Annotated in this window: 99 protein-coding genes and 6 pseudogenes; 60 read left to right on the forward strand and 45 right to left on the reverse strand. The window is 57.0% G+C overall.

Annotation, left to right across the window (positions count from 1 at the left end; all coding sequences use genetic code 11):
- From GDA65_15805 to GDA65_15860, 12 genes are all read left to right on the forward strand, one after another.
- The coding region (locus GDA65_15805; protein MBA5864160.1) for a copper resistance protein B at window positions 1-375 on the forward strand (375 nt) is incomplete at its 5' end.
- 72 nt (window positions 376-447) lie between these two features.
- A complete protein-coding gene (locus GDA65_15810) occupies window positions 448-624 on the forward strand; it encodes a YHS domain-containing protein (protein ID MBA5864161.1) in 177 nt (58 codons plus the stop codon).
- A gap of 39 nt (window positions 625-663) precedes the next feature.
- Window positions 664-1,374 carry a hypothetical protein gene (locus GDA65_15815; protein ID MBA5864162.1) on the forward strand — a complete coding sequence of 237 codons (711 nt, stop codon included), beginning with the start codon at window positions 664-666 and terminating at the stop codon, window positions 1,372-1,374.
- A gap of 33 nt (window positions 1,375-1,407) precedes the next feature.
- On the forward strand, window positions 1,408-1,875 hold the full coding sequence (locus GDA65_15820) for a c-type cytochrome (GenBank protein MBA5864163.1): 468 nt from the start codon (window positions 1,408-1,410) through the stop codon (window positions 1,873-1,875).
- A gap of 24 nt (window positions 1,876-1,899) precedes the next feature.
- Window positions 1,900-3,111 carry a hypothetical protein gene (locus GDA65_15825; protein ID MBA5864164.1) on the forward strand — a complete coding sequence of 404 codons (1,212 nt, stop codon included), beginning with the start codon at window positions 1,900-1,902 and terminating at the stop codon, window positions 3,109-3,111.
- 226 nt (window positions 3,112-3,337) lie between these two features.
- Window positions 3,338-5,389, forward strand: coding sequence for a heavy metal translocating P-type ATPase (locus tag GDA65_15830; GenBank protein ID MBA5864165.1), 2,052 nt, complete (start codon window positions 3,338-3,340; stop codon window positions 5,387-5,389).
- Window positions 5,390-5,809: 420 nt separating this feature from the next.
- Window positions 5,810-6,295 carry a four-helix bundle copper-binding protein gene (locus GDA65_15835; GenBank protein MBA5864166.1) on the forward strand — a complete coding sequence of 162 codons (486 nt, stop codon included), beginning with the start codon at window positions 5,810-5,812 and terminating at the stop codon, window positions 6,293-6,295.
- A complete protein-coding gene (locus tag GDA65_15840; GenBank protein MBA5864167.1) occupies window positions 6,296-7,783 on the forward strand; it encodes a hypothetical protein in 1,488 nt (495 codons plus the stop codon).
- Complete coding sequence (locus tag GDA65_15845; protein MBA5864168.1) at window positions 7,767-8,432, forward strand: response regulator; 666 nt, start codon at window positions 7,767-7,769, stop codon at window positions 8,430-8,432. The genes GDA65_15840 and GDA65_15845 overlap by 17 nt, the downstream gene beginning before the upstream one ends.
- A gap of 41 nt (window positions 8,433-8,473) precedes the next feature.
- Window positions 8,474-9,040 (forward strand): hypothetical protein, encoded by a 567-nt coding sequence (locus tag GDA65_15850; GenBank protein MBA5864169.1) that lies wholly within the window; start codon window positions 8,474-8,476, stop codon window positions 9,038-9,040.
- A gap of 319 nt (window positions 9,041-9,359) precedes the next feature.
- Window positions 9,360-10,307 carry an IS110 family transposase gene (locus tag GDA65_15855; GenBank protein ID MBA5864170.1) on the forward strand — a complete coding sequence of 316 codons (948 nt, stop codon included), beginning with the start codon at window positions 9,360-9,362 and terminating at the stop codon, window positions 10,305-10,307.
- Entirely contained in the window at window positions 10,274-10,771 is a 498-nt protein-coding gene (locus GDA65_15860; GenBank protein MBA5864171.1) for a transposase, read from the forward strand. The genes GDA65_15855 and GDA65_15860 overlap by 34 nt, the downstream gene beginning before the upstream one ends.
- Window positions 10,772-10,863: 92 nt before the next feature.
- On the opposite strand, the gene GDA65_15865 is transcribed toward GDA65_15860, so the two are convergent.
- The gene (locus tag GDA65_15865; protein ID MBA5864172.1) at window positions 10,864-12,150 is read right to left on the reverse strand and encodes an IS110 family transposase; all 1,287 of its coding nucleotides are present in this window, start codon (window positions 12,148-12,150) and stop codon (window positions 10,864-10,866) included.
- Between the two features lie 577 nt (window positions 12,151-12,727).
- Here GDA65_15865 and flgB point away from each other — a divergent pair.
- On the forward strand, window positions 12,728-13,261 hold the full coding sequence (flgB, locus tag GDA65_15870) for a flagellar basal body rod protein FlgB (GenBank protein ID MBA5864173.1): 534 nt from the start codon (window positions 12,728-12,730) through the stop codon (window positions 13,259-13,261).
- A gap of 111 nt (window positions 13,262-13,372) precedes the next feature.
- On the opposite strand, the gene GDA65_15875 is transcribed toward flgB, so the two are convergent.
- A complete protein-coding gene (locus GDA65_15875) occupies window positions 13,373-14,653 on the reverse strand; it encodes a hypothetical protein (GenBank protein MBA5864174.1) in 1,281 nt (426 codons plus the stop codon).
- A gap of 294 nt (window positions 14,654-14,947) precedes the next feature.
- Window positions 14,948-15,607 (reverse strand): hypothetical protein, encoded by a 660-nt coding sequence (locus tag GDA65_15880; GenBank protein ID MBA5864175.1) that lies wholly within the window; start codon window positions 15,605-15,607, stop codon window positions 14,948-14,950.
- A gap of 759 nt (window positions 15,608-16,366) precedes the next feature.
- Between GDA65_15880 and GDA65_15885 the strand changes: the two genes are divergently transcribed.
- From GDA65_15885 to GDA65_15905, 5 genes and pseudogenes are all read left to right on the forward strand, one after another.
- Entirely contained in the window at window positions 16,367-16,657 is a 291-nt protein-coding gene (locus GDA65_15885) for a hypothetical protein (GenBank protein MBA5864176.1), read from the forward strand.
- Between the two features lie 69 nt (window positions 16,658-16,726).
- Window positions 16,727-16,942 (forward strand): RNA-binding protein, encoded by a 216-nt coding sequence (locus tag GDA65_15890; protein ID MBA5864177.1) that lies wholly within the window; start codon window positions 16,727-16,729, stop codon window positions 16,940-16,942.
- A gap of 123 nt (window positions 16,943-17,065) precedes the next feature.
- The gene (locus GDA65_15895) at window positions 17,066-17,482 is read left to right on the forward strand and encodes a tetratricopeptide repeat protein (protein MBA5864178.1); all 417 of its coding nucleotides are present in this window, start codon (window positions 17,066-17,068) and stop codon (window positions 17,480-17,482) included.
- Window positions 17,483-17,595: 113 nt separating this feature from the next.
- Complete coding sequence (locus tag GDA65_15900) at window positions 17,596-18,399, forward strand: alpha/beta fold hydrolase (protein MBA5864179.1); 804 nt, start codon at window positions 17,596-17,598, stop codon at window positions 18,397-18,399.
- A gap of 191 nt (window positions 18,400-18,590) precedes the next feature.
- A pseudogene (locus GDA65_15905) lies at window positions 18,591-19,872 on the forward strand (IS256 family transposase).
- A 1,196-nt stretch (window positions 19,873-21,068) separates the two neighbouring features.
- Here GDA65_15905 and GDA65_15910 read toward each other — a convergent pair.
- On the reverse strand, window positions 21,069-21,248 hold the full coding sequence (locus tag GDA65_15910) for a hypothetical protein (protein MBA5864180.1): 180 nt from the start codon (window positions 21,246-21,248) through the stop codon (window positions 21,069-21,071).
- Between the two features lie 222 nt (window positions 21,249-21,470).
- Between GDA65_15910 and GDA65_15915 the strand changes: the two genes are divergently transcribed.
- The 18 genes and pseudogenes from GDA65_15915 (at window position 21,471) to GDA65_16000 (ending at window position 43,640) form a co-directional block, all read left to right on the forward strand.
- The gene (locus GDA65_15915; protein ID MBA5864181.1) at window positions 21,471-22,808 is read left to right on the forward strand and encodes a TolC family protein; all 1,338 of its coding nucleotides are present in this window, start codon (window positions 21,471-21,473) and stop codon (window positions 22,806-22,808) included.
- A gap of 230 nt (window positions 22,809-23,038) precedes the next feature.
- Entirely contained in the window at window positions 23,039-24,133 is a 1,095-nt protein-coding gene (locus tag GDA65_15920; GenBank protein MBA5864182.1) for an efflux RND transporter periplasmic adaptor subunit, read from the forward strand.
- A 28-nt stretch (window positions 24,134-24,161) separates the two neighbouring features.
- Window positions 24,162-27,344 carry a CusA/CzcA family heavy metal efflux RND transporter gene (locus GDA65_15925; protein ID MBA5864183.1) on the forward strand — a complete coding sequence of 1,061 codons (3,183 nt, stop codon included), beginning with the start codon at window positions 24,162-24,164 and terminating at the stop codon, window positions 27,342-27,344.
- Window positions 27,345-27,777: 433 nt separating this feature from the next.
- Window positions 27,778-28,179 carry a DUF4864 domain-containing protein gene (locus GDA65_15930; GenBank protein MBA5864184.1) on the forward strand — a complete coding sequence of 134 codons (402 nt, stop codon included), beginning with the start codon at window positions 27,778-27,780 and terminating at the stop codon, window positions 28,177-28,179.
- 175 nt (window positions 28,180-28,354) lie between these two features.
- Window positions 28,355-29,383 (forward strand): flippase-like domain-containing protein, encoded by a 1,029-nt coding sequence (locus GDA65_15935; GenBank protein MBA5864185.1) that lies wholly within the window; start codon window positions 28,355-28,357, stop codon window positions 29,381-29,383.
- Between the two features lie 222 nt (window positions 29,384-29,605).
- Window positions 29,606-29,902 (forward strand): hypothetical protein, encoded by a 297-nt coding sequence (locus tag GDA65_15940; GenBank protein MBA5864186.1) that lies wholly within the window; start codon window positions 29,606-29,608, stop codon window positions 29,900-29,902.
- Between the two features lie 70 nt (window positions 29,903-29,972).
- Complete coding sequence (locus GDA65_15945; protein MBA5864187.1) at window positions 29,973-30,212, forward strand: RNA-binding protein; 240 nt, start codon at window positions 29,973-29,975, stop codon at window positions 30,210-30,212.
- Window positions 30,213-30,416: 204 nt separating this feature from the next.
- Window positions 30,417-30,836 (forward strand): tetratricopeptide repeat protein, encoded by a 420-nt coding sequence (locus GDA65_15950; protein MBA5864188.1) that lies wholly within the window; start codon window positions 30,417-30,419, stop codon window positions 30,834-30,836.
- Between the two features lie 145 nt (window positions 30,837-30,981).
- On the forward strand, window positions 30,982-31,797 hold the full coding sequence (locus GDA65_15955; GenBank protein MBA5864189.1) for an alpha/beta fold hydrolase: 816 nt from the start codon (window positions 30,982-30,984) through the stop codon (window positions 31,795-31,797).
- Window positions 31,798-31,946: 149 nt separating this feature from the next.
- Window positions 31,947-33,878, forward strand: a pseudogene (locus GDA65_15960) (copper resistance system multicopper oxidase).
- 116 nt (window positions 33,879-33,994) lie between these two features.
- Entirely contained in the window at window positions 33,995-34,801 is an 807-nt protein-coding gene (locus GDA65_15965) for a copper resistance protein B (protein ID MBA5864190.1), read from the forward strand.
- A 170-nt stretch (window positions 34,802-34,971) separates the two neighbouring features.
- On the forward strand, window positions 34,972-35,400 hold the full coding sequence (locus tag GDA65_15970; GenBank protein ID MBA5864191.1) for a tetratricopeptide repeat protein: 429 nt from the start codon (window positions 34,972-34,974) through the stop codon (window positions 35,398-35,400).
- A 528-nt stretch (window positions 35,401-35,928) separates the two neighbouring features.
- On the forward strand, window positions 35,929-36,243 hold the full coding sequence (locus GDA65_15975; GenBank protein ID MBA5864192.1) for a hypothetical protein: 315 nt from the start codon (window positions 35,929-35,931) through the stop codon (window positions 36,241-36,243).
- Between the two features lie 52 nt (window positions 36,244-36,295).
- Window positions 36,296-37,576 (forward strand): hypothetical protein, encoded by a 1,281-nt coding sequence (locus GDA65_15980; protein MBA5864193.1) that lies wholly within the window; start codon window positions 36,296-36,298, stop codon window positions 37,574-37,576.
- Window positions 37,573-38,913, forward strand: coding sequence for an efflux RND transporter periplasmic adaptor subunit (locus tag GDA65_15985; protein MBA5864194.1), 1,341 nt, complete (start codon window positions 37,573-37,575; stop codon window positions 38,911-38,913). Before GDA65_15980 ends, GDA65_15985 begins: the two co-directional genes overlap by 4 nt.
- A 26-nt stretch (window positions 38,914-38,939) precedes the next feature.
- The gene (locus GDA65_15990) at window positions 38,940-42,086 is read left to right on the forward strand and encodes a CusA/CzcA family heavy metal efflux RND transporter (protein ID MBA5864195.1); all 3,147 of its coding nucleotides are present in this window, start codon (window positions 38,940-38,942) and stop codon (window positions 42,084-42,086) included.
- 166 nt (window positions 42,087-42,252) lie between these two features.
- A complete protein-coding gene (locus tag GDA65_15995; protein ID MBA5864196.1) occupies window positions 42,253-42,687 on the forward strand; it encodes a hypothetical protein in 435 nt (144 codons plus the stop codon).
- A 269-nt stretch (window positions 42,688-42,956) separates the two neighbouring features.
- Window positions 42,957-43,640, forward strand: coding sequence for a hypothetical protein (locus GDA65_16000; GenBank protein MBA5864197.1), 684 nt, complete (start codon window positions 42,957-42,959; stop codon window positions 43,638-43,640).
- A gap of 440 nt (window positions 43,641-44,080) precedes the next feature.
- Here GDA65_16000 and GDA65_16005 read toward each other — a convergent pair.
- The 4 genes and pseudogenes from GDA65_16005 to GDA65_16020 all read right to left on the reverse strand — a co-directional run bounded on the left by GDA65_16005 (window position 44,081) and on the right by GDA65_16020 (window position 48,617).
- Window positions 44,081-44,269: pseudogene (locus GDA65_16005) on the reverse strand (arsenate reductase ArsC).
- Window positions 44,270-45,187: 918 nt separating this feature from the next.
- Window positions 45,188-46,234, reverse strand: coding sequence for an IS630 family transposase (locus tag GDA65_16010; GenBank protein ID MBA5864198.1), 1,047 nt, complete (start codon window positions 46,232-46,234; stop codon window positions 45,188-45,190).
- Window positions 46,235-47,368: 1,134 nt separating this feature from the next.
- The gene (locus tag GDA65_16015; GenBank protein MBA5864199.1) at window positions 47,369-48,214 is read right to left on the reverse strand and encodes an ImmA/IrrE family metallo-endopeptidase; all 846 of its coding nucleotides are present in this window, start codon (window positions 48,212-48,214) and stop codon (window positions 47,369-47,371) included.
- A 13-nt stretch (window positions 48,215-48,227) separates the two neighbouring features.
- Window positions 48,228-48,617 carry a helix-turn-helix domain-containing protein gene (locus GDA65_16020; GenBank protein ID MBA5864200.1) on the reverse strand — a complete coding sequence of 130 codons (390 nt, stop codon included), beginning with the start codon at window positions 48,615-48,617 and terminating at the stop codon, window positions 48,228-48,230.
- A gap of 259 nt (window positions 48,618-48,876) precedes the next feature.
- On the opposite strand from GDA65_16020, the gene GDA65_16025 reads away from it, so the two are divergent.
- From GDA65_16025 to GDA65_16040, 4 genes are all read left to right on the forward strand, one after another.
- Window positions 48,877-49,119, forward strand: a complete 243-nt coding sequence (locus tag GDA65_16025) for a DUF2188 domain-containing protein (protein MBA5864201.1) — start codon at window positions 48,877-48,879, stop codon at window positions 49,117-49,119.
- Window positions 49,120-49,182: 63 nt separating this feature from the next.
- A complete protein-coding gene (locus tag GDA65_16030; protein ID MBA5864202.1) occupies window positions 49,183-50,340 on the forward strand; it encodes a hypothetical protein in 1,158 nt (385 codons plus the stop codon).
- Window positions 50,337-52,607: a hypothetical protein gene (locus GDA65_16035; protein MBA5864203.1), complete on the forward strand. Its 2,271-nt coding sequence runs from the start codon at window positions 50,337-50,339 to the stop codon at window positions 52,605-52,607. The genes GDA65_16030 and GDA65_16035 overlap by 4 nt, the downstream gene beginning before the upstream one ends.
- Before the next feature lie 50 nt (window positions 52,608-52,657).
- Window positions 52,658-53,701, forward strand: a complete 1,044-nt coding sequence (locus GDA65_16040) for a patatin-like phospholipase family protein (GenBank protein MBA5864204.1) — start codon at window positions 52,658-52,660, stop codon at window positions 53,699-53,701.
- A gap of 32 nt (window positions 53,702-53,733) precedes the next feature.
- On the opposite strand, the gene GDA65_16045 is transcribed toward GDA65_16040, so the two are convergent.
- The 3 genes from GDA65_16045 to GDA65_16055 form a co-directional block, all read right to left on the reverse strand.
- Complete coding sequence (locus GDA65_16045; GenBank protein ID MBA5864205.1) at window positions 53,734-54,492, reverse strand: ImmA/IrrE family metallo-endopeptidase; 759 nt, start codon at window positions 54,490-54,492, stop codon at window positions 53,734-53,736.
- A 492-nt stretch (window positions 54,493-54,984) separates the two neighbouring features.
- Window positions 54,985-55,428, reverse strand: coding sequence for a hypothetical protein (locus tag GDA65_16050; GenBank protein ID MBA5864206.1), 444 nt, complete (start codon window positions 55,426-55,428; stop codon window positions 54,985-54,987).
- Window positions 55,425-56,048 carry a hypothetical protein gene (locus GDA65_16055; GenBank protein ID MBA5864207.1) on the reverse strand — a complete coding sequence of 208 codons (624 nt, stop codon included), beginning with the start codon at window positions 56,046-56,048 and terminating at the stop codon, window positions 55,425-55,427. Before GDA65_16055 ends, GDA65_16050 begins: the two co-directional genes overlap by 4 nt.
- Window positions 56,049-56,195: 147 nt before the next feature.
- Between GDA65_16055 and GDA65_16060 the strand changes: the two genes are divergently transcribed.
- The 4 genes from GDA65_16060 (at window position 56,196) to GDA65_16075 (ending at window position 61,227) form a co-directional block, all read left to right on the forward strand.
- Window positions 56,196-56,909, forward strand: coding sequence for a hypothetical protein (locus GDA65_16060; protein ID MBA5864208.1), 714 nt, complete (start codon window positions 56,196-56,198; stop codon window positions 56,907-56,909).
- A complete protein-coding gene (locus GDA65_16065) occupies window positions 56,906-58,846 on the forward strand; it encodes a hypothetical protein (GenBank protein MBA5864209.1) in 1,941 nt (646 codons plus the stop codon). The genes GDA65_16060 and GDA65_16065 overlap by 4 nt, the downstream gene beginning before the upstream one ends.
- A 21-nt stretch (window positions 58,847-58,867) precedes the next feature.
- Entirely contained in the window at window positions 58,868-59,836 is a 969-nt protein-coding gene (locus tag GDA65_16070) for an AAA family ATPase (protein MBA5864210.1), read from the forward strand.
- A gap of 560 nt (window positions 59,837-60,396) precedes the next feature.
- Complete coding sequence (locus tag GDA65_16075; protein ID MBA5864211.1) at window positions 60,397-61,227, forward strand: hypothetical protein; 831 nt, start codon at window positions 60,397-60,399, stop codon at window positions 61,225-61,227.
- Between the two features lie 1,229 nt (window positions 61,228-62,456).
- Here the strand turns inward: GDA65_16075 and GDA65_16080 are convergent.
- The 11 genes from GDA65_16080 to GDA65_16130 all read right to left on the reverse strand — a co-directional run bounded on the left by GDA65_16080 (window position 62,457) and on the right by GDA65_16130 (window position 78,452).
- Entirely contained in the window at window positions 62,457-63,626 is a 1,170-nt protein-coding gene (locus GDA65_16080) for an IS200/IS605 family element transposase accessory protein TnpB (GenBank protein MBA5864212.1), read from the reverse strand.
- A 699-nt stretch (window positions 63,627-64,325) separates the two neighbouring features.
- Complete coding sequence (locus tag GDA65_16085) at window positions 64,326-64,631, reverse strand: HigA family addiction module antidote protein (GenBank protein ID MBA5864213.1); 306 nt, start codon at window positions 64,629-64,631, stop codon at window positions 64,326-64,328.
- Entirely contained in the window at window positions 64,631-64,921 is a 291-nt protein-coding gene (locus tag GDA65_16090) for a plasmid maintenance system killer (GenBank protein ID MBA5864214.1), read from the reverse strand. Before GDA65_16090 ends, GDA65_16085 begins: the two co-directional genes overlap by 1 nt.
- Before the next feature lie 676 nt (window positions 64,922-65,597).
- Window positions 65,598-66,167, reverse strand: coding sequence for a hypothetical protein (locus GDA65_16095; protein ID MBA5864215.1), 570 nt, complete (start codon window positions 66,165-66,167; stop codon window positions 65,598-65,600).
- A 757-nt stretch (window positions 66,168-66,924) separates the two neighbouring features.
- Window positions 66,925-67,623: a hypothetical protein gene (locus GDA65_16100; protein MBA5864216.1), complete on the reverse strand. Its 699-nt coding sequence runs from the start codon at window positions 67,621-67,623 to the stop codon at window positions 66,925-66,927.
- An 84-nt stretch (window positions 67,624-67,707) separates the two neighbouring features.
- On the reverse strand, window positions 67,708-70,899 hold the full coding sequence (gene dnaE / locus GDA65_16105) for a DNA polymerase III subunit alpha (GenBank protein ID MBA5864217.1): 3,192 nt from the start codon (window positions 70,897-70,899) through the stop codon (window positions 67,708-67,710).
- 1,709 nt (window positions 70,900-72,608) lie between these two features.
- Window positions 72,609-73,535 (reverse strand): thiamine biosynthesis protein ThiF, encoded by a 927-nt coding sequence (locus GDA65_16110; GenBank protein MBA5864218.1) that lies wholly within the window; start codon window positions 73,533-73,535, stop codon window positions 72,609-72,611.
- A 623-nt stretch (window positions 73,536-74,158) separates the two neighbouring features.
- On the reverse strand, window positions 74,159-74,836 hold the full coding sequence (locus GDA65_16115; GenBank protein MBA5864219.1) for a hypothetical protein: 678 nt from the start codon (window positions 74,834-74,836) through the stop codon (window positions 74,159-74,161).
- A gap of 795 nt (window positions 74,837-75,631) precedes the next feature.
- The gene (locus GDA65_16120) at window positions 75,632-76,069 is read right to left on the reverse strand and encodes a hypothetical protein (protein ID MBA5864220.1); all 438 of its coding nucleotides are present in this window, start codon (window positions 76,067-76,069) and stop codon (window positions 75,632-75,634) included.
- 13 nt (window positions 76,070-76,082) lie between these two features.
- Window positions 76,083-76,616, reverse strand: a complete 534-nt coding sequence (locus GDA65_16125) for a hypothetical protein (protein ID MBA5864221.1) — start codon at window positions 76,614-76,616, stop codon at window positions 76,083-76,085.
- A gap of 285 nt (window positions 76,617-76,901) precedes the next feature.
- A complete protein-coding gene (locus GDA65_16130) occupies window positions 76,902-78,452 on the reverse strand; it encodes a hypothetical protein (protein MBA5864222.1) in 1,551 nt (516 codons plus the stop codon).
- A 619-nt stretch (window positions 78,453-79,071) separates the two neighbouring features.
- Here GDA65_16130 and GDA65_16135 point away from each other — a divergent pair.
- On the forward strand, window positions 79,072-79,314 hold the full coding sequence (locus GDA65_16135) for a hypothetical protein (GenBank protein MBA5864223.1): 243 nt from the start codon (window positions 79,072-79,074) through the stop codon (window positions 79,312-79,314).
- Window positions 79,315-80,177: 863 nt separating this feature from the next.
- On the opposite strand, the gene GDA65_16140 is transcribed toward GDA65_16135, so the two are convergent.
- Entirely contained in the window at window positions 80,178-81,086 is a 909-nt protein-coding gene (locus GDA65_16140; protein MBA5864224.1) for a DUF72 domain-containing protein, read from the reverse strand.
- Window positions 81,070-81,393 carry a hypothetical protein gene (locus GDA65_16145; GenBank protein ID MBA5864225.1) on the reverse strand — a complete coding sequence of 108 codons (324 nt, stop codon included), beginning with the start codon at window positions 81,391-81,393 and terminating at the stop codon, window positions 81,070-81,072. Before GDA65_16145 ends, GDA65_16140 begins: the two co-directional genes overlap by 17 nt.
- A gap of 265 nt (window positions 81,394-81,658) precedes the next feature.
- Between GDA65_16145 and GDA65_16150 the strand changes: the two genes are divergently transcribed.
- The 3 genes from GDA65_16150 to GDA65_16160 all read left to right on the forward strand — a co-directional run bounded on the left by GDA65_16150 (window position 81,659) and on the right by GDA65_16160 (window position 83,271).
- Window positions 81,659-82,402, forward strand: a complete 744-nt coding sequence (locus tag GDA65_16150) for a hypothetical protein (protein MBA5864226.1) — start codon at window positions 81,659-81,661, stop codon at window positions 82,400-82,402.
- A gap of 118 nt (window positions 82,403-82,520) precedes the next feature.
- Window positions 82,521-82,844 (forward strand): hypothetical protein, encoded by a 324-nt coding sequence (locus tag GDA65_16155; protein MBA5864227.1) that lies wholly within the window; start codon window positions 82,521-82,523, stop codon window positions 82,842-82,844.
- Window positions 82,845-82,848: 4 nt separating this feature from the next.
- Window positions 82,849-83,271 (forward strand): AP2 domain-containing protein, encoded by a 423-nt coding sequence (locus tag GDA65_16160; GenBank protein MBA5864228.1) that lies wholly within the window; start codon window positions 82,849-82,851, stop codon window positions 83,269-83,271.
- 212 nt (window positions 83,272-83,483) lie between these two features.
- On the opposite strand, the gene GDA65_16165 is transcribed toward GDA65_16160, so the two are convergent.
- The 4 genes from GDA65_16165 to GDA65_16180 all read right to left on the reverse strand — a co-directional run bounded on the left by GDA65_16165 (window position 83,484) and on the right by GDA65_16180 (window position 86,537).
- Window positions 83,484-84,107, reverse strand: coding sequence for a hypothetical protein (locus GDA65_16165; protein MBA5864229.1), 624 nt, complete (start codon window positions 84,105-84,107; stop codon window positions 83,484-83,486).
- Window positions 83,840-84,598 carry a hypothetical protein gene (locus tag GDA65_16170; protein MBA5864230.1) on the reverse strand — a complete coding sequence of 253 codons (759 nt, stop codon included), beginning with the start codon at window positions 84,596-84,598 and terminating at the stop codon, window positions 83,840-83,842. Before GDA65_16170 ends, GDA65_16165 begins: the two co-directional genes overlap by 268 nt.
- 286 nt (window positions 84,599-84,884) lie before the next feature.
- Complete coding sequence (locus tag GDA65_16175) at window positions 84,885-85,172, reverse strand: HU family DNA-binding protein (protein ID MBA5864231.1); 288 nt, start codon at window positions 85,170-85,172, stop codon at window positions 84,885-84,887.
- A gap of 198 nt (window positions 85,173-85,370) precedes the next feature.
- Entirely contained in the window at window positions 85,371-86,537 is a 1,167-nt protein-coding gene (locus tag GDA65_16180) for a hypothetical protein (protein ID MBA5864232.1), read from the reverse strand.
- 502 nt (window positions 86,538-87,039) lie between these two features.
- Here GDA65_16180 and GDA65_16185 point away from each other — a divergent pair.
- Window positions 87,040-87,987 carry a hypothetical protein gene (locus GDA65_16185; protein MBA5864233.1) on the forward strand — a complete coding sequence of 316 codons (948 nt, stop codon included), beginning with the start codon at window positions 87,040-87,042 and terminating at the stop codon, window positions 87,985-87,987.
- A gap of 134 nt (window positions 87,988-88,121) precedes the next feature.
- Window positions 88,122-89,024, forward strand: coding sequence for a tyrosine-type recombinase/integrase (locus GDA65_16190; GenBank protein ID MBA5864234.1), 903 nt, complete (start codon window positions 88,122-88,124; stop codon window positions 89,022-89,024).
- Window positions 89,025-89,171: 147 nt separating this feature from the next.
- Here GDA65_16190 and GDA65_16195 read toward each other — a convergent pair.
- Both GDA65_16195 and GDA65_16200 read right to left on the reverse strand, forming a co-directional pair.
- Window positions 89,172-89,519, reverse strand: a pseudogene (locus GDA65_16195) (XRE family transcriptional regulator).
- Window positions 89,512-89,840: pseudogene (locus GDA65_16200) on the reverse strand (type II toxin-antitoxin system RelE/ParE family toxin). Before GDA65_16200 ends, GDA65_16195 begins: the two co-directional pseudogenes overlap by 8 nt.
- Before the next feature lie 241 nt (window positions 89,841-90,081).
- On the opposite strand from GDA65_16200, the gene GDA65_16205 reads away from it, so the two are divergent.
- Together GDA65_16205 and GDA65_16210 are read left to right on the forward strand one after the other, a co-directional pair.
- The gene (locus GDA65_16205) at window positions 90,082-91,311 is read left to right on the forward strand and encodes a DUF4143 domain-containing protein (GenBank protein ID MBA5864235.1); all 1,230 of its coding nucleotides are present in this window, start codon (window positions 90,082-90,084) and stop codon (window positions 91,309-91,311) included.
- A 339-nt stretch (window positions 91,312-91,650) separates the two neighbouring features.
- The gene (locus tag GDA65_16210; protein ID MBA5864236.1) at window positions 91,651-93,114 is read left to right on the forward strand and encodes an IS1380 family transposase; all 1,464 of its coding nucleotides are present in this window, start codon (window positions 91,651-91,653) and stop codon (window positions 93,112-93,114) included.
- Between the two features lie 22 nt (window positions 93,115-93,136).
- Here the strand turns inward: GDA65_16210 and GDA65_16215 are convergent.
- Window positions 93,137-93,247, reverse strand: a pseudogene (locus GDA65_16215) (peptidase).
- Between the two features lie 325 nt (window positions 93,248-93,572).
- On the opposite strand from GDA65_16215, the gene GDA65_16220 reads away from it, so the two are divergent.
- Window positions 93,573-94,589, forward strand: coding sequence for a tyrosine-type recombinase/integrase (locus tag GDA65_16220; protein ID MBA5864237.1), 1,017 nt, complete (start codon window positions 93,573-93,575; stop codon window positions 94,587-94,589).
- Between the two features lie 205 nt (window positions 94,590-94,794).
- Here GDA65_16220 and GDA65_16225 read toward each other — a convergent pair whose 3' ends face one another.
- Both GDA65_16225 and GDA65_16230 read right to left on the reverse strand, forming a co-directional pair.
- The gene (locus GDA65_16225) at window positions 94,795-95,100 is read right to left on the reverse strand and encodes a HigA family addiction module antidote protein (GenBank protein ID MBA5864238.1); all 306 of its coding nucleotides are present in this window, start codon (window positions 95,098-95,100) and stop codon (window positions 94,795-94,797) included.
- 14 nt (window positions 95,101-95,114) lie between these two features.
- The gene (locus GDA65_16230) at window positions 95,115-95,393 is read right to left on the reverse strand and encodes a hypothetical protein (protein MBA5864239.1); all 279 of its coding nucleotides are present in this window, start codon (window positions 95,391-95,393) and stop codon (window positions 95,115-95,117) included.
- A gap of 447 nt (window positions 95,394-95,840) precedes the next feature.
- Between GDA65_16230 and GDA65_16235 the strand changes: the two genes are divergently transcribed.
- Window positions 95,841-96,119: a hypothetical protein gene (locus tag GDA65_16235; GenBank protein MBA5864240.1), complete on the forward strand. Its 279-nt coding sequence runs from the start codon at window positions 95,841-95,843 to the stop codon at window positions 96,117-96,119.
- Window positions 96,120-96,154: 35 nt separating this feature from the next.
- The gene (locus GDA65_16240) at window positions 96,155-96,418 is read left to right on the forward strand and encodes a hypothetical protein (GenBank protein MBA5864241.1); all 264 of its coding nucleotides are present in this window, start codon (window positions 96,155-96,157) and stop codon (window positions 96,416-96,418) included.
- A gap of 53 nt (window positions 96,419-96,471) precedes the next feature.
- Here the strand turns inward: GDA65_16240 and GDA65_16245 are convergent, their stop codons facing one another.
- The 11 genes from GDA65_16245 to GDA65_16295 form a co-directional block, all read right to left on the reverse strand.
- Complete coding sequence (locus GDA65_16245) at window positions 96,472-99,576, reverse strand: Tn3 family transposase (protein ID MBA5864242.1); 3,105 nt, start codon at window positions 99,574-99,576, stop codon at window positions 96,472-96,474.
- Between the two features lie 289 nt (window positions 99,577-99,865).
- Window positions 99,866-101,530, reverse strand: coding sequence for a mercury(II) reductase (gene merA, locus GDA65_16250; protein ID MBA5864243.1), 1,665 nt, complete (start codon window positions 101,528-101,530; stop codon window positions 99,866-99,868).
- Window positions 101,531-101,578: 48 nt separating this feature from the next.
- The gene (locus tag GDA65_16255; protein ID MBA5864244.1) at window positions 101,579-101,914 is read right to left on the reverse strand and encodes a hypothetical protein; all 336 of its coding nucleotides are present in this window, start codon (window positions 101,912-101,914) and stop codon (window positions 101,579-101,581) included.
- Window positions 101,884-102,294 carry a hypothetical protein gene (locus GDA65_16260; GenBank protein ID MBA5864245.1) on the reverse strand — a complete coding sequence of 137 codons (411 nt, stop codon included), beginning with the start codon at window positions 102,292-102,294 and terminating at the stop codon, window positions 101,884-101,886. The genes GDA65_16255 and GDA65_16260 overlap by 31 nt, the downstream gene beginning before the upstream one ends.
- A 38-nt stretch (window positions 102,295-102,332) precedes the next feature.
- Complete coding sequence (locus tag GDA65_16265; protein ID MBA5864246.1) at window positions 102,333-103,463, reverse strand: hypothetical protein; 1,131 nt, start codon at window positions 103,461-103,463, stop codon at window positions 102,333-102,335.
- A 16-nt stretch (window positions 103,464-103,479) separates the two neighbouring features.
- Window positions 103,480-103,977 carry a hypothetical protein gene (locus GDA65_16270; GenBank protein ID MBA5864247.1) on the reverse strand — a complete coding sequence of 166 codons (498 nt, stop codon included), beginning with the start codon at window positions 103,975-103,977 and terminating at the stop codon, window positions 103,480-103,482.
- Window positions 103,974-104,261 carry a mercury resistance system transport protein MerF gene (merF, locus tag GDA65_16275; protein MBA5864248.1) on the reverse strand — a complete coding sequence of 96 codons (288 nt, stop codon included), beginning with the start codon at window positions 104,259-104,261 and terminating at the stop codon, window positions 103,974-103,976. The genes GDA65_16270 and merF overlap by 4 nt, the downstream gene beginning before the upstream one ends.
- A gap of 11 nt (window positions 104,262-104,272) precedes the next feature.
- Window positions 104,273-104,551, reverse strand: a complete 279-nt coding sequence (locus GDA65_16280; protein MBA5864249.1) for a glutaredoxin — start codon at window positions 104,549-104,551, stop codon at window positions 104,273-104,275.
- Between the two features lie 163 nt (window positions 104,552-104,714).
- Window positions 104,715-105,155: a MerR family transcriptional regulator gene (locus tag GDA65_16285; GenBank protein ID MBA5864250.1), complete on the reverse strand. Its 441-nt coding sequence runs from the start codon at window positions 105,153-105,155 to the stop codon at window positions 104,715-104,717.
- Window positions 105,156-105,569: 414 nt separating this feature from the next.
- Window positions 105,570-106,526 (reverse strand): IS5 family transposase, encoded by a 957-nt coding sequence (locus tag GDA65_16290; GenBank protein ID MBA5864251.1) that lies wholly within the window; start codon window positions 106,524-106,526, stop codon window positions 105,570-105,572.
- A gap of 82 nt (window positions 106,527-106,608) precedes the next feature.
- Window positions 106,609-107,381, reverse strand: a protein-coding gene (locus GDA65_16295) for an IS5 family transposase (GenBank protein ID MBA5864252.1) whose coding sequence is annotated in 2 segments (ribosomal slippage) — window positions 106,609-107,015 and window positions 107,015-107,381 — 774 coding nt in all. Because the reading frame shifts where the segments join, the coding sequence is not laid out codon by codon here.
- A gap of 34 nt (window positions 107,382-107,415) precedes the next feature.
- Here GDA65_16295 and GDA65_16300 point away from each other — a divergent pair.
- Window positions 107,416-108,051 (forward strand): hypothetical protein, encoded by a 636-nt coding sequence (locus GDA65_16300; GenBank protein ID MBA5864253.1) that lies wholly within the window; start codon window positions 107,416-107,418, stop codon window positions 108,049-108,051.
- Between the two features lie 503 nt (window positions 108,052-108,554).
- On the opposite strand, the gene GDA65_16305 is transcribed toward GDA65_16300, so the two are convergent.
- Window positions 108,555-108,734, reverse strand: a complete 180-nt coding sequence (locus GDA65_16305) for a hypothetical protein (GenBank protein ID MBA5864254.1) — start codon at window positions 108,732-108,734, stop codon at window positions 108,555-108,557.
- Between the two features lie 348 nt (window positions 108,735-109,082).
- Here GDA65_16305 and GDA65_16310 point away from each other — a divergent pair, with 348 nt between their 5' ends.
- The 4 genes from GDA65_16310 to GDA65_16325 are packed head-to-tail and all read left to right on the forward strand — an operon-like array spanning window position 109,083 to window position 115,100.
- Window positions 109,083-110,342 carry a hypothetical protein gene (locus GDA65_16310; protein MBA5864255.1) on the forward strand — a complete coding sequence of 420 codons (1,260 nt, stop codon included), beginning with the start codon at window positions 109,083-109,085 and terminating at the stop codon, window positions 110,340-110,342.
- Window positions 110,339-111,559, forward strand: coding sequence for an efflux RND transporter periplasmic adaptor subunit (locus GDA65_16315; GenBank protein MBA5864256.1), 1,221 nt, complete (start codon window positions 110,339-110,341; stop codon window positions 111,557-111,559). The genes GDA65_16310 and GDA65_16315 overlap by 4 nt, the downstream gene beginning before the upstream one ends.
- Window positions 111,556-114,693, forward strand: coding sequence for a CusA/CzcA family heavy metal efflux RND transporter (locus GDA65_16320; GenBank protein MBA5864257.1), 3,138 nt, complete (start codon window positions 111,556-111,558; stop codon window positions 114,691-114,693). The genes GDA65_16315 and GDA65_16320 overlap by 4 nt, the downstream gene beginning before the upstream one ends.
- Window positions 114,690-115,100, forward strand: coding sequence for a hypothetical protein (locus GDA65_16325; GenBank protein MBA5864258.1), 411 nt, complete (start codon window positions 114,690-114,692; stop codon window positions 115,098-115,100). Before GDA65_16320 ends, GDA65_16325 begins: the two co-directional genes overlap by 4 nt.
- Window positions 115,101-115,343: the final 243 nt, after the last annotated feature.

Consider the following 115,343-nt stretch of genomic DNA (forward strand, 5'->3'; position numbering starts at 1 on the left):
CACGCGGCGATCGGGATCGAAGGGGTTGTGCCCTATAGTTACGCGATGGAGGCGACCATGTTCATCGATCAGAATGGCGCCGTGTCCGGGCGTTTGACGTTGACGAAGGATCTGTTGCTGACCCAACGGCTCATCCTCCAGGGCCGGCTTGAGACCAACGCTGCTGTACAGCGGGTCGAGAAATTCACCACAGGCTCGGGCTTGAATAACCTCGAATTCGGGGTGCGGCTGCGCTATGAAATCCGGCGGGAATTTGCGCCTTATGTCGGCGTCTCACTCGAACGCAGCTTTGGCGAGACGGCCACGTTGGTGCGCCAAGAGGGTGGTGATCCCAGCCAGGTGCGATTCGTTGTGGGTGTGCGGGCATGGTTCTAAGACGTGGCTCGGAGCGCGACGCTGTGCCGGTTTGGGGCACGCTGTCAATAACCGATGATAAGCTGGGAGTCCATGAAACACGACAAAGAAATGGATCGCGTGTGCGGGATGTGGATTGAGAAGAGCACGGCGCCGCTCACCAGCGAGTATCACGGGGAGACCTATTACTTCTGCACGAAGGAGTGCAAGGAGCAATTCGACCAGAATCCTGAGCGGTACATGAAAGGGTTCGAGGGCCGCAAACCCTGAAGCAATCGGCCTGTCGGACGTTGCCTGTGGGAAAATAGCATGACACTCCGAAGACTGACGCTGCCCCTCAAAGTCCTCGCGAGCGTCTTTCTGCTCACGATGGGCATCGCCTATCTCTTCGCTTTGACTTACCTCTATTTGATCGATGTGGAACCGCATACGAAGCATGGGATGGGACTCGTTGCGGCTGTGATCATGAAATATTACGGACAGCGGGATACGACGAAGCTCGAAGCCGCCCTGCGAGGCCCGATGGCCGAGTATCTCAGCGATGTGCAGAGAAAACAGCTCATCCAGTGGATACGACAGGGCGCGGGCGAAGCCGATTTCGTGAAGATTCAGCCGATCCTCACGCAGGCGTGCGCGGAATGTCACAGTGCATCCGCTGGGACCGGGTTGCCGCCACTGACCTCCTATGCGGAAGCCTCCACCTACACTGAAGTGGACCTTGGCCAATCTATCAAGTCGCTGGTGCGGGCCTCCCATATTCATCTGTTCGGCATGAGCTTCATCTTTGTGCTGACAAGCCTCATCTTTGTCTTCAGTGAGATCCCCGCCTCCGTTCGGGCCCTTCTCGTGGCGATTCCCTTCCTCGCCATCTGGCTGGATATTGGGTCCTGGTGGTTTACCAAACATAACCCGATCTTTGCCTACATCGTGATCGGTGGAGGCGTGCTGATGGGACTATCCTTAGCATTGCAAATTGGGGTCTCGCTTTATGAGATGTGGTTCGCTCGGGAAAAAGCTTGATCCGCTGTTGTTCACACATGGGAGAACAGACAAATGGTAACCAAAGATCGTCGATCGACAACAAGGAACCGCGGTGTATTGCTCAGGACGTTGGTGGTCATCGGATTTCTGCTCTGTCTGGGCTGGGCTTTCGCGATGGCGGATGAGGGAGCTGAGGAGGCCATCCCACCGGAGTATGCCGGAAAAGTCATGCCAGCAGGAATGGGTGACGATTCCAAAGCACCTGGAGCAGGAAAGGAGATTTACGAGGGCAAGGTGAATCAGGAGGTCAACTGCGCCCGGTGTCATGGGAACGACGGCAAGCCGACCAAGTTGGGAAAGGGGGCTCCGGATCTTTCGGATCCAGCGATGAGCAAGAAGCATTCAGATACGAGGTGGTTCTGGCGCATCTCCGAAAAGAAGTCCGGCTCGAAGATGCCTGGATACAAGGACAAGTTAAGTGAAGAGCAGCGGTGGCAGGTGATCGCATATCTGCGCATCTTGGCCCAGTCGGGCAGGTAGGACCGCTTTGGAAAGGGAGCGAGCATGAAGAAACCACTGCTACCGGTGACCATTGTACTAATGCTCGTGGTGTTGGCCGCCGTGGTGCTGTCGTCCGCTCGGCGGGCGTCGGCTATTCCCGTCTTCTCACGGGAACATGGGCTGAAATGTAGTGATTGCCATGCGCCGTTTCCATTGCTGAATGAGTTCGGGATGGAATTCAAGCAACGAGGATTTCGATTGCCGGGCGAGAATGGCAAGTATCCGTGGGAGCTGAAGAGTCTGCCCCTCTCCGTGATCGGCTCCATGCAGTATCTCAACGCGCATGAGGACGATCCCGTGACCAAAGCGCGGCGGTCTACGATCAGCAAGGCGGAGATCGAGGAAATCGAGCTCATGGCGGCCGGGACCGTTGCGCCGAAGATCGGGTTTCTCGCCGAATTTGCGCAGGAGGTGGCGGAAGGGGGAGCATTTGGGAACGAGCAGGTCTGGATGCAATTCAGCGACGTTTTGCCCGCCAGTGTGCTGAACGTACGTGCGGGCAAGATGCTGAACGAACAGTACTATCTGTCGCAGAAACGGCGGTTGCTCTTCCAACGGTACTTGGCGCCGGTGACGTTCAACGTGACCGGTGCTGAGCTGAACGGTTTTTGGTCCGGCCTGCGGTACGCCGCCGGCGTCGTCAATGACGAGCGAGAGGAAGGGGTGAACACCCCGGCGGTCAACCTGGACAAGAAATTCCAAGGGTTCTACGCTTGGGGAAACTACACCTTGTGGGACCACATCGTCGGCATCAGGTATATCAACACGAAAGCCAATTCCGACCAGCCCTCCCCGATCATTGATGGCCGGACTCGGCAGCAGTTGGACGCAACACTGAATCTCCGTTTTGGTAGAGGCCAGGTCTTACTCGGCTACTACTACAACTGGGCTATTGGGGGAATCTATAAACAGGACCGGCGCAACTACCTCGTCGAGGGCATCCTGGAAGTGCTCCCTGAGAAACTCTTCCTGGACGCTCGCTACGAGATGCAGGATACTGGGCTGGTGTTCGGCAGTCCCAACAATCCCGTGAAGGCCAACGGAACCATGGTGACTGCGCACGCCTCCTATTATGTGACGGAAAACGTGCGGGCAGTACTTGAGTTTACTAAGGTGAGCGGCGAAGGACTGGACGTCCAGCGGATCGGGGAACCCAACACCGTCGCGGCAAGTAGCCAAGAGCGTTACCTGGTCGGCATTCATTTCGCCTTCTAGCGCCCGACGACCATGCGGGTACCACATCGAAGGCAGTGGTATGCCCGACGTGGGGCAAAAGTGTTTGGCCAATGGTGCCGCTTCTGCATCGATCCGTGGTGAGGGCCGCAGGCCTCTAATGCTGTAGACGCATCCACCAGTGAGCATGCAATCACGGCGGGATATCGACGGTGCTGAACAGCTGGCGAGCCCTCTCTTATAAGCGCTGGAGGTTTCAATGGACCCTATGACACATCATGATCACGGACAGATGTCCGACCCTCACGCGGGCCACCAGATGTCGCGCGACCATTCGAACCACGACCGCCACGCGGGCCATTCCGTGGCGATGTTTCGCGATAAATTTTGGTTGAGTTTCACCCTCACCATTCCTACCGTCTTCTGGTCGGCTGAAGTCCAGCAGTGGCTGGGTTACACGGCGCCCTCCTTCGCTGGCTCTAGATTTATTCCCGCCATCTTCGGCACCGCCGTGTTCCTGTATGGCGGCCTCGTGTTCGTGCGGGGGGCCCAGGGCGAGCTGGCCGACCGCAAGCCGGGCATGATGACGCTCATCAGCTTGGCCATCATCGTCGCGTTCGGGACATCGCTGGCTGCGACACTCGGCCTTTTCGCGATCGAAGTGTGGTGGGAACTCACCTCATTGATCACGATTATGGTGTTGGGCCACTGGCTCGAAATGCGAGCCATTGCGCAAGCTCGCGGCGCGGTCACAGCCCTCGCCGCGTTGTTGCCGGATACGGCTGAGCGGGTCACCGGCGCAGAAATCCACACGGTTCCATTATCGGAATTGCACCTGGATGACGTGGTCCTGGTCCGGCCGGGAAGCCGCGTTCCGGCGGATGGCGTCGTCGTCGAGGGCGCCGCCGATGTGGATGAGTCGATGATTACGGGCGAGTCGAAATTGATTTCGAAGGGGCCAGGTGCGAACGTGATCGCGGGGACGGTAGCCGGTGGTGGGAGCCTTCGGGTCCGCCTCACCGCCGTCGGCGAGCAGACCGCCCTCTCCGGCATCATGCGGCTGGTGGCCGCCGCCCAAGCGTCGAGCTCTCACACGCAAGCCCTGGCCGACCGTGCCGCCGCCATCCTGTTCTACGTGGCTATTGCTTCCGGCGTGATCACATTCGTGGTCTGGTGGTTGATGGGTGACACGCAACATGCCTTACTCAGAACAGCCACCGTCCTCATCATTGCCTGCCCCCACGCATTGGGGCTGGCGATTCCGTTGGTGATCGCCATCTCCACCTCACTCGGGGCGCGGAATGGCCTCCTCGTGAAGGATAGACTGGCCCTCGAACGGGCCCGCCTGTTGGACATGGTGATCTTCGATAAGACCGGCACGCTCACGCGCGGTGCGCCCGCAGTCACCAGCATCGCGGCTGCGCCTGGGACGTCGGAGTTCGACTTGCTTGCGGTAGCCGCTGCGGTCGAGGCCAATTCCGAGCATCCGTTGGCCAAGGCCATTGTCGAAGAAGCCAAACGTCGGGGTGCGCGCCAAATGCAAGCGGCCGCCTTCGAAGCGCTGGCAGGACGAGGGGCACGGGCAATGGTGGACGGCAAGAGCATGGCCGTCGGCGGACCGCGCCTGTTGGCCGAGGCCAAGGTTGTGGTGCCTCCAGAAGTTGAGAAGGTGACGAGTGCCTGGGCGTCGGAAGGAAGGACCGTCCTGTATGTGATCGCGGAAGGACGACTGCTCGGAGCGCTTGCTGTAGAAGACGAGATCCGGCCCGAGTCGCTTGAAGCTGTCACCGACCTGCATCGGCTCGGTATCCGAGTTGCCATGATCACGGGAGATGCGAAACCCGTGGCAGAGTCCGTCGCCCGGCGCCTCGGGATCGATGAGGTCGCAGCTGAGGTGCTTCCCGGCGACAAGGCCGCGGCTGTCAAGCGGTTTCAGGCAGGCGGCAAGCGGGTCGCCATGGTGGGAGACGGCGTGAACGATGCCCCGGCATTGGCCACCGCCGATGTCGGTATTGCGATTGGCGCGGGAACCGATGTTGCCATCGAATCCGCTGGCATCGTGCTCGTGCGTAGCGATCCGCGTGACGTGGTGGGAGCCATTGAGCTCTCCCGTGCGACCTACCGGAAGATGATTCAAAACCTTGTGTGGGCGACCGCGTACAACCTGGTTGCCATCCCGGTCGCCGGGGGCCTGTTCGTCCGCTGGGGATTCGATCTTCCCATGAGCGTGGGGGCCGTCGCGATGAGCGCGTCCACCATCATTGTGGCACTCAATGCGCAGTTGCTGCGCTACCCGAGTCTCAGGCGTCAAACCACTTGAATCAACGGCGTCGGGAGGGGGAGGTACGGAGCGGCCTAGAACGGATTGTCAGTAAAAGCCTGTCGCGCGAGTTATGACAGCACGCAGTATCCTTCTTGTAATGGTGTAGAGCCTGCGTAAACACAGACCTCCTATGTGGGCCTTGGCTAATCTGTCCTCCTAACGGACGGATTGCGCCGCGGAGGCCAACAGCGGGAAGGGGAGATGCTTGTTTTGTGGGCTCAGCTATTAAGTCTTTACCAATAGTGGCTTCAAGTTCCGCAGCACTGTCGTGGTCTTCATTTTGCACTTCGACTTCTGATAATTTTAACAAGGAGGCTCTCTCATGCATCAGGATCAGCGGCGTTAAATCAGGACGCCAAGAAGTGAATCGCCGCGTGTGTCGCATGCGCACAGATCTGCAACGAGTGCAGTGATGACATGATTGGGTTGCCGGCGGATAAAATCGCGATGATGCAGCGCTGTATCCGATTGTGCAGGGACTGCGCGGCAATGTGTTTGCAATCCGCCGCATTAATGACCAGTGCGTCGGAGCTCTCTCAGCGGATGTGCCAGTTCTGCGCCGAAGCTTGCGATATATGTGCTGAGGAACGCGAACGGCATGCTAAACATCATGACTTATGCGGACCCTGCTCAAGAGTCCCGGCGGTGCGCGGGAGCGTGCAGAACAATGAGTTCGGTCCACGCCGCCTGACTGGTCGCCCTTGTTTGCTCAAAGTGTCCCGTTGGGGCTGCGCCTTACGGACTGCCCCAGCGGTCCCACCCGGACACAAACGACAACCATCTAGCCTTCCTTTCAGAATGAGTACTGGATACCGAAAGGGTGACGCGCGTTTGTGGAAAGTCGTCAGACGCCGGTCACCCAGGCGGGCTTCTACTGGTCGCTGCAGGAATCGCAGCCGATAGATGAAGAGATGGCCCTGCGGAGCGAGCTGCAGCAGAACGATGTTGAATCACCCGTTCGTGCAATATCTTGTCGCAATATTGTGCAGTGCCGGGGCGCTGCTCGCCGGCACCGCCCTGCATGCCACGTGGCCGGACTGGCGTTGGCAGCATGAGCCGCTGCATTCTACGATAGAGGCCGTGGGAGGTCTCGTCGCCATTGCGATGGCGATGGTGTTGCTCCACACACACGACAAATGCACCGCTGGCAAATATTGCGCGCTTGCCGCAGGATTACTCGGCATGGGAATTTTTGATGAGTTTCATGCGATGGCACGACCAGGCAACGGATTCGTTCTATTTCGGAACATGGCCAGCTTGGCCGGTGGGATGGGCTTTCTGCTGGTCTGGAGAGCGCATACCCCAGCTGGTACATTTGAGCTGCGCTGGCTTCCGTGGGTGATCGCGACCGGTTCATTGTCGGTCGGAATGTGGTTCCTGGTGTTCCCTCAATACATACCTGAGATGGTGCGGAATGGCGAGCTGACTCCGACAGCGGTCGCCCCGCAAAGCATCGCGTGTGTGTTGTTTCTGCTCGCGGCTGCGCGCTTTCTGTGGGACTTCCGCCGTTCAGAGAGGTCAGAAGATGCATTGTTCGCGAGCCTCGCTCTCCTCTTCGGTCTGGCCGAGTTTTTTTTCATGTATTCGATTCCCTGGGACAATCGCTGGTGGTTCTGGCATTCTATACGCCTGATGGCCTGTCTACTTGCCTTGGCATACATTGGCCGAAGCTATTTTCAGGTGACCCTCGACTTACAGTCATCCCTCGCACAAAACATCCGCGGCAAAGAAACGCTAAGTCAGAGCGAGGGCCAGATCCGCCACATACTCAATGAACGCGAGCGCATGGCTCAAGACCTGCATGACAGCACCATTCAGTCCCTCTTCGCGATCAGCCTCAACCTCGAACGGTGCCAACGTCTGGTATCTACCATCCACCAAGATGTTGGCATGCAGTTGGGCACAGCCGTGGCGGGCCTAAAGGCGGTTATCCGGGACCTGCGGGGGTACATTGGCGGTTTGGAGTCTACGATCCCTAACGGACCCACATTCGAAGCGGCGCTGACTTCATTAGTCAACGACATGAACCATTCATCCCAGCTTCATTTCCGATTGCACGTGAGCCCCGAGGCTGCAGACCGATTGACTCCGGAGCAGGCGGCGCAGCTCCTCCCTATTGCCCGCGAAGCCATGAGTAACAGTCTCCGTCACGCCGCCGCTCACACGACCATCCTCACGCTTCAACTGTACGACGGAGTGGTCCCCCTGATGGTGGATGATGATGGAGTCGGATTCAATGCCGGCACGGTTCACAGGCATGGTCACGGACTGAAGAATATGGAGAAACGCGCCAGGACGCTGGGTGGCCGCTTTGAAGTCACGTCAGATCCAGGCCATGGAACACGGATAGTCTGTGATCTCCCTCAGGAGCGTAATGAAGCCGCCAGCTGAAACGAAACGAATTCGGCTCTTGCTCGTGGACGATCACGAAGTCCTTCGTATTGGCCTGCGGACCTTGTTCACCGAAGCCGGAGCATTTCAGGTCGTCGGCGAAGCCGGCACGATGGCCACTGCTGTGGCTGAAGCCGCGAGACTGAAGCCGGAGGTCGTCCTGATGGACGTCAGGCTTCCGGATGGGAGCGGGATCGACGCATGCCGTACGATTCGTGCCGATCACGAGGGCACGAGGGTACTGTTCCTGACCTCCTTCGCGGATGATGACGCCGTGCTCGCCACGATATTGGCCGGGGCCAATGGTTTTCTCCTAAAAGAGGTGAGTAGCGAGCAGTTGATCCAAGCCGTCAAGACGGTGGCGTCTGGACGGTCTATCCTGGATTCGGCTGTTACCCAGCGGGTGCTCGCCAAGGTGCGCTCCGTGTCCAGCGCAGCACAGCACGAGACACGCGACCCCTTATCACCGCAGGAAGAACGGGTATTGGCCTTAGTCGCGGAAGGCAAGACCAATAAAGAGATCGCTCTGTCATTGAATTTGAGCGACAAAACCGTCGGGCACTACCTCGAAAATATCTTCCAGAAACTGCAGGTCACTCGTCGCGCGCAGGCAGCCGTGTATTTCACCCAGCAACAGTCGAAGCAGTAGGGGCATCTTCCCCTGCCGAGTAGGGGGAAGATTGTTCCATTATGGAAGCGTCTTCCCCTATCCGCCCATCTGCATGCGCCGTACGATACGCGCACGAGCTCGATTTACATCGCGCTAATCATACTAAGGAGGTTGTCATGTTGAGGCTAATGAGTCGCACACAGGTGTTGGTGATTGTCTCCGCTCTCGCAGTCGTGTTGGCGTTGCCTTTCAGTCAGGTTCAAGCGATAGCAGGCGAAGGGCAGGGGAAGACGAAGGTGCTCTACCACGTCGACGGAAAAGATCCCGAGGTGGCGAAGTACGCGCTGGCTCTCATCAGCAAGCACATTGATGCGGAAGGGGGGCCCGACAAGATCGATGTCGAACTGGTCGTGCATGGACCGGCCTTGGAATTGTTCGAGAAGGACAAGATGGATGCGGAGATGACGAAACGGTTCGACCAGATTATCGAGAAGGGGGCGAAAGCAGAGATGTGCCAGGTCTCGATGAAGGCGTTCGGCAAGACCCTTGACAATTTGGCGAAGGGATTTGTCGCCACGCTTCATCCGGTGGCGGTGAAGCGCATCGCAGATCTGCAGAAGGAAGGCTATCTTTATATTAAGCCATGACCGGGAGATGGATGGTTATGCAACGGTTGGATGCTCAAGGAAGCGTCGTACAGGTTTCATCGAGGGGGGTAGGGTGCTTCACCCTCCCAATTCCTCGAGTTTTTGTACGCGATCGGCTCCAGTGACCTTGTATCTTGCTCCCGCTTCCTCAAAGATGTCTTTTATCGTTCTCTGGGGCGCGATAGACCGACGTGACCAAGGTTTACGAAGACCGCGGGGAAGCGGGGTCATCGCGCCCTGCCCATCCATGAGCCCGAACAGTTGCGTGGGCCACAGAGCCCGCATTATGCAAGGACGGGCCACAAGGGAGGACAGTCCCATGAAGCCACTGGTGTTTGTTGGTATTGATGTCTCCAAGGCTCAGTTGGACGTGGCCGTACGCCCCAAGGGATCCCTCGGGCTGCCACATGATGAGACGGGGATTGTGCAGGTCGTTAAGTACCTGCAACCCCTGGCGCCCACGCTGATTGTGCTGGAGGCGACTGGTGGACTGGAACTGCCGCTCACCGGGGCCCTGGCTGCCGCGGGCTTGCCGGTCGTGGTCGTGAACCCCCGTCAGGTGCGAGATTTTGCGAAAGCCGCCGGGAAGCTGGCCAAGACGGATAGGCTGGATGCCCACCTCTTGGCACGCTTTGCGGAGGTGATGCGGCCGGCACCACGGCCGTTGCCTGACGAGCAGAGCGTGGCCTTGGCGGCAATCCTGGCGCGGCGGCGGCAACTCATCGAGATGTTGACGGCGGAAAAGAATCGCCTCGGTGGAGCCCAGACGGCGATCCGTCAGAGCCTCAAAACCCACATCGCCTGGCTGAAACGAGAACTCGCACAGACGGATGTCCAGTTGACACAGGCCATTCAGAACAGTCCTGTCTGGCGTGAGAAAGACGACCTATTGCGGAGTGTGCCGGGCGTGGGGCCCGTGTTGACCACGACCTTGTTGGCTGAACTGCCAGAGCTCGGGGCCTTGACCAGCAAGCAAATTGCCGCGCTGGCCGGTGTGGCGCCACTCAACCGGGATAGTGGGACCCTGCGCGGGAAACGTACGGTCTGGGGTGGCCGTGCGCACGTCCGGGCGGTGCTGTACATGGGGGCCTTGGTCGCCACCCGCTATAACTCGGTGATCAAAGCCTTCTATCACCGCCTGTGTACTGCAGGCAAAGCCAAGAAGGTCGCGTTGACCGCCTGCATGCGCAAGTTGGTGACGATACTCAATGCGATGGTGAAACATCGGACTCCATGGCGGGCGGAACCACCAGTGCAACATGCTTGACATCAAAGACAGTTGCTTCCCCCCGAACACTAGACCATTCGCTTGGAAGTGCCACTGTGCTGAGTGGGCCTCAGGGGAGGGGGGCCATGACCCGGAAACGGCACACGGAGGAACAGATCATTGCCGCTCAAGGATGCCTAAGCGGGCATGGGGGCCCAGAGCTCTGTCGCAAGCACGGGATCTCGGACGCCACGTGCTATAAGTGGCGGGCGAAACATGCGGGCCTGGAAGTCATCGATGTGAAGAAACTCTGCCAGCTCGAAGACGAAAACCGGCGGTTGAAGCAGAGGGTGGCGGAGCAGGCGCTGGACATCCAAGCGCTGCTTGTGGGAGACCGTGATCCTCGACAACGTACTATAGGCGGAAAGCAAGCACGCCGTGCGGACAGATCTCTCCTGTGCCGTCGGAACGGCCACTCTGCACGAATCGGCCCACACCCCCCAATGGTCTTCCACGGTTTGTGAGGCACTGCTCACCATAGTGATACAAGGTCCTCGTTCAGGCCTTGACCGTACTTCACACAGCAGGCAGCCCCAGTGGAAGCTCCGAGCATTATCTACGAGGTCAGTGCCTGCCTCGACGGCCCACGCGAACGGAGTGCTCCACTGGGAGGGAGTGCCTCAAAGTACGGCCGATAGTCGGTCCCCGTCTTGATCAGGCCATGGGCTACGCGTGCCACTTTGGCGGCGACGGCACAGAGGGCCTTACGTTTCCGATCCGGATTCTGAGGATCGGCCTTGATATACCGCGCATACTTTTCGCGAAACGTATTCTGACGCATCCGGACCGCCCCATTGGCAGCCATCCAGAAGGCATAGCGGAGTCGCGCATTCCCATGCTTCGACAGCCGGCTTATCCCACGGAACTGGCCGGACTGCTGCGTGCTGAGATCGAACCCGCAGAACTTGAGGAATTGTCGGTGATGCGGAAACCGGCGCAGGTCCCCGGCTTCGGCCAAAATCGTAAGGGCGAGAATCGGCCCCACGCCCGGTAAGGTGCGGAGCCGGTGATAGTCGGGATGGGACTGAAGCGCCTGGTCGGCCTGGTGCTCAATCGCGGCCCGGGTGGCACACAGGTGCTGGTGTTCCGCCAGCATGACACGGAACATCTGAATGGCTTCGGAGTCTTCCGCCACGGCGAGCCCAATGCTCTGATTCGCAGTGGCGTAGAGATCAGCAAGGAACCCGCGTTTATTGACTTTGCGGCCTACCACCGTCCACGCCTCGTGCTCAAATACATCCTGGGAATAGCGGGTGATAGCGGCGGGACAGGGAAACCGATGCAGCAGTTGCGTAAACCACTGCGCGCGCGAGTTCGTGTAGTACCGTTCGGCCTCCGGGAAATACAACGGGAGGTAATGGGTCATGATGCTATGCTGGACCTGCACCTTCCGCAGCGAGATCTGATAGTGGGTCTGGGCGAGTTCCTGCAGATCATTCATGGCGTGCACGAGCGGATCGTGATACCGCTGGGTCACACCGGTTTTGAGCAAATGGAGCAAGACTTGTGTGTCCTTCGGATCATTCTTATCCCAGGAGTTGTAGAGCGCATCCCGCGTGCGCGCCACCGCGAGGGAGGAAAGCAGGCGTAGCTCGAAGCCGCATTGGCTCAGATAATAGGCCAGGGGGCGATGGTAGTTGCCCGTGGCTTCAAACCCAATGAGGACCGGCGGCTGAAAAGCGTGGAGCCGGTCGCGTAATGCCACAAAGTCTGGCAGGCAGTTTCTGACTCGCCATCGTTGTCGGCGTCCGGTCGATGGCTTCACCAACACTTCATGCACCAATTTCGCCACATCAATCGCCACGAAGGTACCATTCTGTGTGGTTGTAGAACTCGCGATCATCGGATGCCCTCCTCCTAGAGTGAGTTGCTGCGCGGCATTCTAGTGGAGCTCTGCACGAATGATGATGCTGGTTCCGCTTATACTACGGCCCTGAATTCGCCGGCATGGCGTTGGATGCCTGGGCGGCCCAGCACGGCTCAACGGCAAGTTTCGAGATGAGTGTCTCAACGAGCAACTGGTTTCTGACGCGACGGGAAGCGCAGCTCGTGATCGAAGCCGGGCGGCGGGAATACAATGAGGAGTGGACGCACAGGCTCCATTTGGGATGTGACCTCCCAGGAGTTCATCAACACCTAGCAAAACGGGCCCACATGGCACAGGAGTCAACTTCGTTGGCGGTGGTGTAACAAATGGGGGAAGGTCGTGCCACGCTTATGACAGGGCAAGACATCTGTACTTTGCCCTTCCCGTCCGAATGTCATGAGTTTGACCAATGGGTAGGTTGCGCGTGACGGTCCGTTGACGCTCGTGCAAGGCTGCTCTCGATCAAATACCATACGTACGCCTTGCCAGCCTCATTAAACGATGGCCTACAATTTGCTTGTCATCCATTGGATGCGTTCGAAGCATTAGCACAGTGGGACAGCGTAAGCTCTGTGAAACCGATGCTGCGCAGTGCTCTCACTCTGAAGCGGGATGGCTAGTCGCTACCCAGTGCGACAGGATGTCGCTCCAGTTACCTATTCGGATGTTGGAGGAGGAATCCATGGACATCTTTGGCGACACGATGAAGATCCTCGAGCGGACTCTTGACCTGAGAGCGGCTCGCCAACAAGTTATTGCCTCGAACATCGCCAATGAAGAGACTCCCGGCTATCGTGCCAAAGAGCTGCGGTTTCAGGATGCCTTGGCTGCTGCTAGCCAGCAAGCAGGGCACCTATCGGTACGCGTCACTCACGAGGGTCATCAAAATTCATTGGGCTTCGGAACACCGGTGCGCGGGCAGATCGTCGACGCGCCGAGCGGGGATTTGCCACTGGACGCAAACTCAGTCAATTTGGAAATGGAGATGGCAAAATTATCCGATAATGCGCTGCAATACAATACCGCCGCCCAGATTATCGCGAGGGAATTTCGAGGCTTGCTCAGCGCTATCCGCGAAGGTCGCTAACTGTCGAAACAAAACATTCAAAAGTCGAAATTGTCTCCAGCCTCGCAGCTTCGCGCCGAAATTCCTCTTTCCTCAGCTCCTGAAGGCTCAGTGTGACGCCAGTACAGGTTGTTAGTGAACCGTGCCTCCGAACGTTGCGGTACGCGCGATTTTGTCGAGGATTGAGCGATCTTCACCAAATTTACACAACGCCTCGCAGTGTTGGCAGAGCTCGTCGAAGGGAATGAAGGCGAAAGCAATATCGGCCAAATCCCTACGGAAGGCCGGGCGCGCAAACTGCGCCATGACCTCTTTCTCCCGGTGGCGCGGAGCCACGAGGTAGACCGTGCAGGTACCCTGGGGAATCGAGCGCACCAAATCCTCTAAACGGAGGATGCCGGAATAAATGGACGTGCTTTTTTCCACCTCGAATGCACTGACGATTTCTCCAGTCTCCGGTCTCAACCAGATCACGTCGATCAGGCTCACGGTGTCCATGACATCCGATGAGCAGCCTGAGAGAGGCAGGTCAGGCACGGTTAACAGGGTAAACGACTGACCGTCATGCGAGCGATGGCGGTCATTGCGAGCCACATACACTGCGTACTTCAGGGCGCGGCCGATTTTGATGAGCAAGTATTGGATCCGCGTGTGTTCGCTCTCTTCCTTCTGCTCCGACAGAACATCTGCATGCCGCATGCGAGCCGCCTTCTCGGCCTTCGTCTTCTCGGCTGCCAGGACAACCTGCACATTGCCTTCAACCAATAAGCGACCGGTGCCCAGCTCAAAAAGTAATCCAGCGAAAGCGCCCAGATCTTTGGAGAGACGATCGCGCATAGCGGCGTTCGTGCGCATAATGACCTCGCGCATGGCCAGATAACTCTCCCATGAGCCGAGTTTCTTTTTGTCACCGAACAAGGCGTTGAAACCGTTGACCATTGCCGTATTGAAAGGCGGGACAATAGTCGGATGTAAGAAATAGACGATGTTGCCCACAGCCGGCCCCAGACCTTTAATCTGCGCGGCCGCGAGCCGGCTCATTTCGGCTAAGACTTGCTCCTCGCGTGTCGCCGCGAGGCATGCCTGGAGAAAGGCGGCAAATGTGCGCTTGTTGTTCTCATTTTCATAGATGTCCGGGATGCGGAGTTTGGGCTTCCAGAAAAACGGATGAGCGGCCCCCTCAAACACCTGCTTTTGTTCGGTAATGGCCGCGAGCACGACCTCCAACGGTGATCCTTTGAAATCCGTGCCGAATGTTCCGGCCGTAATACTATCGACGGTGTCTTGCACACCTTGTCGAATGGCACGGAAGGCTTTTAACCGGTCCTCGCTGCTGATGAACCAGGTGTTGTAGACCGATTCCTTGTCTGCCTTATAACGGTCAATGAGTTCGGTGAGTATCGTCAATTCCATCCCGTCCCCTTCGAATGCTGTGGTACAAGCGGCACTAAGCTATTGTCAAACGCCGGGGGCGAAAGATTGGCCATTGAACGAGGAGTTGTCAATATCATCCACGTTTCATTGGGCCGAATATACCTGACGATCGCTGCTCGTAGCTAGTCCGGGCCGGCCGATCGAAAGGACGGACATAGCGTCTGACTCAACAAAGCTGAGCGAGGAGCGGTACTCATCGTCAGTGGACGGATTGCAGGGCACTTCCCAACCAGAGCGGAACCTTGTACCGCCAGATCCATTCGCGATGGTTCGCTACTCCTTGTACATGAGCAGCTGGAAGCCGATGAGCAGAATGAGGCTTGCCCAGACGAACTCCCAGCCGTTCCTCTTCTGTGTGGCGGTCGGACGCCGGGAGAACAGTCCACGAGCGTTGTCTCCAATGAGTTTACAGCCGCCGGCAGCGACGGCCATGGTGCCCATCACCGCATGATGAAAGGCGATCGTGTGGGCCGACGGATGCGGACCATGGCTGTGCAGAAACAACATCATCCCTCCGACGATGGCAAAGGCGGGCAGCGGAACAGCCCAGCCTTGGGGTGCGATCCGCCCCAACCTTCGCACGAGTTCAATAGTGCCGACTGCGACAAGCAAGATCGCATAAACCTTGTGCTGGATTGTTTCCCAGTCTCGTGAAAAGAATGTGTCAGCAAACGATCGAGGACCGATCGGCCAGGCATCGTGGTCGCTCCAACCCAGCAGATACCCCCCGAACCCTAACATGCTGAGGGGGAGTAAGAAACGGCCCTTTCCTAGGAAGGGCGACTTTCTGGTGCTTAGTATCTCGCTCAGTCCTATCAGGATGACGCTCCATCCGGCTAGCTGGTGGTTGAACTCTGAATAGGCTTTGCCTTCCGATGATCCCTCCCAAATGCCGGCCCCCGTGGTAGGGGTGTCATGCTGACCAGAGAGCATGTCGGTTGCACTTAAGGCCGGCGCAAGTACACATGTGAACAGCTGAAGAATGAGTGGCAGGCTCAATGCAATGGCTTGTCTGCCTAGAACATGATTCAGCAAAAAGCTCCTTGACATTTTCTGGTCACAGCGTATCATGCGCCATGCTCAACGTGGTATTCGTGTGCTTGCTGTCTCTCTTGCTACTGTGCATGATCCCAGTAATGGGAAGCGGTCCGCACCACTCGGGTCACATGCACCATGACGACACCGCTTCGTGTGCTACCTGCATGATTTCAATCGACTTGTCAATGCTTCTCTTGCTGTTGAGTCTTCTAGGGCTTGCCACATCGGTTGTTTTTGTGGGTCCGAAACTGGTCCCTCCGCACTCACCGTTTCATCCTCCACGCTTCCAGTCTTGACGATTCTCTAGCAGCTCTCTTAGCGGCGGCTGCCTTTAGTGAAGGTAGCCCGCGGTCGATTCGCGTTCACTTTGCGTGACGCGTCTCGACACCTTCACAGGCGCAGTCCATCGACGCACTGACCACGTTCATCAAGGGAGGAACGTTTGTCGTTCCTGGAAGTAATGGTGCCCAAGAGGCCGGGACGCTGCTGAGGGCCTACGGCTATCGGCGTCAGAGGGATGACGTTTGGATATTGCGTCGGGCGAGGAACTGTCATGGACTGGCGTTGGGGTGCTGTGCCCGGCGTTCGCGATGCCGGCGGAACGGTTGCGTGAACGAACGAATCGCTCTTACTCAGGCAGCAAGGAGAAGTCACATGGCAAGACGAATTCTCCAAATCAGTCCCGCCGACGGCTGGCATGCCGTCTATGCCATTCGTCCTGACCGCAACAGGAATAATCCGGTCTGGATTGCTCCGTTGACTTGTTGGGCGCTGGTCCATGAGGAAAGGGTGCGATTGGTCGTGGGTCTCGATTGCACCCTCTCATTCTGCGACCAGGGCGACAACTTTCTCGGCTACCTCCCACCGGGCGGGAAAGCCGACACGTGGAAGGAGAAGGCGCTTCATTATCTTCAACATCCGGAAAGACATCAGCCCCATGCCTAAGATGAAGAATACCGGCACGGACGCGGTTGTCTGGGGTGACTTCGCTGACAGGACAACCGTTGAGGACGGATGGCAACGCTACTGTTCGTTGAGGGCTTCCCGGAGGCCTTTACAGATCAAGATCTCTACAACCTTTTTGCTGTCCATGGGCGCGTGATATCCGCGAGAGTAGTCAGGGACCTTAGACAAGAATCGCTTCGGTATGGATTTGTGGAGGTAGCCTCAAACGCTCTCCATCGAACATGGCTCGAAGGGAACTCTCTCATCGTCAGCTTCTCACAATAAGAGAAGTGTACACCAAGAAATTGGTCATGAGTGACCAGGAGAGGGCCACGGACCTCATTCGTTCGTCGTTATGGTCCGCGTCCAAGATCGCGATAATTGGTTTCCGAGGAAGGGAGTTTAGCAATGACCATTCGAGCCGGCACAGTCTTCGTGCTCTTTTTAGTCGCCGCGGTAGGCAGTGGATGTCAGTTATGGCAAGGCCCGCTGTTGTCTGCGCCGTCAACCGCAGATGGCTTGGCCGCGCGGCACAACGAAGCAGGGATGCAAGCGTACAAGCAAGAGCAGTGGAACCGAGCGAAGGAACAATTTGAGGCAGCAGTCAAGGCAGCGCCGTCGCTCGCGGAAGCCCATTACAACCTGGGCATGGTGTTATATCGGCAAGGAAAGGATGCCGAGGCCAAGACGCACTTCCTGAAGGCGGCTGCGTTAGCGCCTGAGAACGATGTGATACAGAACGCACCTCCGTTAACGAAAGTGAAGGTGCCATCCAGGCAGGACGGATTTTCGGGTATGTCCGACGGACACAGCCATAGTCATTAATGAACGGACATCCTCCGATTTCGTGGGAGGAAGGTGAATGCCAGGAGAGGGCCGTTTAGAGAATGCGCTAATGAGAGAGTGGAGCCGAGGGGGGAGAACATCTATGGGCAAGGATGAGTAGCGCGAGCGTCGTCTTATTGCCGGGGTTATTTGCCGGGGCGTGGATGTGGGACCGCACGCGAACGTGCCTCTTAGCACAGGGGTATCGGGTGCTGGCGGTCCCTGACCCCTTGGCCTTGCTCAATCTCGGTTCCCCGTTCAGCGACACATTGATCTCCAATTTGCGAGGCCATGTCAGTCGGTACTTGGATCAAGGCCGTATCGAGAAGGCAGTACTCTGCGGAAATTCTCTCGGCGCGTTGGCGGCGCTGGACTTTGCCTTCCATTTTCCGAAACGCGTGAAGGCGCTGGTCATCAGCGGCGCGCCCGGTCTACCGTCTCCTCAGAATGCTACGGCAAATTCGCCACTAGCCATCACCGTCGAATCCGCCTATGCCGTCGCTGACCTACTCTGCTACGACCGAGCTTGCCTGACCGACGAAAGAATCGAAACCACATTTAAGCTTCTGGCTCATCGGAAAGTCCTCGTGAACATCGCCCGGGCGCTCAGAGCGGCGCGAAACTATGACGTGCGCGGCATCCTTCCTCACCTCGACTGTCCTGTGTTGATGATTTGGGGAGTTCATGATCGCGTGACGCCGGTGGAGGAATGGGAGCATGAAATTCGCCTGGTAAAACAGGGGACGCTGAGGAAAGTACACAATTGCGGCCATTGTCCCATGTTGGAGCAGCCGAACCAGTTCAATGCCTTACTCCTTGAGTTTCTGAACCAGTGCGCTGAAGCAAAGCGACTAAAGGGGCCTGCCTTCCCAGGGGACGATGACGCGCACACCTGCAAGGAGGGTCCGGTTGGATAGACTGTATGCGAGAGATCAACATCAAGGCACGTCATGACCCGACATCTGGATCGCCGTGATCTCAGGACACTCGGTTCGTAAGGTGACTGAGATATAGTCAGAAGTTGTGGAACGAGGTGAATAGGTGGCGTACCTTTCTGGGTGAACAACACCCGAACACACCGGCTGGCAGACCGGGGAAAGGCACGCCGATGATGACGATAGTCCGAACGTCGGAGGGAGCGCAAGAGCGTGAACAGGCGGTGGCGACGGCGCTGGACGAGTTGGCTCGAGAAGAGGCCCGCCGCATGATTCTGGCAGCCTTGGAGATCGAAGTGGAAGAGTACTGGCAGCAGCACCGTGACGCCCGCGCCCCCCGCGGCCATGCCTTGGTCGTCCGCAACGGGCAGGCTCGGCCGCGTCGCCTGAGGTGGGAGCGGGAACGATGACGATTCGAGTGCCTCGTGTGCATGATCGAGGAACGTCGACGGAGTCCGGCACACGTTCACCAACCAGATCCTGCCGCCCTATGTGCGCCGCTCCCCCAAGGTCAGTGCGGTCCTGCCGCTGCTCTACCTGTATGGTTTGTCCAGTGGAGACTTCCAGGAGGCCCTGCCGGTGCTGCTGGGGGAGGACGCGGCCGGGCTCTCACCCGCAGCGATCACGCGGCTGACGGCCACCTGGCGGACCGAGTATGACCAGTGGCGTCGCCGCTCTCTTGCCGATCGCGACTTCATCTCTATCTGGGTGGACGGGGTCCATTTCAACATTCGGCTGGAAGATGATCGCTTGGCGGCCTTAGTCGTGGTCGGCGCGCGCCCCGATGGGACCAAGGAGGTGATCGCATCGAGGATGGCTATCACGAGAGCACGGTGAGTTGGCTCGCCGTGCTGCGCGACCTTAAGGCCCGTGGCATGCCGCCCCCAGCCGTCGCCATCGGCGACGGGTGCTCGGCTTCTGGGCCGCCTTGCGAAACGTCTGGCCCGAGACGCGGGAGCAACGCTGCTGGGTGCACCGCATTGCCAACGTGCTGGATAAACTCCTACCCGGCTCCAGCCCCAGGCCAAACGAGCCTTACACGCGATGATGTATGCGGAGAGCCGGGCCACTCGAAACCGCGATCCATCGATTCGCCCAGGACTATGAGGCGAAGTATTCCAAAGCCGTGAAGTCCCTAGTCACCGACGTCTCCCGGCTCCTGACTCACTTCGACTTCCCGGCCGCGCACTGGAAGCATCTCGGGAGCACCAACCCAATTGAGTCCACCTTCGCCACGGTGAAGCTCCGCACGCGAGTGACCAAGGGGCCGGCTCGCGCACCGCGGGACTGACGATGGCGTTCAAGCTGCTGGAGGCCGCGCAACGTACCTGACGTCGGCTCGATGCGCACGACCTCCTCCCGCTCGTCCGCGCGGGCGTCGCCTTCAAGGATGGGCAGTTAGTGGAACGACCGGAGCACCGAGCAGAGAATAACACTGGAAGGGTGGCCGCTTGATCACCCTCATCCACAACTCTTGACGATATCTCGTCTTCTGGGCCAGATTTGTGCGTTGGGGAGAAATGCTGGGGGTAGTGGTCAAATATCTTGGTCATGATTTTGGGAAATACCTTTGCAATGAGTCCTGTTCTGATAATCAATGCAGTAAATGCGACAATCTGATCCATTGGATCCTCTTATCGAACCGTTTCCCCCTCTCGCTCCGCAGCTCTTGCGCAATGGCGAGCTGAATCTCAGCGGGGAGTTGCGGGAGGTCGTGGTTGAAAAAATGGTTGAGAGCCCTCGCGTGAGGCTACGTCGACCCCGTAGCGAGCGGCAATATCTTTATAGACGTGCATGGGAGTTGACATCACGGTCTCCGCTCATGTCTTTCGCACAACCTTGCTCTGAACGAGACGCCATGGCCACTAATTCCGTGAAGGCAGAAGATCAATGTTGGCAGGCCGCATCTGAACGTTTCCTGCGCTTGCGCAATGTCCAACTGATCCAATAGCACCGTCTCTGGCCGCCCTGTGACCTTTCGTGGCGCCACAGCCTCAGATGACGCTTCATTCTGGAGACTATAATGATGCAAAGGTAGAAACGAGTGCAACAAAGAGGGAGCCCATTGTGTCCGTAGCGATGCTGCAAGAGTCGAGAGGAGGAAGAGCATGACGCGCAGTGATGACCATATGTCTGACAGCACTCTCTTTTACGTGCCGTGAGGTGGGATGGGAAGTGGACTAGGAAAACACTCCGTAACCAGTATAACCAAGGACAATAAGCACAGGCCGAACCCTTTCCGGCGTAATGAGGAACGACCAGGACGTAGCATCGGCAAACAGAAGATTTAAATCAGTGAGCCAGTTCCTGTCTCGAAGCCGACTAGGTCCCTGAGAGTAAAGGACGTTTTTCTTCAATGTAAAAGTTTGGTCTTGAAAGTAAACAAATTTGTCTACCTGCTCCGGAGCAATACAAAGGGGCAAAATACTGGGTTTTTAGCAATGTATAGTAAACGAGTTTATTTTTTATCTATACCCGCGCATGCTTGATCAGCATGTGGGTGGATTGGGCCAGACTTGACGTGACTGCTACGAACTGATAAACGTCACGTTGAGAGTCGCGAGAAGCGCGCTTGTGAGAGGGATATTCGGTCTCATGATTTCACGATGCTCCACACGGTACGTGGCGCTGGTGCTCTTCTTCACCTTGTGTCAGGTGATCGGGACGATGTGCGTCTTGCCCGACATTTCCGTCGCGGAAGAGACGGCGGCGCTCGTAGAAGAGGTAATGACCTGCCCGATGGACGGAACCACGATGTGTCCGCCGTCGGCGACCTCGTCGCCGGAACGCCAGGGAAAACATAGCGCGGTCGCAGATGTTGATTGTGCCACGCTCCTCCTCAGCCCTTCCACAGATCTCACAACCCTCGCAGTCCAGACTCTGTGCTCATGGAGTAACGCGGTTTCCATTGTTCCACTCTCCATAGATTCTTCTTCGGTCCTCCGAATCTGATACCACATCTCCATTTCCTTCTCGCCGCTCCGCTTCCTTGAGTTGAGCGGGCGATCCATCATTATCGGTTCTCTCTATTCATGCCTTCCGGAGGTGGTGTCATGACGCGAGTATTCCGTCGTCATAATCTGCGTCTCCTTTTTTGGGGTGTGGTTCTTTTCCTTCTCACGGGAGTGACGGTGGCGCACGCGCGTGAAGAGCAAAACGGTTCCCTACCCGCAGGGGATAGCCATAACCTGAGCGGTCCAAGGATCAGTCTCCCGACTCTCATTGAAGAGCTCGAAGCAGCGAATCCAGAGATCAAAGCCACCCATCAACGTTGGGAAGCAGCCAAAGCCGTCGTGCCGCAAGTCCAGACGCTCCCTGATCCAAAAGTTCAGCTTGGGTATCAGCGGATGCCGATGATGGAGCCACTTCAAGGGACGATGTATGGTCTTGCGCAGGAAATTCCCTTTCCCGGAAAACTGCGACTCCGAGGGGAGGTGGCGACCCGGGAAGCTGAGCGGCTGGAGCAGGAGTATGTTGCGACGCGGCTGCGATTGATCGCCCGGCTGAAGCAGACCTATTTCGATCTGCATTTCATTCACAAAGGCATTGAGATCGTGGAGCGAAACAGGCAGCTGCTGGTGCAGTTCGAGAAGACGGCGAAGGCCCGCTACAGTGTGGGGCAAGCAGCCCAGCAGGACATCTTCCGCGCCCAGGTGGAGAGCTCGCGAGTCCTCGACCGGCTCGCCGTGCTTGACCAACAAAAAGAGAGTCTGCACGCCGAGATCAATCGTCTCCTGAATCGTCCTCCGGCTGGGCCGCTCGGCACTCCGGAAGAGATCCAGGTCACGCTCCTGACCGTGCCGTTGCCGGACCTGAGTCAGCGGGCCGAGGCCTTCTCTCCCATCCTGATGGCCTCCATGAAGGGTGTGGAACGTGGGCAGCAAGCGGTCTCGCTCGCCCGTCGACAGTACTTTCCGGACTTTGACATTAGTGCATTAGGCCTGCGGAACGATCTCATCCATGACAACGGCTACCAGGTGATGCTCGGGATTAAAATCCCGCTCTTTTACCAAACGAAGCAACGTGAAGGCGTGAGGGAGGCCGCTGCCGGCTTGAGCAGTGCGCGCGAGGAGTTTACGGCTACGCGCCAGGACGTCCTGTTCCAAGTGAAGGATTCGTTCGTCCAGGCGCAGCGCGCAGAACGCTTGGTGACGATCCTACGCGATGCGATCATTCCACAGGCCACCCTGGCTCTGCGAGCCTCGCAATCGAGTTACGCCGTGGGCAAGGTGGATTTCCTTACGCTCTTGAACAGCCTGTTGACGTTGCAAGACAGTGAGTTAGAGCTCCATGGGGAGATGGTCTCACATGAGAAGGCGCTCGCGCGGTTGGAAGCCATAACCGGTGGGCCATTGACCGAGGGAGTCCAGGAAGGAATCCACATCCAATGACTCCTCGGGCTTTGTCTATCGGCCTGGCACTGCTGCTGACTGTGGGGCTCACCCTGGGGTGGTGGTGGACAACCGTGGATTCTACGTCGACACCTCCAGGCGAGCGGCGTGAGACGACCTCGACCCATGAGGCTATGCCTGGCGTGGGGAATCCGGGTGAGCAGCCGGGATCCCCCGAGCAGGTTCAGACCGAAGGCACGGCATCCTCTCCGGAGAGTACCGCGCCCACCGTGAGGATCCCGCCCGAGCGGTTACAGACGATTGGTGTGAAATTCGAGGAGGTCACGCAACGCCCGCTCGAAAAAGTCATTCGCACGGTCGGCCGAGTAGAGATCGATGAGCGCCGCCTCGAACGGGTGAATCTCAAGCTCGCCGGCTGGATTGATCAACTCGCCGTCAGCGCCATCGGAGATCACGTCACGAAGGGGCAGAGTCTCTTCACTATTTACAGTCCCGACTTGGTCGCTACCCAAGAGGAGTATCTCCTGGCACTTCAGAGCGTCCAGGAACTCGGACAGAGTGAATTTCCAGAAGTCGCTCGAGGCGCTCAAGATCTGCTCGAAGCGACACGGCGCCGGTTCCAGCTGTGGGATATCACGGAGGACCACATACACGAGCTTGAGAAGACCGGCCAAGTGCTAAAAACGCTTCCCATCCATTCGCCGATGACCGGGACGGTCATCCGGATGGAGGCGCGGAAGGGCTCGTATGTCAGTCCCGGCACTGAGCTCTATATGATCGCCGACCTTTCCAGCATCTGGGTCCTCGCCGACATCTACGAGTATGAGTTGCCCTCGATCAAGATCGACCAAAGCGCGACGGTCACGCTCTCCTATGATCCCCGCACGAAGCTGCATGGTCATGTCGCGTTCATCTATCCAACCCTCGATCCCAAGACTCGGACCGCCAAGGTCCGGTTCGAGTTGGAGAACTCCGGCGAAAAGCTGAAGCCGGACATGTATGCCAACGTGGAGATCAAGATCCCCCTCGGGACACAGGTCGCGATTCCGGACGGAGCCGTCGTCAATACGGGGCTCCGTAAAGTGGTCTTTGTGGACAGAGGACAGGGCAAGCTGGAACCGCGAGAGGTTCAAGTGGGAGACAAAGTCGAGAACGCTTATGTGGTCGAAAGCGGACTCCGCTCTGGAGAGCGTGTCGTGACGTCGGCGGCGTTCTTGATCGATTCCGAAAGCCAGTTGCGCTCCGCGCTCGGGATGATGGGCATGCATGGCATGGACATGGGCTCACCACCTTCCACGGCACCGTCCGGCATAGCCCAGCATGGACAGGGGCCGATGGAGGGAATGGCCGGTATGAAGCATTAGGCAGGGACACCGGCACAGAAGGCACGCGATGATCGGGAAAATCATTGAATACAGCGCCCAGAATCGGTTCGTCATAGGGTTAGGCATCGCCTTCTTCACCGCATGGGGAGGGTGGGCGTTGTTACATACGCCGCTGGATGCCATCCCAGATCTCTCGGATGTACAAGTGATCGTCTATACCGAGTGGGAGGGCAGAAACCCGACGCTCATTGAAGAACAGATTACCTATCCGATCGTATCGCAAATGCTCTCGGCTCCTCGCGTCAAAGTCGTACGGGGCGTTTCCTTCTTCGGCTATTCGTTCGTCTACATTATTTTCGAAGATGGGACGGATATGTATTGGGCGCGATCTCGTGTCCTCGAATACATGGCTGGAGCGCTCAGGCGGTTGCCGCAAGGCGTGGTCCCCGTCTTGGGACCCGACGCGACCGGTGTCGGATGGGTGTATCAGTATGCGCTTGTCGATCGCAGCGGCCAGCGGAGCCTCGCGGAGCTGCGGACGTTACAAGATTGGTATGTTCGCTATTGGCTCAAAGCGGTCCCCGGCGTAGCGGATGTGGCCAGCCTCGGAGGATTTGAAAAACAGTATCAGGTCCAGCTCGATCCGACGAAGCTCCTCGCCTACAACCTCTCGATTCGCGACATCATGGAGCGGATTCGGGACAGCAACAATGACGTGGGAGGCCGAGTCGTCGAGTTCGCCGGCGCCGAATTTATGGTGCGCGGACGAGGGTATGTCCGATCCATTCAGGATATCGAACAGGTGGCCGTCGGCACCAATGCGAAGGGGACGCCCATCCTCGTCCGCGACATCGCGACGGTGGCACTGGGGCCGGAAATGCGCCGAGGTCTCGCTGATCTCGATGGGAGTGGGGACGTGGTCAGTGGGATCGTCATTATGCGGTTCGGCGAGAACGCGATGAAGGTCATTGAACGGATCAAGGCGAAGATCGCCGAAATCCAACCGTCGTTACCCCACGGCGTCGAGTTCGTGCCCACGTATGACCGCTCGGATCTGATCCTTCGATCGATCGCCGCGTTGAAGGAGAAACTACTCGAGGTCATCCTGGTCGTCAGCCTGGTCTGCCTGGTCTTTCTCTTCCATCTCCGCTCAGCGTTGGTCGCTATTCTGACTCTGCCGATTGCCATTCTGCTCTCATTTTTGGCGATGTACTATCTCGGCCTCCCCTCGAACATTATGTCGCTGGGCGGCATTGCGATTGCAATCGGTGCGATGGTTGACGCCGGCATTGTCATGATTGAAAACGCGCATAAGCGCCTCGAAGACGTGCCGGATCTGTCGTCTACAACTCGGGCGCGGGTGATTCTCGAGGCGGCGAAGGAGGTGGGAAAGCCACTGTTCTTCTCGTTGCTGATTATCACCGTCTCTTTCCTCCCCGTCTTTACCTTGGAGGCGCAGGAAGGGCGCCTCTTTAAACCGCTGGCCTTTACGAAGACCTTTTCGATGTTCTTCGCGGCGTTGCTCTCGATTACGCTGATGCCCGTACTGATGGTACTGCTGATCAAGGGACGGATTACGCCGCTTGTGAACAATCCTCTCAATCGCCTGCTGGTAGCCGCCTACGAGCCCGTCGTCAAGCTGGTACTCCGATTCCCATGGGTAACGGTGCTGTTGGCCTTCTTCGCGCTGGCCGGGTCTCTTCCGGTGTATGAGAAGCTCGGCTCGGAATTCATGCCCCCCTTGAATGAAGGGACGATCTTATACATGCCCGTGGGTCTTCCCGGCCAATCCGTGACCGAATCGAGCCGCCTGTTGCAGATCCAGGACGCGTTGTTGAAGCAGTTTCCGGAAGTCGAGCGCGTCTTCGGAAAAGCGGGCAAAGCGGATACCGCGACCGATCCCGCCGGCCTGGAGATGTTCGAGACAGTGGTCACACTGAAACCCGAAACACGGTGGCGCCCCGGCATGACGTGGGAAAAATTGATCGATGAGATGGATCGCCAAGTCCAGCTTCCGGGCGTCATCAATGCTTGGACAATGCCAATCAGGGCGCGGACCGATATGTTGACGACCGGCATTCGAACTCCGGTCGGCATTAAAATTTCCGGACCGGACCTTGACGTCATTGAACGGACGGGGACAGCCGTGGAAATGGCGATCAAGAGGGTTCCAGGGGCTCGCAACGTGTACGCGGAGCGGGTGACCGGCGGCTTTTTCTTAGACTTCCGTCTGAAGCGGGAAGAAATTGCCCGATACGGTCTGACCATCAGCAACGTGCAGGATGTGATCGAATCGGCCATCGGCGGACGTGTCATTACGACGACCGTGGAAGGCCGGGAACGCTACACCATTAACCTGCGTTATGCCTCGGAATTGCGCGACGATGAAACGCGGTTGAGTCGGGTGCTCGTGAAGACCCCGGAAGGGAGCCTGATCCCGATGTCACAATTGGCAGAGATTGTCCGAACCCGCGGCCCGGCAACGATTCGCAGCGAGGCCGGTCTGTTAACAGGCTATGTGTATGTCGATGTGGCCCATCGTGATGTGGGCCGGTTTGTGAACGACGCGAAGGCGGCCGTCGCGAAAGAGGTCACATTGCCGCCGGGCTATATCATCTCCTGGTCAGGACAGTACGAATATATGCAGCGAGCGGCCGAGCGGCTTCGATTGGTGATTCCTTTAACGGTCTTTCTGATTTTTGTCCTCCTCTACTTCAATTTCGACTCCGTGACGAAATCGTTGATCGTGATGTTGTCGGTGCCCTTCGCGTTAATCGGTAGCGTCTGGTACCTGTACCTCCTCGAGTACCACGTCAGCGTGGCGGTCTGGGTCGGCATCATCGCGTTGGCGGGAGTGGCGGCCGAAACAGGCGTGCTCATGATCGTCTATCTCGATGAAGCCTATGAGAAACGGGTTCAAGAAGGCCGCATGCGCACGCGAGCGGACCTGTATGAGGCGGTATTGGAGGGCAGCGTGCAACGCGTGCGGCCCAAGACGATGACCGTGGTGGCGATTATGGCCGGACTCTTGCCCATCATGTGGAGCCATGGCGCGGGGACGGACGTGATGCAACGGATTGCCGCCCCGATGATCGGTGGGATGCTCACGTCCGCAATCCTGACGCTGCTGGTCATCCCCGCGATTTACATGCTCTGGCGCTGGCACGGGGACGTGAAGTACCGCCTCCGACCCGTTGAAGCTGCACCGTCTCGGTCCGTGGTGACTGATCGAGAGGGAATCCCGATATGACCTCAACGAGAAGACGTCCCTGCCTGGGCACCGGTGTCCTGTCATCTTCCCTTCGTGTCGAAAACGATCCTGACATCGAGTTGCGTGGACTCGATATCGACCGACGGAGGCTGACCCGGGTGCGAACAAGCTGGAACAGGCACACACGCCTGTGAGGGGGATGGGGAGCTGCCTTCACCTTGCGGTGGAGAGTGTTCGTGGGATTGCGCCTGGTCGAGTCTGCTCCTGCATCGCTTGGCGCGCGAGACAGGTGGCGATCATTGCAGGAAGGCTGTGTCTCTTGGGTATCTTGCGACCTAACGGAAAACCAATGCTGACGCACGTCTTCAAGGAATTCAGACGCAAGGATTTGGCCGTCCAAGGCGCACCGGGGCATACCTAGTGCTAGGCCTCGATACGCACAGGTCCAGGGTGGGGGAATGAGTTGCGCACCATGAGGCGGCACATACAACTGGCGGCAGGTGTCGTAGTGCTGTTCGGAGCGCTCGGTTTTGGCTATTGGTGGGGGCAAAGCATGAAACCTGTCGAGATGATTCGCGCCCAACTCCGCGCGATCGACGAGGGAGAGTACCCCCGGGCGTATGACTATTTATCCTCCACCGCGAAGGCCAAGCTGTCCTTCAACGAATTTGTGGCGCTCATCCAGAACAACAATGTCGTCGCGGAAACACGCAATAGTAGCTTTCTGTCACGGAGCATGAACGGCGCCACCGCGACCATTGGTGGCATTCTGGAAGGGTACGGACTCGAGGTGAGCGAGGCCCGGTACATCGTGGTGAAGCAAGGTGACCAGTGGAAGATCGAGAGCTTTGAGTGGGGACCTCCACGTCGGTAACGCACAAGGCGCGAAGGCCAACGTTGTTGAGAGCCCGCTCACGTTCTACCAAGCAAGGTGGCCTGGCGCTATTTTCACGCGTCCAAGAATGTCCGTTACGCGTCTCGACCTCGTAAGCCGATGCGCTCGCGCACGGCTGCCTAGGTGACGTCTTCATCTTCGAAAGGGTGCACGCATGTCACCGGTGCTCTCATCGTATGCCGTTAGAGGGGCCCTGCTTGTTCTAGGCTTGGTGACCTTGATGGGCCTCGTCGTCCATATCGGTCCAGACAGGATCTACAGAGCCGGAGCCAGCCTCGGTGCCGTAGGAGTCGCGGTGATGCTCTTGCCCTCCACCGTCATGTATCTCCTTGATTGCCTCGGCTGGCGATTCACCTTAGGACAGTACGCTGTCGCTGTCCCATTCTCACGGCTCTTTGTGATCCGGACGGCCGGTGAGCTCGTGAACGCAACCACACCGACGGCCTATCTCGGAGGAGAGCCTCTGAAGGCCCACTTGCTCAAACAGTACTCCATCCCCATAGTCGAGAGCTTAGCGTCCGTCATCGTCGCAAAAACGACCATGACGATTGCGCAGATCGTCTATATTCTTCTTGGCATTGGTCTAGGGGTGTGGATGCTCTTTCCATCGAGATCGACACCGGCTGACACCGCTTCAATCCTGGCCGCTACCCTGAGTGTCACTCTCCTCCTGTTTGGGACCGCCCTGTTTATCCTGATTCAACGCCGGGGTCTCTTCACCGTGCTCTTTGGCACTCTGGAGCGATGCCGGATTCGAGTTGCCGCGCTGGAAACCAGACGTGAAAGACTGCTCGCGCTCGATGAATCCATCGTGGGGTTCTACACCCGAGCGCCAAGGTCGTTCTTTTTCTCGACCACCTTATTTCTTGCGGGCTGGTTGGTGGAAGCCATGGAGGTCTATGTGATTCTTCTGTACCTCGGAGAGCCGATTGACGCGATGACCGCCTTATCGATTGATGCCTTGTCGACCCTGATCAAGGGCGGGACGTGGTTCATTCCCGGAAGCGTGGGGGCACAAGAAGCGGGAAACCTGATGCTGTTGAGGACCTTCGGCTATACCGACGTGACGGGGATGACCTTCGCCTTGGTTCGACGGGCGAGAGAACTGGTGTGGATTGCCATTGGCGTGCTCTGTTTGGCGTTCATGACGTTAGGGAATAGGGCCAGCATCCAGGCAGAATGAATCACACAAAAAAGGAGCTCCAGCGTCTTGAAGGATCCAGCCGTACATGAATGTGAAGCATGACGGGGAGGGCTGACAGAGAAGCTCAATGAAACGTGGATCTGTTGGTGGCCGATCACACGCCAGACGATGTACTCCGCTCACCGTTCGCGATGAGCGGTGCTCTGTGCGACGCCTCCGAAAAGGAGACGAAGGAGAAGGGACATGAGCGAGAGGAGACCCATGCAGTCAGCACGCAAGATTCTCCAAATCATCCCAGCCAACGGCTGGAATGCGCTCTATGCGATCCGTCCGGAAGAAAACAAGAATGATCCGGTCTGGGTGTCACCGTTGGCCTGTTGGGCCCTCGTGCAGCAGGAGAACGTGCGATATGTGGTGGGCCTCGATTGCACCCTGTCGTTCTGTGATCAGGGCGACAACTTCCTTGGGTATTTAGCGCCGGGCATGCCATCTGACACCTGGAAAGAGCAGGCGCTTCGGAATCTTCAGAATCCCAAGAGAAATGGGAGCAATGTCTAAGCCGAACCGTGCGGACCTGGACCTGGGCGGCCTTGGCGGTCTTCGCAGCAGAGACGAAATGTGAGCTGACATGGGGAAGAAACTCTTTGTCGAGGGTTTTCCGGAGTCCGATACCGATCAACAGCTCTACGATTTATTTGCTCCGTTTGGCCAGGTGGTATCCGCCAGAGTGGTCAGAGGGCATCGAGGGGAATCCCTGCGGTTCGGGTTTGTGGAAATGGCCTCGGACGAAGAAGCGGTCCGAGCCCAAGCGGCACTGCACAGAACCTTACTAGAAGGGCACTCTCTCATCGTCACCTTTGCACAGTAGGAGAACCCGTCATGCACAAGAAGGCCGAGCAAGGGGCGAGGTAGAAGACGATGGACTCCGTTTTAGTGGTCGGTATCCCGCTCCATCTTCTTCGGCATCAGTGGAGTGTCAATGTGTATTCTGGTCTGTGAGACTGGGCGATTGGGTAGAAATGACAGAGTGTCATGATCGCACACTTTACCCCCGGCTGAGAGGAATCCAGCGATGACGACCCGAGCGCGCACGATGATCACCTTGTTCATAGCCAGCGCAACAATCAGCGGATGCCTTTTGTGGCAAGGCCCACTCTTGTCTGCGCCGTCACATGCGGATGCCCTCGCCGCGCGTCACAATGTCGTGGGGATACAAGCGTACAAACAGGAGCAGTGGGATCGGGCCAAAGAACATTTCGAGACAGCGGTCAAGATTGCGCCGTCGCTCGCGGAAGTGCATTACAACCTGGGCATGGTGTTGTACCGGCAAGGGAAGGATGCCGAGGCCAAGCCGCATTTTCTGAAAGCGGCGGCATTGGCGCCAGAGAACGACGTCATCCAGAGCGCGCCGCCGTTCAGCAAAGTGGAGGCGCCATCCAGGCCCAGTGGACCTTCAGGCATGTCCGACGGCCACGGGGGGCACAGCCACTAGGCTGGATGGCGCGGCGAACTTCAGCGCGCCCCTTGATCCGGCACCTGGCTCTTCGCGCTGGGCATCGGGGTGCCACCAGATGGCCCTGTGCTCGCGGACAGACTCGCAGGGCGAGGATCATGGCCCGTCGCCACCGTGAAAGAGAATGCTTCATATGAAGGAACCATCGAGCCTACAGCGATCAACAAGGGTGAACGGTGCGGTGCTTCGCTACACGGTTGAGGGGAGGGGGGTTCCCGTTCTCGTCATTGGATCTGCCGTCTACTATCCGCGAACCTTCTCTCGGCAGCTCAAGGACGTTTGCCGATTGGGGTTCATGGACGTTCGGCATTTTGCCGAGACCGATGATTCGTTCAGCCCGGAGAGGATGACCTCGAACACCTATATAGACGACATCGAACATGTTCGTGCCGAGGTCGGATTCGAGCGAGCTGTAGTCGTTGGCCATTCGCACCATGGCAATCTCGCGCTCGAGTACGCGAAGCGATATCCATCGAAGGTGTCCCATGTCGTCCTCCTTGGGTCTCCGCCCTGTGATGTGAAAGGCACGCTCGCAGGGGCACACGAATACTGGGCCAGTCATGCGTCGGACGCGCGAAAGGCGGTGCTCCGGGAGAACTGGGCCAGACTTCGCTCGGGGAAGCTTGAGGCGATGGCACCGAAGGATGCCTTTATTGCACGGTACATCGCCGACGGTCCGAAGTATTGGTATGACCCAACCTACAACGCCTCGCTGTTGTGGCTGGGCATGCCGGTCACTATGGAACTCGTAACAGTGTTCCGAAGTTTCTTCGCGCAGTATGAGTTATTGTGGAATCCAACGCTGTTGAGGGCGCCGGTTCTCGTGGTGATGGGGCGTCATGATTACGTGGTGCCGCACGTACTTTGGGACACGGTGCTGCCAAGACTGCAGCATGTCTCGTTTCACTTGTTCGACCAGAGTGGCACACGCCACAGTTAGAGCAACAGACGCTCTTCGATCAGGTATTTCTTGAATGGCTCCGACAGGACTCCTGTACGAGCCGTGTAAGCACGTGCGTGAGCGCGGGGGCTCTGCGATCGGATTGACGAAGTCGGGACCCATTGCAATCTGAACGGAGGAGAGGCGGAATGATCCCGGACTGTATTTCGAGACGTCTGTTATTGAAGCGCGCCGGCGTGTTGGGTCTGCTGGCCGCCGTGGAGCACCTGATTCCCGCCTGCACCTGGACAGAGGCCACCGCCAAGACTCGTTCGCACATCGGTTCACAGACGCCGCTGAGCGGAGACATGATCGATCTGACGATCAGCGAACAGCTGTTTCGCGTTGACGGTCGAAGAAGAACTGCGATCACGATCAACGGGACCATCCCGGGTCCCGTGATTCGTCTGAAAGAAGGGCAGACCGCCACACTGCGTGTCACTAACCATTTGGCGGAACCTACCTCGATTCACTGGCACGGGTTGCTCGTGCCGCCCGAGATGGATGGCGTACCGGGGGTCAGCTTCGGTGGCATCCCGCCCGGCATCACATTTACCTATCGCTTTCCGATCCAGCAGAGCGGCACGTATTGGTTTCACAGTCACTCCGGCGGTCAGGAGCTCCTGGGCGTGTACGCGCCGATGATTCTTGACCCTGTCGAGCCGGACCCGTTTCAGTATGACCGCGAGTATGTAGTGATGCTTTCGGATTGGACGTTCGAATCACCAGAACCCCTACTCTCCAATCTCAAAAAACAAGGGGGCTACTATAACTTTCAGAAGCGCGCCGCGAGGGAGTTCTTTGCCGACATCGCGAGGTCCGGTCTCCTGCCGGCACTGGCCAACTATTTGAGTTGGGACCGGATGCGGATGGACCCGACGGACTTCGCGGACGTCACCGGATACACCTTCACCTATCTGATGAACGGCCTGTCGCCTGTCGGCAATTGGACAGGGCTCTTTCAGCCGGGGGAGCGGGTACGTCTGCGCTTCATCGATGCGGCGAGCATGACCTTCTATGACGTGCGCATCCCGGGACTCAAGATGACGATCGTGCAGGCGGATGGGCAGAACGTCCAGCCCGTCGTGGTGGAGGAGTTTCGCATGGGACCGGCCGAAACCTACGATGTCATCGTCGAACCGGTCGTGGATCGCGCGTACACCATCTTTGCCGAGACGATGGATCGCAGCGGCTTCGCACGGGGCACATTGGCAACGCGCCCAGGCATGAGTGGGGAGATCCCAGAACGCCGACCCCGCCCGCTCCGTACGATGGAAGATATGGGAATGAGTATGGAAGGCATGGACATGGACGGGATGAACATGTCGGGCATGAAGAAACACTCGGACGGGAGCGCCATGCAGATGCCCGGCATGGGGCCGCACCGTGAGATGCCGAGCATGCAGTCATCAGCCGACACGCCAAAGATGGAGCACATGCAGCACGGTTCAGACATGCAGAAGATGCCTGACAGTCACGAGATGCCGGGCATGGAGAAGGGCCATCCACGCCGCTCGAAGATTCCCGGGGCGGAACCGGTCAAACATAGCCCCGACGATCACGGCCCCGGCAATCAAACAGTGGCCGAGTATTCGCAGAACCGCATGGCGGAACCAGGAAGAGGACTGGAGGACAGTGCCCGCCGCGTATTGCTCTATACCGACTTGAAAAGCCTGGCGCCCTATCCAGACCAACGTGAGCCGGAGCGGGAAATCGAGCTCCATCTCACGGGTCACATGAACCGGTACATGTGGTCGTTCGACGGCAAGAAATATTCAGAAGCTCGCGAGCCGATTCGTTTCCACTACGGCGAGCGCCTGCGCCTCACGTTCGTGAACGATACCATGATGGAGCATCCGCTCCATTTGCACGGGATGTGGATGCATTTGGAAAATGGCGCGGGCGAATACTTGCCGCGGAAGCATACCGTCGTCGTCAAGCCGGCCGAGCGGTTGTCCGTCGCCGTCACGGCGGACGCTCCGGGACGCTGAGCGTTCCATTGCCACCTGCTGTTGCACATGGAGGCCGGGATGTTCCGGGTCGTTGAGGTAGCGGACGACCCGCGAGCGAGATCCTCGTGAGTGTTTCCTTACGAGCCGTGCTTGTGGTGCTTCTGGCGTGCCTCTGCAGCACCTGCATCGACTCGACGGTCCTTGCGCAATCTATACTCCAGTTCCCCATAACTCCGCTTCGATCGATGATGACGGATACAGTCTCAAGCTCAAAGGCTCAAGCCGGTTCTACTTCGTCCCAGGGGTCTATACCCGTCGGCCCTTCCGCCCGGCAAGAACGGACATCGCCCAATTTATCCTCGCCAGGTGGCTGGCCGCCTCCCGTGAATGATCAGGAGAACCGCCTCTACGCCCTCGTTGACGTCCTCGAATACCGCCCAAGCTCTGGTGGAGGCCAACGTCCGAGCGACTACCGGTGGGACGTCGAGGGGTGGTACGGCGGAGACTACAACCGAGTCTGGTTCAAAAGCGAAGGGCAACGGGATACGGCATTCAAAGCGGACTACGACGTGGACTTTCAGCTGCTCTATGGACGGTTCATCCAGAAGTATTACGATTTTCAAATCGGCTCTCGCGTCGAAACGCAGACGTTTCGCGGGCGCAATGTAACCCGTGGGCTCGCGTCAATCGGGATCGAGGGACTCGTGCCCTACAGCTATGACCTGGAAGCCAATATGTTCATCGATCAAAACGGCGCGGTTTCTGCGCGCCTCTCGCTCACCAAAGATTTGCTCCTGACGCAACGACTGATTCTCCAGACCCGTGTTGAAACCAACGCGGCCATTCAGCGAGTCGAAGAATTCACCACCGGCTCCGGGCTTAACAACCTCGAATTCGGAGTGCGTCTACGCTATGAAATGCGGCGCGAGTTCGCGCCTTACATGGGCATATCCCTGGACAAAAGTTTCGGCGAAACCGCCACGCTGGTGCGCCGAGAAGGGGGAGACCCGAGTCAGGTTCGATTTGTTGTGGGTGTGCGGGCGTGGTTTTAATCGAGAAATGGAAATTGACATGGCCAGCCGAAGAAATATTTTGCCGCAACACGGGATCGTTCGAGTCGGGTTCGCGAGGGGCAGGGCATGGAGCTCTCCCGTCCCTCCGATCGCTTGCTCGTGTGGACCATCATCGGCTGGCCGGTGAGATTGTAAGAAGGGAGGAAGTGATGTCATTCACTAGTCACAGGTTTCACGTATTGCTGTTCGTGATGGTGGCGTCGGTAATCGGCGGGTGCGCGTCAACGCCGAAGTCCGCACAGACAGTGCTACCGGCACCAGCCGGCACGAGTGCCGCTGCGGTCCGCCACCATGACGAAGGCATTCTCGCCTATCAGCAGGGGCAGTGGGAGAGCGCGAAGCAACATTTTGAGGCGGCCATTGCAGCATCCCCAGAGTTGGCCGAAGCGCACTACAACCTGGGGATGGTCTTGTACCGCCTTGGAGCACTGCGTGAGGGAGATGCGCATTTCATCACGGCGGCAAACTTGGCGCCGGGGGACAAAATCATCTGGAATTCACCCCCTCTCGCTGGCGTGTCAGTTCCGGAGAAAGAGAGCAAAATGCCAGGTCACGGAGGAGGCGGGCATAGTCACTGACGAGGTTGTGCTGAGAGGGGGCAGAAAGGCTACATGTGCACGTGTCACGGTGCAGAGGCAGATGTTCCCGCGTGAGACTAGGTCTGAGCCTCTTGCTTCACAATGGAAAGAATGGATGTTGCGATGACACCACGAAGGTCAGGCACTCACGGGCGCGTACGTTGGCTTTTACCATTATGGCCATAGTTCAGCATGCCCATACGTTCCGCTGTCGGCATGAGCGGCGCTCGGTGTTCACCATCGGGGTGTGGATCAACAAGCCGTTGTTATGGGTGAGGAAGGATCGGCACTTCTTCAGGATCCAGAACGCTGGCTGCTGGTGTTTGTGATCGGCGCCTTACCCCGTTGGCCATGAAGACTGGAAACGACTGCGGCGACTATCCCATCCGACCAGAGTTGACCCGTACTTGACCGTTCGAACTGAGCCTGGCAGAGTCAGAGGCTTCTGACGATAGTGGGAGGGGCGAAGAATGTGTAACTTTGGGGAGGGGCTATGTTATATATGGGTTACACTCAGAGGCATAGCTGGTGTTGAAAGGGCGAACAGAACATGTGCTCCTGGTCGTACTGGTTCTCCTCCTCGGAGTCCAATTGACTGGTTATACCTGTCTTGGTGAGTGGCAAGTCGGGTCAGCCGTGGGTCTCGTCGAAGCCGTGGATCTTTCCCCATCTCCCGATGGGGCCGTGACAGATGACGGGTGCCCCTGCCATTTTGTGTTCCAGTCCGTGGCCCTTCCCGCTCCTGAAATTATCTCTCCCTTCGCAGATGATGTCGTCTTGACTTCTACATTGTTCGCGCCGACCTTTGTCGTGGTCCTCTTCCATCCTCCGCTGAGTCTCTGACTCTTCGCAACTAGCCGTTCTCACAATTGATCAGCAGGCGAAGCATTGCCCTGTGATGCAGGCAATGGGGAGGACCCTCATGCAACACAAAACCGTGTGTCTTGTTGGCATTATCTCGCTACTCGGCAGCATCTGGTGCGGGGAGTCAGCGCCCGCCAACGCTAATACAGGTGTATTCAAGCTCGAGGAAATCATTGAGCTTGCGTTGAATCGGAACCCGGCAATGGCCGGCGCGGCAGCCGCTGTCAAGCAGAGTCGGGGAGAGCGAACCGCGGCTGGTGCATATATGAATCCGTCGATTAGTGGGACAGCGGGACGTGGGGCGATCACGGATCCAAGAACGGGCGTCGTCATTCTTGAGCATCAAGTGACCATTGAACAACCCGTGGAGTTGCCGGGGAAGCGTCGGGCCCGCCAAGGGGCCGCTGACGCGGGTCTGGCGGCGGCCCAGGCGGGAGTCGAGCATACACGACTGACGGTGCTATCCGATGTCAAAGTGGCCTTCTATCAGCTATTGCTGGCGCAACGAGACGTCGAACTGACGATCCAAAACCTGGCGACGATGCAAGAGATCTTTCACATGATCAAAGCTCGGGTCGATGCGGGCCAAGCGAGACCGTTTGAAGCCGTGAAAGCGAGCGTCGAACTGCAGAAAGCCGAAAAAGATCTAAGCCGGAGCCAAAATGGGTTGGTCGTCGCACGGGCCCGAGTCGACGTGCTGACAGCCGGGGCGCTGGGGAAAAACTTTGTGGTGGGCGGGGACTTTTTGTCGTTCCCCCAGGAACTCGCGTTAGATGAACTGACGGCGCGTTCGCTGGAATCGCATCCGATGCTCCGGAGACTCACCAAGCGGATCGAACAGGCTGAGCACAGCATTGTGCAGGAACGGGAGTCCCGCCTTCCCTACATCGCCGTCTCGGGTACGTACATCCGGGAAGCCGGCAATCAAGATTTCCTCATGGGGTTGAGGATTCCTCTTCCTCTGTGGTACCGGCGGCAGGGGGAAATCGAAGCCGCCTTGGGGGCAAGGGAACGTACCGAAGCGGAGCGAATGTCGGCGCAGAATGAGCTGGTGAGGAACGTGACTGAGCAGGTCCAGGGAGCGCAAACGGCGCGGCAGCAGCTCGACGTGTTTGAAAAGGGATTGTTGAAGCAAGCGGAAGAGGCGCTCAGGATCGCCCGGATCAGTTTCAAGCAGGGCGCGGCCAGCCTATTAGATGTGATTGACGCACAACGCGTCTCCCGCCAGATCCTGCTGGAGTATGCCCAGGCACGGGCCGATCTGTCTGTCGCTCTGGCGAGGCTGGAACGCTGGACGGGAGACCTTCAATGAGCTGGTTGACGGATTTCTTTAGGGCAGGCGCGGAAACCAGGCTCATTCTGGCTGACCCCTCATGCCACGCCGGTGGTCTTCCAACCAGGAAGTCTCCCATGAGCCAGAATATGTTCGTTCTAGTGGTGTCTTCCCTCATCGCTGTTGTCGTAGGTTGTAACGAGCGCAAGATCGAGCCACCGCCGCCGAAGACAACGGCCGAGCAGGAGCCAGGCAAGGCTGCTCATCAGACTGGCAATACTCTTCCACAAACTGAGACCAGGGCGCCACACCAATTGACAGTCTCACCTCAGGCACTCGAAGGACAAACGTTCCAGACCGCCGTCGTTGAACGCCGAGTCTTCCGGGATGAAATTCAAGCCACTGCGACCATCAAGCCGAACGAATATCGGCTGTTCCATCTCAGTCCCCGAATCGAAGGCCGAGTGATTAATGTCATGGCAGAGCTCGGTGATCAAGTTAAAGAGGGGCAGCCGTTGGCGTTGTTCGACAGCATTGAGCTAGGACAGAAGAAAGCAACCTTTCTCCAAGGTGTGACCAATCGCGATGTGGACACTCGCAACTACTCCCGAGAGAAAGGCTTGTTCGAGCAACGCATTTCCTCGGAGAAGGAATATGTGGAAGCCAAGGGCACCTATGAGAAAAGCATGGCGGCCTATCGGGCCGCCTACGAAGCCCTGCGGCTCGTGGGCCTTTCGGACGATGAAATCAAAAAGATCGGCTGGAGCGGGAAGGGGAAGGCTCTCTCCTCCTTCGCGCTGGTGGCTCCACAAGCAGGGACGGTGATCGAGCGGAACATCACGCGTGGTGAACTGCTGACACCGAAGGACAATGCCTTCACCATCGCGGATCTTTCCACCGTCTGGATCCTCCTCGATATCTATGAACAGCATCTGGCCGCTGTCAAAGTCGGGAGCGAGGTGGAGATCACCGTGGACGCATATCCGAAGGAGAGATTTCGCGGGAAGATCGCCTACCTCGGTTACGTGCTGAATCCGGATACACGAACCGTCGATGCACGGGTCGTGATTGCAAACCTCGACCGCCGTCTGCGACCCGGCATGTTTGCCCGAGCGGCCATCATTCTTCCTAGCACGCAAGAGGATCAACAGGTCTTGATCATTCCCCAGGACGCCATTCAACAGGTCGACGAGAAGCCGGTGGCATTTGTGGAGGAGCGCCCGGGCGCCTTTACGGTCAGGCCGGTTGTCGTCGGTCGCAAATCGGGAAAGGATGCGGAGGTACATTCCGGCTTGGCCGAAGGCGACCGGGTCGTCACTCACGGATCCTTCTATCTCAAATCCATTCTCTTGAAGGAACGGATCGCGGGAGACTAGCCAGAGAATCGTCAGAGGAGCCACTCATGTTGAACTCACTCTTTGAATTTTCGCTGCGCAACCGATTTCTCGTGCTGGTGTTTGTGGGCCTCATTATTGCCGCCGGCGTCTATGCCATGCGGAAGTTGCCGATCGATGCCGTGCCCGACGTGACGCCGAATCAGGTGCAAATCCTCACCGACTCGCCCGGCTTGGGTCCCGTTGAGGTCGAGAAATTCATTACCTTTCCCGTTGAAACGGCGCTGTCGGGGTTGCCCGGTATCACCCTGATCCGCTCGGTGTCCCGTTTTGGGCTGTCCGCCGTCACCGTGTACTTCGAGGAGGGCATGGACATTTATTTCTGCCGGCGACTTGTCATGGAACGCCTGCCGCGGGCGCGGCAGGCCATTCCACCGGGATTCGGTAATCCCGAGATGGGCCCGATTTCGACGGGATTGGGGGAGGTCTTCCAGTTCGAGGTCAAGGGCCAAGGCTTTTCCCTCATGCAGCTACGCACGATTCTTGATTGGGACATCGCCTTGAAGTTGCGGTCCGTTCCGGGTGTCGTTGAGGTGAACAGTTACGGAGGGGAGCTCCAAGCGTACGAAGTGGTGCTCGATGCGAGCAAATTGGTGGCGTATAAGATTCCGATCGGCCGGGTCTTCGAAGCAATCGAACGCAATAACGCCAATGCCGGTGGCGGATACATCGTGCACGCGCAAGAGCAGTATCTGATCCGCGGCGAGGGGTTGGTGCAAACGTTGGAGGACCTCAACAATATCGTCGTGGCGACGGGGCACGACGGGACGCCGATTACCATTCGCAATATCGCGCAGACCCGTTTTCAACCTCTAATCCGGCAGGGAGCGGTGACCCGGGACAAAGGCGGTGAAGTCGTGACGGGCGTAGCCCTCATGCTTATCGGCGAAAACTCCCGGGTCGTCGTCAACCGCATCAAGGCGAAGCTTACGGAGATCCAAAAATCGCTCCCGCCGGGCGTGACAGTCGATCCCTACTATGACCGAACCGATCTGGTGCGTACGACCATTCAAACGGTCGCCACCAATCTGACCGAAGGCGCCCTTCTCGTGATCGCCGTCCTGTTTCTCCTGCTAGGCAACCTTCGGGCCGGCCTCATCGTGGCCTCGGTGATCCCACTGTCGATGTTGGTCGCACTCACCGGCATGCTCGCCGCTGGCATATCCGGCAACCTCATGAGTCTGGGGGCCATCGATTTCGGTCTCATTGTCGACGGGTCGGTCGTCATGATTGAAAACATCATGCGGCATTTGGCTGAGCGGCGAAAGGAGGTACGGGGCCGACTTGGCCACGACGAGATCCGGCAAGTGATTCTGCGATCCGGCCGGGAGGTCCTCCGCCCGATCTTTTTTGCCGTCGGCATTATTATCATCGTTTACCTGCCAATTTTGACGCTGCAAGGCGTCGAGGGAAAGATGTTCCGACCGATGGCGCTGACCGTCATCTTCGCGCTCGTGGCTGCGCTCGTCCTCGCGTTCACGGCGGCTCCAGTCTTCGTGAGCCTGTTCTTGCGCCAAGAAGTTCGTGAACAAGAAACGTGGGTGGTGCGCTGGGCCAAACGGATCTACCAACCGCTCTTGTCCCAGACCTTCCAGCATCCGGCGATCACCGCTACCGCTGCCGCTGTCATTTTTTCCGGCAGCCTGGCGCTCGCGTCGGTGCTGGGGGCGGAATTTATTCCCAAGTTGGATGAGGGCGCGATCGCGCTGCAAGCCTGGCGGTTTCCCAGTGTGGCCTTAGAGGAATCCGTCAAGAGCACGACCCGGATCGGGCAGATTCTGGGGCAGTTTCCAGAGGTCGCCACCGTAGTCCCGCGAACCGGTCGTCCAGAGATTGCCACCGATCCAATGGGAGTCGAGGTCAGTGACGTGTATATCATCTTGAAGCCCAAGTCGGAATGGAGGACGGCTCACACGAAAGCGGAGCTGATTGAGGCCTTCGATCGGGCGTTGAAGGCGGCGGTGCCCGGCACCATCTTCAGTTACTCTCAGCCCATTGAGTTGCGGGTGCAGGAGCTGATTGCCGGAGTGCGTTCCGATATCGCCATCACGATTTTCGGCGAAGATATGGACACGCTTAAACGCCTGGGCGATCAGGTGGTGCACGTGGTCTCGGGGGTCCAGGGGGCCGCGGACACCAAGGCCGAACAAGTTGCGGGCATGCCGTACCTGCGAGTCATCATCAACCGCGAGGCGATCGCTCGCTATGGCATCAACGCCTCGGAGATTCTCGGGACCGTCGAAGCCCTCGGTGGACGTGTGGCGGGGCAGGTCGTCAAAGGCAATCAGCGCTTCTCCATTCAGGTCCGCTTTCGGCCAGAAGATCGGAGCAATTTCGATCGGATCAAGGACATCCGGGTCGCCGATCCTTCAGGGCGACAGATACCGCTCAGTCAGCTTGCCGACATTCGGACGGAGACCGGTTTGGCGCAGATCAGCCGGGAAAATATTCACCGGCGTCTGGCGGTGGAAACCAACGTCCGAAGCCGGGATTTAGCGAGTTTCGTGGCCGAGGCGCAGCGAGCCGTGGAAGCCCAGATCCCCCTACCAAAAGGCTATTGGATCGAGTGGGGAGGACAGTTTCACCAATTACAGGAGGCGTCCACACGGCTGGCGATCGTCGTCCCGATCACGTTGTTTCTCATCTTCGTGCTGCTCTATTCGACCTTCAACACGGTCGGGCCGGCGATGCTGATTTTTCTGAATGTGCCACTGGCCGCCACCGGCGGCATCATCGCCCTGGCGCTCCGCGGCATGCCCTTTTCGATTTCGGCCGCGGTCGGGTTTATTGCGCTGTTCGGAGTCGCGGTCCTCAACGGCGTCGTCCTGATGGCCTACATCCTCGATTTGCAGAAACAGGGCCTGTCGCGTGCGGAAGCCGCTTCGCAAGGCGCCATGATTCGTCTGCGTCCGGTGCTGATGACGGCCTTGGTGGCCAGCCTCGGGTTTGTGCCGATGGCCCTCTCGACCTCCGCGGGGGCGGAAGTGCAGCAGCCGCTCGCGACCGTGGTTATCGGTGGACTCGTGACCTCCACGGCCCTGACTCTTCTAGTGCTGCCGACCTTGTATGTGTGGGAAGAGCGCCTGCGAGAAGCGTGGGCCCAACGGAGAGGGGAAGCCAAAGAAGTGCCAGTGCCTTACGGACAAGAAGTGTAGGACGAGAACATTCTCGAGGCCGAAACAATGAGGGATGATCCTCATGGGCATCGTGCGAACGTGAATGACTTCTGGCTCAAGACTTTCGGCCCAAGCTCTTCACGAATGTCGAGCTCGAGCATTAGGCAGTGGGCGGGCGCTCCCTAGACAGGACTCAAGAAAAGACATGAACTTCAGGATAAAGTCACGCGGCGCAATCAGGCTTTTGGAAATGGTTATTGGATTCGCAGTTGGGTTATTCCTCGGCTGCACAACCATCCATCAAGCGCCCCATGTTTCTCTTGCCGAAACACTGATTGGTAAATCGAAACAGGACCTTCTTGCCTGTGCCGGGAGTCCCCTTCGAGAAATCCCAACAGCCGAGGGAATCGTGCTGAACTACTATGCAGAGGCGCCGATGTTTGAAGAGTCGTTCATGGGCTCTAAAGGGAGCAGATCAGGGAATCATCATGGGTGTTGGGTGAGGATCAGCCTCCGTGAGGATCTGTTCATAGGGGTCGAATACAAGTCCGTCCCGACTCCTGGTATCGCCGACGACCATTGCGACGAGATCTTCAAGACTGTGCGCAATAGCTTTTCAAGGAACCTTGAGCACGCGTAAGTAGCATAGAGCAGGGACCTATTCCTGAATGCCCTTTGGGTGGTGGTGAGCCGATCCGGTCGCCGCTCTTGTGATCGACCGGTCAATGCGAAAGAAGGAGTCGAAGCGGTCCCGGCGAAACGTGTCGTGACTGGTTACTCTGGGGTGCCCGCGTACTGTCCATTCATGATCGCAGTAAGGACCTGCAGCTGGGAAAACTCAACAGGAAGAGGAAGCGTCCCAAAGACGCAAGGAGAGGAATGCGCGACAAGAGGAGGGAAAGAGCAGAAATGTCTTCACAATCAACACCTGGTAGAGAACGAGCAACCTTCCTGCAACCAACGTTGATCAGTAACTTGGAGGAGCGTCGCGCGAGTATCCTCAGACGCGGCCGACGGCTGGAATACTTTACTATCGCCTATAACAGCCTCGAAGGGTTGATATCGGTCGTGCTGGGGCTGATGGCCGGCAGCATCGCCCTAGTCGGGTTCGGCATTGATAGCGTGATCGAGGTCACATCAGGCGCTGCCTTGCTCTGGCGGCTACACGGAGACAAAGACGACGCACAAAGTGAACGCAAGGAAAGAATCACTCTTCAAATCGTGGGTGTCTGCTTTCTGATCCTGGCAGTCTACGTCAGTTATGACGCAGTGACCTCGCTTCTCAATCGAGAAGCGCCCGAAAGAAGCGTTTTGGGCATCATCCTGGCCATCGCTTCCTTGATTGTCATGCCCTTGCTCACCCGCGCGAAACGACAAGTTGCTCGGGAAATCGGCAGCGTGGCGATGACGGCCGATGCGAAGCAGACTGAATTTTGTGTCTACCTCTCAGCGATCCTACTCGGCGGACTCCTGCTGAATGCTTGGGTTGGCTGGTGGTGGGCCGACCCTGTTGCCGCCCTCATCATGGTGCCGATCATCGTAAAGGAAGGAATCGAGACTTTACGGGGCGAAACATGCTGTGAAGACCTATAGGCTGTTGAGACCGCACAGGAGGAAGGGCGAATATTAGCCCAGTGAATTTAACGAGATGACATCATCAAGGCTGACTTGGACAATTTCCCCCAGGATCGCTTTCCAGAATGTTCCTTCGCGTTAATGCAACGCAACCCAATCTGACCCGGATACTTCGCAAGCGAAAGGGGGTGTTCCTCATGGTTTGTGGCGATCCATCATAGACAACCACTTTGTTAAAAGACCTAGAAAAGCCTAAAAGCGGCCTGGCGCGCATCGCCCGCCCTGGCGCGAGAGTTCTAAAGATCTTGAAGGAGTTGTGATACCGAGGGACAGAATCGAACTGTCGACACCAGCCTTGCTTGAGGGGCCACCACCTGATGGCACGTCACGTGTTTTCTTCATAGAACGGACTTTCTTATGTGTTCTTCTGCCTCCTCGGAAGACCTCTTTGTAGGTTGTCATGTTGTTAACTCTTCGACGCGCTTCCTGAGCAGACAAAAAGCCTCGTCAAAGGCCGCCTCGATTTCGGCGTCAGATCCAATCGCTTTGGCCGGATCGGGCGTGCTCCAATGCAGCTTTGTTGGCTTCCTCGGAAATAGCGGACAACTTTCACCAGCGGCCTGATCGCACACCGTAATCACGAGATCAAGGATTGATTCGCAAACAGTCGAGGTAGGTGATTTTATTGTCTACGCTCGATATGAGCGCCTGAAGGTCGGCGAGAAACCCTACCCACCATTCAAGCTAGCTGAAATTGTGGGGGCAAACGAGCGAACCGATGCGAGGATGGGGTTTCACTACGAGGCGTGGGAGAAGCCGTTTCGCATCCAGACTGACCGGTGTGAGGGCCGTTGACCAACTCCCGCCCTCATGTGACAATACCCACCAGGTCTCTAGGAGATCGCGAATGAACGCTGATACGAGAGCTGGGCCGAAACGCTGGATGTCCTGGCCGACCCGGAGGAGATGGAGGCGATTCTGGAGGGTGAGGCCGATGTCCGCGGTGGCAATGTCGTGTCATTCGTAGACGCGTTTAGAGAGCCGCTGAAGAAGAGCTCGAACCCCAAAAAAACCAAAGGCCCGGATAAAGATCCGAGCCTTTGATCCGGCTTGCGCTCTGCGCAACCCCCCGGGCAACACCCCTAAGTCACCACATGCTTTCGCTTGGGTGGCGCGCTCGCGATCACCACTCTGAGAGCCGTTAGTGCGAAATGCGTCTTGTTTTTTATGCCGGTCAGCCCATCACCCATGTGAGCAGCTTACTGTCGACGCTGACGGTGGTCGTCCGGTTTCGCTGGCTCACATGGTGGAGTGTATTATAGGCTGGCAAGAGGCGGGGAGAAAGTAGAGAAGGAAGGAGCTCAATGTACACACTCGAAGGTTTGGAGAACGCGAGAGAAGAGCTTCGTAAATGGGACGACAGATTTGATCGGTACACGGGAAATAACCCAGATAAGTATCAATCAGATATTCGAGCAGCCAGATCAAAGGTCCGACTCATCGAATCCGAACTCAAGCGGACAGGCGCTCTCCCCATGACTGACGAGGAGAAGCTTCATGCTGCACTAGTGGCCTGTAACAGGTAATTGTGTACCGATGCGCCGAGATGGATCACAGTATTTCCACTTCACGATCTTGGGGGCCTTATTGTAGTGGCGGATGTAGCGCATCAGTTTCTTGTCGAGGTCCTTCACGGACGTGAAGACGCCCCGTGCGATCACATCACGCTCGATCTTGGCGAACCAGAGTTCGACCTGGTTCAGCCACGACGAGTAGGTCGGCGTGAAATGCAGATGCACCGTCGAATGGGTCTGCAGAAACTCGGTGACCCGCGTGGTCTTGTGCGCCGAGAGGTTGTCTGCAATCACATGGATCTCCAGGCCCTTGGGTTGATTGGCCACGAGGTCCGTCAGGAACGCGATGAATTGCTCGGAGGTGTGGCGGTCGGCCGTCTTGCCGAGCACCTCGCCCGTTTTGGTATTGAACGCGGCATAGAGGGAAAGCGTGCCGTGCCGGTAATATTCGAAGCCATGCCGTTCCGCCCGTCCCGGCGACAAGGGCAGCACCGGATCCTTGCGGTCCAAGACCTGGATCGCTGTTTTCTCGTCCACACAAAACACCGCTGCATGCTGCGGTGGGTTCAGATAGAGGCCGATGATGTCAGCGGCCTTTTTCTCGAAGTCCGGGTCAGTGGACGCCAGATATCGCTCCAGCCGCTGGGGCTGGAGCCCATGCTTCGCCCAGACTCGTGCGACCCGCATATGGCTGACCCCGAGCTGGGCCGCAAGCTTGCGAGTGCTCCAGTGCGTCGAGCCGTCGGCTGGCGCCCGTCGTGTGGCCTCCAGGATGCGGGCTTCCATCTGAGGAGTGTGCCGCAGGGGAGCTTGCCCGCGATGACGACTATACAGCCCGGCCAACCGCTCAGCGGCAAACCGCTGGCTCCAGGTCGCCACAAAGCCTCGGCTACACCCCACGGCGTGACACACGGCATCCCAGGTCGCCCCCTCAGCCAGGAGCAGAATCACGCGGGCTCGCCGAGCGGTTTCGGCCCGCCCGGTGCGGCTCCTCGCTCGTCTGGTGAGTTCCATTCGTTCCCGTTTCGTCAGGACCATCGTGTTCTCCATGAACACGAGTATAGTCTATAAATGGGTGTTACAGTCCACTAGATATGGCATTCCCAGAAGCGAGGAGCAAAGAGATCGTCGAGTATCAGGGAAAGTACTATCAGCGTCGATACGTTCCACTCGAGAAGAGCCGATCCAGACAGACCGTAACTGACTGGGGGAAGGACTGGGTCGAAGTCACGAATAAATAAAAATGGTGAAGCGAGGAGGTACGTTCGAACAGCGAAGGCGCATGAGACATCTTCCCTTGAGCTCTAAGTGGATCGACGTGCTTGAATCGCGTTCTGACAATCGTGTTTGGTGAGTCGTGAATCCGCCATGCCGTGCAATATACAAAGCGAACGTGTATAGGGCCAGGGGAAGGCGGGAACTGCATAAGATTGCGAGTGGGGGAGTTCAGCGCGGCTTCTTTCGCAGGGCCATTTCCTCTGCGATCAGTTCTGCGGCGCGAGCCGTAATTTTCTGGCGTCTCGCGGGACTGAGCTTCTTGAGGATTTCATCGTGGGTTACTTCGCAGCCATGTTCAACGCGCATCCGCTCAACCTTGAGTGCATGCTCAAGACGTTTACTTCGAACAGATGGGTTGCCCAGGAGATCGAAGATAACCGCGCGAGACCGCGCTGAGAGCGGGAGAACCTTACGACGCTTATTACGCATACGGAAATTTTACCAGCCTAGCAGTCTCGAATCCATCCGTACCGCATGCATCGTGTCCTACAGGCCGCGATCGTGGCGGGGCCGCACCGATCATACGTGTCCATTGGGATGTCGTCTTCTGTGGGATCAAATTGACAAACTGAGCGGGCTTTTTTTCGAGAGGAGCGTCCATAGTTTGTCCTTACCGAGGCGCTTCCCCGTCACGCTTGCGGAGTTCTTGCGCAATTGCGCCCTGCGTTTCAGCGGGGAGCGGGGGGAGGGGATGGTTGAGCGATTCGCGTGATGTCACATCGACGCCGTAGCGAGTGGCAATGTCGTGGTAGACACTTGTCGGGTTGGCATGAAGGAGGCTTTCGGGATCCATCACTGCATGACTCTGGATGAGCCGTGGGCGTCAATCCGGAGTTCATTAGCCTCACTCCTCTGAACCAGGTATCGACTGCGCTCGGCTCTTCTTGCCTTGTCTTATCTTTCCTTCGTTCTGTCTGGCCAGGGAAGCGTACCATCTAATTCTCGACAGTACGGGTCACTATCTTCAGCTTCCTCGCTCGCTGTACTTCCTCTCGCAGACAGAGAATCTTCCTCCAACCAGAGCAACGACAACATTCGATCCCATTCAGGCAGATACCGTGACTCCTCATAGAGGGTTCCCCCTCGAGTCCAGTCTTCAAACCATTCTGTCGGATCAACCTCGCAAGGACCGTCCTGAACAAGCTGGGCTCCTTGCGCTGCCAGCGATGAAGGCGGAACAGGATATCCAGTTTGAACCCAGGCACCCATTTCTCTCAGGGAAGGGGAACGGGTGGCATACCGAACGATTCCGTGTTCAGACAATACAAAGGTGCATGGATTGGCATTCAGAGCCGAAAATCGTGATCCAGTTGCTGTTAGGGAAGCCTTAAACTGTTTCCCCAACGCGATCACTGCATCAAACCCGATTTCAGCATCATTGACGAGTGGCCTGAAATGATCAGCGGGCAATAGGATTTCAGCGGCAAAAATGTCGCAGAGCACTTCGCTTTGGGAACGCTTCGTATAACGTTGTGAGTCACTCTTGCCGGCGTGTTCGTTGGGAAGATCGAGATAAATATGTCCAAGTTCATGACAAATCGTAAAGCGTTGCCGCTCTTCGAGATGCCCCTTGTTCACAATGATGTGCCACTTGCCTTTGATAGGTAGGGAGTGGCCGGACTCGTTATGAGGAATATCCATCTCATCGTGAAGGACGGCGCCAATTGCCTCCACATACAGCTCCATTGAAACAGGAAACATAAGATGGGGAAAGCTCCGTACAAAGCTACGGGCTTTCATAATGACCGAGGACTCATCCACCTTCCATAGTCTCCCTAATCTTACGGATCTGTTCGAGCACTCTTCCCCAGGCTTCCCTTCCTATTGGCCGGCCACGCGATCTCATCCGAGCAGCGGATTCAAAGTCCTCGATAGAAACATTCACGTTTTCCAAAGCATAGTTGAGGAGATCTTCGTCGACAGGCTGCTGTACCAGGAACTTCAAGATTCTTGCTTTGCGTTCTCCCGGTCGCAGAGCCCGTATCAAGCTATCCACGGTGTCATCCGAGGGATCAGCCTTTTCCCCTGTCTCCAGCCGGTGCACATAGGCATGGTCGAGATCGGCTAGTTGACCCAATTGTCGAAACGACAGGCCCTTTTCGGTCCTGAGGCGCCCAAGCAATCCACCAAACCCTATCGGCATAGGTCCCCTTGACAAGAAAATGAGTTGTCGATACAGTGTTGTCCAGCACTATATGTACAGACAACGCACAATCGGACTTTCGTTGTGATGTTCACCTTGCTGAATGAACGATTAAGAACGTTTGTCGCCCTACTGAACAACAAAATGTACTCCACGCCACAAACCAATGCAAGCCGTAGGGGAGTGGAATGGGACCATGCGACCTGCATCAGTGAAAGCGAAGACCGTCAACCGATTCATTAACAAGAAAGGAGAGTTCATGGGGAAAAATGATCGATACGTTGTTAAGCATGAACATGGATGGGCGGTAAAAAAACCGGGCGCTGAACGGGCGAGCAGCATTCACAGCACGCAGCACGAGGCTGAACGATCGGCAAAAAACACCGTTGCAAACCTCGGCGGGGGAGAAGTGAGGATTCAAGGACGCGACGGGCAATGGAGAGATTCAGATACTGTGCCACCCGGCAATGATCCCATGCCGCCGCGCGATCGCAAACACTGAGGCTGCCGTTATGCCCGCGCCATAGCTCCAACATGATCCAGGCGCTATCAAGAAAGGAACACTATGAGCGATCCACATAAGATTCTCTGTTATCCGGTGGGGAATGGCGACACCACGCAAATTATTTTGTCCAACGGTCGACGCATACTGCTCGATTACTCTCACCGGCAAAACGGAGAAGATAGAGAAACGCCAGAGATTGATCTCAAGGGGCGACTACAAGAAGAGCTGAAAAACGCCAGGCGAGATTATTTCGACGTGGTTGCCTTCACCCATGCTGACCGTGACCACATCCAGGGCAGCACAGATTTCTTCGAACTGCAACACGCAGAAAAATACCAGGGTGAAGGCCGCATAAAAATCCGCTGCTTGTGGGTTCCGGCTGCGATGTTGCTGGAAGAGGCCGAAAGAGACCAACAGAGTGAAGAATTTTGTATCCTTCGTCAGGAAGCTCGACACCGGCTCCTTGAGGGCAAGGACATACTCGTGTTCTCCAAGCCGGATGCGCTCAAGGAATGGCTGGAATCAAAACTCAAAGAACGAGGCGAAGCCGCCAATTCACGCGATCATCTCTTTATTGACGCCGGAACCATTGTCCCTGGCTTTGCTCTGGGATACGACGGCGTAGAGTTCTTTTGTCATTCTCCATTCATTAAACACTGTGATGGATTTGACATCGTCAGAAACTCTGCCGCGCTCGTGTTCAATATCCGCTTTCTCATTGATGGGGCAAGTTATGACTATCTCCATGTTGGGGATGCTAAATGGACCGACATGGAAGAGATCGTGAATACCACGTGCTATCACAAGAATGACGATCGGCTCACCTGGGATCTTTACAACATCCCTCATCACTGCAGTTACCTGGCCTTAAGTGACGAGAAAGGTGACAACGAAACCGATCCTAAGCCACTCGTAAAACATCTGCTCTTGCAAGGAAAGAGTGATGCCTACATGGTCAGCTCCAGTAAACCCATTCCCGATCTGAAGGAATCTTATACAGAGATTCAACCTCCACACATTCAAGCCCGTAAGGCATACGAGAGACATCTTAAGGCAGTTGAGGGCCGGAAGTTTCTTGTGACAATGGAAGAACCAAACGCGAGGAAACCCGAACCACTTCTGTTTGAGATCACAAGCGGTGGAGTTACTTGGCGCCCATCAACCTCCATCGGAGCTTCATCCATCTTGACGTCTCGTCCACCGAGAGCCGGATCATGAACGAAGACTACTACACCCTTCCTCATTTCCGTGAGTTGGACGACGAGAACCAGCTTACCATTCCTCGCGCTCAAGCTCTGCTGACTGCGGTAAGGCGGCAACGTGATTATTCTGTCCGACAACTCCTTCAGACGGAGGATGGCGCCTGTGAATGTATCGTTGTTGATGTCGAAACCGATGGGGTACCGAAGAACAATCGGCACGGAATTAGATATAGAGAACGATTAGCTCTGTGCGTGCCCATCAACGCCAAAGAATTGGTCATTGTCCTTGCGCTTCGCAAGGACTTTCCCGCACTCATTCATCAGAATCAGATGCCCCAGAACACACCGAGAAGTCTGTGCCTCTATTTCGAGCCACCCATTTCAGTGGCTCGAACATGGACTCCGCAGACCTTTCTCAGGCGAATTCCATGGTGGCTTGAAAATAGTGCAACGGATCAGCTTCATCCCGCAGACCAGCCCGTAGAACGTCTATTTTTTGTTAGCAGGTATGAGCTAGTGCTGCCTTGGAACCTGGAGCAGCTCCGTACGGACAAAGATCTTCGTTTGATCATTGCACATGGTCCTAAACGTCAAAACGGTGGGGGCACATACTTTCTCGAAGCCATCTCGGCAAATAGCCAAGTCTCAAATGGCTCGATCCGGCCCATCGAATTCACGCTTCCTGCCATTGTACAAGGTCATATCGAAAGTGACCCTACAACGCTAGGAGAACTAGCCGATCTTCTCGAGAGCCGAGAGATTAACTTTCTTCAACTGCTCAAGGATACATCGTCTAAACTGGTTGGGGAAATGGGTATGCCTGAGTTCGCAGATGACGTGCTTTCAGTCATCATCCTTAGCATTCCAGTGAGGCGAGCAGAAGAACGGATAGCAAGAACAATCACGCATAGAGCATTTGTTGTTGGCGTTGGCGCGTTGAAACTTGGCGCTCTTACCGGAGCGCTGTTCTCCCTCGACGTCCACGATGGCAAAAAAAACACGAAAACGTATTTCAATGCAGCCGGAGTCTTGGGTGACACATCGACAGCTGAGTGGCGTGACCAGGAAATTTTACCGATGGAGGTACTGTATCGGAATGACGCCGCTGCGTGCAGGAGACAATCCGGCGTAAGTGATGAAGGTCCTTCCGGAGTATTGATCGGTGCAGGGTCGCTTGGAAGTGCATTGCTTAATCTATGGGGTCGTTCCGGATGGGGACGGTGGACCGCGATTGACAACGACCATATTAAGCCACACAACCTTACCAGACATACAGCCTTTGCCCAGCATGTTGGTCATCCAAAGGCAATGGTCGTCGCGGAACTCCATGAGGCAGCGATGCATGGTGCCAGTAGTATTACTCCTTTGCATGCTGATGCTTGCGATTTTTCTCAGGCTTCTGTGATGAATGCACTGGCTCCCGCCCAATTGGTCATTGATGCATCGACGTCTCTTGACTATCCCCGCGGTGCAAGTCAGATCGACAACATAGGCCGACATATAACTGTATTTGTTACGCCCAACGGCCATGCGGCTGTGTTGCTTGCTGAAGATGAAAAACGGAGTATTCGACTGAGAAGTCTAGAGGCACAGTACTATCGCGCACTAATCCAGGAATCCTGGGGAAAGTCCCACCTTGATGGAATGCACTCCTTTTGGAGCGGTGCGAGCTGTCGAGATATATCCATGGTGATGCCATACTCCAGAATTATGAGCCATGCCGGCATATTAGCAGAACAGATCCCGATGATATCGCTTCGTCCAGAAGCCGTCATTCGGATTTGGCAGCGTGATCCCAATTGGGGATCGGTCGTGGTGCATGACTGCCCAGTAGCACAAGAACACCACTTCCAGTTTGGCGAAACAGATCTGTACCTCGATGAGGCACTAACACAACAACTCCGATCGTGGAGAACTGCTCACATCCCAAATGAGACCGGCGGAGTTCTATTAGGCTACTATGACTTCAACATTTCTGCAGCAATAGTCGTTGCAGCCCTACCGCCGCCCCCGGACAGCACATCGAGTCCTCATTCATTCGAGCGCGGGGTTGAAGGTGCATTGGACGCAGTACAAGAGGCATCGCGCCGAACAGCGGGAATTGTTGGTTATATTGGAGAGTGGCATAGTCATCCACCAAAACACTCGGCGTCGCCGAGCCAGCACGACCTCATTCAGCTCGAGTATCTTGCACGCGGCATGTCGCAAAATGGACTTCCTGCTGTTCAACTGATAGTGGGTGAACAAGACATGCATCTACTTCAGGGCACGATGAGAGAATAATTGTGCCTTCCAGCATTGCACTCGCTCTATCCGGCGGCGGCATCCGAGCAATGGTGTTCCATCTTGGAGTCATACGACTGCTCGCAGAGCGTCACTTGCTCGAGAACGTCGAGCGGATCTCTACGGTATCAGGGGGGAGCTTGCTTGTGGGGCTTATGTTCCAAGCTAACCAGTATCAATGGCCATCCTCAGACTACTTTATTGAAGTGGTGTACCCAACTCTTCGTGAGTCACTGTGCAAAACAAGTTTTCAGTGGGGGGCAGTCAGGCAACTTCTCAACCCTGTAAACGTGCCGTTTCTCCTTTCTCGGGCAAACCTATTGGCGTTAGCGATCAAACAAGAATGGCAGATCGACATCAAGCTATCCGAATTGCCGAGTAAACCCGAATGGTCCATTAATGCGACAACAGCGGAGAATGGAAAACGTTTTCGGTTCAAGCAAAGCGATATTGGAGACTATCAACTCGGCTATGCTCATCCTGGAAACTTTCTTCTTGCGAATGCGATGGCAGTCTCGGCAGCGTTTCCCGGAGGGTTCGGGCCGCTACAGTTGGACGCCACCCGCTTTGAGTGGCAAAAACGAGAGTGGAATGCGCCCAAGGGCACTGAGCAGTCCGTCGATATCGGCTACAAAGTTCTACATCTATACGACGGGGGCATCTATGACAATCTTGGATTGGAACCATTTTTTGATGCAGGACGCAGCAAGGCTAAGCACCCAGGGAACGCGATAATCGTCTCTGACGCTGGACGACCCTTGCCATCCGGCTTCGATTTCCTTGCGCTGAATCCGTTTCGACTTCAGCGTGTCGCCGACATCATGTCAGACCAGTCTCACGCCTTACGTGTTCGGACCTTCTCACGCTATCTCCAGGAAAGTCCCGGACGGGGCGCGTTCATGTACATTGGGACGCCTATCGAAGCCACATTACCTTGCAAGTCAGCGACATACGCCTCAAACTTTCCTACAACATTGCGCCGAATTGATTGGAGGGAGTTTGACTTACTCGCGAACCATGGATATCAGGTCGCCAAACAAGTTGAGCAAGCCTATGGCTTATACGACCACTCAGAAACGAGAGAGAACCGATGAGGCGACCAGGTCGGGCGAAAGGCTGTAATGTATTATCTTGCGCAAGACGAGGTCCAAACAACCAAACTAAGGGCAAGGTGAGCAGTGATTCTCACCGTGTCTTCGACGACATCCGTGATGGACGCATTGTTTCCACCAAACCAGACCGTGGCAGGTACCTTTCTGGGCCCCATCGGCTCCTCATCACGCTTGAGAATAGCCGCCGCTCCGGAATCAACCGGAAGGGTACGTCGCGGCCAACATTGCGCCGCTTTGGCACTGGGACTGAGCTCAAACCAGGCTCGACCGTGCTCACTTGCACAAATCAGCGCGGCGGGACGATCTGTCAGTTGGACTAAACGCATGGCAGTCGCAGTGATACTGGTTTCAAATTGTTCCGCCAACCCTCGAACCGTTTCTAAGGTGAGAGGCTTGTCTTTCAAAAGCGGCTGAAACAAATACTGTGGCAGGAGCAATCCAGCTGCATAGCGATTGGCCACGCTTTCTCTATCACGTCCTTCCCACTGACACATCAGCTGTTCATGATCGCAAACGAGGGCAACTTTGCCGCGATGCTTCATCCAATGGCCCAATTCATGAGCGGCCGAAAATCTCTTTCTTGACGTGGTCGCCCGTTGGTCCACTGTGATAATTGCGCGATTGCCGTGACCGATAATCCGTCCTTCACACCCAACAAGCCGTTCGTAGATCACTGTGGCGCCGCAGTATTGCGCAATGGCTTCGATATCGATGTCACGAGGATCGGTAACGTGTAACGCTTTCAGCAGCGCCTCTGGATCGTCAGCAATCATAATTGGTCGTACAGGAACAAAGAGCCTTATGAGTCCACAGCCATCGCATCACGGAGCGGGAATTCGCCTGACGATCCAATTTGGAGGACATGTGAGATCGCATGGATAAAGCAGGCAGGTCTCATAGTACTGTACACCCGTCGCGACGGCAAGTTAGCCACGTTTTTATGCCTATGTCTCGATTCAGAAGGCGAGGAGCCAGACCAACATTAAGGATCACAAACCTCTAGAACTTCCGATCCCCTGTAACTATCGGAGCGTCGAAGTAAGGTTGGATTGACTGCGGAGGGTTAAAATGCAGTCTGCACCTGATTGCGGTCAAAGGAGGAAGTACCGTGAGAGGCTTTGAGCGACTTCACACATGATTGACGGTGATACTTCGGCGATGGTGCGTCATCAGGGCAGGAAGGGAAAAGACCCTCGCTGCACTCCGATTCTGGACAGCTCGTGACTGTGGTGTCGCACCTCAACACGTTCGCACGGGTTATCTCCTTAGGGTTTCTTGAATTTGAGAAGGCCCAAGACATAAAGCTGCCGCAAGAGGCTGTCGATGTCTGCCGGCGTCATATCGCTCAGTTTGCGATACTGACCGGTTAGCACTGCGGGTTTCAGATAGTGATGGTGCGCCAGACAGGCCTTGAGGAGCTGCAACTTATCTTTCATCGAAGTCGGCAATGACAGGCGGTCACGTTTTAGTGAGGTCACCTCTTTTTGGTACGTCTGGCGGGATTCAGCCAGTGCGTGGTGAGCAGACTCTCCGAGCGCCTCTGCGAACACTCTTGTCGCGCGCTGACCAAACTGTTGTGGGTCCAAGCCACTTCCCCGAATTTCTTCGTCCAATTCTTCTTCTGAGAGGTTCATAATTGCTTCGGCCTCTAAATCGAGCAGGCGCTCATATTGAGACCAAACGTCGTTAGCTTTAGTTTTTGATTTCATAACAGTCCTTCCAAGTTGCGTTTCCTAATCTTACTCGTGGCGCGTACTATCTGCATATTGTATACGGCGTATTGCGGTTTTGTGATTTTTAGCCGCTGGCAGATTTCCGGACCGCTTAAGCCCTCAATTTGAAGCTGAAATACTTTCTCTCCCATGGAGTGTTGGCCTAGAAGAGCTGCCATGTGACACTTAATCTTGTCCAGAGCGATCTCGCGTCGCTTCAATTCCAACTCTTCTTCCGGATTTGGAAGGGCAGAGCGAAAGTCGTCTGCGGTCTTCGCCCTCACCTCGTTGTCGATATCTTCTTCATCTTTGGAATTGAGCGAGGAGACAAGGATTGGCTCCTGATACCGTTGACTATTGTGATGCTGCGCATGGTTACTCACTTCTGATCTGATTACCCAGCGCAGATGATCGCGCATCGAGTATTTTTTGTTCCAGGGCCGCGATCCTGCGAGTGTCGCCTCGATGGCTTCGTGCACGAAGTCTTCATCCTCCCGCCCTCCTGCCAATACGCCGATGCGAGCCACAAGCTGCCTTGCTAGCCACATTAAGCTCTTGCGTTCCTCTAGGCTTAGTGCCTCGATGGCGCGTCGGATTTCATCCTGAGTCGCTACCATAATTGACTTCGATCCAGAACTCGAAACTGCTGGCTCAAATATTTGTCTACAATCGTTCCGTTAAAAAACCGACGAAAGATCAGTATAGCCGAGTATGCCTTAAGGAGAGTTACCTCCGAGGTGGTTAGGATAACACGACAAAGAAGGATGGAAATGAGAAAAGCGATTTGGGAACAGAAAACGGTCGAACGCGACGGCGTAAAGCCGGTGTGGAACCAACCGCGTGGGAACTATGGAAGTAACTTTTGGCAGATGTATAGCCGGAAATTGGATCGAGATGTTCACTTCTACAGCAGTCTTGAGCGCGACCATGGCGTGATCGTCGAAGCCGATCCCACGGTCGCATGGTTCTGCGAACAACCGCTACGCATCAACATTAAGTTGGACGGCCGGGATCGTGAATCAGTGATGGACATGCTGATCCAGTTCACGGACGGCCGGACGGAATATCGTGAAGTCAAATATGCGAGTGATGTGCAGCGAGTTGACGATGGCTCTCGAGTGGCTCGGCAATTGGCCGCTCAACGTGAATGGGCGTTTGTCACCGCGAATGACTACAAGATCGTCACGGATGAGGAAATCAGACGGAATGCCGTGTTCCTTCGGAACTGGAAACAGATCTTGGCGTATCTCGCCACCTACGCGTCCTATGATCTCGCGGAGATTGAAACTCAACTCCTCGCCGCGTTCGACATCGAGCCGTCCTGGTCCCTAAGAGATCTAGAACGTCATATCGCTCGTCCAGACCGTCAGACGGTAAAGGCCGCGATCTTTCGCCTCATCCATAGTGGTCTGTGCACGGCTCCGCTCGACGTGTACCCGTTGACCAACTCCTTAACCATACAGCGAGGGACAAAATGACGGTATCGAAGTCTCGAATGGATCGCGACTCACTCCCGCCCGATGTGACAGACCTCTCTCACTGGCCGACCGTCGATCTCGCCCTTTTAGACGAGAACGATGCAGACCGAGTCGCGAGGCGGATTCAGGCCGTCCGTGCCTATATCGAAGGACAACCCGTTGGAATCCTCTCGAAACAAGCGGCCGTGCCACGGCAAGAAGTGTATCGGCTCGTCAAACGTTGCATGAAGTTCCACCCTGACGGCCGAATCTGGGGGTTTCGAGCCCTGCTGCCAGCATGTCGTATCACTCCCTACGTTCGAACAGCCACGATAGATGGCTCCAGACCTTCTCAGCGGGGAGGGGCAGCTGGGGCGCTCACGATGCTGTTCGACCGATACCCGACGATCCAAAAAGCGGTGGACTCCTTGTTCCTGAAGAAAGTGAAAGAGCATGTCGTCCAGGAGTCCCGCATGCCGGTCAAGGCGATTCATAAGCACTTCATTGAGAAGTGTAAGGAAGCTGGCCTGACCGCAAGACACTATCCACTCAACATGAACCATCGGGGGCGGCGTGCGCTGTCGAGCTATCTGAAGCGGCTCTTCAAATCGAACCTGAAACAAGCAGTAAAGGCGCGCCATGGGGACGACGCCGCGCGTGCGCTGGCGTCGAGGGAAGCGGGTCCTGACAGCATCGTGACCAGGCCGTTCGAACGGGTTGAGTTTGACGGCCATCGGATCGATGCGGTTTGTACGATTGACCTCCCGAATCCCTATGGAGGCATTCAACAGCTTGTCCTTGATCGACTGTGGCTACTCGCCATCATTGACGTGAAGACTCGCGCTATTTTGGGGTACACCTTGGTGCTAAATCCCGAATACAACGCAGAGGACGTCCTCCGTTGCATCAAGCATGCGCTGACGCCCTGGAGACCGATGACCTTAACCATCACCGGATTGAAGTATACGAAGGGGAGTGGGCTCCCTTCAGGAGTCCATGCCGAATGCGCCTGGGCGTTGTGGGACGAATTATGGTTCGACAACGCCAAAGCCAATCTGGCCGATGCGGTCAGGTCGAATCTCAGTCGAGTAGTCGGATGTGCCATTAATGCTGGCCCTGTGAAAACCCCTCAGCGTCGACCGTTCATTGAACGGCTCTTTCAAACGTTGGAAGAGAACGGATTTCATCGGCTGCCGTCCACGACGGGCAACGGTCCAGATGATCCTCGTCGTGACGACCCAGAAGCCGCGGCGCTACGCTGGAATATCTCGTACCAACACCTTGTTGAACTGACCGACGTACTCATTGCTCGTTACAATGCCGAGCCGCACACGGGATTGGGCAATCGGTCACCGCTCGAGATGCTTGAGTACTTTATTGTGAATGAAGGATGCGAGTTCCGGGCAGTGCCTGAACAGAAGCGACAAGATCTCGCGCTGCTCCACATCCGCGTTGTGCGGTGTATTCGCGGAGATGTGACGCAGGGGAAGTGCCCCTACGTTGAATTTGAAGGCGTCCGCTATTACAACGATGTCCTCCGTCACAGTCCAGACCTCGTCGGCGAACACCTCTCGCTCCTCGTCGATCCGGACGATCTCCGCTGTGTCACCGCGTATCTCGAGGACGGCCGAGAATTTGGTGTGCTCACGGCCCATGGGCTTTGGGGCCGGACGCCACATACGCTCACCGTTCGAAAGGCCATTCATAAACTCCGAGCTCGAAAGCTGATCTTCTATACGGATAATGAGGACCCGATCCTCGTCTATATGGACTTCCTCAATCAGCAAGCGGCGACGAGTAAGCTGGCGAGGGGACAGTCGGCAAAACTCCTGGCAGGGCTTCAGGCAGTTCCCCCGACTCAGCCCACGTCGTCGATCGCCGATGTCACAGAGTCGAATCCCCCAGCGTCGTCCCGCACGGTCTATACCCCCGCCATGAGGAAGACCCGCCTCGATTAACCTCAGTGAAAGGAGCAATAAATGTCACATGTCCTACACCTAAGACCTTCTGTGCCTTCTGGAACCCACCCGATCGAAACAGGACGGTATACACTCTTCACGCCACCATTGGGCCGCTTCTGCGACGACCTCAAAAACTGGGTCAATAATCGAGCGGCAGGTGCCATCGTGACGGCGCCGCCCAGATTTGGAAAATCCAAAGGGATTCGATTTGCCGTCAACGAGTTGCGCGAGGAACTTGGCGCGACGCTCCCGATCCTAACGTTTTGCTGTCAGGACCATCAGTACCCAACCGAATCACGGTTTTTTGAAAGTCTACTCAGCGATTTCGGTCATAGTCTCAGCCTCCGTGGAACCGCCAGCGCAAAGCGGGCACGGGTAATACAGTTTTTGGTACAGGAAGCCTGCGCCAATGACCATCGACGATTGGTGTTGATTGGAGACGAGGCGCAGAAACTCCGAGAACCCCACTATAAATGGTTGGTCGATATCTATAATGGGCTGGATCGCCACGATATCGCGACAACCGTTGTGCTTGTCGGGCAACCGGAATTAGTCCATCAACGAGACGCCTTTGAAACGGCCAAGAAAATGCAGATTGTCGGCCGGTTCATGGTACACCTTCACCGATTTGCCGGCCTGCGGAACCAGAAGGATTTTGCCTACTGCCTGAAGGGCTACGACGATGAGTCCGAGTACCCTGAGGCCAGCGGCTATTCGTTCACACGATATTTCTTTCCCTCAGGATTTGAGGCGGGATGGCGCTTGGCCGGGGAAGCAAAGGTTCTCTGGGAGGCATTCCAGCATGTGAGGGCTGAGGCCAAGCTACCTGGTAAAGCTGAAATCCCGATGCAGTACTTTTCACGAACTGTGGAATTCGCGCTCAAGGACTACAGGTCGATGGACGGTGGCCCACCGACCATTTCATTGAATCAGTGGAAAGAAGCCATCGAACGTTCTGGATACCGTGATGCGGGGCGATACTTATGAGCCAATTGAACGAAGGACATGATCAGATGGTGCCACACACACGATATACGTGGGATGCCAGCCAATGCGTTCCGTTTGAGTCCACGTGGTCAATCTTTCAGAAGTTCATGGGGTTTAATGCCTGCGGGGCGCGAGATATTCAGCGCGAATTCGGGCTTGCGACGAAAAGACACCATCCTCAAAACTGGTCGGATCGGGATCGGAACTTACACGACTGGGGCGCGCTCAATCCGGAGCTCGTGCAGCGCGCACTGAACTTGACCGACCTCCACATGAGGACGGCACGCACTGTTGACTATATTCGCCCGGATGAAGCGAAAGTGTTGGCCAGTCGATCCCTTCGCATCTGCCCGAAATGTATCAGGGGAGGCTTTCATACGCCTCTCCACCAGTTGGTATTCATTCCCCAATGCCCTGTGCACAAGCAACCGCTCCTGAGCATCTGTGTTGACTGCGGTAAGCCGACGCCTCTGTACTCTTTGTTGAGGCAGTCATTTTGTAACCCTTATGGGTGTGCTGAATGCGGAGCGGTCTGGTGGCAACGGAGTCGTGTCGGACAGATGACAACAGGGGAGCAAGAAGAGCGGTTTCGCGTCATGTCTGAGATCGGGGAGTGGCTCACGAAAAGAAGGGAGGACCGAACGATTGAGGCGCAAATCTCTAAATTGGCTCGGTTTATACCAGACGAGCATGAAATTCAGGCCTACGTTCGACGGCTGCCGGAGAGATGGGCGGACGTTTTGGGAGTGAACGTGCCACACCAGATTGCTGAATTGCGAGAGACAGATTTACATGTCATGGTGGAGTATACGGCGTGGAGCGTCGATGGATCGAGTTCGTCCGGATTGTTAGACAACAAGAAATATTTCGAGGTGTATCGCGCGATTCGCCGTGCACTCACAAGGCGAGTTCATAAAGCCCACCGCGAGTGCTTTGAAAAAATGGGGCGTGGGATTTGGTTTCCGGTCACAACCAGAGAAGTGCCCGTTCGGCAATTCTGCCAAGAGGCTTATGCGTTGCTTCTCTGGAGAATGTTTTGGGAAAACATCGATGTTCCACAAAAGTTCTTTTCGCGGCAGCTCGTACTCATTCATCGTGAGATAGACTTTGTATCGGACCGAATCCCGTCGGACCTCTCTCCAGAGGCTGCCATGCGAATATTCGGGCTGGAATGTCTGAGAACGTATCGGCGATGTCAGGAGCTTGGGAGCCTGATGCGGCAAAAAGAGCATATCGGTTTCCCGTTGTATCGCCTGAATAAGGATCGCGCTGGCGAATGGGTTGTGAAGGTCCCTAAAATCGGAAACAGACAGAAACTCCATTGGTGGTGGCCGAGGCGATGGGAAAAGGCTCTTTCGATTCAAGACCACGAAGCAAAACGTGCTGCTTAGCATGACATGCTAAAAAGGAAGTTGTCGGTGAAGGATATTCCGTAAGAGAGGGCATCGGCCTCATCCAGTGATTCGCGCGCATCCGACCCGGTTTCAGGCTGCTCTGCATTTTTGCAAAGCTGTTTTTCGCCGTTCTCTCAAAAATCATCTAATTGACTGAGATCGGCACGTAAGCCTACACTCCGCACCCACAGTCATAAGTATCCGAGAGCAGTTGCTCCTAAAGAGTTTTTCTATTAGGAGGACGGGAAATGAGCATTTTTGTGCGGGTAGAGGACTGAAATGATTTTGCTTCCAAAGTGTAATAAGATTTAGTTGTTCGGAGTTTAAGGGCAGGGCCTCCGTGCCATGAACGAGGAAGTAAGTAGAGGCTGCCACGTAAGACCATGACGTCTTCCACTCTGCCCGCGGAGCGGGCCACGTGTTGAGGAGAAGCTGTCTGGCCTAGGAACATCGGAGCGCGTCGATTCTGATCAACGCGGTGCGTCTGAGCTGGGGGTGCAGGCACGAAGGAACCCGGGTGGACGTGGTCCACTGCGAGAAGAAGATGTCGAACCACGCCATCCGATGGGCAGGGTCAGCAATCGCCGCGATCTGGACATAGCATGCGCGGACGACGAGATCGGTAAAGCCGCATTCCACTCCTGTCCGGAGCAGAAGTGCGAGCGGGTGTGGTGACGGCGGAGCCATTGAGAGACTAGCTGGGAGGGTCAAGTCGAAGTGTGCCTTTAGCGAGTTGAGCAAAAAGGTGGGACTCACGGGCCAGTTGTTTCGGATCTCCCTGGTGAAGGTGCGCGAGACAGTCTTTCAGAAATTGCGAGGTGAAGGGATCTCGCAGTAAGGCGGTTTCAACCAGGTGAGGGTCTTCGAGCGCAATGCGACACAGGTGTTCGAGATGCATAGTCTCCGTAATCTACAATCCTGTCTCTGTATTACAGGACAACTATGCATCGATGCGGACACGATGACGCGAGGGCGTGTAGGAGTGTTGCACCCATCGACATGGGATGCGGGGGATTAGCGCGTCGCTTGCGATGGCTGTGTCCGTTGGAAGTGCGTGAGGCGATCCTTCAGCAGGACGCCGAGAAAGAGGCTCCACCCGATGAAGTTGAAGCCAATCAGAACTGCGGTGTCGAGATCACAATGTAGATCCATTGCGTCCTTCCAAATACCACGCGTTGACATCCTCCCCGGCCTGAAAGCCGGAGATTCCCTCGTGCTCTACCGAGTCACCGAGAGTGGTTCGCACTTCGACGCCGGGTGGCTCGTTGTGGCTGTCCACGTCGAGTTCTTCTCCCAGCTCCATGCGCGGACACGGTCTGCCCGACCGCCAGGATATTCTTCGCTGCATTGACGTCGCGATCATGGCCTGTGCCGCACGCGACACACGTCCATTCTCGAACTGACAGCGAAAGTGTTTCGATGCGCTGCCCACAAGCCGAACAGGTCTTACTGGACGGATAGAATCGATCGATGTGGACGACCGTCTTTCCGTAGCGCTCGGCCTTGGACTCAATCAAGCGACCGGCTAGGCCGATCGCCGCATCACTCAATGCGCGGGCCAGACGGTGGTTTTTCGTCATGCCGCGGACATTGAGATCTTCCATGTAGATCATATCGAATCGCTTCACGAGATTCGTCGACAACTTGTGCAACGCATCCATGCGTGCGTTCCGAATTCTCTCATGCAGAATGGCGATCCGATGCCTTGCGCGAACGCGCCGGCGGCTGCCTTTCTGTTTTTTGGCCAGTCTACGCTGCAGCATGGAGAGACGTTTCTGTTCCTGCTCAGCAAGTCTAATATTCTCGATCTTCTCGCCGGTGCTGAGCGTCGCGAGGTGGACTAGGCCGAAATCGAGGCCAACGGATGCGTTCGACTTCGGCCATTGAATCGGCTCGACGTCGACGACCATCGACACAAAGTATTTCCCGGTCGTCGTTTTGACGATCCTCACAGATGACGGCATCGGAATGTCGTCGCGTGTCCATCTGATTTTCAATGTGCCAATCTTGGCGAACGATAAGATCCTATTCGCTCTATCGAGCGTAAAGGCGTTCTTCGTATAATTCGCCGACTGCCGCAGCGATTTTTTCTTAAACGCCGGATAGCTCGCACGTTTATCGAAGAAATTTGCGAAGGCCGTTTGGAGATCGCGCAACGACTGTTGCAATGGTACGCAGCTCACGTCTTGCAGCCAGATGGTCTGTGGCCGTTTCTTGAGCTGCGTCAAGCGCCTATCAGTCTCTGCATAGCCGATTTTCTGCTTATCTATAGAAAAGCGCTCACTCTTTAAACGCAAGGCCCAATTCCAAACAAAGCGGACGCAGCCAAATGTCTGGGCTAGCTGAATCGCTTGATCGCCAGTTGGATACGCACGAAATGTCAACCGATGCTTCATGTCTTGCAGGCTAGCTTGACCAACACCTCAGGGAAGATGACCGATACGGCGTAATCTTTTTTCATAGCGCCTCGTGAGTCGAGGGAACGGCTTGGGTGCGAGACTTCAACTCCGTACGGCTCGCCCCTTTGAGAGCAATCAGGGTGCCGGGATTGGGAAGTTGGGCATTTGCTGTACAAGTCCAACAGAGGTAGTGCCCGTCCGGAAACCTGCAATGCGGCATGTCGTGAGTTGCCCGCGGCCTCGGCATATAGCTTTGACAGGGGAACCTGGGATCCCGCTCACCGGGAACTCCGACAGGGTTCCCTCGGAACTCTGTTTTCCACCGTCGAAACGCAAAGAGACAGAGCCATCTCCAGAACATGGCTTGAAGCGAAATGGATTCACTGCGGTACTCCAGCATCTCGTTCCGGAAGTGGATCGAGAAAGTGGATGCGCGAGGCATAGGGGTGGTGACCTCTTCCAAAGAGAAGGTTCATGTAGATGTATTACTGACTGCGAAGGATTGAAATCGGATGGAGGGCGGTAGAGCTTGAGGGAGGTCCCCCTTTTATAATCGCGAGGTGTCTTCGCTCACGAGCGCGAAGGTCCCAAAAATCCATACGATGTGTCAGAAGATGCAGATGCTGGTGATCGCATCCTTGGGAAAGGAATGAGGGCCTTGGAAACGTGTGATGCGAGGGGGCTTGTGGGCGAACGCTAAGCGGGAACAAACGGGGCAATGTTTATTTTCCCCGCATGCTTGCGCATCTCGGTACTATCATGCCAAGCCTGCATCTGAAGAAGCATCTCCATCTTCAGACGAAAGGCCTTCTCTAGCCGCAATGCCATTTCAGGAGAGAGAGCCGCTTTTTCATGGACGAGATCAGAAAACGTGGCCCTGCGTACGCCTAAGATCTCAGCGGCCTTGGTCACACTCAAGCCGAGCTCGTCTAAGACCTCCGTCTTGATGAAGCGTCCTGGGTGGGTCGGTGTCATGCCAATTTTTATTCCTCTCCGTGCCATTAGTGATAGTCCTCCAAGTCTAACAGGTCGACATAGCCATGCTCTTCTTGGAACGTGATTCGCCAATTGCCCGAGGTCGAGATGCTCCAGGTGCCCTTTCGGTCTCCCGAAAGTTGATGCACTCGCCAGCCAGGAGGTGCTCCGTCTCGGAACGTACGGAGATTCTCAGCGACAATCAACGCTGTCAGTATGTTCCGTATCCGGTCCACGAGGTCTGGGCGCAAGCCACTTGGTTGATCACGCTCGACGAAGCGTTTCAATCCACGATGGCGCACGGATCGAATGATCATTGGTTAGAGTGTACGGTAAAACAGTACATCGTGCAAGCCTTATGCACAGTAGGAGTGTGCATTGCTGGGATCTGTGACGAGTCGAACTAAGAAAGAATGGGAGACTGCCCCAGAGTGGATCTGGTTATCTGAGGCTTGATCGATGCAGTCCGTCGGCCATTGCGTTTCCGGATGGTGATCTGCTTTTGCAGGATCGCCTGTTCCCAGGTGTCCTCTGTGGTATGAACGACAGCCCTCCGAGTTTGTGACAGCGCACTCCAGATGAAATGACAGAAGTCCCAGCGTCTCGCTTCGTCTGGGAGCTGGGCAATGTGGTCGATGAGGGAGCGTTCCCCTCTCTCATTCTTATCCTCCGCAATGAGCCATCCCTCTCCGCTTCCGTTAAACCATCGCAGTGCAATTTGCCGATGCTCTGGACGGATGAAAATATCATAGCGGTAGGAGTCGCCAGTCCACTTCGTCTGTTTGCTAAAACTGCAGGGTCTCCCTGGTCCGAAGCGTGCGGAGCATACGTGTGTCCATTGAGTGGGATCAACTTGGATCGCAACATACCGGTTTCCGTAAGGCGGATGGAGTAGATATCCAGATTCTTCAATCCTCATCGTTGGAATGGGAGGTTGGTTCATACGTCCTCATGTGTCGATGTTGAAGGGATCCGCTGTTCCTACGTGGGTGATTAGGGGTGGAGATAGCGTCGGCAGAGATCGAGGGGGTATCCAGTACGCGAGTGATACTCTACCGGCGTTTCTTGGTACCGTGGAATGTCGGGAAGTGGAATGCCCGAGAGGATCTGGTATTGGTGGCGCGGGAGTGCGGGATTGTCGCTGAACTGATAGACTTTTCTTCCGTGCTGTTCAATGAAAGCCACGCAGGTGTCTCTGCTGAAACTCCGAGGGAGCCGATACCGTTCGAGAATGCTCGCCCAAAGTACGCCGTGCGCATAGAGATCAAAGCAGAGTGTATAGAGAAAATGCGGGTCTCCAATTGGCAGGAGGGGGACGTACAACGATCCATCTGGTTGAGGCGTCACTTCTCGGACATGGGCATAGACAATGGGCGGTTCCGGTTTATGTATCGACTCTGTTGCGGGGAGAGACTGGGCTGTCCGGATGTGCGCGCATTCGGTTCGTCGGTAGGTCCAATGTGGACAGGTGCATTGCCAGTCATTGGCCTGACTTCGAGTGACGGTATAGCAAAGTCCCGGCTTGGAATTCGATGCGATGGAGAAGGATTCGACGTGAGGCATACAGCCATCCTGTGCGACTTGAGCATGAGTAGTGGGAAGTGAACCAGATTCTTATGGCAACAGGATTTGTGGAGCGGCCGTTGTCTGCGGCATGAGATAGGTTGGTACCGTGATGGGGAAGCCTGTCTGCCGTGTGATCTAGCGGGTTGCAGCGAAATCAAAGAAGGAAGCGGCATCCGACTCAGCCGGAGCGGGGTTCATCCACCAACTGGGGCCCTCCAATGATGGTGCGTATGAGACGGTGGGGGCTATACATCGACCACGGTCTTTGAATTGGTCGAGGATGCCCTCGTCACTCGGAAGATACTCGCTCTCGGGAAGGGTCTCACATTGAAGATGGGGTACCGGTGGGGCAATCCCAGGAGGAAGCGGGGTAGCCGGGAGATACCCGAGAAGGTAGAGCAGGACCACGGTCGACATGGTCGGCATAGTGCCTCATCAACTCGATGGACACCATTCTATCGAACCCTGTGAACGAGGGCAATCAGACCTGCGGGCTTACGGATGGAGGTCGTCTTCCAATGGAGAGGCTGACAAACTCACGTCGGTGTGAGGCCGTTCACTTTCCTGGACAAGGATCTGCAACATGGCTAGGTCGGCACGTTCTTGTTGTGCACGGCCTTCATCGTTGGTGAGACGAGATGTGGATGCGCCTCCAAGTAAGTGTCGAATGATGTTCGAGATAATCTGACGAAGGCTACTGGCTAGGGGGCGCATACTGCCACAGTAAGTCTAGATCGATTTGGTACAGGATAGACTACGAGACGACGCGCCTCCATTTCTTGATGCGGCCATCGATGCGTGCGCGCTCATCATGTGTGAGCTGTGGTCTGAGCGTATCTGCGAGTTCCTTGGCCGGTTGGAATTGATGCCTGGCCGCAAGCGTCGCCCAGTAGTAGGCTTCAGGCAAATCTTGCCGTTGGTTCGCCCTGCCTTCCGAATAAATGGATCCGAGCTCGTATTGGGCAAAAGGGAAATCGGCCTGTGCGGCCTTCCGGTACCAGCGCATGGCTTCGTGACTATTGGGAGGACTCTTGAATCCTACCTCAAGGTCTGCACCGAGGAGCAGCTGTGCGTCCGGGAGTCCGAGATCCGCCGCGCGCCGTAGCCATGCAAGGGATTCCCCCGCGTTGGGATTTGGAGAAAATGAGAGGCAGAGCGCTGCCAGCGCATCGGTCTGCCCCGCCCGGTGAATCCAGCTCCGGATGAGCGCCTCTCTGTTGGGCTGCGAGGCTACCTCCATTTGACATCGCGCGACCGCAGGCAAGTCCATAGGTTGAGCTATTACGACTTCCGAACCGAGGAGCGTCATGCCGAGACTGCAGCCGATTGTTATGAGGCCGTGGCGACTACAGCGTTGTACTGGTGATAGAAATGCACTGATCACTGACAGAGGTAAGCTGGAAGTCAGTGTAGCCGCCATTGTGAGAGCAACTCCTTTTTGAACGCAACCCATTCTTGATGACACCCATGCTGAGATGACCACGTCCCTGCGTGTGTATTACCGGATGGGCAGTCCTGTACCTGGATTGTGGGGAGCTTAGGCAGCAGGATCGAGGGGGAGGAATCTGGTGGCTTTCACTTTTATCCCCTGGTCATTCTGATCGAGAATCCCTTCGAGCGCGATGACGGTGCCAGGTTCCAGTTGCCCTGATTCGTGTCGGTAGAGACTCGGAAAAACAACGACTTCGAGTGTGCGATCCTGATCTTCTAGGTGGAGAAAGGCCATGGGTTGCTGCCTTTTAGTGGTGATGCGTTTGACTCGGGTGATCAATCCCGCGATTCGCACTTCTTTGCCATCTGGGAGGTCAGGTAGCTGAGTTAACGGAACAACTTGGAGACGCTTCAGTTGGTGGTCATGGACTCGTACGGGATGGTGACTGACATAGCATCCGAGAGCTTCTCGCTCGTGGTCCAATTGAATAGATGGAGCCCAGGTTGGTATTTGGGGCAGCACGCGAGTTTCTGACTCCACCGGCAAGAAATGGAGCAGAGTTTGTTGTGTGACGTTCCGGTGAGATCGAGTAGGCTTCGCTGGCGTCTCATCATCTAGAATTGCGGATAGTTGTGCGCGATGGTCACAGAGCGTGTCGAGGGCGCCAGATTTAATCAATGCATCGAGTACGCGCTTGGTGACAATGCGGCGGTCGACGCGATCGCAGAGATCAAAGAAGGAAGCGAAGGTGCCTCCGGTTGCACGAGTCCGGATCAATTGTGTGGCGAGATGTTCTCCTACGTGCTTGATAGCGGCCAGACCATATAGCATGGCCCCGTCCACGATCGTGAATCCGGTCTCACTCCGGTTAATGTCGGGCGGAAGGAGCCTCACGCCCATTTCCCGACATTCACTGGCATAGAGAGAGATTTGCTCATGGTCACCGAAATCACTGGTCATCAACGCAGTCATGTAAGCCAGCGGATTGTGAGCTTTCAGATAAGCCGTCCGATAGGTGAGTAGCGCGTATGCAGCGGCATGGGATTTGTTGAATCCGTAGCCAGCGAACTTGGTGATCATCTGGAAGAGCTGTTCGGCTGCGTCACGCTCCGTGCCGAGTCCGACGGCACCCTCCACAAACTGTGTATGCAGGGCGCGCATCTCCTCTGGTTTCTTTTTTCCCATAGCCCGGCGGAGAATGTCGGCTTGGCTCAGTGAGAATCCTGCCACAGTGTTGGCGATGGCCATGACTTGTTCTTGATAGACGATCACGCCGTAGGTAGTTCTGAGAATCGGTTCGAGGGCCGCGATGTTCGAGGCGAGGGGACATTGCCTGCGTTTCTGCTGAATAAACTCCGGAATCAGATCGAGGGGCCCCGGACGATAGAGCGCAATAATCGCTGTGATATCATCGAACCGATCAGGCTGAAATTCACGAAGGAGCTCCCTCATTCCGTTGCTTTCCAGCTGAAACACTCCTGTGGTACGTCCGCTTGCGAGGAGGGCGAAGGTTTTGGCGTCGTCGAGCGGAATGTCGTCCAGCGTCAACGGACGGGATCCCGGAGATTGCTGATTGATCAGTGAGATGGTGTGATCGATCACGGTGAGGGTCTTTAATCCGAGAAAATCGAACTTCACTAGGCCAATCTGTTCGAGTTCCCCCATCCCAAATTGCGTCACAATGTCGTCGCTCGTCGTGCGGCATAATGGGACCGTCTTCAGCAGGGGGGTATCGGAGATGACCAGTCCCGCTGCATGGGTGGAGGCGTGTCTGGCGAGCCCTTCAAGGGATCCGGCGACCGATAGCAGGTTGCCGACCGAAGGGCGCGAGGCAGATATGGCACTTAATTTCGGTTCTTCGGCGAGTGCCTGTGCGATCGTCATGTTGGGCTGAGACGGAATCAGCTTGGCAATCGTGTCGACTTCGTCGTAGGGAATTTCGAGAACACGGCCTACATCGCGGATTGCAGCTTTAGCGCCTAGGGTGCCAAAGGTGATGATTTGTGCGACATGGTCTCGGCCGTATTTCTCCGTGACATAGTTGATCACCTCCTGCCGTCTCTTCATGCAGAAATCCATATCGATGTCTGGGAGGGAAACTCGATCCGGATTGAGGAACCGTTCGAAGAGGAGGTCGTAGGCGAGCGGGTCCAACTCTGTAATCCCGAGCGCGTAGGCCACCAGGCTACCTGCAGCGGACCCGCGTCCTGGTCCAACTGGGATGCGCCGGGAGCGGGCAAACTTCATGATGTCCCACACGATCAAGAAATAGCCGGCGAAGCCCATGGAGCAGATGGTGAGGAGTTCGGTCCGCAGGCGTCGTTCATACTTAGGTTGGTCTAGAGGCCCCGAGTGTTGGGCGAGGCGTGCCGACAACCCTTGCTGGGCGAGGGTTTCAAGAAAACTGTCGAGGGTGTGCGGGGGAGGCACGTTGTACCGAGGAAGTTGTGTCCGATGCAGAGGAATCTCGAGCGTGCACTGTTCAGCTATCAGATTTGTGTGTGTGATGGCTTGAGGCAGCTCTCGAAAGGCTTCGGCCATCTCCTCGGAGGATTTGACGTACAGTTGGTCGGTTCCAAAACGGAGTCTGGTTGTATCAGTGATCGTAGTGCCGGTCTGGATGCAGAGCAATAGATCATGGGCGTCTGCATCGCCTCGTTTGAGATAGTGACAGTCATTCGTGGCGACCAGCGGGATCCCCAGCTCCCGGTGCACGTGAATCAGGCCTTGATTGACTCTCTGTTGCTGGTGAAGTCCATTGGCTTGGAGCTCGAGATAGAACCGATCAGGACCGAAGATGTCGAGAAAGTCTTGGGCGGCCACGGACGCGAAAGCGAACTGTTCTTGGTGGAGGAGGGTGGGGATTTCACCGTCAAGACAGCCAGACAGTGCAATCAAGCCAGAACTGTGGCTGCGCAGCAAGGACTTGTCTATGCGGGGTTTGTAATAGAAACCCTCCGTGTAGCCGTGACTGACCAGGCGAATGAGGTTTTGGTATCCGAGACTGTTCTGGGCTAGCAGGATGAGGTGATAGAAATCACGGGGTCCCTCTGGGGGTTTTTTGTCTAACAGACTGCCCTTGGCCATGTAGACTTCGCACCCAATGATCGGCTTGATGCCTGCCGCTCGGGCCTTGGTGTAGAAGGGGATTGTGCCAAAGAGATTTCCATGATCGGTGATCGCGACGGCTGGTTGCTTGAGCCATCTGACGTGTTCAATGAGGGGATCTAGAAGAGTGGCGCCATCGAGCAGGCTATAGGTGGTGTGCGTGTGCAGATGGACAAAGGGTGTTGGCATGACACTCCAGATTGATGGGACGAGTTCTCCAGGCGCGGGATGAGAGTAAGCGCTCGTTGGGAGGTGGTGGCGCGGTTGGCCCTGAGCTGGGAAAGAATTGTGTACGTGTGTGCGTGGGATTCGGAGGAGGCTCAATACTAGTTAGGCCTAAAAGGTAAATTTAAATCTGATAGATAAATACAGTCCTCCTCATCAAAGGAGCGAGGATCATGACGACGGAACAAAACATCATCAGAATCAAGCTGGGCGTCTTGAAACTGGCGAAGCACCTGGTCAATCGATGAAAGGCTTGTCAAGGTAATGGATACAGTCGAGATGGCTTCTATCGATTCAAAGATCTGTAGACGACCCATGGGCCCGCTGTGAAATGCAGTGTCATAGCTCTGTCTCACTATCCTCACAGAGCTTGCCGCATTCCTCACACGCTTCACCCGGCATAAGCCCCGCGATACATGGGCCCGCGCACGTTGTGTGAGATTCTCCCTGTGCTGCAGCGAGAGCATCCTGTGCGAATCTGCACGATTCTCCCTGGTCCTCTGCCCAACGGACTAAAAGTTGTAGTTGTTCATACAGTTTCGGAGCTGCAGCGATCAGGTATGCGTTCGCGAGGACCTCCTTTCTGTTGTTGAAGGGCTCAGTGATCACCGCAATCGTTAGATCCTCATCCTCGTCCTCTCGTGGCGTGACAATAGTTACCGGCCCATTGTCGCTGAGTTTTATTCGCCATAGTCCTGGCATCCATTGGGGTAGGGGCGCGTCTGCGTCTTTCATACTGACGCCTTTCTCTTTAGTGATCATGCACCGTCGCTCGATATTGGCGGGCTAGCCCATTCTGTTCGATTGGGCCACGCATTCACGTCAGGCTACACTTGCCGCGTGACAGTGTTCCTAGAGGCTCCTCCAGTCAGGACGGTGCCGCTCCTTCCGCGAGTGCCGCACGTGTCCGGCGAGAGGCGTTCAGTGTGGAAGATAACGCCATTTTCGCTTCAACAGGGCTCCACTGAGAGACTGAAGGCATCAAGAGTTTGCATCGAATGCAGGCAGCGAAAGAGATGGATAGCGATTACTTACGAGATGGGGGAGGGGCGTCGACTCTCTCGGGAGGGTTGTGTGGGAGGACGACTAGGGTGCCTTGGACTCCAGCTGGTACGATGTACCCCTTCTGATCCTGGCTTTGATATGCCAATGACAGGGGGACCCCTTGAAAGCCGTCAGTTTCAGAAACCACTGTTCCAGTGAAGACTCTAGTTTCAAATCCTCTAGCAGTACGGCACGTGATGGCATGGCTTCGGATGTGGATCCGATCTCGACCTGGATCTAGCCGGGCGTCGCCACTAATCGTGCAGTCTTGTACGGGAGCACTAAATAACACCAAGAGTCGTTCGTCCGGCGCCAGCCGCAGCCGGATCAGTGACCATGGAGAAGGCACGAATTCAATCGATAACGGAATTTTGGCTCCGCTTAAGACTTCAACTGCAAACCATTGATTCATCAGCTCCTGGGGGAGCGGCTGTGCGGCGTGCGTCAGACTGGCCGTAGAAATCCACAAAATACCGGAGAGGCCCCAGCGTTGAATCCAGGCGCTATAAGCGTACGGCATTTCCAAGAACGTAAGCATTCGATGTGGATCGTCGGAGCTTGATCTTCTTTGATCGAAGTATTGTCATCTTGTATTACCGACTTTCTTTAGCGGTGTCGTAGGTTCATGGCTAGGAAGCCCTCCCCATAGACTTGTTTTGGTATAAGCCTAGTGCACGGGAGATTCCCGTCGAAGTAATGGCCAGGGAGCGCGCTGAGCCAGTATCCATATCGATATATGTTGCAAAACGGCGAAGGTCTTTGGTGATGACGAGTCGAAGCAGGTAGTCCGCCATGTGCGAGGCAATGATGCTATTGATCGTGAGGGATTGCGGGTCACTTAGTGCAAGTTCAGCACATGACCGCGGTTGAGTGTTGACGGGGCGACGTTCTCGTTTGAGCAATTCTGGGTGCACAAGCGCTGGCGCGGGGAGTGACTGGCACACAGTGCGCAGCTGAAAGCTCTCGTCTGGGTTAAAGTCTTTGACGACGTTACCAACTAACACTTGCCCGTGGGTGGTGAGGTTCCCACCATCAATCAGCCATGCTTGGGCATCGTTTCTGGTGTTCAATCGTGCGAGAGCTTGATGGAGGCTACGCCTAGCCCTTGCTGTGTCAACGCAACCGAGAAGCATGGTCAGGGTGTCGTACTCAGGCTGTGCCTCTTTCTCCGAGAAATGCCGTGGAAACGCGCGAATGGGAATCCCCCAAGCGGTAGAGATTCGAAATGCTAAGGCCTCTGCTTTATTGTGTCCGATTTCTGCCTGACAGAAGTTTTGACGACGTAGGTTCTTTTCTTCAATTGTGTCCCCATCATAGAAAGTGACCTTCACCGTATCAAATAGACGGAAACACTCCCGTGCGAGGCGGGCGACGTGGATACCAAGAAACGCTCCGATGCCCCCACATCCGATTTGGATGAGATGGAGGCGTTGGCACTGCTTAGGAAGCACATTCACGGCATGAACATGACTAAGGTCCAGGTGTGTGCTGGTGTTTTGTTCTACGCTGCGATTCCCTGCAGTGACAACCTGTCGCGATGACATCTCGCCCCTCATTGTCTATATGTGTCCTGAAGTGTGGGAGGTAGCTCTGCAACGAACTCCGCTGGGATTGGGATGAAATGGCCATACAGCCCGACACGAAATGTAATGGACGGGCGAGTGGTCAACCATCCACACACACCGTATATTCGAAACCCCGTTTCGTCTTCATCGTCCACGACAGAAAACCGTGGAGCCATGGTGTGGTGTGAGTGAATCTCGACAATGGCATGCTCGTAAGATGGACAGCGTTCAGGGGTGCTAGGTTGGACTGAGAATGGCGTACGAATCTGGTCTGGAATAGTCATGGACCAATCTGTGTCGTGTTCAAAATGAAATAGACTTTCTACGGGACCCGCCGGCTCTGCGCAGGCTCCTAGTGCCTCTTCCATCATCTCTTGGATGAACCGTTGTGGAATTCTCGGAATCGTGAGCGTCAGGCTGCCCGCAATGGGAGGAAGGCCGGCAATTGGATGTTCGACAATTGGAAAAAGCACTGACAGTTCTCTACGTTTGCCGCGAATGAAGACCCCGTTGCCAGCCAGAACATAGTCGTAAAGGGTGGAATTGTCGGCGGGAAGTAGACAACTCGCAATGTGGTGTTTAATAAAAGGAGACGTCCTCGTCATATGTGATTACTACTTCCCGCTCTCCATCAGTTGACGAATGATGGCGGCAATTGAGAGGTGAGCCGGCTCAAGATCATCGAGAGGATAGTCTTGTGCCTCAGTTGAGTGAAGTTTCGCCAGGAAGGGCAAGATATTGTCCGGATGGGTGGCGGATTTCCCATTTGCGAGATGGTCGGAAAAGTTACTATCCCAGAATAGTCGCCAGTTGTTTGCAATCGTGTTGCCGTGGGCAACCCGTGGATGGACGTTTCCGAAACAGATCGCGCCATCAGGGTACACGTTTGCAAGCGGTGCCTTGAAGAGTTTTGTTGCCGCGTGCTTCCAAAGCTTGTAGGCCCAGACGTAATAACGGGTCCCGTACCCCAGAAACAACAACCCCGGCATCGGGACGGCAAGCATTGTGTGTGGGGCCCCTCCTCCGGAAAGTCTAATGGGGTCAGCCAATGGGACCACATATCGACCAGGGGGAAATCGGAGGAGCAGCCATGGACCTCCGGGGCCTATGCCATAGCGGCAGACATGTTCTGGGAGCCAGTCGGAATCTATCCCGGCTGATGAGAACGCATTCCTGGCAGCCTCTGGTGAAATACATTTTCTGACAACCGCTTCACCATCCTTGTATTCAAGAAGCAATTGCCCGCCGATGAAGTGCAGAGACGCGTCGTGCCACGAGCTTGCATCTCTCATGTTTGCGCCTCATGTGTTGCAGTACAAAGATCGGACCAGCAGCTGAAAATCGTTTCCCATGCGGACGGATTGTCGAGTAAGGCTTTAGTCGTGCTATTCATGGCTTCTTGCATGAGTTGCGCCCGTTTCCATTGGCGAGCCAAAGCTTTGAGATCCCGTTTGTTCCATTGGTACGGGTGATCTGGTGACTCGCAGTCATAGCTAATGTCAAGGAACAGAGATCCGGTGCAGTGGCCGAGGATGTCGATGACCTGGGGAAATCCTGAAATGGGAAAGCGCCGTCTGGCACAACGTCTCCTGAAGTCAAGAAATTGAACGTTGCACCGGTGTTGAGGATTCAAAAAGCATCGTGGAATTGTAGCGTGCTCGCTGAGTTCTTCTTGAATATTCGTCCAGGTGGGGGCGTAGGAATAGTGTCCCACCCAGGCCGCTGCGATACAGATTGGAAGCGGTACCTCTTCGAATTCCGACTCACAATCATAATTTTCCAAATGTATGGGAATGAATGGGAAGCGGTCTCGAATCCATTCGGTGTCCCAGCTATCGAGCGGGAAGTAGTGTTGCTCGACTAGTTTAATGAACTCTTCTTGAAGCTGTTCTGCGGCCTCCTTGATGCTTCGATGCGGAAGTGCGGCGGCGGCAGTGCGAAATCTCCGTGGAAAGATCTCATGGAACGTGTTGACAATACAAAAGTCGCGCGCTCTCTCCTCCAGATATTCGAGGCATGAGGGGACCGAGATAACCTCTGTGTTTTTGAGGGATGCGAGAACAAGGTTCAACGGTGTGGAGGGCAGGTTAAAACCCAGGTGGAAGGATGCGGCTGGGCGAGCCAGGAGTGCTTGTGAGTCGCTCCTTAATGGTAGCTGTTTCTTTGTATTCCTTTTCACCATGCTCAATGGCGAGACGCAGCTTTTGCTGCGTGAGGAGTATGGATTCGACCTTTGTCTGGGTTGGCTGGGACTCAGCTTGATATGTCTGGTAGAGCGTGAGAGCGGGATTGACGTGGCGGGGGGACTCGATAAGCTGACGGAGGATGACATGGTAATTTCCTTTCGTTCCAGCCTGTTTCGTGAGCCTAATCGTTGTCATCCCATTCGTGTCAGTGGTTCGCTGAATGGTGGCATGGGCGGCTTGTGGGAAGAGGGGGGCGATCGCTTTGCGAACCGCATCGTCGCTGATGGCGATTTCGGGGGGCAATTGAATTTCTTGTCCTTCAAGTTGAAGCGTAACCATAAGGCTCCTTTCGCTACTCGAATAAGCCGGCTTGAGGAAGGGCTGTGTTTGAGGGGGAATCGTGTGAGTGTTGTTCGCGATCCGGTTTGGGTGTTGGGGCCACGGACGTGGTTTTCGCGGCGGTCGGCTTAGCAACTTTGGCTTTTCTGGCTTGCCGTTCCGCTTCGCGTTTTTTCTCCTGTTCCAGGCTTCTAGTCTGTTGCTCGGCGGCTCTTGCGTCCCGCTGGGTTTTCCGTGCCTTTAGCGCCGCAGGAAAGGTCTGCTCCCAACGTGTGAGGGCCTGACTCAGAGATTCCGGAAGGGGCAGTAAGTCGTTGAATCGTGCGGTAGTCAGCTGCGGCGGGAGGTTGTGACTTCGTACGCCGATGAGTGTGAGGCGGCCGTCAGGGTGGCGGTCCGTTGGGAGCAGCGTCATCACGATGGAGATCGTCGCGCGCTGAAAGTCATTGGAGTCCTGTTCGAGGCTAACAATCGGGTCCTGTTCATCTTCGTCGTCTTCTTCATCGCGTCGTGAGGGCGGAGGATCGGGCACCGCCTCGGTTTTCATACCAACTGGCTCGGTGGCTAGCCGGGGCAATACTGGGGAATCATCCCCACTCTGAGACAGATCAGCAGAGGAAATATTGGTAGGTGTGCTGTTCGTAACCACTTGGGTGTGTGGAAGCAAATCGACTGTGCCAAGCATGGGGGCCTCATTATGGTGTGCACAACGCAGGAGGGATCGTGAGGCGGTGGCTATTGTTTTGGTAGGCGCTGTCTCAAGGACTGGAGTGGGATGGGGAGAAGCTGTTGGTTGAGAAGGTCGGATTATCTTTGCAGGGGGCCGCGTAAGTCAGGCGATCAGGGCATGCATGGATTGTACAAAATGAAGTGTGGTCCGATAGATGGGCGCGGCATGCCGAAGTCGATGAATAAACTCTTGCATGTTGATGGGATGTGCGAGCGCTTGTGCTAATGGTGCACTTCTTGTCGTACAGGTAGAAGATCCCTCGGAGCCTGAATGGCCAGGCATCAGTATTGGAGTCAGCACAATAGTCCCGGCTTCTCTCGACAGGCGATGTGCAAGCTTGTCGTAAAACTCGGTTCGGTCCCTGCGCCATTGTCGGCGCCGTCTCACTACATCGATTCTTGTGTCTCTAATTTGCAAGAGTAATTCTCGGATTATGCTTGTAAGGGGACCGCTGTAGGCCTTTTCAACTGCCTGATGAGCAATGCATCGAAGCCTCTTTCTGCTCAGTGGCACATCGCTGTGAATGGGCTCCTTCACTATATCGGCAAGTGCCTCACCAAATGGAAAATGAACAAATAGTTGTTTGAGGGCGAGGTGCTGAACATTGAGGGCTTCCCTGGCTTCGTATGCCGCAATTAGATTTTTTATTATCCGCGCGGGAAAGAAGACGGATTCGTGTTTGCCCGTGTCAGATACCCATTCTCCCACCCTAACAAGGGGGGTCGCGTCATTTATGAGTCGATGATCAAAATCAAGGGCGATCATCCCGTATTTTTTTGGTTCCGATTGCTGGGTCGGCGGTACGATTAGCGTGAATTGAAGGTGCCACTGCCATGTCGTGTCGTTCCTGAGACGTGCGTTGGAACTGTCAAAGTTGACGCTCGTCTGTGGTCGCTGTTGTGAACCAATGAGAGAGACTTGTTTGAGAAGAGCGTCTTTGGGCAGAAGGGGAGTAAGGATGATTTCAAACGGAATTGGGACGTTGCGAACGAAAAGTTCCCCCTCGGTTCTGCAAGAATCTCGTTGGCCCCGGTCTCGGGGGTCGGTGTCCTCTGCGAGTTGCGAGTCCGGGTTGAGTGTAAGTAGACGATTGGCGGCAAATGAGGAGCCCGACTGGGTCATGTCTGCGCGAGTTAATGATTGGATGCGGACTCCTTGCGAACCGAAGTTGTGAGTAAAGAATAACGAGGTCGGCGGACCTGTTTCCTTGCTGGGTGGAAGATTTCCGAGGGGCACGCGGCGGATGGCTGTTTTCATTCGTTCGAGCACGGCATTGCTGTGTGAACGAGACAGAAGGCTTGTGCGTGCGAGTTGGTGCAGAGTGTCATTCAGACGTTTGGTGATCTGGGAAAGCTCCTGCTTCATGCTCTCAGGGTAAGGGAGACATCGGTCGATATTGTGATGTTGGGAGGCTTCGTACTCAGCCGCAGCTGTGCGATAGGTACGAGAAAGGGCAAGAAGAGTCGCGTCCTCGAGGGAGTCGTTCTGCCCACGCAATTGTTTGATGCACTCAAGGGGATCGCCAATCGAACGTGTGCCGCCAGCTGCGCGCGTCGTCGTGCGACTCGTTTGAAGGAATTGTTTGTGAAGGCGCTCCTGTTGGCGATGGGCGACTTCATAAACGTCGACCATCGCATTCCACAGAGATTGCATTTGGTCAGCTTCTTCTCTGACCGCAGCCGGCAAGGCAGCATAGGAAGAATATGTGAGATATGCGGGATACGTATAGACCCGTGTTAGCGATGTCCTAATGCCGGCGGGCATGGTGCAATCTCCTTCCAAGACTATCGGGTGCCAGTGCGACGCATTGCTCTGCTTCGCGCATGATTGGTTTCAGGTAACTGTAGGCGACAGTGCCCAAGGAGATTTTAAGTGGTTTCCCCATCTGAGCGTAGGAGCATTTGCCTTATGTGATTGGGGTTCCCCCTAACGGAACGGCAATGGCCGTATCGGAGTAGGTGAACATTGGAAGGGCGAGGTAGATTCCCGGGGTGCGCTTTTCAAAGAGATAGGATGCAAGTCTGATTGTGCATCGTGGTGTTTGTGTCGGATTTTTAGCTGGTTGTGTTGGTGTATGGAATGTCCTTCACTCCTCGACGTGTCTATGGCCATGGTCTTTGCAGTATTGAAGCGTTGATCAAGAGATGCCTGAATTGAAGGGGTTGCGATTGGTGATATAGAGCATTCCCTTTTGCGCCCGATTATTCTTACATCAAGCCACGCAGGTAATACAGAAACGGTGGGTTCAATAGAACAGTCATAAGGCGATACCATGCGATGGGCTGACCAATACAACGTTATGCGGTCGATGTTATTGTCGTCCCCTGCGACTCATTGGTGGGTTCGTGATCTGATTCTCCGCCTGGACGCCAAAGACCCGGTTGACGTGTTGAATGGACTCGAGGTTGTGGCAAGACTGATGCGGATGCGTCATGAGGCAGTTCGCGCCGGAGAATGGGATCAGTTGGAGTGCCAGAAACCGACCGGGGACGACGGGATATCAATGAAAGACTGAAACAAAGGCCCCTAGTCGTGAAGAGAGGACCTCAGATGACCAGGGCTTTTAGACCGTGATGCACGGGCGAGCGATTCTTGGTCCCGTCGAAAGAGGAATATGACTGAGTCGGGAGCCTGAGTACACTTTGATTTATGTCCATTGCCGAACTGCCAAATAGCCTTTTCGAAGAGGCGCCTCTGTCCTGTGTGTTCCATTCAGCACAAGACAATCTATACGACGTGGGCAAAATTGTTGGGCTCTCAATGCACCATTGCCATGTCGAGAGTCAGGCCGAAGTGACGCCGGGGATGACGCTGTCCTTATTCGTTGTCCTACCAACAAAGCGTCGTGCTCTCGTGTTGGATGAGGCTTTGGTGACGTGGGTACGGACGGAAGAATTCGGAGTACGTTTGAAAACGATTCCAGGTGAAGATGCCGTCTACTTGGAGTCCTACCTCGCCGGGAATAAGGTGGACGCTGGCTTGTGCTGAGCAGGCGTTGGTTGCAGCCACGACCTACCGGGAGGCACTGATCAGGTCCAATCCTCCGCTGAGCAAGCCAGTCTACTGTGCCTCTCTCAAGAAGACGAACCGCTCTGGCGTTTCAGGGCTGAGCCGTATCGACCGACGGGAATTCTCCAAGGGGAGCCGCGTCCATCGGCTCTACTGGGACGTCCAATGGCCGATCGAGAACTGTCAATCTCGGCACAAGAAGTTCTCCATCCTCAAGTATGGAGAAGATGGGGCGTATCGACGGGCCCTCAAGGCCAGGGCGGCCGCTCTCAAGGCGATCTCGTCACAGACGTTTTCCCCATTCGCGTCGAGAGGCGCGGGAAACAATGCAGCTGCATAGGAGTTGTGGGTCTAGATTGCCCTTCAGCGTTAGGTTTGTAGGCGGTCGATAAGCGCCTGAATCGTCAATGGCGCATTGCCTTCAGCACGGTTATTGACTAGCACATGGGTCGTCCGACCTTCGGTTGTCGCTTGGCGTATCAAGGTGACCGTGTCCCGCCGCATCTCCGGCAATTCACCGATAAGCTTGTCATACGGCTCCGCCCGCTTCTTGGCCGCCTCATAGGTCATCTTGAGCGGAGTCAGCAGGCGTAACACGGTGAACGGCGCAGTGAAGGTCCCTAGGCGCTGGTGCTGCTCGGCGAGCGGGGGCATGTAGGACCAATGATTGTAGACATGGGCGACACCGTGCGCCTGCAGCATGTCGTGGTAGCGGGGCCCAAGCAGGCCCGCATTCCGGATCTCCACGGCGTAGCGAAAATCCGTCGGCACCCGTGAAAAAAATTCGTCGAGCTTTCCAATAAACTCCTCCGCGGCCATCCCGTGACGCTGGAACTCAAACAGAAACGGGCCGGTATGCGAACCGAACTGCGCGTCCCGATAGGGTTGCAGTACGAGCTTGGTGAAGGCCTCGGCGTTCAGAAAGTTGGGGTTGGGCTGTCCCGCGCGTGGGCCGTAGCGGGCATGTTTCGCATAGGTGGGGATCGTGAGCTCTTCCCACACCTTGAAGCACATCTGGAACTCTTCGGGGATCTGCGTCAGATACCGTGTGAGCTGGTTGACGGATGGCGGCCGATAGAACGTCGCATCATTACCCACCGTGCGAAAGAGTGGCTGTCCCTCGTAGAGATACTGGCAGTATTCGCCAAGGCATTCCCGGGCAAAGGCCGTTTTTGCATACTTCCGCAGATAGACCTGTCCTTGCCAGCCTTCATAGGTCCAGGTCGAGGTGCCGAAGCGGACAAGCGGAGAAAGGCCAGCGTCAGTCATCGTCATCATCCGCCGTAAAGGGCAGCGCAATTTGTACAGGCCGTGGGGGAGGCGCCAGTCGGACGTCTTCTCGAGCAGCCAGCGGAGTCGCGTCTCCTGTCGCAAGGTGAAAGGTATTCAGGTCCTCTTCCCCCATTCTCAGGCTGTGCTGCGAGCGTGTGCGGATCCCTGTCAGCCATTCGACCGTGAACCACCATTGTCCACCGATGGCATGGTGTCCGGTTTCTGTCACCCTGGCTAGAGTTCCTGGTGGTCGGTCCCATCGCGGGCCGATCACTGTGACCATCACGCCAATATGCACGTCGTCACGAGTCATAGATCAGTTGGGAGCCAGCCCGGCCTGCTCGGGGCAGCCACTGCGTTCACTATGCCCTGACAGTCACCCAGAAGCCAACAGTCCGATTGGCGGACGGCCTATCAATCGCCGTCTCACTCTACAAGTCTGAGAGCGACTCGCTGGGATACGTCCTGCCCCCTCGTTTGGACAGCTCAGTCCCCACCTTGTGCAATTGTCGTCGCGACGCAGTCCGGGTAGTCTGCCTGCACACTGCAACGACAGCCTCAAGGACAAGAAAGCCCGAATGATACACGAGCCGTCCGTCGTCAACTCCCCACAGTCACCAGATCAGCAATCGCGCACATCCCCCACAGCGCAGTTGTCTTCGGGGGGCGTACTTTCACGCCTAGTCGCCCTGTTCGTGAATCCCTCACAGTTCTTTGCCTCGTTTCACGAGCTCGCCCGTCCCCCCCTCCTGCTCTTGGCGACGCTCTGTCTCGGGATCGCCTCCATGGTGGATCGCATTGAGCAGCACTTGCTTCGGGCGGAGATGGGGGAGGCCGTCTCCGGATGGGCTGAGCTCAGTCCCTGGCTGCTGCATTCCTGGAGCACGCTCTGGGTGGTGCTCGTGGTGCTAGGGGCGGTCAACGTGCCCTTGTTCTGGTACCTCGGTGGTTGGTGGTATCGTCTCCGCCTCAAGTGGTCTGGTGCCACGGCGCTGGATCCCCTCCGGCCACGACTCCTCTTCGTCTATTCCTCCCTCGTGTATGCCCTCCCGGTGGTTCTGGTCATGCTGGGTGAGACCCTCCTCTTTCCCAATTACCGCCTAGCGAGAGACGCGGAGGGGAGTTGGACGCTCATCTTCGTGGTGCTGTCCTTCTGGTCCGTGGTGGTGAGTTACTGGGGCGCAACCCGTACTTTCACCCTCGCGCGGCGCAAGGCGCTGATCTGGTTCCTGCTCCTCCCGTGGACGCTGTATGCGGTGGAATTGGGCCTCTGGATGTGGTTATTCGAGGCCTTCAATGCCGCCGTCACAGAAACGGTGTGAGTGAAAGGATACGGAGTTGGCCGGCAACCGGTTACAGGGTCTTAATCGCGCGTTGTCTTCACCCCTTCATCCGAATAGGGGATCGTCAGAAGCGGCCAAGTTCGCTAGACTGCCCTCTATGGCTACTCCACAACACTTCCGTCCCCGTATCTCTCGCCGTGTTCCGATTCATGGAACCGCCTTCTTTCTGAACCACGACACCCGCGGCCGTGGCTTTGTCTGGAACCTGTCGCCGAAGGGCTGCCGCGTCGATGCCGAGAAAACGGTTCCGGCAGGCACTGAACTGACCATCACGTTGCATCTCGACAAGGCCGAGGACAAGATCCACGTTCACCGCGCGGTGGTCGCTTGGAGCCGCGGGCAAGAGTTGGGGCTTCAAATCCGTGACATTGAGCTCCCTGAGGAGCGCCGCCTGAGTCGGTACCTTCGTCGCGCGCGATAACCCCATGCGTCAGATCAGCCGAATCGAGGACGACCAGACTCACACGTATGCTTGGCTCGTGCGCGTGCAACGCCGCAACCAAGTCCATCACCGTTACTTCAGCGACCGTGTGTATAGCGGGACGCGCCAGGCCCTGGTCGCTGCCACGGCGTACCGAGAGACGCTCCTGCAGACCCTGCCTGGACTGACACGGCAAGAAATCTGCCGAATCAGGAAGAAAAAGAATCGATCAGGAGTGTCAGGCGTGAGTCGGCACGAAGCCCCAGGCCGCACACCGACCAGCCCGCGCATGGCCTACTGGCTCGCGCAGTGGCCGATCGGCGAGGGACGCGCCACGAGGCGCAAGTTCGGCGTGAAAAAGTATGGAGAGGACGGCGCGTATCGTCGGGCACTTCAGGCACGGCAGCAGGCGCTAGGAACGCTCTGACCACCATCTTCTCGCAGGTGTGCTGTGACCTAGTGTGTTCAACGCGAGCGATCCTTCGCGTCGTACTCCTTCTGGTACGGCCTCATGATCCTTGCCCAGTTTCTTGCTTCTGTCACTTGTAGGGTCGTCCGTTGAGATGTAGACCAGTCACTCACTTGAGACGGATTCACGCCGCTGAGTGCGTCAGGTGATCGTCGAGGAGCGTCCTGCCGCTAGTCCTTCCACTGCAGCTGGTTCAACAGATCCGCGAGCCGCACTGCGGCTTTGGTGAGCTGGATATCCGCATTTACCTTGTGCTCTTGTAGATAGGCTCCCTTTGTCGCGGGAGCCACCACTCGACTCTGAACATGAACCGGCGGGTGGGGCCGTTTGGCGTCGAGAATCACACAACCGGAGTCGAGTTCAGAGGGAAAGACTCCCGCCGCGGCCACATGCACGGAATCGGTGGCCCATTGTTCAGGCCAGTGGTGGTAGTCGCCCTGCAGCCGAAACGCCTGGGAGGCAGGGTCTTGCATGCGCGCCTTCAGATGGTCCGCGACTCTCGCTACTGTTTTGTCGGTAGTCTTGCTCACACAGCCTTTGGCTCCCCCCACGACATCCACCAGGCAGTCATCCCAAATGGCGTGCAGGTTTTCATGCGTCGGTTTCGTTGGGCAGGTGGGGTTCGCGAGAAACAGCAATACATTCCCTCCGCGATCGTTCTTGCCATGTTGTTTGGTGACCTCGGTGGGTCCGTCAGCATGGTGGGATGAGAGAGCGTGTCGGCCGCCGTTGAGTAATAGCCGGAGGCCACATGCAGGGGCTGATGGATATCTTCGCTCAGGTGCAGCAGCCAACTAAGGGCTTGAAGCTTTGTGAAGGTGGCTGATTCGGTGCGGCCTTCGAGGATGTCCACACTCTGGTGGATCATGTGCACGACATCCGTTGTACTGGTAAACGGCAGGGCGGGGTCCGCGGGATCCGGATGAGCCAGGTCTGGGTAGTGCGCAGCCCCCGGCGGTAGATCCACGAAGTGCCAATTCGTATTGTCCGGATGGGCCGCGACGAACTGCCGCGCTTCCTCCATTTCAGCCGTTGAAAATCCTGGAATCGTGGCATGCGGGTTCTTCGTCAGCGCACGAATCTGGTCTGGCCAGACGGACAGACGCGCCAGGGTCCCCGGTGGAAGGTCGTTTCCCGTTTCTACAATCTTCGCGATAGATTTTGCCGTCGATGCGGTGAGGTGTCCTTGTACAGCTTCGGCAATCCCTCGGTGGCCCTCTTCTCCCCAGGCACCGACCTCTGAAGTCGTCACAATCACGTACAAGAGTGCGAAGAGTATTATCATGGCTGTTCCTCACGATGAATAAGGGGAATCATGGGTCATGTCCCACGATCTACTGAACGGTGAATCTTCTGCGCGGATCAACACGTTAGAAATTCAGTGTATTATGAAAAACTATGAGTGACGAGTGTATCTCAATCGATACAATGGTGCTGAGTCATCCCAGCTTGGAGAGGTATCCGATCGCTGAGCAGGAAATGCCGCCATCTAGCATTAAAGACTAGATGGCGGCCCAGGTGAGTCGGAGAACAATGTTCGAGGTGCTCTATGCGAATGAGGGATCGCGAAGTTATTTTTTCCCGAGAATGGCATCCTTCGCGGCTTTCGCGATTCGGAACTTCAGGACACGCTTGGCAGGAATCTTGATGGCGTCGCCCGTCTGGGGATTGCGCCCCATTCTGGCCTTCCGATTCTTGAGAACCAGCATGCCTAAGCCCGGTAGCTTAAACCCGTTCTTACTTTCTTTATAGGCCAGCGCGGCCAAGTCATCGAGAATCTGCGTGGCGGCTTTTTTTGTTAGGTGAGATTTCTCCGCGAGGTACTCCGCAATTCCGGCCTTCGTCATCGCCTTTGCCATGCTGTTATCCTCTCAGTGATGGAAGTTTCGCTTTTCTACTGCGTGGCCGAAAACAAGTCAAGAAGTAACGATTTTGGCATTGGAATAGGTGTTCATCCTCAATAGGATTCGAGACAGGCTTTTGTGCGACTGTGCGAGAGGGCCTAATTCGGCGGACAAACCATAGTCCCGTATGTCGATACTTTCATTTGCCGAGTACTATTCATCTTGAACCATTTCCGGAAAGCTCGCCATAAACGAATTCCCTAGGAGAAAAGGGATTGCTTTTCGATCAGAGGGAGTCTGAACCTCAACGGCTCTCCATTCCTCGGTCAAATCCCCAGTCATTTTCTTCTGAAGAATCACAACGAAACGTCGCTTTCTTGTTTTGACAGCAATCCCGACGGTTGGACTTCTCTCATTCATCACAAGGAACTCGACCGTTCCACCACCGTTAATAGCCGTGCAGAATGCACGCCCCAGTGTGCTGGTGTCTGGATGCGAAGAATTCACCGGTTCGTCACGAAGGTGTGACGGAAAATGTTCCTTGTGCAGTTTATTCTCACAATCGGTGTCGAATTTGTTCAGTTTGGAAATGCGTGCGATCTGTTTTTTGATTTCTGTCGTCTTGTCGGTTAGGTTGCCCTGAAGTCTGGAGACCTCAAATTCCTCCCCCAACTCCTGTTTATACTTTTGCAGTTGATCAGCAAAGGCCTCGAGTTTCTCTAAATCTGCTGCGTTGTCTTTCATGGTGTGAATAGACAGGCCAATATGAGCAAGGTCTTTGCAGATGTTGTAAGCACGCACCTTCGCGTGTTGCTCTTCTACGAGTGATTCGCGGCTGGGGTATGAAATCGTTGCTGTGGCATCCAGCCATCTCGTACTAATGTCGGATGGAAATGCTGAAAATGGAGCCGCTTGCTCTACTGCGCCCTTAGCGGAGAGGTCGTACGGATCGGGGATTTTATTGGTAGGACTTGACGTCCTCTCTAGCCTCACATCAGATAATTCGCCTCGTGCATGAACTCTGAAGCTAATAACCACCTGTTTGTCTTTCCCATCGTACGAACGCCTGGTCAAGGCAGGAGATGCAGCAATCTTTGTTGTCATGTCGTTGAGGTATCGAAGTACTGCAGAGTTGTCCACATCACTCGGTTCGTCTGGCGCAATGGCAACGCTAGATATGGGCTTCAGCTTCTGAACTAGGTCGGTCGTTATCGATTGCACACAGCTATTATTGGGGGCAATAGTGTCCCCTCGCTCGCTTGTCTCGTTGACATGTGTGGTCGTTGAGTCGTTGGCTTCGACAGCAATGGGCCCTTGAAGCAGGGCGGCACCAACCGTCAGAGTGAGAAACAGCACAAACGCCTGGATGTTAAGATTCATGGCTTTTCCAATGCATAATGACTGAGGTTGGTGGCTGTTCACTAGCTCTCGGACGCTCACTGTGCCGCAACAAATGTTGACGTCTGCGCTACTGTTTGTAAAGTGAGATTTCGTCTTCCGTCCGATTGACGCCCTCGTAGTTACAAGGAAGGGCAATCGAGACGTTGATGTTTCCCATGCCTTGTCTTGAATTGAGGTTCGCGCGTCATGGTTCTGCTTCTTTGTCCAATAATCCTGCAAGCCCCAACCAAGTAGATATCGCGAAGGAAGAGCTTCTGGTCTCAGACCAGGGCTGATACACGGCAAACAGTAGGACGTTTAGCTACTTGGCGGCATGAGAGTTTGCTGTCAGAATCTCTGCTCGACTCCAAACACTGTGCCAGTACCACGATGCTCTTCAAGCCATTTGAGATAAATGCGCGACCTTCATTGCGGTGCGTAACATGCGCGTCGATTCTGCGACAGCCCCAGCTGTGCACTGGTTGATCAAATTGGATAGAACATGAAGAAATACATCGCTGTCTTTGATGAAACCGGAACCAGCAATCGCCCACAGTCAACCGAGGAATCTGGCTTTGGAGTGGGAGCAGTTCTGTTTCCATTGGAACAGGCTCCAGAATTAGCCCGGATTTCGAAACACCTCGGCTCAATTGTTGGTAAAGAGGATTATAAATACAAGGATGTGCTCCAAAACGAGGCAGCCAGGGAGCTGTTCATCCAGACGCTGAATCGTACAAGTCTCTCCATACATCTGTTCGCGTTCTATGCTCATGGCGCCTGCATGATTCATGAGGGCAGACGAACAAAAGACGCGGCCTTGGCTTATGGGAGGGAGTATAAAGAACGGTCCTCTCCAAGAGGCGAACGATTTGTTCCCTTCGATTCGTTCATCGCCTACATGGCCTCCTGTATCGCAGCCCATGCGGCGACGAATGAGTATGCCGTAGACATCTATTGGGATCGTCGCACAGATCTGGATCAAATCAAGGCATCGTTTGATGAACACATCGCCCGCCAATCTGACACACAAAGATATCGAAATGTGGCTGAGCTTGTGTCGTTTAATGGGCGGGCAAAAAATGACTTGGCGTTGATTACACGTCTGGCCGGGGTCCTTGCCGGCGATGTGTGGAGATACTTTGAGTCCCACGGCACCAAAATATGGACGGCCCTCGACGTCACAGGTTTGCCGGGGGAATATGATCCGCACATGACCGTGGATGATCCCGACGTGACAGGGCCTCCTTGTGTTGCCGTCTTCATGGAACGACTCATTAAGGTAGAGCCCGTGCGGACCTCGGCCACGAGTATGTTGCAGGGGTATTACAAGCGATTCCTAAAAAATGAGAACAAGGAGAACCTAATTTCGTTCGGTGATCCTCATGGACGCCTCGGAATCATCGGGATAGTCAATGGCCACCACTGGAAGATCTATCAATTGCCAGACTAAGAACGCGGCTTCTTTCGCGTGGCACGTGCAGTGCTCATAAGACGTGATAGGATAGACTATCACGAACTACGAATAGGGCTGCCGGCCGTGCATCGAGAGTGACACCGGTCGCAGTGAATAGGCTGGGGGTGAGGATGACTCTGATGGATGATCGGTGGACTCGAATCTGTGACCAGGTTGTCCTGACCTGTGCTTCGCCGCATTCGCAACGCGCATACCGTTCGGCTGCAGCGGCCTACCGCACATGGGTGTCTCGTACGAAGCAGACGCAGTTTTCGAAGACGACGATCCTGAAGTATCGGGACTACCTCAGTCTGCAGAAGAAGCTCGCACCGAAATCGATCAATCTTCATCTGACGGTGCTGCGTCGCCTGGCTCAGGAAGCGATGGACGAGGGAGTCATTGATTCCGCGACTGCGACCGGCATTCTCCGGATTCCGATGGTTCCCAATCGTGGGGTGCGCGCGGGCGTGTGGTTGCCGCGTGAACAGGCGCTACGCATTCTGGCCCGGCCGAACATACGCACGGCCGTGGGGAAGCGGGATTATCTCGTGTTGATGCTGATCCTGCGCTGTGGGCTTCGGCGGGCCGAAATTGCTCACTTGGATGTGAAGGTGGTGCGAGAACACGACGGCCGTTGGGTGCTGGCGAATCTGCGAGGCAAAGGGAAACGGCTTCGCACCCTTCCCCTCCCTGGCGTCGTGAAGAATGCCTGGGATCGGTGGGTCGAGGCGGCCGGGATTGACTTCGGCCGGGTGATTCGGGCGATCAATCGCCATGGGCGTGTGTGGGGCACGGGTGTGACGGAGGATACGATCTGGCGAATTGTCGGACGGTACGCACAGCTGGCCTTGGGGAAACATGTGGCGCCGCATGACCTGCGCCGTACCTTCGGCCGGCTGTGTTATGCGCTTACCAAAGATATGCGGGAGATCCAGCAGCTTTACGGCCACAGTTCCGTGATGACCACCGAGAAGTATCTAGGCGTCGAGCATCACCTCGTGGATTCCGTGACTGATCGCTTGGGGTTGTCGTGAGTTCATCTGAAGTTGAGCCAGGGAGGGGGAGGCGAAGCCGGATACCGGATTATTCGATCACATCAGCGAATCCGCAATCCGCTTCAACCACACGGACCCGCCTGAATGCTCCGCCGTGAACGTCTAAGGCGTGGCAACCGCAGATGTTTATTTTCTATGGATACAAAATAGGGTAACCGGCATGCCCCCTCGATTCCGCCGCGCTCGCTTGTGGGAGGGCTCCAATTCTACTCGTACGTGCTGCCCGAGCGCCGCCGCGATCTTCACCAGCGCATCCAGGGAGAACCGCGACACCCGTCCGCGGAGGAGATCATTCATCCGCGGCTGCGTGACCCCACATTTGGTGACCGCTTCCACCTGTGTTCACTCGTTCACCTCAATGATCTCCGTGATCTGCTGCATGAGACCGGATCGCGCACGCAAATGTGCCGCCTGCTCGGGCGTATCGGCCAATGCATCCCACACACTCTCGAAGCTCTGGACTGCCTTACCCATAGCTCCCTCCTATCAATTCAGCGTACCCTTTCCTTGCCTCCTCGACATCGTGCGGGCTTGCCGCCCGCGTTTTCTTCTGGAACGCATGCAGCACGTATACCGCCTCCGCAAACCGGGCCACATAGATCACACAATAGGTGCCGGACTCGTCCCACACTCGAAGCTCTTCGACTCCCCTCCCCACCGATGGCATTGCCTTGAAATCCGTTAGTTGCTGGCCGTGCTGCACCACTCCAGTTGATAGCCGGTGTCATGTCGAGCATGCTCGGAAAACTGCCGGATACATTTCAGCGAATCCCCGAAAAAGCGCCGTGGTTGCACGGAGGTATTGTACCCATTTGGATATACTTCGGCGACGCCCACGAAGCCCGATTACGTCCAGATAATCGAAAACCCACGTGAAGAATCCTGGACCACCATATCAATGGTTGAGCGCATCCGTTCCACATCCTGCCGTCTATGGGACACCTCAAGAACGTCGACGAGGTGCCTGCGCCCCTTCTCACTGGATCACGTGTTGGTTCCACTTGCAAATTCACCACAAACAGGTGAATATCTCTCCATGATCAAGAGAAATATTGAGCAAGCGATCCACTCGGCCATTGCAGACACGCCGGTCGTGCTGCTCAACGGCGCTCGGCAAACTGGGAAGACCACGCTGGCCAGAGCGATGGCCGAGAAGACCGGCGCGGAGTACTTCACGCTGGATGATGCGGCCACGCTCGCACTGGCAGCGAGTGATCCGGTCGGCTTCATCCGCAACCTGCATGGCCCAGTCGTACTCGACGAAATCCAGAAGGCCCCGGATCTCTTCCCTGCGATCAAAGTCTCCGTTGACAAGAACCGCCGGGCCGGTCGCTTTCTGCTGACCGGATCGGCCAACGTGCTCACACTGCCGCGGTTATCCGAATCGCTGGCCGGACGGATGGAGGTCATTCCCCTCTTCCCGTTTTCAACGGGTGAACTCGCTGGCACGCGCGAGCGATTGGTGACACGTCTGTTTGACGGCACCATCGCCAAAACGAAGCTCACGGCGACCACACAGGATCTTGCGGCCAGATTGACTCGCGGCGGGTACCCGGAGGCCATACAGCGCAACGCAGAGGATCGCCGGTCGGCGTGGTTTGCGTCCTACATCTCCACCATTCTGCAACGGGACGTGCGCGATCTGGCGCGGGTGGATGCGCTGCACCAGCTGCCCAACCTTCTCAAATTGCTCGCCACCCGCACGGCCGGTTTGGCGAATCTCGCCGACGTCGGCAGGGACGCCGGACTGCCGCACACGACCTTGACCCGCTATCTGGCCCTGCTGGAAACGGTGTTTCTCGTTCATCGCCTGCCGGCCTGGTCGCCACACATGGGGAAGCGCCTGGTCAAAGCACCCAAGCTGCATCTGGTCGACACCGGCCTGGCATGCCATCTGATCGGTGCGGACGCCCGACGGCTCAGCGAAGATCGTGCGTTGTTGGGACGGATGCTGGAAACCTTCGTCGTGGGCGAACTTCGCAAACAGCTGTCATGGGCTGCTCCGCACGCATCGCTCTACCATTTTCGCACCGCTGGTGGTTCGGAAGTGGATGTTGTGCTGGAACACGCCGACGGCTCGGTGGCTGGAGTCGAAGTCAAAGTGAGCGCGACCGTGGCGGCCTCTGACTTCGTGGCATTGCAAGCCCTGCGCGATCAACTGGGGAAACGGTTCCGCTCCGGCATCGTGCTCTATGGGGGTGATCATCTCATCCCATTCGGCGAGAAACTCTGGCTCGTACCGGTCCAGGCCCTGTGGGCGCCCTAACCTGCATGATTGGCGTCCTCACCTAAATCTGTGTCACCGCCTCCTCCGCCCCCTCCAACAGCTTCTGCATTTCCTCCACATAAATTTCGGTTGTGGCATAGTGCTTGTGCCGCATCAGCTTCTGGCCCCTGGTCGGATTCGGGTCATTGAGCAACGCAAAGGTGGGCGTCGAATGCCGCAAACTCTGCATCATAATCCCCGGCTTCTTCACCCCGGCCAAGAGGAGTCCCTCCGTAACGATCCGGTTGATCGCCCGCGTACTCAGCCCGGATTCCGCAGTTGATCAGTCTTGATGGAGAATCAGCGGCCAAATTCTCTTGTCGGCACAGGAGGGTTGGCATGCGAACTCGTCGCCCTGTCGCGTCACCGCTCTACCCGAAGATCAGCTTCGCGTGTACCGAGCATCCCATCACGGTGTGGGCCGGTGCGATTCTGCTCCGGCTGTACGTCGAACTGATTGGACTGCGTGCCGCGCTGGCCCCGCTGCTGGTCTCCTTTGCGAAAACCTCCAACAATCAGATTCCCGCCGTGGACGTGCTCCTGGCCTGGTGGTACGGGCTGGCACTGGGCGCCGAGCGGTTCGAGCATTTCACGCGCTACCGCCGCGATCCGCTGCTCCCGCGCTTGCTGGGGCTGCCGCGATTCCCATCGCCCGATACCCTGCGACGCTTCTTCCAGGGCTTCACGTATCGGCACACCACCGAAGTATCGGAGGCCCTGATCCGCTTCTCCTTGCACGCCATGCGGCCGATTTTGCTGGGCCATACGCTGGATCTGGATTCGACGGTCTTCTGTCGGTACGGCGACCAAGCCGGCAGTCTGAAGGGGCACAATCCGGTCATGCGTGGCCGGCCCTCGCATCATCCGTTGGTGGCCTGGCTGAGCGAACGGCGCCGCCTGTTGTGGGCCACCTTGCGGGCCGGGCATGCCGGGACAGCCAACGGCGCACGGGAGTGTCTGGCGCAAGCCCTCACGATGCTGCCTGCTGGGTACCGGATCGGGTTGGTGCGGGCCGATGCCGGCTTCTTCGTGACCGCGTTCCTGGCGGCGTTGGAGGCCCGCGACGTGCCCTACATCATTGTGGCCCGGCTGACGCCCCTCCTGCGCAAGGTGGTGATCTATCGGATGTCGGAGACCGAGTGGCGGCCGGTCGCCCGTGGCATCGCGGTGGCCGAGGCGAGGGCCACATTGCCGGTCTGGCGGGGCCGGACGCGCCGGTTTGTGTGCCTGCGCCAGACGCTGGCGGAGCGCCCCGAGGCCAGCGGGCGTCGGATGCTGGCCTGTCCGGGTTATACGTACCGGGTCTTCGTCACCACCGTGCCCTATGCCGCGGAGTTGGTCACACGGATGTACGCGGGCCGAGCGGACAGTGAGAACCGGATCAAGGAGTTGAAAGAGGACCTGAGCCTCGACACGTGCTGTCTCCAGTCGTTCGACGCCACCGATGCGGCCTTTCGAACCGGCTGTGTCCTCTACAACCTCTTGATGGGGTTCCGCGAGACCGTGCTCCCGTCCTGCTGGTTTGAGCGGCGGCTGCGGGCCGTCCGGGACCTGATCTTTCTGGTGGGGGCCGATCTGATCCCCGAAGCTCGACGCCTCCGGGTGCGGTTCGCCGTCCCTCGCGAGGAGCGGGCCGACTTTCTCACCCGGTTGCGGACTCTGTTCCACGGCCTCCCGATTGCGGCGCAGTTGGACTGGAACCTGGCCGAGGCCACTGACGCCAGTCAGCCCCCAGCTGGACCTGCCGACCTCACCGTGCCAGCGCTCCGATTCACCCCTCACGCCCACGGCGCCTCCCCATGATCGTCATTCAACTGCGGAATCCGGAATAATGTCCTACGAGGCGTCCGGCTAGCGCATGGAGCCCCCACCCCGTCACATTCATGTCCGCCACCGTGTTGGCGAGATCCAGTTGGGCGAGCTGCCGGGCAAGCCGATGAGAGGCGAGTCTGTGGTTGCCCCATGGCTGAATTTCTTCATCGATCATGCCGTTGACCGGTGGATCAATGGACTGAAGGCTGGCTGTGCCTCCTCGGAGACTTCACCCCGGGATTCTAGGAGACCCAACCGATCAGAACCCGCGAGACCTTGTTCGAGTGTCCCCCGAGCGTTCAACCTCATTCTCGGACGTGCAGTACCTGGTATACCGTAAGCTACCACCCATCCCCCTCCGGACGCCTCTACTTTTCCGCCCATTTCTTTCCGAAAGCGCGCGCGAAGAAGGGTTGCAAAGCGGGTACGCCGCTGGTATACCAGGTACTATGTCTACCGCTCAGCCGTCCATCACCTGCGAACGGGCCCCCTCACTGATTGCCTTGTTTCTTGGGGAGCGGGCCGGAGCGATTGCCGCGAGCACCGTCGCGACCTATGCACGAAAATTAACCGTGTTTCATCACTGGTGGCAGGGCCACGAATCATCCACTCCCCTCTCCGAGACGCTCGGGAAGCGGTACGCGCACTGGCTTGCGACGGACATTCTGAGGCCAGCTTCCGCGGAGCCCACACGACTATCGACACGTGAGACCGGGGGGTCGCGGCTCGCAGTGGGAGGGACTCGGAGTAAGCCCTCACAGGGACTCCATCTTTCAGCCGTCCGGCAATGGTGCCTGTGGTTGGTGTCCGCCGGCCACCTGTCCGAGAATCCCTTTGCGGCCGTGGCCGGGCCGCCTCGTGCCCGGTGGTTACGCCATCGCTTACTGACGCGAACGGACCTCCAAGGGTTGCTGAAGGAGTTTGATCAAGACACAACGATCGGCCTGCGGAATTATCTCCTCGCGGCCTTGATGATTCGGACCGGCGCCCGCGAATCCGAACTCGCGGCAGCCAATATCGGCGATCTGACGGAGTATGGAGAGGAAGGAAGCCTGCTGTTTCTCCACAGCAAAGGAAAGGCGAAACAGGAGCCGGTGATTGTGCGACCGGATCTCAGTCCGAAGCTCTGGGGATACCTCCACCATCGATATCCTGACGGTCGTTTTCCACCGTCTGATCCGCTCTTCACGAATCACGATGTGAACCACCGAGGCGAGCGAATGACGACGCGAGGGATGCGGAAACAGCTGAAGGAGGCCTTTACTCAGGCCGGCCTTGCCCGGCCCCATGTGACCGCGCTCTCCCTGCGTTTGTCAGGTGGTGCGCTGGCCTATCGCAAAGGCGCCAGCCCGTCGGAGGTCAAGCAGACGATGCGGCATGAATCCATCCGTACGACCCAGGTGCTCATCGATCAGGTCAATCGCATCCGCTTTGGGGCGGAACGCTACCTCGACGATATTCAATAGCTACCCGCGCCTCCCGCTTCACTTCATTCTGGCAGCCAATCAGCCCTACCCCCGGTTAAATTCCAACAGAGGTACGTGAAGTCCCACAGCGTCTTCGACAAGTCCCAGTCACTCAAGGAGAGAAGACGTTGGTGTGCCATCCCATGCTCACAGCTTCTCCAAACCCGACAGGGTTACAACGTACCTCTCTGCCGCTTCACCCTCCTCACGCATGAACCGCATCCGCAAAAGTCTTCACTTTGATTTTCTTGGCCCGTTCTGCCACCTGGGCGGCATCATACTGGAACTGCAACCGCATCCATCCCTCTGGCGTGCTGCCAAACGCCTTCGCCAGGCGAATAGCCATATCCCAAGACAGGTCCGCGCTCTCGTTCACCAGATGACTCAACGCAGACCGCGACACACCCAGCACCTTCGCCCCGTCGGTCACGCTCAACCCATGCGGCTCCAGACAGTCCACGCGCACCGAGAATCCCGGATGCGGGGGGGTCTTCATTTTTAAAGCCTTCATAACACTCTCCCTTTTCAATGGTAGTCCTCAAAATTCACATCGAGCGCATAGCCATCCTCAAACCGAAAGGTGATACGCCAGTTGGCCCTCACCGTTACGCCCCACTCCCCTTTCCGGCTGCCTTTCAGCGGGTGAAGCCTGTAGGAATGGACGTTCATCTCCTCGATCACCTCCGCCTGGTGCAACCGCGCCAGAATTGCCTTAATCCGGTCCACCATGTCAGCCGGCAGCTTCCGCGGATTGTCCTCCTCGAAAAACCTTTTAAGCCCCCGGTGCCTGAAACTTCCTATCATATTTCAACTGTAGCGTGTAGCGCATCACTCGTCAACAGATTCTTTCGGCCACTCGTTTCCCCCTATCCGTCCATCGCACCCGCACCCGATCGCCGCTCCTATGGCAATTGTGTGAGCCGTTTTACCCGCCCTTTGCCTGAAAACCCGCTTTTCCGCTCTTCCGGTTCCCCTGCCATTGCTCTGAACACGACCCGATAACAGGCAGCCGGCAGACTTTTCTTTCCGATGTCCGTTTCCCGTTCTTGTCACCTCTCCCCTTGAAGCCGTTTGTATTCTCCCTCCGTGCATCCTTGCCCCCTGCCACGCGCGGGCGCTTGTCGCGTCAACAGGAAGCCTCGGTTCCCCCTGAAGGTCTCCCCCAATTTTCCTGTGTGACGCTGCGCCCTGGCGCATGGCTTTAATGGAGGCATGCCCGCAAGGGAAAACACAAACCAAGGAGAGAACACTATGACAAACGAAAAACCAAAAACCACCGCAAAGAAGGCCCCGGCCTTCGTGATCTACGAAGTCGTCAACCGCAACGGCAAGAAGTACTGGAACCGCGTCGGCGCAGCTTTCAAGCACGGCAAGGGCGACGGCCTCAACCTGGTCTACAACAACGGCGCGCGCCAGGTGCTCATGCCCCCGAGCGACCAGACGGTCACGGAAACACTTCCGACCGCAGAGGAAATCCTCCGCGAGGAAGCGATCCAGGGAGCAACACTCGCCGAAGGGGAGGCCGCGTAAGCGGTCTCCTCCTTTTTTTCACAAGGAGAAACATCATGGAAAAACGCTACGAAGTACAGACCTGGACGCTCTGCGACGGCTGGATCAATACCTGGTCCGTCAGCGAAGAGACCGCAGACAACATCTTCACGGAAGTCCCCGAAACCTTCACAACCCGCAAAGAGGCGCAGCAGGCGCTCGATGAATTCCTGGCCGACATTCAGGACGAAATCGACGCCGGCCAGCGCGACCCCGAGGACGGCTATGCCCGCGTGGACTTCAGGATTGCAGAAGTCCCGCTCGCCCTCCCCCCCGGTTAAATTCCAATAGAGGTACGTGAAGTCCCACAGCGTCTTCGACAAGTCCCAGTCACTCAAGGAGAGAAGACGATTGGCTCGCCCCCAAATTTGGGACCTGTTGAGGAGGTCAATTTTGGGAGCCGGATTCCAACGCTATCCCGTAGCTGTTCGTCAGAAAAATCATATTCGCCCAGCAGGTTCAGGTGCCGCCAGACCGCTGCCGAGCCGTGGGCTACCGCATCGAGCAAGGCTTCGCGGTCGGCGGGCTCTGTGGTCTCCTCCAGCTTTTGGGACAGATAGAGATAATTCCAGCAGATGATACAGTTCTTGATGAGCCGTTTGCACGCTTCCTCCAGCTCCTGGTCTTCTTCCTCCGCCTGGAGAAACTCTCGCGGGTTGCCGACCGAGATAGCCCGCGTGAAGCGGTGCACGTGTTCGATCCGGTCCAGCTGCTTTTCGATCGCTTGTCTCAACACGGGATTGTCGATGACCTGGAGAATAACCAGTGATTTCGGGACTTGTCCAAAGGCCTTCAGTGCCCGATACAGCGCGTGCTGTTTCGAGTACGAGTTGAGCCGGCGGAACAGATCCGAAGCCGTCACTTCCTTCAACTTAATGGTGGCAATCAGGCGCAGGATCTCGTCCCAGTGCTGAATCACCATCGCGTCATCGGCGTAACCAGCGGGTTTGATCGTCCAGGAGGAACGATCGGGCCTCTTGGTCCTAAAGATGTAGCGCCGCTGGCGTTTGAGGTTTTTGAAGCGAGGCGCGTAGGAAAAGCCGAGCAAATGGCTCACGGCGAAGACCATCTCGCTGAACCCGAAGGCGTCGGTCGAATGAATATCACTGTGGACGACCTCGTTGTGCATCAGTCCATCGATCACGTAGGCACTTTCCCGCTCGGCCGCGCTGAAGACGGTGGAGTACCACAGCACGTCTCGCTCGTCGCGGAAGGTGTAGGCGGCCACGCCTTGTTCTTTGCCGAAGTATTTGAACGAGTAGTTGGCGTGCAGCGACTCGACGCGCACCTCGAATTGCTGCCCATCACTGGAGGTATGGAGACGATCCGGCACGCGGCGCATCAGGTTCGGTAATTCCAATTGGTCCATCAGGCGTACGACGCGATCACTGGCCGCCTGCAGACCATCCAGGGTGAAATGCCAGTTCACCGTATGCTCCAATTCGTCTTCATTAATCCCGCGGGAGATGCGCATCATACGGCGCAGGCCAATCGCGCAGCCGATGCCGATGATCCCCGCATAGATGGTGGCGTCCGAGGGCTTACCACGGTGGTACCGCTGCTGCGGGGGTTGCAATTCGTCCAGGTAGTGAGCGAAGCGGTTCGCCGTGGCGAGCACTTCCACCAATGGCACGACGTGGTGCTCGGGAAAGTAGTGCTGTAAGGGCTCTGCATCGTGCTCTTCTTGCTTGGGTGTGGCGAGGCTGAAGTCGCCGGTCTTCCTGACGGTGATGTAGGGATTCTTCCCCTCGGCAATCTTCTGATTGGTGGTGAGATATTGCTGGTATAAGGCCTCGTCGAGTGCCGTGAGCACCTTGCGGGGCTCGACGAAGCCCTCCAACCCTGCCCGTTCGATCAGCTGCGGTTTCTCGCGCCGCCAGCGGGCGCGGTCGATCAGGTAGTCATCCAGAGGCCGGTATTTGTAGGAATGTTCCAGGTTCAGCGCACCGGATTTGATTCCGCTCTGCACGTGCTGGAAGAGCAGCGCCTTGTAGAGAGAGACGCGGAACTTGCCGTCTTTGTTGACGGCGGCCCGCTCCTTCGGATCCACGAATCCGGTCGGTGCCGATTGATCCACCGCCCCGTCCTGGTCTTTGAACTGCTCAATGGCCTCCACTAATTTCCGGGCGCCGGGCTCACCCTGAAAGGTCAGTGCCCTCAGGACCGGGCTCACGCGATTCTGGATCCAGACCGACTTCGCCTCCAGGATTGTATAATAATCGTCCTCGCCCAACTCACTGACCAGCGACGCCTTGAGTTCGGCCACGGGATCGTCCTCGAGTAGGCGGCGGGTATCGTGCGCGGCGAGCAAGGCCCGGATGCGGGTCACTTTTTCCGCATCGCTAAGTGCCCGATCCTCGGCAATACTGCCAATGGTGGTGAGAGTTCCGACGACCCCGTGTTCCAGGCTTGCGAGGAGAATCCTCAGTGTGTCGTGCTGTTGCTGATGGCGGGCGTAACACTGCTCCTTGTGCGCACGGCGGGCGCCGTTCTGAAAGCTCCGCAGACTGGCGAGCAGCCCATCGACCAAATTGTCGTGAAGCCTGTAGTACTGATGCGCGATGAAGGCCACCACGTGCAGATAGCGATCCGGATCATCCCGACGCGTGATCTGAAAGATTTCCGCCCGGATCACCGTGTGAGCGTAATACAGGATCCCGCGGGGTTTGAGCGCGAGGGTGTGAAGCACCCGGCTCAGTTGATGGTACAGGTCTCGAACCAGGCTACAATCGGTCACACGCTCTTTGACCTTCGAGGGGTTGGTCGACTGCGAGAGCTTCTTCATTAAGGTGAGCTTGTAGGCACTGGTTTTGCCGGGAACGGTCTCCTCCGCGCGCGGTTCCTGCGTCAGCAGGTCGTCCAAGACGGATCGCGTCGCCGGGTCCAGCGTCCGTTCAATGGTACCTGCCAGCGTTTGACTCTGGGTCTTGATTGCACGCAGGGTATGAGCGGCTAAGGGGAAATAGCCGGGGACTTCAATTTTCTCGCGAATCAGCACCTCGACACACCGCCAGAAGATGACCTTGGGCTTGAGCTGGGACCGTACCAGACGCGCGATTTCTTCAGCAAGGACAGGACGGCCGTGCGGGTGGAAGGGCTTGAAGCCGTAGACGCTTAGGATACATGTCCGGTGCCGTGATGAGGTCTCCTTGGGATAGCGCACGAGGTGGGTCCCGCCCAGCCGCAGGCCTGTCCGCCTGGCAACGTAGTCAACATCCCGCCGATGAAATGTCCGCGACGGGAAGAAGCGCTTGCTCGCTTTGAAGTACCCGCAACTCAGGAGAAAGCACAGTTGATTGGCAGGCGTGCGCAGGCTCGCGGCCGCCTGCTGGATGGTGTGAGGGAAATCAAAATAGTGCTGGCGCTGAAAACTATTGAACATCGGGGCTGACTCGAAGGCTTCTCGCTCAACAGTGTGCAGAATATTCATTCGCGGCACGGCAAGCCTCCCGTCACGTTCGTGCCGGGCTATGAACGGCCGAACGAGCGCCTCTCCAGCACGAACGAGTCTACAAAGCGCCGTCGCATAGTAGCGCAGATGGTACGGGAGCCTGGATGACAAAGATATGATGCCGTGTCAAAACGTGTTGGGGCAGGGCTCGCGGTGGGCTCACGCCCACCTATATTGCATAGCGATGGGTCGGCGTTGGAGGGGGTTTTCTGTGGGACTTTACGTACTTCTGTTGGAATTTAGCCATGCCGGGGTTTTGCCTCACGTCCCAATTCCGCTACCCAGCGCAACAGGACAGCTTGCTCACATCCTTCTTGAACGTCAGCGCAGCCAGTTTGAGCCCTTCGACCATCGTCAGGTATGGATGAAACGTGTCAGCCACGTCCTGCACAGCCAGCCCAAATCGGATGGCGAGGGTAGCCTCCTGAATCACCTCACCTGCTTCGGCTGCGAGAACGTGTGCGCCCACCAATCGCCCGGTTTCTTCCTCAGCGACCAGCTTAATAAGGCCTTTGGTATTCCGGGACGCCAGCGCCCTCGGGACATGCTCAAGCGGTAGCAGCGAGGTTTGCACGCGAAGCCCTTTCTCCCTCGCTTGTCGCTCGGTCAGGCCGACGCTCGCGATCTGAGGGTCGGTGAAGGTGACGTGCGGCAACGCCGTGAGATCGAACACCTTGCCCACGCCGCTGAGCGCGTTCTCGGCCGCAAGACCGCCTGCATAGGCGGCCACATACACGTACATCGGATCGCCAAGGCAGTCACCGGCTGCGTAGATATCGGGATTGGCTGTCTGCAAGTGCTCGTTCACTGTGATCTCGCCTTTTGACCCTAATGCGACTCCGGCGTCTTCCAATCCGAACCCGCTCGTGTTCGGGCGGCGCCCAGTCGCAACCAGCAAGCAATCAGCCCGGCAGACCTCCGGCTTTCCGTCGGTCTGGGTGTGCACGAGGTAGCCTCCATCTCGACGCTCGACCTGACTGATTGTGACGTTCGTGCAGATCCGAACCTTCTCCTCTTCGAGGTAACGAACGAGTGCTTGCCCGATCTCCGGTTCCTCCGCTCTCGCCACATGTGGTCCGCTTTCCAGCACCATGACTTGGACACCGAATCGGGCAAAGAGCTGCGCAAACTCCAGCCCAATGCTGCCTCCCCCGATGATGATCAGTGACGCAGGAAGCGCCTCCAGGTTGAGCGCCTGCTCGCTAGTGAGAAAGCCGGCTTCGTGAAGTCCCGGTATCGGCGGCGCCCAAGGCGAAGAGCCTGTCGCGACCACGATCTTCTCCGGCTCATAGACAGTGCCATTGACGCGCACCTGGCGCCCGCCCAGAAGCGTGGCGTCTCCTTTCAGAATGGTGATGGTGGGATACACAGCCGCCACGTCCACATACTTGCCTTGACGTAACGCGGCCACGAGCTCGTCCTTTTGCTGCACCACTCGTTGCCAGTTCGAGGGAGACGGACAAGCGGTCAGCCCTTCGAATTGCGGATAAGCGGAGTGATAACAGAGCTCAGCGGCCTTGATGAGCGTCTTTGATGGCACACAGCCGATGTTCACGCAGGTGCCACCAATGGTGTCTTTTTCGACGATCGCGACCGTGACGCCCAGCTCGGCAGCTTTGATCGCCGCGGCAAAGGCCGCTGAGCCGCCGCCGATCGTCATTAGATCGTAGTCCCGATGTTTCGATGACGGAACAGTGCGAGTCGGTTCCAATTCGCGCCGCTCAACGACCACCCCGTGGTAGCCGGAACGCTGCACAGCCTCCAGGAGCGCGCGATCCGTCACGTCTGGTCCTGCCACGACTGTGGCCAGCCCTACACGCCAGGCGCCGATTTGGACGTCTTCCACTCCAGGAACGGCCTTCAGCGCCTGCGTGACGTGGCACGCGCAGCGTTCGCAGGTCATGCCTTCCACGCGCAATGTCAGAAAGGATCGGTTGCTCATACGATACCTCCGTTGTCCGTGAGGGGAAATGGAAGTTGAGGCGAACCCTTAATGAGGCCGACTGAATTCCACGTTCACCTCTTTGCTCAAATAATTGACCAGCACACCCTGCTTCTCATAAGCGAGCACGGCCCCCATGACGTTTTCGTCTCCCACCGCTTCCTTGCCGAGGATTTTATGGTGATGTCCGCGCGGATCGCCCTGGGCGTCGAGCGCAGGCTCTGAAGGCAGAACCAAAATGTGGCCATCGTGAAGCCACAGCACCACGAGGAAAAGCGCGGCGAGTGTGCTCGCAAGAGACCTCTTGCACCACATGGTCGCGCCCACGTTGAAGCCTCCGGTCACCGGAGCCTCTACTTCAAGAAGTGCCCGAACCAATTCCACCCCCCACTCTGTTCGCCAGCCTTGGCCGTGAGAGTGCCGTTCGGAACCACGCTGGCCCGATAGGAAGATAGGATGCTGCCTGCACTCGCGACGGCTTGGACCAATTGATCGCGGGTGACTCGACCGGGCTCGATTCCGACGATCGCTCCGCCGCGGGCATAGCTCACCTCTGCTCGGTTCACGCCCGGCACGGCGAGCAGCGCACGGCGAATGTCCTTTTCGCAACTGGCGCAGGTCCAACCCTCAATCTTCAGGGTCATCACTTCTCCGGCCTGGCTTGCAGACGCGCCGGCCTTTTGAGGAGAGGCCTCTGCCCCAGTTCCGCCCCAGAACATACTCCCCATCACGATCCAGCTTACGAGAAACATGGTCGTCTTCATCAGGTTCACCTCTTTCTATGTGGCAGCGTTCTGCCTGCTCATGATCCTGTTGCAAGCTCCAACCAATAGGGTGCGAGTATCAACGCGACCGCAAGGCCGGCGATGATCCAGAGCAGCCATCGATTCGGACGAAAACCTGACACCGGCACACAGGCCTGACAAGATGCCTCACCGAGCGTCGGCTTTCGGTACGCCAAATAGAAACCGACGCCCAGAAGCACCGCTGTCAATCCTATGAATAGTGGTCGGTACGGCAACAGCGCTTTGAGGCCCCCAGCCGTGTTGGCCAGAAACCCGGTGGCCCCCACACCCACGCCCAGGGCGGCAAAGACGACTGGTCCGATGCAGCAGATTGACGCGAGGAAGGCGGCCAGCAGCCCTCCGGTTGTGCTGACCGTCATCGCGGCGTGTGGCGTCTCAGGTGGAGACCCCGTTGTGCCAAAGGACGACACCGCACCAGGTCGCGGCCTCAGGAGATCCTCAAAGATCCCCTTGCCCAGGTAGAGGGCTTCCCCCACACTCAGCACGTGACCATCCTCCTGTGGTCGTGCCTCCCGCCAGGCGGTCGCATGCCCCGGTGAACAGAAAAAATCTAGTGTGGGGCAGATCGACGCCGCCGCGTGCCCGCGGTACTCGGTTCCGACCCAGACCACCGTCTCAGCCGGGATGCAGGACTCGATGCGCCGGTCTCGCACCTTGGTGGCCACCGGCATCTCGCAATACGCACAGGACGACTCGATCATGAACGAGATGCCCAGCGCATCCACAGCACAGGGAGCGTAGATCGGCTTTTCCGAAGGCCGGTCCAGAAACTGCACAAGATGTTTTGTCGGAATCGTGGAAAAGGGGTATGCGAGACGAATCTCACGAGAGTCGGAGTCCAGATAGAGCAGATCCTTTTCATGCAATCGTTCTAGGATGGCCGACACGTCACCCGGCTCGTTCAAGCCAAGCGCCTTCGCGATTTCATGACAGCCAAGCGCACGCCCCAGCAAGGGATACTGCGTGAGGATATACTGCCTGACCGCCTCTTCTCGCGGGCTGAGCCCTGCTCGACGAAGCCTCCATCCCAGCATGGACTCAGTCCTGCTGAGGAGTCGCGTGGTCGTCTCGGTCGCAACCGGCCCGGTGGCCCCTCTGTGTTCTACACTCTCTACAGGCAGTTGCATCCTCGATTTCCTTTTCTTACGAACGTGCGACGGCTTGATCGCCGCTTGTGCGCTCGGCAGCCGCCTGTTTCTCCGCCTGGCGTACCTCCCCCAAACAGCATCGACCCGACGGATTCTCCACCTCACAGCGGCAGTTCCCCGCCTTAATCTCGGCTCGAATGCGGGGCGAGGCCGAGGACCCTCCGGTCCGCTGAATTTCTTCGCGGATCATGCGCTCCGTCACGCCGAAGCAATAACAGATCGGGACCGGATCCTCCGTCTCCTTCAGCCCAACCCGCACCCGGACTTGCGCCTTCCGGAGCTGCGTTCCATCAGCGGCGGAGTACACGACCGGGCAGTGCGGAGTCTCACAGAACACATACTGGCAGCCATTCACCATACCCAGTGCCTCGGGTTTGAGCAGGGCCTGAACAGTGGTCCGATCGACTGGTTGGCCTTCGCGGCCGCATTGAGGACACAGCAATCGAGCTCCTGGTTTCGTTGGCTCCGCAGGCGTCTTGCAGCAGTCCGTCATCCGTTTTTCCTTCTCCCCAAACCTCGTCGCTCCCGACTCTCGGATTCATGGGGCATGTAGCAGGCACTACCCGTGTCTTGCTGCTGACGGGTTCCTGCATACACGGCAAGACTCAGGAATACGGCTAGAGCCGGAAGGAGCACGTAGTCCAGATAGCCGGTGATGGCCCCCAGTCCAACCACTCCCAACAACACCACTAAGATCGGCGTCAAGCAGCACAGGGCGACGAGGCCGGAGCCGATCAATCCTATCCACAGCAGCCGCTTACGCTGGGTCTCTTCCATCCGACCCCCTTTTATGATTGACCGATGCCCGCCGCCCTCAAGGTGTGAGCCGAGAGTGGCTCCCGTCGGCAACAGTCCAGTAGCACGCCATCGACTGCAATAGCCGGGACCGCGGTAATACCATAGCGGCTGCCTTTCTCCCGGCATTCGTTCTCGTCGCAGCCCTCTCGTAAGTCATGTATCTGCACGTCACAACTGGGGCAGGCCAGCGACTGCACCAAGTCGACGGCGTCATTACAAAGCGGGCAGCCAGCCGTGAATACCTCCACACGGCGTTTTGTAGTTGTCATGGTCCTCCTTCTTCTCTCCTCAACGGGTGATGAGATCCCGTGCTTCCCCGGCGGGTCGGATAAGCGACAGTCAATGGACTCCATTCCAACCACGCCCACGGCGGGTTCAGCATGACGCAAAGACAAGACGTCCACTCCTTCCCAGATGATGGACATACAATGCTCACTTCTGCCTTTGGGCGGATCTTGATGTTCGCGTGACGCTCGCCTGCAGGCTCTTGAGAATCGGACAACGATCCGTCGGCTGCCCGGCCCGGCAGTCTCGAATCAGGCTCCGAAGCGCCCGGGCGAGCGCTTGCAGATCCCGCACTTTCGCCTCCACGTGCGTCAGCTTGGCTTGCGCTCGTCGTTGTACATCACCGCAGCGCGCGGTCGACGTGACGCTGAGCTTGAACAGTTCGGCGATTTCTTGCAGGGTGAAGCCCAGTGCTTGAGCGTTCTTGATGAACCGAAGCCGCTGTTCTTCGTCTTCGCCATAGATCCGGTATCCCGACGGTCGGCGCGCAGACGGACCAAGCAGCCTGCGCCGTTCGTAGTACCGCACGGTCTGGATATTGACGCCAACCGCCTTTGCGAGTTGCCCGATGGTGCAGCCAACTGTCATCTTCTCACCTCCGATGAGACTCTACACCCTGTACCACGGTACTGAGTCAAGAGGGCACGCGTTCTTTTTTTCATTCTTCCTCCCGTAAGCCTTCTCTTGCACAAGCGTCTCTTCTCTACCGCTTCGACGGCAAAGCGATCGGGCGCGTCAACATTGTAAGCCAGCTTACAGAAGCCGCGTGTCTCTCGCTGTATGCTCCTATCGAGATATCCACCTATTACAAGAGCACGTTCGATCGTGAATAGGAATGGTTGATACATAGGGAACGTCTGATTAATTCGCGTTTGCGCTGAGCAATCCATTCCTCGGGTGGTCAACCAGGGCTACTGGTATGGGACTGCGCTGGTCCGGGAGCGTCGGTGCGGGGTTCGCCCACCGTCAGGTCGCCCGCAACCCCGTTCGCACAGACGCTCGCTAGGCCTCCGCCAACAGGCGCCGGCGAGCCACGTACAGATTCGCCAAGCCGCAGCTGATGAACAGCCAGTGGGTATTCTTCGCCAACCCACGGTACCGGACTGTGGCCCATCCAAAGATCCGCTTGATCACCAAGCACACATGCTCGACTTTGGCGCGGACCTTCGACTTCGTGCGATTGCGGGCACGCTCGGCCTCGCTCAAGGGCCGATGGCGATGGGCTTTCGTCGGGATGAAGCTCTGGGCATCGGGGGCGTGGTGCCGGATCACGTCGCGTTGCCCGCTGTAGGCGGCATCGCCCCACACCCGTGTCTCCTGCCCATGCAGCAGGTCCGGCAACACCTGGCTGTCATGCACATTCGCCGCCGTGGCCGCGACCGAATGGATCAGTTTGGTCCGACTATCCACGCCGATATGGGCCTTCATGCCGATATACCACTGGTTCCCCTTCTTGGTCTGATGCATCTCGGGATCCCGCTCCTTCGTGCGATGCTTCGTCGAACTGGGGGCCGCAATAATGGTGGCATCCACGATGGTCCCTCGGCTCACCTGCAAGCCTTGCGTGACCAACTGCTCTCGGATTCGCACAAAGAGTTGTTCGCCCAGCTGGTGGGCTTCCAGCAGGTGGCGAAACTTGCCGATCGTCGTCTCATCCGACACCGGTTCGCGGCCCAGATCAATGCCGACGAATTGCCGCATGGCCCGTGAGTCATACAGCGCCTCCTCCACCGCTGGATCCGACAGGTTGAACCACTGTTGCAGACAATGGAGGCGCAGCATGCGGTCGACGCCCACCGGCGGACGCCCAGGGCCCTCGGCCTTGGGATAGACCGGCTCGATTACGGCCACCAATTCCGCCCACGGCACCACGCGGTTCATCTCGTCGAGAAACCGCTCCCGGCGGGTGGGCTTGCGATACTGCTCAAACGAGACCTCGGCAAACGTCGATTGCTGCATGGGGGCGCCTCCTCAATCGTGTTGCGCTCCCGTTAGCACATCGCGAGCGGAGAATAAATCAGACCTTCCTTAGATAGTGTCGTCACGAGATGTTGAGCCAGAGGACGAGGCATCTGATTTGGATGGCGGCGAGGAAGGACTTGCTGTTTTTGGCGTATCTTGTTGCAATGCCGCGCCATCTTTTGAGCATCAGGAACGCATTTTCGATGAGGTGGCGCAATTTGTAAAGGTCTTCGTCGTAGAGCCTTTGATGGATGCGGTTTTTCTTTGGTGGAATGACGGCGTTCATGCCCTGGGCAGCGGCCTGTTCAATGATCGCATCGGTATCATAACCTTTATCGGCGATGAGATACTCGGCATCAATGCCTTCGATCAGCTTTGAAGCCTGCGTGCAATCAGCGGCGGTACCGTGCGTAATAATAACTCTGACCGGCATACCAAACGCATCCACGGCCAGATGCAGTTTGGTGTTAAGCCCCCTTTTGTGCGGCTCATGTCCTGATTGCCGCCTCTGGCGCCTGCGGCATGAGGGTGAACCTTGCAATGGCTGGCGTCGATCATCAGCCATTCGTAATCAGGCGCATCGATCAGCACTTCAAGCAGCCCTTCCCAGATGCCCTTGTCCCGCCAGCGGATGAAACGGCGGTGTGTGTTGCTCCACCCACCGTATTCCGGCGGCAGATCGCGCCACGGCGCGCCCGTTCTCAAAATCCAGAAGACCGCATTGATAAACAGGCGGTTGTCCTGGGCAATGCCTCCCCAGACGCCCTTGCGCCCTGGCAGATGCGGCTCCAAAAGCGCCCATGTTTCATCGGATATATCGTGACGGCGATAGGCGGGATGTGAGTGCTTCATGCGGCCTCCTTCTCTGACCCCATGATTCTCTCATATCCCGAATCTCGTGACTACACTATCTAGTGACCGCAAGCGAGGGGACAGCCGACTCGTGTTCCAGCCTCAACCGATCATCGGGGCCTTGAACAATACCCAATTGGAGTTGAGTAGCGATGTGTCGACGGACCCGAGGTCGGTCGTGGGGGATGATAAATCTGGCAACCTCACGGTCGGCGCGCTGTATAACTTCAATACCGAGACCCTGAACCTGCTGGCCTTTGCAGCCCGCGTGCAACTGGGGTTTCCCACCGGTGTGAATGCGAAGGGTGTCGATACGGCGGTGACCGGGGTCATGACGCGCTCGTTCGGGCGATGGCGGACGCACCTCAATGTGGGGTATACGTTTCTCGGATCACCGCAGGGCCAGGAACGGACTGGAACGTACCGGGTCGTGGCAGCGGTGAGTTATCCCCTCGGGTATCCCACCAGCTTTCGCGATACCATCATTGCCAACGTCTTCACCCGTCAATCTGATCTGGTGGGCCAACGGAATCCGACCGGAATCGGGATCGGCCTTCGGCATCAGGTCAGTTCGCGAGTCGTCGCCGATATTGGGATCGGGAGTGAGTTATTCGGACCGGCGGATCGATCCGTCTTTTTCAGCACCCTTGGGCTGTCGGTGGGATTCTGAGAGTGGAAAAGCTTCCGGCACTCACACATTTTCGAGCTCTGAGTTTCCCTCGTGGCAGTGGCCCTGCTGGACAGCGAGGGCCGTCGGTCCTCGTCAAACAACAACAGACGGTGCTATTTGCATCGGTCGTCTAACTGCATGGTGTTTCGCTCCACCGCGCGGAGAGAGGAGAAACCTCGGGTAGTCATAGGCCTCAAGGCAAGTCATCATCACTACTGTGTCTGAGCCACAGCGTTTCAGGTGGAAGTGGGTCGGATCGCCGCTCCAATGCCGGTGGGATGGTCAATATAACGGCGTCCACTCTGCGTAATCCCGTCGGATATGTCGTCACGCGACGCTCAGAGCTTCGCCGGTTGATAGAATACGGGGTGCAGCAATGATAGGCCCCTGTAAGGATGGCGTTGATTGATGAGGGCAGAGAACTGTGCTACGCTAAGTACTCAATGCGATTAAAACATGGCAACGCATCATGGTTTCGCCTCGCGGTGCTCATGTGGGCGTCCTTATGGGTGCTTGCCGTGCCGTTGGTCCATATTCATCCCGAGGCCGATCATCGCCATGGGGCCTCGGATCACGTGCATGGCGGCACGGTTCACACGGTTTTCTCCACGGACTTGGTGTGTGAGTTCTCCGGCCATGATCATGCCTCGGTCGCAGGCGGCGAAACCCGCTGTCCGCTTCATGTAATTACGCTCCTACCTCACGGGCCGGAGCACTTTGCAATTGAGCTGGTTCTCGCTTTCTCCGGCGAGCCGCAAGTCGGCAAAGGCACCGCGCTGGAGGTGGCCGCACGTTCCTTCCACGCGAACCCGCCCGCGCCACCTCAGGCCGTGTGGCAGCCGCAACCCAGTCCTTCGCCAACCACTGTGCTCTTGGTGACCACCTTTTCCTCTCGCCCTCCCCCGACTGTTTGACCCACGCTTATTTCCAGCTCTTCACGTTTCAACATAGTTATAGGCGCTCAGCACGGCACGTCCGTGACTGCGTGTAACGGAAGTCGCTCGCCAAGGCGCCGATGGGGGAGAACCAGCATGAGGCCTGCACTCGTTTGGAGAATCGTCGCCGCGCTCGGATGCGCGATGATATTTGAGTCATATCCGACGGGCTATGCCACAGAACCGAGCCCGGGCGGATACACGCTGAGCCAAATCGTACAACTCGCGCTCCGACACAACCCAATGATGAACGGCGCGGAAGCAGTGCTGGAACAGAGTCAAAGTCAGCGCGTCACGGCCGGTGCCTATTTGAATCCCACCATCACGGGGTCGGCCGGCCGCGGGTCGATTCGGGACCCCAATACCGGTGTTTCGATCACCGAACGGACGATCACCGTGGAGCAGCCGCTGGAGTGGCTGGGCAAACGCACAGCCCGACAACGCGCCGCCGACGCGGGGGTGGCCGGCGCTCTCGCCGGCGTGGACGAAACAAAAGTGCTGGTCATGACCGAAGTAAAAGGGGCGTTTTTCCAGTTGCTCCTGGCGCAACAGGATGCACAGCTCGCGAGGGAGAACCTGAAGACGGTCGAAGATCTCGTGAAATTGGTGAGTGCGCGGGTCAGCACGCGAGAAGCGCCGAAATTCGAGTTGGTCAAGGCAACCGTTGAACTCCAAAAAACACGGAAGGATCTGGCGAGGGCGGACAACGCGCTCCTGGTGGCTCGTGCCAAACTCAATACGGTCACAGGCAAGGCCCTCGGAGAATCATTTGCCATCCAGGGGGAGTTTGAAACAGTGAGGTCGGGACTGGATCTACGTGTACTGACAGATCAAGCACTCGACCGACATCCCGCACTTCGCCGACAACAGAAAGCGGTCGAGCAAGCCGAATTTACGATCGAACAGGAACGCGCCTCGCGCATGCCGAACGTGGCCGTGATCGGCCAGTATCATCGAGAAGCCGGTGACGAATCCATCACGGCGGGGCTGAGCGTGCCGCTGCCCCTGTGGTATCGCCGACAGGGAGAGATCGGGACGGCGATGGGAGCTCATCGACGAGCGCAAGCCGAACGGGCTCGCGTGCAGCAGGAACTGGAGCAGACCATCACGCAGCATTTTCAGGAGGTGCGGACTGCTCAAGAACAGATGCAGGTCTTCGAGCAAGGACTCCTCTATCAAGCCAAAGAAGCGTTCGACATCGCCCAGTTCAGTTTTCGCCATGGAGTGGCGAGTTTGCTCGAAGTCATCGACGCGCAGCGTGTCTACCGCCAGACGCTCCTCGAATATGCCCAGGCACGAGCCGATCATTCCATCGCGCTGACCCGATTGGAGCGGGCGGTGGGAGGGTTGCCATGAACGTTCACATCGTGAGGCGTTCATCACCGGTTTATCGAACGATCGGCCTGTTCCTGTTGGTCGCCATAGTGAATACGTCGTGTCAGTCAAAGCAAGAGGATGCGCCGAAACCGCCTGCCCAGGCGGCCACGGCGTTGAATGAACCCGGTATCATCGAACTGCCTGATGGGAGTCCGACTCTCACCCACCTACAGACCGATCGAGCAGCGCTCCGGCCGATCCGCACGGCCCTCAAGGCCCAGGCGGGGAAGATTTTGGTCAATGAGAATCGACTAGCGCATCTGAGCGCGCGAGTTCCCGGCCGTATCGTGGCTGTGTATACCAACCTCGGCGACCGAGTCCGGGAAGGGGACCGGCTGCTGTTACTCGACAGCCCCGCCTTTGGAGGGGCCCAGTTGGAGTATCGGAAAGCGAGGACCACAGTGGGTGTGACGGAACAAGCGCTGGAGCGGGCCAAAGCCCTAATCGATCGCGGTGCGATCGGCGCGGGGGAATATCAACGGCGCGAGGCGGACCATGAGAATGCTCGTGCCGATCTCCACGAAGCGGAGGAAAAGCTGCATTTACTCGGCATGACGGAGCAGGAGATCGAGCGGTTGGCCGCCAAGACCTTGCCCCATGCGGAGGTCGCGCAAGTCTCCTTACGAGCCCCCTTTACCGGTGACGTGATCGAGCGGAACGCGACCATTGGCGAAGTCATCGATCCCAATAAGACGCTCTTCACAGTGGCAGACCTCTCGACTGTCTGGGTGCGTGCCGATTTCCCGGAGCAACAGGCTGGTCGACTGAAGACCGGCCTCACCATCGAGCTGCGAGTGTCGGCCTATCCGGAGACGGTGTTTCGAGGTGCCATTACCTATGTTGGCGCGGTGATCGATCCCACGACGCGGACCGTGACGGCACGGGCGGATGTATCCAACCCTGACGGCCGATTACGACCCGAAATGTTCGCCGACGTCACATTGATGACGGACGAGCAATCCGTCTTGAGTGTCCCGCGCGCCGCCGTGCAGCAGGTTGGCAGCCGGACGGTCGCGTTCATTGTGCAAGGACCGCGTCGGTTCGAATCCCGTGAGGTGACCGTCGCCCAAGCGTCGGGCGACTACATCCAGGTTGTGGCCGGGCTCACGGCAGGAGAGGAAGTGGTCACGCAGGGCAGTTACGCCCTCAAGTCTGAGTTGCTCCGCGAGCACATGCCGTCGGAGGGCGCGCCATGATCGAACGGCTGATCCGCGGCGCGCTGGAACAACGACTCATCGTGCTGCTGCTTATGCTCGGGCTCATCGTGAGCGGCGTGGCCGCGTTCCGCCACCTCCCGATTGATGCCTTTCCCGATGTCACTCCGGTCCAGGTTCAAGTCATCACCCGGGCGCCCTCTCTGGCGCCTTCAGAAATCGAACGCCTCGTGACCTTTCCCCTGGAGATCGAGTTGACGAACCTCCCGAGGAAAACGGAACTGCGGTCGGTGTCGCGATTCGGACTCTCGGTGATAACGGTCGTCTTTGAGGACAGGATGGATATCTATTTCGCCAGACAACTCGTCTTGGAACGGGTGCTCCAGGCGCGATCCCGGCTTCCAGCAAGCGCCGAGCCCGTACTCGGACCGGTCAGTACGGGATTGAGCGAAGTCTTCATGTATCTCGTCGAGGGCTCGACGCAGAGCCTCATCGACTTACGGACCCTTCAAGACTGGGTCATCCGCCCGATGCTGCGCGCCGTCCCAGGCCTCGCGGATGTGGACACGTTGGGTGGCTTGGCCAAACAGTATGAAGTCCTCGTCGATCCTAATCGATTGACGAGCTTTGGGCTCACGCTGCGCCAAGTCCACGCGGCGGTCGCAGGGAATAATCAAAATGCCGGGGGCAGTTACATTGAGCAGGGCGGAGATAAGTTGGTCGTCCACGGGGTGGGGCTGGCCCGCTCTGTGGGAGACCTTGAACAGATCGTGGTGGCTGCGCACAAGGGCACACCAATCTATCTTCGGGACGTGGCCCAAGTTCGCCAAGGGACCGCGATTCGGTTAGGGGGCGTCACGCGCGACGGCACGGGCGAGGTACTCGAAGGCATTGCCGTCATGCTCCGCGGCGGCAATAGCCGGGAGATCGTTGCGGGGGTAAAAGACAAGGTCGAGTTGATCAACCGGGTGCTGCCGGCCGGCGTGAAGATGGTGCCGTTCCATGACCGCATCGAATTGGTGGCGCGGGCACTCGATACCGTCGAGCGTGCCCTGCTGGAGGGTGCCGCGGTCGTCATCCTCGTCCTCTATCTCTTTCTCCGGAATCTCCGCGGCGCGCTCGTCGTCGCGCTGACATTGCCGCTGGCCACGTTGGCTACATTTCTGATTATGCAACAGGTTGGCCTGTCTGCGAATCTGATGTCACTGGGCGGCTTGGCCATCTCGCTGGGAATGATTGTCGATGCGGCCATCGTGCAGGTGGAGAATGTCGAGCGCCATCTGGGCGAGCAAACCACGGGCCGAGCCCTCTCGGTTACCGACCGTTTGCCAGTCGTCTTACGCGCCGTCCTGGAAGTGCGGCGGCCGAGCCTGTTCGGGGAATTGATCATTGCGTTGACCTTTGTTCCGCTCCTGACACTCCAAGGAATGGAAGGCAAGATGTTTATCCCGCTGGCCCTGACGGTGGTGATCGCCCTCCTGAGCTCCTTGGTGCTTTCCATGACGGTGGTTCCGGTGCTGGCGGCGGTGCTCATGAAGCCGCGTGTCGCGGAGGAGGGCGGGCACCTGTTGGAGAGGGGGCGACGGCTCTATCGCCAGTTGTTGGAGGGGGCCATCCACAAAACTCGTCTGGTCGTCCTTGCGGCGGCCGGTGTACTTGTCGGCGGAGCGGCCCTGGTCCCGTTCATCGGTCGGGAATTCGTCCCGATCATGGACGAAGGCACGATCGTCGTGAATGTGATGCGGCTCCCGAGCATCAGCCTCAGCGAATCACTGAAAATTTCGGGGGAGGTCGAACGACTCTTGCTGGAGATACCGGACGTGCGCTCCGTGGTTTCGCGCACGGGCGCCAACGAACTCGGAACGGATCCGATGGGGATGGAACTCAGCGACATGTACGTCTTACTCAAGTCCGAGTCCGAGTGGCAGGCGCAGTCCAAGGCCGACATCGAGGAGCAGATCCGTCGGCGGCTGGCGCAAGTGCCTGGCATCGCCTTTGGCTTGTCCCAGCCGATCGCCATGCGCGTCGATGAATTGGTATCGGGGGTCCGGTCCCAGGTCGCGGTCAAACTGTTCGGCGACGAACTTGAGACGTTGCGGATCAAGGCAGAGGAGATCGCCAGGGTGCTGCGGCAGGTGCGCGGCCTGTCCGATCTCCGGGTCGAGCAGGTGTCGGGCCTGTACTATCTGAAGATCGACATCGACCGTGCCAGGATCGCGCGATACGGGATCAATGTGGCCGAGATCACGGAGGTGATTGAAGCCGTCGGTGGCGGCATTGCCGCCGGCGAGGTCTTCGAAGGACAGTGGCGTTTTCCGATCATGGTGCGATTTCCGGATGATCGGCGTGCCGATGTCGAGACGATTGCGGCGTTGTGGGTGACGGCCCCGGACGGCTCCCGGATTCCGCTCCGGGATCTGGCCGAGATTCGGATTGTGGACGGGCCGGCCCAGATCAGCCGTGAGCATGCGAGCCGCCGGATTGTGATCGAAGCCAATGTGGTCGGACGCGACCTGGTCGGCGCGGTGGAAGAGGCCCAAGCAGCAGTGGGTCGTCTGGTGCAGCTCCCGCCGGGCTATTATGTGACCTGGGGTGGCCAATTCGAAAACCAACAGCAGGCGATGGCACGGCTGGCCGTGGTCGTTCCACTGGTCATTGGACTGATCTTTCTGCTGCTCTTTTTCACGTTCGGGAATTTGAGGCAGGCCGCGCTCATTCTCCTCGCGATTCCGTTTGCGATGGTCGGCGGCCTGCTGGCGCTGATGCTGGGCGGGCTATATCTCTCGGTTCCGGCCTCCGTCGGCTTTATTGCCTTGTTCGGCGTGGCGGTACTCAATGGGGTCGTGAAGATCGCCTACATCAACCAACTGCGGGAACAGGGCATGGCATTGGATGAAGCAGTGCTGACCGGGATGGTTCTCCGATTGCGTCCGGTTCTGATGACGGCAGTTGTTGCGATGATGGCGCTCCTTCCTCTGCTGCTGGCCACCGGACCCGGTTCCGAAATCCAACGGCCACTCGCAACAGTGGTGATCGGGGGGTTGTTTTCATCGACCGCCTTAACCTTAGTCGTGCTTCCCGTGCTCTATCGGTGGGTCGAGCAACGAATGGCGCGACGGCGCGCCTCGGAGGAAGCCGTACTTACCACGGCTTCTGACAGAGAGGTGACAACATGATGCGCACTTGTCGTGACGATCGTTGCTGGCTCTTGATCGTGATGCTGGCGATTCTCTCTCCTGCCATGCTCAGCGGCTGCGGCGAGACACCTTCCTCTCGCCACGTCACTGCCAAGCAAGCGCTCCTCGGCAAATCCGAAGCGGAGGTCCTGGCCTGCGCTGGGGCACCACAGGCGGTCTCGTCCCAGGATAGCCTGAGAGTCTTGAGCTACTACAAGGAGGGCGGATTGCTCGAACAGTCTTTCCCTGGAAACAAGAGTAGCCGCCCGGAAGGCGTGCGGCACGCCTGTACGGCCATCGTGAAGGTGGAGAACGATCGGGTCACCCAGGTGCAGTACCAGATGATGCCGGAATCAACGGCCACGCATGAGCATTGTGAAGAGATCTTTCAGCGCTGTGGGCCGTAGGCCCCAGTCTATTCATGAAATCGGACGGCGCAAGGGAAAGAAACGATGACGGCCGAAGCGAACAAAATGAGGGGCGCGGCGTCCGGAGCCACTAAGAGCGTGTGCGCTAGGCGCCGCCTCCTCCCCGCGTTTACCCTGATCCTTCTCTGCCTAAGCGGCGGATGCGCTGGCTGGTGGTCCAAGACGCTGCCGCCGCCAGAGCCCCCGCTGAAGATTGTGGTGGCGCAGATGGCGCTGGAGGCA

The organism is Nitrospira sp. CR1.1 (assembly GCA_014055465.1).
Taxonomy (GTDB): domain Bacteria; phylum Nitrospirota; class Nitrospiria; order Nitrospirales; family Nitrospiraceae; genus Nitrospira_A.

Coding starts and splice junctions, on each gene's coding strand:
- GDA65_15830 (MBA5864165.1), top strand. CDS start 3,338: ATGACACATCATGATCACGGACAGATGTCCGACCCTCACGCGGGCCAC.
- GDA65_16050 (MBA5864206.1), bottom strand. CDS start 55,428: ATGAAATCAAAAACTAAAGCTAACGACGTTTGGTCTCAATATGAGCGC.
- GDA65_16175 (MBA5864231.1), bottom strand. CDS start 85,172: ATGGCAAAGGCGATGACGAAGGCCGGAATTGCGGAGTACCTCGCGGAG.
- GDA65_15835 (MBA5864166.1), top strand. CDS start 5,810: ATGATTGGGTTGCCGGCGGATAAAATCGCGATGATGCAGCGCTGTATC.
- GDA65_16025 (MBA5864201.1), top strand. CDS start 48,877: ATGGGGAAAAATGATCGATACGTTGTTAAGCATGAACATGGATGGGCG.
- GDA65_16075 (MBA5864211.1), top strand. CDS start 60,397: ATGACAACAGGGGAGCAAGAAGAGCGGTTTCGCGTCATGTCTGAGATC.
- GDA65_16210 (MBA5864236.1), top strand. CDS start 91,651: ATGCGAACTCGTCGCCCTGTCGCGTCACCGCTCTACCCGAAGATCAGC.
- GDA65_16110 (MBA5864218.1), bottom strand. CDS start 73,535: ATGAGGGGCGAGATGTCATCGCGACAGGTTGTCACTGCAGGGAATCGC.
- GDA65_16260 (MBA5864245.1), bottom strand. CDS start 102,294: ATGAAGACGACCATGTTTCTCGTAAGCTGGATCGTGATGGGGAGTATG.
- GDA65_16265 (MBA5864246.1), bottom strand. CDS start 103,463: ATGCAACTGCCTGTAGAGAGTGTAGAACACAGAGGGGCCACCGGGCCG.
- GDA65_16320 (MBA5864257.1), top strand. CDS start 111,556: ATGATCGAACGGCTGATCCGCGGCGCGCTGGAACAACGACTCATCGTG.
- GDA65_15965 (MBA5864190.1), top strand. CDS start 33,995: ATGATGACGGATACAGTCTCAAGCTCAAAGGCTCAAGCCGGTTCTACT.
- GDA65_16185 (MBA5864233.1), top strand. CDS start 87,040: ATGAAGAAATACATCGCTGTCTTTGATGAAACCGGAACCAGCAATCGC.
- GDA65_16095 (MBA5864215.1), bottom strand. CDS start 66,167: ATGCCTCACGTCGAATCCTTCTCCATCGCATCGAATTCCAAGCCGGGA.
- GDA65_16270 (MBA5864247.1), bottom strand. CDS start 103,977: ATGACGGACTGCTGCAAGACGCCTGCGGAGCCAACGAAACCAGGAGCT.
- GDA65_16045 (MBA5864205.1), bottom strand. CDS start 54,492: ATGATTGCTGACGATCCAGAGGCGCTGCTGAAAGCGTTACACGTTACC.
- GDA65_16115 (MBA5864219.1), bottom strand. CDS start 74,836: ATGAGAGATGCAAGCTCGTGGCACGACGCGTCTCTGCACTTCATCGGC.
- GDA65_16240 (MBA5864241.1), top strand. CDS start 96,155: ATGGAAAAACGCTACGAAGTACAGACCTGGACGCTCTGCGACGGCTGG.
- GDA65_16060 (MBA5864208.1), top strand. CDS start 56,196: ATGGAAATGAGAAAAGCGATTTGGGAACAGAAAACGGTCGAACGCGAC.
- GDA65_16035 (MBA5864203.1), top strand. CDS start 50,337: ATGAACGAAGACTACTACACCCTTCCTCATTTCCGTGAGTTGGACGAC.
- GDA65_15840 (MBA5864167.1), top strand. CDS start 6,296: ATGAAGAGATGGCCCTGCGGAGCGAGCTGCAGCAGAACGATGTTGAAT.
- GDA65_16070 (MBA5864210.1), top strand. CDS start 58,868: ATGTCACATGTCCTACACCTAAGACCTTCTGTGCCTTCTGGAACCCAC.
- GDA65_15885 (MBA5864176.1), top strand. CDS start 16,367: ATGGCAAGACGAATTCTCCAAATCAGTCCCGCCGACGGCTGGCATGCC.
- GDA65_15935 (MBA5864185.1), top strand. CDS start 28,355: ATGTCACCGGTGCTCTCATCGTATGCCGTTAGAGGGGCCCTGCTTGTT.
- GDA65_16225 (MBA5864238.1), bottom strand. CDS start 95,100: ATGAAGGCTTTAAAAATGAAGACCCCCCCGCATCCGGGATTCTCGGTG.
- GDA65_16140 (MBA5864224.1), bottom strand. CDS start 81,086: ATGATGACGATGACTGACGCTGGCCTTTCTCCGCTTGTCCGCTTCGGC.
- GDA65_16020 (MBA5864200.1), bottom strand. CDS start 48,617: ATGCCGATAGGGTTTGGTGGATTGCTTGGGCGCCTCAGGACCGAAAAG.
- GDA65_16285 (MBA5864250.1), bottom strand. CDS start 105,155: ATGACAGTTGGCTGCACCATCGGGCAACTCGCAAAGGCGGTTGGCGTC.
- GDA65_15820 (MBA5864163.1), top strand. CDS start 1,408: ATGGTAACCAAAGATCGTCGATCGACAACAAGGAACCGCGGTGTATTG.
- GDA65_16180 (MBA5864232.1), bottom strand. CDS start 86,537: ATGAATCTTAACATCCAGGCGTTTGTGCTGTTTCTCACTCTGACGGTT.
- GDA65_16160 (MBA5864228.1), top strand. CDS start 82,849: ATGCGTCAGATCAGCCGAATCGAGGACGACCAGACTCACACGTATGCT.
- GDA65_15845 (MBA5864168.1), top strand. CDS start 7,767: ATGAAGCCGCCAGCTGAAACGAAACGAATTCGGCTCTTGCTCGTGGAC.
- GDA65_15985 (MBA5864194.1), top strand. CDS start 37,573: ATGAGCTGGTTGACGGATTTCTTTAGGGCAGGCGCGGAAACCAGGCTC.
- GDA65_15880 (MBA5864175.1), bottom strand. CDS start 15,607: ATGCTCTCTGGTCAGCATGACACCCCTACCACGGGGGCCGGCATTTGG.
- GDA65_16310 (MBA5864255.1), top strand. CDS start 109,083: ATGAGGCCTGCACTCGTTTGGAGAATCGTCGCCGCGCTCGGATGCGCG.
- GDA65_16055 (MBA5864207.1), bottom strand. CDS start 56,048: ATGGTAGCGACTCAGGATGAAATCCGACGCGCCATCGAGGCACTAAGC.
- GDA65_15970 (MBA5864191.1), top strand. CDS start 34,972: ATGTCATTCACTAGTCACAGGTTTCACGTATTGCTGTTCGTGATGGTG.
- GDA65_15990 (MBA5864195.1), top strand. CDS start 38,940: ATGTTGAACTCACTCTTTGAATTTTCGCTGCGCAACCGATTTCTCGTG.
- GDA65_15825 (MBA5864164.1), top strand. CDS start 1,900: ATGAAGAAACCACTGCTACCGGTGACCATTGTACTAATGCTCGTGGTG.
- GDA65_15875 (MBA5864174.1), bottom strand. CDS start 14,653: ATGGAATTGACGATACTCACCGAACTCATTGACCGTTATAAGGCAGAC.
- GDA65_15855 (MBA5864170.1), top strand. CDS start 9,360: ATGAAGCCACTGGTGTTTGTTGGTATTGATGTCTCCAAGGCTCAGTTG.
- GDA65_16130 (MBA5864222.1), bottom strand. CDS start 78,452: ATGCAATCTCTGTGGAATGCGATGGTCGACGTTTATGAAGTCGCCCAT.
- GDA65_16065 (MBA5864209.1), top strand. CDS start 56,906: ATGACGGTATCGAAGTCTCGAATGGATCGCGACTCACTCCCGCCCGAT.
- GDA65_16190 (MBA5864234.1), top strand. CDS start 88,122: ATGACTCTGATGGATGATCGGTGGACTCGAATCTGTGACCAGGTTGTC.
- GDA65_16305 (MBA5864254.1), bottom strand. CDS start 108,734: ATGAAGCGGACAGCGGGTTTCGCCGCCTGCGACCGAGGCATGATCATG.
- GDA65_15925 (MBA5864183.1), top strand. CDS start 24,162: ATGATCGGGAAAATCATTGAATACAGCGCCCAGAATCGGTTCGTCATA.
- GDA65_16015 (MBA5864199.1), bottom strand. CDS start 48,214: ATGAAAGCCCGTAGCTTTGTACGGAGCTTTCCCCATCTTATGTTTCCT.
- GDA65_15815 (MBA5864162.1), top strand. CDS start 664: ATGACACTCCGAAGACTGACGCTGCCCCTCAAAGTCCTCGCGAGCGTC.
- GDA65_15950 (MBA5864188.1), top strand. CDS start 30,417: ATGACGACCCGAGCGCGCACGATGATCACCTTGTTCATAGCCAGCGCA.
- GDA65_16030 (MBA5864202.1), top strand. CDS start 49,183: ATGAGCGATCCACATAAGATTCTCTGTTATCCGGTGGGGAATGGCGAC.
- GDA65_16135 (MBA5864223.1), top strand. CDS start 79,072: ATGCGATGGGCTGACCAATACAACGTTATGCGGTCGATGTTATTGTCG.
- GDA65_16155 (MBA5864227.1), top strand. CDS start 82,521: ATGGCTACTCCACAACACTTCCGTCCCCGTATCTCTCGCCGTGTTCCG.
- GDA65_16290 (MBA5864251.1), bottom strand. CDS start 106,526: ATGCAGCAATCGACGTTTGCCGAGGTCTCGTTTGAGCAGTATCGCAAG.
- GDA65_16170 (MBA5864230.1), bottom strand. CDS start 84,598: ATGATAATACTCTTCGCACTCTTGTACGTGATTGTGACGACTTCAGAG.
- GDA65_15995 (MBA5864196.1), top strand. CDS start 42,253: ATGAACTTCAGGATAAAGTCACGCGGCGCAATCAGGCTTTTGGAAATG.
- GDA65_16090 (MBA5864214.1), bottom strand. CDS start 64,921: ATGATCATTCGATCCGTGCGCCATCGTGGATTGAAACGCTTCGTCGAG.
- merA (MBA5864243.1), bottom strand. CDS start 101,530: ATGAGCAACCGATCCTTTCTGACATTGCGCGTGGAAGGCATGACCTGC.
- GDA65_16230 (MBA5864239.1), bottom strand. CDS start 95,393: ATGATAGGAAGTTTCAGGCACCGGGGGCTTAAAAGGTTTTTCGAGGAG.
- GDA65_16145 (MBA5864225.1), bottom strand. CDS start 81,393: ATGACTCGTGACGACGTGCATATTGGCGTGATGGTCACAGTGATCGGC.
- GDA65_15940 (MBA5864186.1), top strand. CDS start 29,606: ATGCAGTCAGCACGCAAGATTCTCCAAATCATCCCAGCCAACGGCTGG.
- GDA65_16040 (MBA5864204.1), top strand. CDS start 52,658: ATGGTGTTCCATCTTGGAGTCATACGACTGCTCGCAGAGCGTCACTTG.
- GDA65_15895 (MBA5864178.1), top strand. CDS start 17,066: ATGACCATTCGAGCCGGCACAGTCTTCGTGCTCTTTTTAGTCGCCGCG.
- GDA65_16120 (MBA5864220.1), bottom strand. CDS start 76,069: ATGGTTACGCTTCAACTTGAAGGACAAGAAATTCAATTGCCCCCCGAA.
- GDA65_16325 (MBA5864258.1), top strand. CDS start 114,690: ATGATGCGCACTTGTCGTGACGATCGTTGCTGGCTCTTGATCGTGATG.
- GDA65_16235 (MBA5864240.1), top strand. CDS start 95,841: ATGACAAACGAAAAACCAAAAACCACCGCAAAGAAGGCCCCGGCCTTC.
- GDA65_16150 (MBA5864226.1), top strand. CDS start 81,659: ATGATACACGAGCCGTCCGTCGTCAACTCCCCACAGTCACCAGATCAG.
- GDA65_15900 (MBA5864179.1), top strand. CDS start 17,596: ATGAGTAGCGCGAGCGTCGTCTTATTGCCGGGGTTATTTGCCGGGGCG.
- GDA65_15865 (MBA5864172.1), bottom strand. CDS start 12,150: ATGATCGCGAGTTCTACAACCACACAGAATGGTACCTTCGTGGCGATT.
- GDA65_16010 (MBA5864198.1), bottom strand. CDS start 46,234: ATGGTCCTGACGAAACGGGAACGAATGGAACTCACCAGACGAGCGAGG.
- GDA65_16220 (MBA5864237.1), top strand. CDS start 93,573: ATGTCTACCGCTCAGCCGTCCATCACCTGCGAACGGGCCCCCTCACTG.
- GDA65_15850 (MBA5864169.1), top strand. CDS start 8,474: ATGGAAGCGTCTTCCCCTATCCGCCCATCTGCATGCGCCGTACGATAC.
- GDA65_16280 (MBA5864249.1), bottom strand. CDS start 104,551: ATGACAACTACAAAACGCCGTGTGGAGGTATTCACGGCTGGCTGCCCG.
- GDA65_15860 (MBA5864171.1), top strand. CDS start 10,274: ATGGCGGGCGGAACCACCAGTGCAACATGCTTGACATCAAAGACAGTT.
- GDA65_15955 (MBA5864189.1), top strand. CDS start 30,982: ATGCTTCATATGAAGGAACCATCGAGCCTACAGCGATCAACAAGGGTG.
- GDA65_16085 (MBA5864213.1), bottom strand. CDS start 64,631: ATGGCACGGAGAGGAATAAAAATTGGCATGACACCGACCCACCCAGGA.
- merF (MBA5864248.1), bottom strand. CDS start 104,261: ATGGAAGAGACCCAGCGTAAGCGGCTGCTGTGGATAGGATTGATCGGC.
- dnaE (MBA5864217.1), bottom strand. CDS start 70,899: ATGCCAACACCCTTTGTCCATCTGCACACGCACACCACCTATAGCCTG.
- GDA65_16205 (MBA5864235.1), top strand. CDS start 90,082: ATGATCAAGAGAAATATTGAGCAAGCGATCCACTCGGCCATTGCAGAC.
- GDA65_15930 (MBA5864184.1), top strand. CDS start 27,778: ATGAGGCGGCACATACAACTGGCGGCAGGTGTCGTAGTGCTGTTCGGA.
- GDA65_16315 (MBA5864256.1), top strand. CDS start 110,339: ATGAACGTTCACATCGTGAGGCGTTCATCACCGGTTTATCGAACGATC.
- GDA65_16125 (MBA5864221.1), bottom strand. CDS start 76,616: ATGAAAACCGAGGCGGTGCCCGATCCTCCGCCCTCACGACGCGATGAA.
- GDA65_15945 (MBA5864187.1), top strand. CDS start 29,973: ATGGGGAAGAAACTCTTTGTCGAGGGTTTTCCGGAGTCCGATACCGAT.
- GDA65_16080 (MBA5864212.1), bottom strand. CDS start 63,626: ATGAAGCATCGGTTGACATTTCGTGCGTATCCAACTGGCGATCAAGCG.
- GDA65_15890 (MBA5864177.1), top strand. CDS start 16,727: ATGGCAACGCTACTGTTCGTTGAGGGCTTCCCGGAGGCCTTTACAGAT.
- GDA65_16100 (MBA5864216.1), bottom strand. CDS start 67,623: ATGGGTTGCGTTCAAAAAGGAGTTGCTCTCACAATGGCGGCTACACTG.
- GDA65_15810 (MBA5864161.1), top strand. CDS start 448: ATGAAACACGACAAAGAAATGGATCGCGTGTGCGGGATGTGGATTGAG.
- GDA65_15915 (MBA5864181.1), top strand. CDS start 21,471: ATGACGCGAGTATTCCGTCGTCATAATCTGCGTCTCCTTTTTTGGGGT.
- GDA65_16000 (MBA5864197.1), top strand. CDS start 42,957: ATGTCTTCACAATCAACACCTGGTAGAGAACGAGCAACCTTCCTGCAA.